Annotated in this window: 84 protein-coding genes and 2 pseudogenes (2 of these 86 cut by a window edge); 49 read left to right on the top strand and 37 right to left on the bottom strand. The window is 54.9% G+C overall.

Features of this window, described 5'->3' with window-relative positions:
• The 4 genes from hcr to aqpZ form a co-directional block, all read right to left on the bottom strand.
• A protein-coding gene (gene hcr, locus PYR66_15610; protein WEF26736.1) for an NADH oxidoreductase crosses the window boundary here: on the bottom strand, window positions 1–549 show its 5' portion. Its footprint begins 420 nt before the window's first position; 549 of the gene's 969 nt are visible here — the first part of the coding sequence; the start codon lies at window positions 547–549; its stop codon lies off the left edge, out of view.
• An 11-nt stretch (window positions 550–560) separates the two neighbouring features.
• Window positions 561–2,213 carry a hydroxylamine reductase gene (gene hcp, locus PYR66_15605; GenBank protein ID WEF26735.1) on the bottom strand — a complete coding sequence of 551 codons (1,653 nt, stop codon included), beginning with the start codon at window positions 2,211–2,213 and terminating at the stop codon, window positions 561–563.
• A gap of 143 nt (window positions 2,214–2,356) precedes the next feature.
• Entirely contained in the window at window positions 2,357–3,256 is a 900-nt protein-coding gene (locus tag PYR66_15600) for a lysine exporter LysO family protein (protein WEF26734.1), read from the bottom strand.
• Between the two features lie 118 nt (window positions 3,257–3,374).
• Window positions 3,375–4,070, bottom strand: coding sequence for an aquaporin Z (gene aqpZ, locus PYR66_15595; GenBank protein ID WEF26733.1), 696 nt, complete (start codon window positions 4,068–4,070; stop codon window positions 3,375–3,377).
• A 396-nt stretch (window positions 4,071–4,466) separates the two neighbouring features.
• Between aqpZ and PYR66_15590 the strand changes: the two genes are divergently transcribed.
• From PYR66_15590 to macB, 3 genes are all read left to right on the top strand, one after another.
• Window positions 4,467–6,125: an ATP-dependent endonuclease gene (locus PYR66_15590; protein WEF26732.1), complete on the top strand. Its 1,659-nt coding sequence runs from the start codon at window positions 4,467–4,469 to the stop codon at window positions 6,123–6,125.
• 185 nt (window positions 6,126–6,310) lie between these two features.
• Window positions 6,311–7,426 (top strand): macrolide transporter subunit MacA, encoded by a 1,116-nt coding sequence (macA, locus tag PYR66_15585; GenBank protein WEF26731.1) that lies wholly within the window; start codon window positions 6,311–6,313, stop codon window positions 7,424–7,426.
• Window positions 7,423–9,369, top strand: coding sequence for a macrolide ABC transporter ATP-binding protein/permease MacB (gene macB / locus PYR66_15580; protein ID WEF26730.1), 1,947 nt, complete (start codon window positions 7,423–7,425; stop codon window positions 9,367–9,369). The genes macA and macB overlap by 4 nt, the downstream gene beginning before the upstream one ends.
• A gap of 127 nt (window positions 9,370–9,496) precedes the next feature.
• On the opposite strand, the gene cspD is transcribed toward macB, so the two are convergent.
• On the bottom strand, window positions 9,497–9,718 hold the full coding sequence (cspD, locus tag PYR66_15575) for a cold shock-like protein CspD (protein WEF26729.1): 222 nt from the start codon (window positions 9,716–9,718) through the stop codon (window positions 9,497–9,499).
• Between the two features lie 325 nt (window positions 9,719–10,043).
• Between cspD and clpS the strand changes: the two genes are divergently transcribed.
• Entirely contained in the window at window positions 10,044–10,361 is a 318-nt protein-coding gene (gene clpS / locus PYR66_15570; protein ID WEF26728.1) for an ATP-dependent Clp protease adapter ClpS, read from the top strand.
• A 30-nt stretch (window positions 10,362–10,391) separates the two neighbouring features.
• On the top strand, window positions 10,392–12,671 hold the full coding sequence (gene clpA / locus PYR66_15565) for an ATP-dependent Clp protease ATP-binding subunit ClpA (GenBank protein WEF26727.1): 2,280 nt from the start codon (window positions 10,392–10,394) through the stop codon (window positions 12,669–12,671).
• Between the two features lie 189 nt (window positions 12,672–12,860).
• Here clpA and infA read toward each other — a convergent pair whose 3' ends face one another.
• From infA to trxB, 5 genes are all read right to left on the bottom strand, one after another.
• The gene (infA, locus tag PYR66_15560) at window positions 12,861–13,079 is read right to left on the bottom strand and encodes a translation initiation factor IF-1 (protein ID WEF26726.1); all 219 of its coding nucleotides are present in this window, start codon (window positions 13,077–13,079) and stop codon (window positions 12,861–12,863) included.
• A 359-nt stretch (window positions 13,080–13,438) separates the two neighbouring features.
• Window positions 13,439–14,143 (bottom strand): leucyl/phenylalanyl-tRNA--protein transferase, encoded by a 705-nt coding sequence (gene aat / locus PYR66_15555; protein ID WEF26725.1) that lies wholly within the window; start codon window positions 14,141–14,143, stop codon window positions 13,439–13,441.
• Between the two features lie 41 nt (window positions 14,144–14,184).
• On the bottom strand, window positions 14,185–15,906 hold the full coding sequence (gene cydC, locus PYR66_15550) for a cysteine/glutathione ABC transporter ATP-binding protein/permease CydC (GenBank protein WEF26724.1): 1,722 nt from the start codon (window positions 15,904–15,906) through the stop codon (window positions 14,185–14,187).
• A complete protein-coding gene (gene cydD, locus PYR66_15545; protein ID WEF26723.1) occupies window positions 15,907–17,673 on the bottom strand; it encodes a cysteine/glutathione ABC transporter permease/ATP-binding protein CydD in 1,767 nt (588 codons plus the stop codon).
• Window positions 17,674–17,787: 114 nt separating this feature from the next.
• Window positions 17,788–18,756: a thioredoxin-disulfide reductase gene (trxB, locus tag PYR66_15540; protein ID WEF26722.1), complete on the bottom strand. Its 969-nt coding sequence runs from the start codon at window positions 18,754–18,756 to the stop codon at window positions 17,788–17,790.
• A gap of 533 nt (window positions 18,757–19,289) precedes the next feature.
• On the opposite strand from trxB, the gene lrp reads away from it, so the two are divergent.
• The 9 genes from lrp to PYR66_15495 all read left to right on the top strand — a co-directional run bounded on the left by lrp (window position 19,290) and on the right by PYR66_15495 (window position 33,009).
• Entirely contained in the window at window positions 19,290–19,784 is a 495-nt protein-coding gene (gene lrp, locus PYR66_15535) for a leucine-responsive transcriptional regulator Lrp (protein WEF26721.1), read from the top strand.
• 135 nt (window positions 19,785–19,919) lie between these two features.
• Window positions 19,920–23,984, top strand: coding sequence for a DNA translocase FtsK (gene ftsK / locus PYR66_15530; protein ID WEF26720.1), 4,065 nt, complete (start codon window positions 19,920–19,922; stop codon window positions 23,982–23,984).
• Window positions 23,985–24,106: 122 nt separating this feature from the next.
• A complete protein-coding gene (gene lolA / locus PYR66_15525) occupies window positions 24,107–24,718 on the top strand; it encodes an outer membrane lipoprotein chaperone LolA (GenBank protein ID WEF26719.1) in 612 nt (203 codons plus the stop codon).
• 8 nt (window positions 24,719–24,726) lie between these two features.
• A complete protein-coding gene (gene rarA, locus PYR66_15520; GenBank protein ID WEF26718.1) occupies window positions 24,727–26,070 on the top strand; it encodes a replication-associated recombination protein RarA in 1,344 nt (447 codons plus the stop codon).
• Window positions 26,071–26,162: 92 nt separating this feature from the next.
• Window positions 26,163–27,455: a serine--tRNA ligase gene (serS, locus tag PYR66_15515; protein ID WEF26717.1), complete on the top strand. Its 1,293-nt coding sequence runs from the start codon at window positions 26,163–26,165 to the stop codon at window positions 27,453–27,455.
• A gap of 200 nt (window positions 27,456–27,655) precedes the next feature.
• Window positions 27,656–30,094, top strand: a complete 2,439-nt coding sequence (gene dmsA, locus PYR66_15510) for a dimethylsulfoxide reductase subunit A (protein ID WEF26716.1) — start codon at window positions 27,656–27,658, stop codon at window positions 30,092–30,094.
• A 10-nt stretch (window positions 30,095–30,104) separates the two neighbouring features.
• Window positions 30,105–30,722: a dimethylsulfoxide reductase subunit B gene (gene dmsB / locus PYR66_15505; protein WEF26715.1), complete on the top strand. Its 618-nt coding sequence runs from the start codon at window positions 30,105–30,107 to the stop codon at window positions 30,720–30,722.
• Between the two features lies 1 nt (window position 30,723).
• The gene (locus PYR66_15500) at window positions 30,724–31,587 is read left to right on the top strand and encodes a dimethyl sulfoxide reductase anchor subunit (GenBank protein ID WEF26714.1); all 864 of its coding nucleotides are present in this window, start codon (window positions 30,724–30,726) and stop codon (window positions 31,585–31,587) included.
• Between the two features lie 273 nt (window positions 31,588–31,860).
• Complete coding sequence (locus PYR66_15495; GenBank protein ID WEF26713.1) at window positions 31,861–33,009, top strand: MFS transporter; 1,149 nt, start codon at window positions 31,861–31,863, stop codon at window positions 33,007–33,009.
• A 40-nt stretch (window positions 33,010–33,049) separates the two neighbouring features.
• On the opposite strand, the gene PYR66_15490 is transcribed toward PYR66_15495, so the two are convergent.
• Genes PYR66_15490 through PYR66_15470 form a run of 5 tightly spaced genes read right to left on the bottom strand, consistent with a single transcriptional unit; the run spans window position 33,050 to window position 36,820 of the window.
• The gene (locus tag PYR66_15490) at window positions 33,050–33,487 is read right to left on the bottom strand and encodes a PTS sugar transporter subunit IIA (protein WEF26712.1); all 438 of its coding nucleotides are present in this window, start codon (window positions 33,485–33,487) and stop codon (window positions 33,050–33,052) included.
• A 53-nt stretch (window positions 33,488–33,540) separates the two neighbouring features.
• Entirely contained in the window at window positions 33,541–34,452 is a 912-nt protein-coding gene (locus PYR66_15485) for a transketolase C-terminal domain-containing protein (protein WEF26711.1), read from the bottom strand.
• Window positions 34,452–35,249, bottom strand: coding sequence for a transketolase (locus tag PYR66_15480; GenBank protein ID WEF26710.1), 798 nt, complete (start codon window positions 35,247–35,249; stop codon window positions 34,452–34,454). The genes PYR66_15485 and PYR66_15480 overlap by 1 nt, the downstream gene beginning before the upstream one ends.
• A gap of 12 nt (window positions 35,250–35,261) precedes the next feature.
• Window positions 35,262–36,527, bottom strand: a complete 1,266-nt coding sequence (locus PYR66_15475) for a PTS transporter subunit IIC (protein ID WEF26709.1) — start codon at window positions 36,525–36,527, stop codon at window positions 35,262–35,264.
• A gap of 17 nt (window positions 36,528–36,544) precedes the next feature.
• Complete coding sequence (locus PYR66_15470; protein WEF26708.1) at window positions 36,545–36,820, bottom strand: PTS sugar transporter subunit IIB; 276 nt, start codon at window positions 36,818–36,820, stop codon at window positions 36,545–36,547.
• A gap of 122 nt (window positions 36,821–36,942) precedes the next feature.
• On the opposite strand from PYR66_15470, the gene PYR66_15465 reads away from it, so the two are divergent.
• A complete protein-coding gene (locus tag PYR66_15465) occupies window positions 36,943–37,800 on the top strand; it encodes a MurR/RpiR family transcriptional regulator (GenBank protein WEF26707.1) in 858 nt (285 codons plus the stop codon).
• A gap of 55 nt (window positions 37,801–37,855) precedes the next feature.
• On the opposite strand, the gene pflA is transcribed toward PYR66_15465, so the two are convergent.
• From pflA to ycaO, 4 genes are all read right to left on the bottom strand, one after another.
• Window positions 37,856–38,596, bottom strand: a complete 741-nt coding sequence (pflA, locus tag PYR66_15460; protein ID WEF26706.1) for a pyruvate formate lyase 1-activating protein — start codon at window positions 38,594–38,596, stop codon at window positions 37,856–37,858.
• A 190-nt stretch (window positions 38,597–38,786) separates the two neighbouring features.
• On the bottom strand, window positions 38,787–41,069 hold the full coding sequence (gene pflB / locus PYR66_15455; protein ID WEF26705.1) for a formate C-acetyltransferase: 2,283 nt from the start codon (window positions 41,067–41,069) through the stop codon (window positions 38,787–38,789).
• Window positions 41,070–41,120: 51 nt separating this feature from the next.
• Window positions 41,121–41,978: a formate transporter FocA gene (gene focA, locus PYR66_15450; protein WEF26704.1), complete on the bottom strand. Its 858-nt coding sequence runs from the start codon at window positions 41,976–41,978 to the stop codon at window positions 41,121–41,123.
• 380 nt (window positions 41,979–42,358) lie between these two features.
• Entirely contained in the window at window positions 42,359–44,119 is a 1,761-nt protein-coding gene (gene ycaO / locus PYR66_15445; protein ID WEF26703.1) for a 30S ribosomal protein S12 methylthiotransferase accessory factor YcaO, read from the bottom strand.
• 355 nt (window positions 44,120–44,474) lie between these two features.
• Here ycaO and serC point away from each other — a divergent pair, with 355 nt between their 5' ends.
• From serC to PYR66_15380, 13 genes are all read left to right on the top strand, one after another.
• Entirely contained in the window at window positions 44,475–45,563 is a 1,089-nt protein-coding gene (serC, locus tag PYR66_15440) for a 3-phosphoserine/phosphohydroxythreonine transaminase (GenBank protein WEF26702.1), read from the top strand.
• Window positions 45,564–45,636: 73 nt separating this feature from the next.
• On the top strand, window positions 45,637–46,920 hold the full coding sequence (gene aroA / locus PYR66_15435) for a 3-phosphoshikimate 1-carboxyvinyltransferase (protein WEF26701.1): 1,284 nt from the start codon (window positions 45,637–45,639) through the stop codon (window positions 46,918–46,920).
• 146 nt (window positions 46,921–47,066) lie between these two features.
• Window positions 47,067–47,834 (top strand): M48 family metallopeptidase, encoded by a 768-nt coding sequence (locus PYR66_15430; GenBank protein WEF26700.1) that lies wholly within the window; start codon window positions 47,067–47,069, stop codon window positions 47,832–47,834.
• Window positions 47,835–48,003: 169 nt separating this feature from the next.
• Complete coding sequence (gene cmk / locus PYR66_15425; protein ID WEF26699.1) at window positions 48,004–48,687, top strand: (d)CMP kinase; 684 nt, start codon at window positions 48,004–48,006, stop codon at window positions 48,685–48,687.
• A gap of 137 nt (window positions 48,688–48,824) precedes the next feature.
• Entirely contained in the window at window positions 48,825–50,498 is a 1,674-nt protein-coding gene (rpsA, locus tag PYR66_15420) for a 30S ribosomal protein S1 (protein WEF26698.1), read from the top strand.
• Between the two features lie 150 nt (window positions 50,499–50,648).
• Complete coding sequence (gene ihfB, locus PYR66_15415) at window positions 50,649–50,936, top strand: integration host factor subunit beta (protein WEF26697.1); 288 nt, start codon at window positions 50,649–50,651, stop codon at window positions 50,934–50,936.
• 207 nt (window positions 50,937–51,143) lie between these two features.
• Entirely contained in the window at window positions 51,144–53,408 is a 2,265-nt protein-coding gene (locus PYR66_15410) for a ComEC family protein (protein WEF26696.1), read from the top strand.
• A gap of 36 nt (window positions 53,409–53,444) precedes the next feature.
• The gene (msbA, locus tag PYR66_15405; protein ID WEF26695.1) at window positions 53,445–55,193 is read left to right on the top strand and encodes a lipid A ABC transporter ATP-binding protein/permease MsbA; all 1,749 of its coding nucleotides are present in this window, start codon (window positions 53,445–53,447) and stop codon (window positions 55,191–55,193) included.
• On the top strand, window positions 55,190–56,170 hold the full coding sequence (gene lpxK / locus PYR66_15400; GenBank protein ID WEF26694.1) for a tetraacyldisaccharide 4'-kinase: 981 nt from the start codon (window positions 55,190–55,192) through the stop codon (window positions 56,168–56,170). The genes msbA and lpxK overlap by 4 nt, the downstream gene beginning before the upstream one ends.
• A gap of 52 nt (window positions 56,171–56,222) precedes the next feature.
• Window positions 56,223–57,452 (top strand): winged helix-turn-helix domain-containing protein, encoded by a 1,230-nt coding sequence (locus PYR66_15395; protein WEF26693.1) that lies wholly within the window; start codon window positions 56,223–56,225, stop codon window positions 57,450–57,452.
• A gap of 87 nt (window positions 57,453–57,539) precedes the next feature.
• Window positions 57,540–57,722: a protein YcaR gene (gene ycaR, locus PYR66_15390; protein ID WEF26692.1), complete on the top strand. Its 183-nt coding sequence runs from the start codon at window positions 57,540–57,542 to the stop codon at window positions 57,720–57,722.
• Window positions 57,719–58,465: a 3-deoxy-manno-octulosonate cytidylyltransferase gene (gene kdsB, locus PYR66_15385; GenBank protein ID WEF26691.1), complete on the top strand. Its 747-nt coding sequence runs from the start codon at window positions 57,719–57,721 to the stop codon at window positions 58,463–58,465. Before ycaR ends, kdsB begins: the two co-directional genes overlap by 4 nt.
• Window positions 58,466–58,594: 129 nt before the next feature.
• Window positions 58,595–59,488, top strand: a complete 894-nt coding sequence (locus PYR66_15380; GenBank protein ID WEF26690.1) for a YcbJ family phosphotransferase — start codon at window positions 58,595–58,597, stop codon at window positions 59,486–59,488.
• Here PYR66_15380 and elyC read toward each other — a convergent pair.
• Complete coding sequence (gene elyC, locus PYR66_15375; GenBank protein WEF26689.1) at window positions 59,465–60,244, bottom strand: envelope biogenesis factor ElyC; 780 nt, start codon at window positions 60,242–60,244, stop codon at window positions 59,465–59,467. The genes PYR66_15380 and elyC overlap by 24 nt on opposite strands.
• 121 nt (window positions 60,245–60,365) lie before the next feature.
• On the opposite strand from elyC, the pseudogene cmoM reads away from it, so the two are divergent.
• The 7 genes and pseudogenes from cmoM (at window position 60,366) to PYR66_15340 (ending at window position 71,116) form a co-directional block, all read left to right on the top strand.
• Window positions 60,366–61,170, top strand: a pseudogene (gene cmoM, locus PYR66_15370) (tRNA uridine 5-oxyacetic acid(34) methyltransferase CmoM).
• Entirely contained in the window at window positions 61,167–62,489 is a 1,323-nt protein-coding gene (mukF, locus tag PYR66_15365; protein WEF26688.1) for a chromosome partition protein MukF, read from the top strand. The pseudogene cmoM and the gene mukF overlap by 4 nt, the downstream one beginning before the upstream one ends.
• The gene (gene mukE / locus PYR66_15360; GenBank protein WEF26687.1) at window positions 62,470–63,174 is read left to right on the top strand and encodes a chromosome partition protein MukE; all 705 of its coding nucleotides are present in this window, start codon (window positions 62,470–62,472) and stop codon (window positions 63,172–63,174) included. The genes mukF and mukE overlap by 20 nt, the downstream gene beginning before the upstream one ends.
• Window positions 63,174–67,622 carry a chromosome partition protein MukB gene (gene mukB, locus PYR66_15355; protein ID WEF26686.1) on the top strand — a complete coding sequence of 1,483 codons (4,449 nt, stop codon included), beginning with the start codon at window positions 63,174–63,176 and terminating at the stop codon, window positions 67,620–67,622. Before mukE ends, mukB begins: the two co-directional genes overlap by 1 nt.
• Window positions 67,623–67,807: 185 nt before the next feature.
• The gene (gene ldtD / locus PYR66_15350; GenBank protein ID WEF26685.1) at window positions 67,808–69,598 is read left to right on the top strand and encodes a L,D-transpeptidase; all 1,791 of its coding nucleotides are present in this window, start codon (window positions 67,808–67,810) and stop codon (window positions 69,596–69,598) included.
• Window positions 69,599–69,903: 305 nt separating this feature from the next.
• Complete coding sequence (locus PYR66_15345; protein WEF30471.1) at window positions 69,904–70,455, top strand: YcbK family protein; 552 nt, start codon at window positions 69,904–69,906, stop codon at window positions 70,453–70,455.
• A gap of 13 nt (window positions 70,456–70,468) precedes the next feature.
• Window positions 70,469–71,116: an MBL fold metallo-hydrolase gene (locus PYR66_15340; protein WEF26684.1), complete on the top strand. Its 648-nt coding sequence runs from the start codon at window positions 70,469–70,471 to the stop codon at window positions 71,114–71,116.
• 67 nt (window positions 71,117–71,183) lie between these two features.
• Here the strand turns inward: PYR66_15340 and PYR66_15335 are convergent, their stop codons facing one another.
• The 4 genes from PYR66_15335 to pncB all read right to left on the bottom strand — a co-directional run bounded on the left by PYR66_15335 (window position 71,184) and on the right by pncB (window position 77,003).
• Window positions 71,184–72,374 carry an aspartate/tyrosine/aromatic aminotransferase gene (locus PYR66_15335; GenBank protein WEF26683.1) on the bottom strand — a complete coding sequence of 397 codons (1,191 nt, stop codon included), beginning with the start codon at window positions 72,372–72,374 and terminating at the stop codon, window positions 71,184–71,186.
• A gap of 186 nt (window positions 72,375–72,560) precedes the next feature.
• Window positions 72,561–73,640, bottom strand: a complete 1,080-nt coding sequence (locus PYR66_15330; GenBank protein WEF26682.1) for a porin — start codon at window positions 73,638–73,640, stop codon at window positions 72,561–72,563.
• Between the two features lie 594 nt (window positions 73,641–74,234).
• Window positions 74,235–75,635 (bottom strand): asparagine--tRNA ligase, encoded by a 1,401-nt coding sequence (gene asnS / locus PYR66_15325; protein ID WEF26681.1) that lies wholly within the window; start codon window positions 75,633–75,635, stop codon window positions 74,235–74,237.
• A gap of 165 nt (window positions 75,636–75,800) precedes the next feature.
• Complete coding sequence (pncB, locus tag PYR66_15320) at window positions 75,801–77,003, bottom strand: nicotinate phosphoribosyltransferase (GenBank protein ID WEF26680.1); 1,203 nt, start codon at window positions 77,001–77,003, stop codon at window positions 75,801–75,803.
• Window positions 77,004–77,331: 328 nt separating this feature from the next.
• On the opposite strand from pncB, the gene pepN reads away from it, so the two are divergent.
• Entirely contained in the window at window positions 77,332–79,947 is a 2,616-nt protein-coding gene (gene pepN / locus PYR66_15315) for an aminopeptidase N (GenBank protein ID WEF26679.1), read from the top strand.
• Window positions 79,948–80,100: 153 nt separating this feature from the next.
• Here the strand turns inward: pepN and ssuB are convergent, their stop codons facing one another.
• The 5 genes and pseudogenes from ssuB to ssuE form a co-directional block, all read right to left on the bottom strand.
• Window positions 80,101–80,874, bottom strand: a complete 774-nt coding sequence (gene ssuB / locus PYR66_15310; GenBank protein ID WEF26678.1) for an aliphatic sulfonates ABC transporter ATP-binding protein — start codon at window positions 80,872–80,874, stop codon at window positions 80,101–80,103.
• Window positions 80,871–81,662, bottom strand: coding sequence for an aliphatic sulfonate ABC transporter permease SsuC (gene ssuC, locus PYR66_15305; GenBank protein ID WEF26677.1), 792 nt, complete (start codon window positions 81,660–81,662; stop codon window positions 80,871–80,873). The genes ssuB and ssuC overlap by 4 nt, the downstream gene beginning before the upstream one ends.
• A gap of 10 nt (window positions 81,663–81,672) precedes the next feature.
• A complete protein-coding gene (ssuD, locus tag PYR66_15300) occupies window positions 81,673–82,818 on the bottom strand; it encodes an FMNH2-dependent alkanesulfonate monooxygenase (GenBank protein WEF26676.1) in 1,146 nt (381 codons plus the stop codon).
• A pseudogene (locus PYR66_15295) lies at window positions 82,778–83,777 on the bottom strand (sulfonate ABC transporter substrate-binding protein). Before PYR66_15295 ends, ssuD begins: the two are co-directional and overlap by 41 nt.
• Window positions 83,770–84,345 (bottom strand): NADPH-dependent FMN reductase, encoded by a 576-nt coding sequence (ssuE, locus tag PYR66_15290; GenBank protein WEF26675.1) that lies wholly within the window; start codon window positions 84,343–84,345, stop codon window positions 83,770–83,772. Before ssuE ends, PYR66_15295 begins: the two are co-directional and overlap by 8 nt.
• 248 nt (window positions 84,346–84,593) lie before the next feature.
• Here ssuE and pyrD point away from each other — a divergent pair, with 248 nt between their 5' ends.
• Together pyrD and zapC are read left to right on the top strand one after the other, a co-directional pair.
• Entirely contained in the window at window positions 84,594–85,604 is a 1,011-nt protein-coding gene (pyrD, locus tag PYR66_15285; GenBank protein ID WEF26674.1) for a quinone-dependent dihydroorotate dehydrogenase, read from the top strand.
• A gap of 169 nt (window positions 85,605–85,773) precedes the next feature.
• Window positions 85,774–86,316 (top strand): cell division protein ZapC, encoded by a 543-nt coding sequence (zapC, locus tag PYR66_15280; protein WEF26673.1) that lies wholly within the window; start codon window positions 85,774–85,776, stop codon window positions 86,314–86,316.
• Here the strand turns inward: zapC and PYR66_15275 are convergent.
• The gene (locus PYR66_15275; protein WEF26672.1) at window positions 86,313–87,422 is read right to left on the bottom strand and encodes a YcbX family protein; all 1,110 of its coding nucleotides are present in this window, start codon (window positions 87,420–87,422) and stop codon (window positions 86,313–86,315) included. The genes zapC and PYR66_15275 overlap by 4 nt on opposite strands.
• Before the next feature lie 98 nt (window positions 87,423–87,520).
• On the opposite strand from PYR66_15275, the gene rlmKL reads away from it, so the two are divergent.
• From rlmKL to rmf, 6 genes are all read left to right on the top strand, one after another.
• Window positions 87,521–89,626, top strand: a complete 2,106-nt coding sequence (rlmKL, locus tag PYR66_15270; GenBank protein ID WEF26671.1) for a bifunctional 23S rRNA (guanine(2069)-N(7))-methyltransferase RlmK/23S rRNA (guanine(2445)-N(2))-methyltransferase RlmL — start codon at window positions 87,521–87,523, stop codon at window positions 89,624–89,626.
• A 12-nt stretch (window positions 89,627–89,638) separates the two neighbouring features.
• The gene (locus tag PYR66_15265; GenBank protein WEF26670.1) at window positions 89,639–91,546 is read left to right on the top strand and encodes an ABC transporter ATP-binding protein; all 1,908 of its coding nucleotides are present in this window, start codon (window positions 89,639–89,641) and stop codon (window positions 91,544–91,546) included.
• Between the two features lie 14 nt (window positions 91,547–91,560).
• Window positions 91,561–92,829 carry a membrane integrity-associated transporter subunit PqiA gene (pqiA, locus tag PYR66_15260; protein ID WEF26669.1) on the top strand — a complete coding sequence of 423 codons (1,269 nt, stop codon included), beginning with the start codon at window positions 91,561–91,563 and terminating at the stop codon, window positions 92,827–92,829.
• A complete protein-coding gene (gene pqiB, locus PYR66_15255) occupies window positions 92,819–94,456 on the top strand; it encodes an intermembrane transport protein PqiB (GenBank protein WEF26668.1) in 1,638 nt (545 codons plus the stop codon). Before pqiA ends, pqiB begins: the two co-directional genes overlap by 11 nt.
• A complete protein-coding gene (gene pqiC / locus PYR66_15250) occupies window positions 94,456–95,019 on the top strand; it encodes a membrane integrity-associated transporter subunit PqiC (GenBank protein ID WEF26667.1) in 564 nt (187 codons plus the stop codon). Before pqiB ends, pqiC begins: the two co-directional genes overlap by 1 nt.
• A 255-nt stretch (window positions 95,020–95,274) precedes the next feature.
• On the top strand, window positions 95,275–95,442 hold the full coding sequence (rmf, locus tag PYR66_15245; protein WEF26666.1) for a ribosome modulation factor: 168 nt from the start codon (window positions 95,275–95,277) through the stop codon (window positions 95,440–95,442).
• 77 nt (window positions 95,443–95,519) lie between these two features.
• Here the strand turns inward: rmf and fabA are convergent, their stop codons facing one another.
• Window positions 95,520–96,038, bottom strand: a complete 519-nt coding sequence (gene fabA / locus PYR66_15240; GenBank protein WEF26665.1) for a 3-hydroxyacyl-[acyl-carrier-protein] dehydratase FabA — start codon at window positions 96,036–96,038, stop codon at window positions 95,520–95,522.
• Window positions 96,039–96,107: 69 nt separating this feature from the next.
• The gene (locus tag PYR66_15235) at window positions 96,108–97,865 is read right to left on the bottom strand and encodes a Lon protease family protein (protein ID WEF26664.1); all 1,758 of its coding nucleotides are present in this window, start codon (window positions 97,863–97,865) and stop codon (window positions 96,108–96,110) included.
• A 185-nt stretch (window positions 97,866–98,050) separates the two neighbouring features.
• Here PYR66_15235 and matP point away from each other — a divergent pair, with 185 nt between their 5' ends.
• On the top strand, window positions 98,051–98,509 hold the full coding sequence (matP, locus tag PYR66_15230; protein ID WEF26663.1) for a macrodomain Ter protein MatP: 459 nt from the start codon (window positions 98,051–98,053) through the stop codon (window positions 98,507–98,509).
• An 89-nt stretch (window positions 98,510–98,598) separates the two neighbouring features.
• Here the strand turns inward: matP and ompA are convergent, their stop codons facing one another.
• Window positions 98,599–99,651, bottom strand: a complete 1,053-nt coding sequence (ompA, locus tag PYR66_15225) for a porin OmpA (protein ID WEF26662.1) — start codon at window positions 99,649–99,651, stop codon at window positions 98,599–98,601.
• Between the two features lie 352 nt (window positions 99,652–100,003).
• Window positions 100,004–100,513, bottom strand: a complete 510-nt coding sequence (sulA, locus tag PYR66_15220) for a cell division inhibitor SulA (GenBank protein WEF26661.1) — start codon at window positions 100,511–100,513, stop codon at window positions 100,004–100,006.
• 441 nt (window positions 100,514–100,954) lie between these two features.
• Here sulA and PYR66_15215 point away from each other — a divergent pair, with 441 nt between their 5' ends.
• Entirely contained in the window at window positions 100,955–101,578 is a 624-nt protein-coding gene (locus PYR66_15215) for a TfoX/Sxy family DNA transformation protein (GenBank protein ID WEF26660.1), read from the top strand.
• Here PYR66_15215 and yccS read toward each other — a convergent pair.
• Together yccS and PYR66_15205 are read right to left on the bottom strand one after the other, a co-directional pair.
• The gene (yccS, locus tag PYR66_15210; protein WEF26659.1) at window positions 101,566–103,701 is read right to left on the bottom strand and encodes a YccS family putative transporter; all 2,136 of its coding nucleotides are present in this window, start codon (window positions 103,699–103,701) and stop codon (window positions 101,566–101,568) included. The two genes, PYR66_15215 and yccS, sit on opposite strands and share 13 nt — an antisense overlap.
• A gap of 17 nt (window positions 103,702–103,718) precedes the next feature.
• Window positions 103,719–104,165 carry a YccF domain-containing protein gene (locus PYR66_15205; GenBank protein ID WEF26658.1) on the bottom strand — a complete coding sequence of 149 codons (447 nt, stop codon included), beginning with the start codon at window positions 104,163–104,165 and terminating at the stop codon, window positions 103,719–103,721.
• 123 nt (window positions 104,166–104,288) lie between these two features.
• Here PYR66_15205 and helD point away from each other — a divergent pair, with 123 nt between their 5' ends.
• Window positions 104,289–106,343: a DNA helicase IV gene (helD, locus tag PYR66_15200; protein ID WEF26657.1), complete on the top strand. Its 2,055-nt coding sequence runs from the start codon at window positions 104,289–104,291 to the stop codon at window positions 106,341–106,343.
• 30 nt (window positions 106,344–106,373) lie between these two features.
• Here helD and mgsA read toward each other — a convergent pair whose 3' ends face one another.
• Window positions 106,374–106,832 (bottom strand): methylglyoxal synthase, encoded by a 459-nt coding sequence (mgsA, locus tag PYR66_15195; GenBank protein ID WEF26656.1) that lies wholly within the window; start codon window positions 106,830–106,832, stop codon window positions 106,374–106,376.
• 157 nt (window positions 106,833–106,989) lie between these two features.
• Here mgsA and PYR66_15190 point away from each other — a divergent pair, with 157 nt between their 5' ends.
• Both PYR66_15190 and PYR66_15185 read left to right on the top strand, forming a co-directional pair.
• Window positions 106,990–107,403 (top strand): CoA-binding protein, encoded by a 414-nt coding sequence (locus PYR66_15190; protein ID WEF26655.1) that lies wholly within the window; start codon window positions 106,990–106,992, stop codon window positions 107,401–107,403.
• A gap of 953 nt (window positions 107,404–108,356) precedes the next feature.
• Window positions 108,357–115,343, top strand: partial view of a BapA prefix-like domain-containing protein gene (locus tag PYR66_15185; protein ID WEF30470.1) — the 5' portion only. It continues 3,102 nt past the right edge of the window; the window shows 6,987 of its 10,089 coding nt (coding positions 1–6,987); the start codon lies at window positions 108,357–108,359; its stop codon lies beyond the right edge, outside the window.

The following is a 115,343-nucleotide window of genomic DNA, read 5'->3' as shown; positions in this document are numbered from 1 at the left end:
GGTCAGGCGACCGGCGACGAAGCCTGGCGTTGCGTCGTTTTCCGCGACCAGGGTGACCGGATACTGGCGCCACTCTTCGGCAAATATCACATCTTTCGGCGAACGAACGTTAAAGATAACCTGCACATCCGCCTGTGGACGGTACTTCGCCAACCAGCGGCGCATCGACATAATCGGCGTCACGCCGCAGCCGGCGGCCAGCATCAGAAAACGATCGGTTGGTTTATCTTCGCAGGTAAACTCGCCCATCGCATCGGACAGCCAGATATAGTCGCCGCGTTTGACGTCGTGGGTTAGCCACTGCGAACCTGCGCCATCATCAATACGACGGACGGTCAGCGTAATGTACTCGCTTACCCCCGGCGTAGATGAAAGGGTGTAGGCGCGCAGCGTATCCGCCGAATTGCGCACGCTTACCAGTGCGTACTGCCCGGCGTGATAGGGATAGTAGTCGTGGCACAGCAACGAAATTGTCCACACGTCCGGCGTTTCCTGGTGAATGTGATGAACCTGCATCCGCCACGGGCACTGATGGGTTGGCATTGTCATTCTGATACTCCTTACGCGCTCAGCAACTGCTGCATATCTTGTTCAACGGTGGTCACGGAACGCAGACCAAACTTCTCGTTGAGGATAGCCAGCAGATCCGGGGTGAAGAAGCCAGGCGCGGTCGGGCCGGTGACGATGTTTTTTACGCCCAGTGACAGCAGGGTCAGCAGAATCACGATCGCTTTTTGTTCGAACCAGGATAGCACCAGCGACAGCGGCAGGTCGTTGACGCCGCAACCCAGTTTTTCCGCCAGCGTTACTGCGAGGATGATGGCTGAGTATGCATCGTTACACTGACCGGCATCGACCAGACGCGGCAGGCCTTCGATATCGCCGAACTCCAGTTTGTTGAAGCGATATTTACCGCAGGCCAGAGTCAGGATCAGGCAGTCATCGGGAACGCTGGTGGCGAAATCAGTGAAGTAGTTACGTTCGCCGCGCGCACCGTCACAGCCGCCGACGAGGAAGATGTGACGCAGTTTTTCACGGCTGACCAGATCAATCAGCGTATCAGCCGCGCCCAGCAGCGTCTGGCGACCGAAACCAACGGTGATCAGATGCGGGATTTCGCTGTACGGGAAGCCAGCCATCTGCTGCGCCTGGGCGATAACCGGCGTGAAGTCTTCGCCTTCCAGATGGTTTACGCCCGGCCAACCGACGATGCTGCGGGTCCAGATACGGTCGTCGTAAGCGCCGACGGTCGGGTCGATGATGCAGTTAGAGGTCATCACGATGGGGCCCGGGAAGCGAGCGAATTCAACCTGCTGATTCTGCCAGCCGCTGCCGTAGTTACCGATCAGATGTTTGAATTTACGCAGCTCCGGGTAGCCGTGTGCTGGCAGCATTTCACCGTGGGTATAGACGTTAACGCCGGTGCCTTCGGTTTGTTCCAGCAGGTTATACAGATCTTTCAGATCGTGACCGGAGATCAGGATGCACTTACCTTCGGTGGCTTTGACGTTGACCTGAGTCGGCGTTGGGTGGCCGTATTTGGTGGTTTCACCGGCGTCGAGGATGCTCATCACTTTGAAGTTCATCTGGCCGATTTCCATCGAGCACTCCAGCAGAGCGTTCATATCGGAAGGCCAGGTACCCAGCCACGCCATGATTTTGTGGTACTGAGCATAAATATCGTTATCGTACTGGCCGAGCACGTGCGCGTGTTCCATATAGGCCGCGGCGCCTTTCAGACCGTACAGGCACAGCAGACGCAGGCCGAGAATGTTCTCGCCGATCGCTGCTTTGTCTTTATTCGGGGTATATTCCGCCGCTTGACGCTGCAGGTCGCCCAGGTCATCGCTGACCAGTTGCAGATTGGCAACCGGGCTATCGACTGAAGCGCTGGCATTGATGTTCAGGCACTGTGCTTTCAGCGCGTCGCGCATCGCGATCGCCTGACGGGCGTAGCCGACGATACGCGGAGAGTCGAAGTTGACGTTAGTCAGGGTAGAGAAGAACGCCCGCGGTGCGAAATTATCGACGTCATGATTGATGATGCCGTATTCACGCGCCTTAACGGCCCATGCAGACAGACCTTGTAGCGAAGCAATCAGCAGATCCTGCAGATCGGAGGTTTCAGCTGTTTTACCGCACATACCCTGCGCGTAAGAGCAGCCGTTCCCTGCCGGGGTACGGATGGTTTGTTCACATTGCACACAAAACATGGTCACACCTTTTAAAGTTATATTTAAGATACATGTTTAAGGTTATGCTTGTGCTTACATGGAGAAAAGGGATTTCTAATACAACTTGAAGGGAGATTGATTTAGCGCAATTTTGGCGGTAGAGGTCTACCGCCACAGGGTGATCAGGCGGAGAAGAACGCCATCAGAACCGGCACCAGCAGGCTCAGAATAAAACCGTGTACGATAGCCGCCGGAACGATTTCTACGCCGCCGGAACGTTGTAGCACCGGTAGGGTAAAATCCATGGAGGTGGCGCCGCACAGCCCAAGAGCGGTAGAGCGGCTACGCAATACCATGCCGGGGATGAGCATGATGGCCAGTAGCTCTCGGGCGAGATCGTTAAAGAACGTCGCGCTGCCAATCACCGGGCCATAAGATTCGGTCATCAGGATCCCGGAAAGGGAGTACCAGCCAAACCCGGAAGCCATCGCCAGGCCGGTTTTAATTGGCAGGCCGAGAATAAGGGCATTAATCACCCCGCCGAATAATGAGCTGGCGGCAACGACTACCGCGACAATCATTCCGCGGCGATTCAGTACGATCTGCCGTAATGTCATTCCATTATTGCGCAACTGAATACCAATAAGGAACAACAGGAAGATTAAAGTATATTCGCTGGCTTCAGTCGCGTGCTGCAAAAAGGAGAGGCCGCTTAAACCCAGCAGGAAACCAATTAGCACAACGCCAAGTAGCTGCAAAGACTCCAGGGCCATGGCCAGACGTGAAGGTAATTTTTCCGGCCGATGTTTGACGCGCCATGGCATTTTTTTGTCCAGCCAAAGTAATGCCGCAATATTGCACAGGATAATCACCACAATGCTCACCACAGAGTAATGCAATATCGATAACAGATTGCTGCTGAGGTTATCGAGGAAGGCGAGGCTAATCCCCATGAAAAAGAGGATCACATAAACAATCCAGCTAAGCAGCCGGGTAATCAGTTTAAGTGCGGAAGGATGACGCAGAGGAATCAGATAGCCGACAATCAACGGCAGCAGAATGATTAATAATCCCGAAAACATGAACGGCAAGGTCCTTGCAAATTAAGAATAGCGCCAATGACACTACCCAATTCGTCGGGCCGAGTAAAGCTGTCGCCAAAAAGAAAAAGCCCGGCGTCGCCGGGCTTCTGTTGCGCTATTAGTCGCGTTTTTCCAGCAGGGTGCGATATAGCACGCCGCCGAGGATACCGCCAATGATCGGCATCACCCAGAACAGCCACAGCTGCTGCAGCGCCCAGCCTCCCTGGAAGATAGCAACTGCGGTGCTACGCGCCGGGTTAACGGAGGTGTTGGTGACCGGAATGCTGATCAGGTGGATCAGGGTCAGCGCCAGACCGATAGCGATCGGCGCAAAGCCAGCCGGGGCGTTTTTATCGGTCGCGCCGTGGATAACCAGCAGGAAGCCGCAGGTCAGCACGATTTCGATAACGATAGCCGACAGCATGGAGTAGCCGCCCGGGGAGTGTTCGCCGAAACCGTTAGAAGCGAAGCCGCTTGCCGCCGCGTCGAAACCTGCTTTACCGCTGGCGACCACGTACAATACCGCAGCAGCGATAATACCGCCGACAACCTGGGCGATAATATAACCAATGACGTCTTTAGCCGGGAAACGGCCGCCCGCCCACAGACCTAAAGTCACTGCCGGGTTAAAGTGACCACCGGAAATATGACCCACGGCGAAGGCCATAGTTAATACGGTTAAGCCGAAGGCTAATGCCACGCCGGCGAAACCAATTCCCAGTTCCGGGAAAGCCGCGGCCAGCACTGCGCTACCGCAGCCGCCGAATACGAGCCAGAATGTGCCAAAGCACTCTGCTGCTAATTTTCTGAACATAACCACCTCAAATAATAATGTAAACGAACACGTCATTACGTGCCGGTCTTTATTTATCGACGCAAAGGATGACGATAAAAATAAAGCGTCGCTATTTCAGGGACGAACGCCACCCTCGTACAAGCTAAATAAATTGATGTAATTTTACTCAGGGCAATGAGATGATTTTCCTTTCACCATGCATGAATTATGCAAGTGTAGAACACAACGGTGAAAAATAAACTACTCAGGTCGATGGATTATTTTATTAATTGTATGAAATCAAGAGCCGTAACCTTGCAAAGCCTGAAGTATCAGCACGTCATTGTTCACTCCGTGCGCAAAGGATGCCATGTTGCCCCTCTCTCGCTATACTGCTGATTACTGAAGGAGAATGTTGCACCAGGCGGAGGGGATATGCAGCTTGAGCGTGTAGAGATCGTCGGATTTCGCGGTATCAATCGTTTATCGTTGATGCTGGAGCAAAATAATGTCCTGATCGGTGAAAACGCCTGGGGCAAATCCAGCTTGCTGGATGCCCTGACGCTGCTTTTATCGCCAGAATTTGATCTGTACCATTTCGTCCGCGATGACTTCTGGTTTCCCCCCGGCGATGTTCAGGGGCGCGAACACCATCTGCATATCATTTTAACCTTTCGCGAGAATGAGCCCGGTCGCCATCGGGTACGGCGCTTCCGTCCGCTCAGCGACTGCTGGGTGCCGTGTGAAGACGACTACCAGCGTATTTTCTATCGTCTTGAGGGTGAGCTGGCCGACGACGGTAGTGTGATGACCTTACGCAGCTTTATTAACAGCGAAGGAGAGGCGCTGGATATTGATGATATCGACGAACTGGCGCGTCATCTGGTGCGCTTAATGCCGGTGTTGCGTTTGCGCGACGCCCGTTTTATGCGTCGAATCCACAATGACACCGTGCCGCATTCGCCGCAAATTGAGATCACCGCCCGGCAGCTGGATTTTCTCTCCCGCGAGCTGGTTAACCATCCGCAAAACCTGACCGACGGGCAAATCCGTGAAGGGCTCTCGGCGATGGTGCAACTGCTTGAGCATTATTTTGCCGAGCAAAGCAGCGCGCAAAGCCGTAATCGCCTGATGCGCCGACGCTCACATGACGAACAGCGTAGCTGGCGTTACCTCGATATTATCAACCGGATGATCGATAAACCGGGCGGCCGCAGCCACCGGGTGATCCTGCTTGGGCTATTTTCCACTTTGCTGCAGGCAAAAGGCACGATCCGGCTCGATCGCGATGCGCGGCCGCTGCTGCTGATTGAAGACCCGGAAACTCGTCTGCATCCGATCATGCTTTCCGTTGCCTGGCATTTACTTAATTTACTGCCGCTGCAGCGAGTCACCACCACCAATTCCGGCGAGCTGCTGTCGCTGACGCCGGTTGAGCAGGTGTGTCGGCTGGTGCGTGAATCGTCACGCGTCTCGGCGTGGCGGCTCGGCCCCGGCGGCATGAATGCGGAAGATAGTCGCCGCATCGCTTTTCATATTCGCTTCAACCGCGCGTCATCGCTGTTTGCCCGTTGTTGGCTACTGGTGGAAGGTGAAACCGAAACCTGGGTGATTAACGAACTGGCGCGCCAGTGCGGGCACCATTTTGACGCCGAGGGGGTGAAGGTGATCGAATTTGCTCAATCCGGACTCAAGCCGCTGATTAGGTTTGCCCGCCGGATGGGGATTGAATGGCATGTGCTGGTAGACGGCGATGAAGCCGGGAAAAAATACGCCGCCACCGTGCGTGGGTTGCTGAATAACGATCAGGAGCTTGAGCGCGTGCATTTAACCACGCTGCCGGCGATGGACATGGAACACTTCATGTATCGCCAGGGGTTTGACGATGTTTACCATCGGGTCGCGCAGATCCCGGATAATATTCCGATGAACATGCGTCGGGTGATTACCAAAGCGATTCACCGCTCATCTAAACCCGACCTGGCGATAGAGGTGGCGATGGAGGCCGGGCGGCGAGGAATCGAGGCCGTCCCCACGCTGCTGAAGAAAATGTTTTCCCGCGTGCTGTGGCTGGCGCGTGGGCGCGCCGATTAGCTACGAACACCTTGCATTTCAATGGGCGACTGTTGGTAGCGTCAGTCGCACCGTTCCCCCTCGTATGGTCTCCTTGCCATTCTTCTTCAACAAACATGAAGCATTGCTAAAATTCTGGGTTCTGTTCGCCGCCTGTTCCGTTAGAATCATCGTCCGAGCTGCGGGGAAAACATCAGGAATTTTGTATGACATTTAATGGAAAACGCAGGAAAGTCTGGTGGCTATTGGCGCTGCTGGTGGCGATCGCGGCGATCTGGGGATGGCGCGCGCTTAATGCGCCGCTGCCGCAGTATCAGACGCTGGTGGTACGCAAAAGCGACCTGCAGCAAAGCGTGCTGGCCACGGGGAAACTGGATGCGCTGCGTAAAGTTGACGTTGGCGCGCAGGTCAGCGGCCAGTTAAAAACGCTGCGCGTCAATATTGGCGATAAGGTGCAGAAAGATCAGCTGTTGGGGGTTATCGACCCGGAACAGGCGGAAAACCAGATTAAAGAAGTGGAAGCGACGTTAATGGAGCTGCGGGCGCAGCTGAAACAGGCGCAGGCCGAACGTAAACTGTCGCAGGTGACATTGGCGCGTCAGCAGCAGCTGGCGCAGCGTCAACTGGTATCGCGCCAGGATCTGGATACCGCCGCCACCGATGTGGCGGTGAAAGAAGCGCAAATTGGCACCATCGAGGCGCAAATCAAACGCAATCAGGCGACCCTCGACACGGCGAAGACCAACCTCGACTATACGCGCATCCTGGCGCCGATGTCCGGCGAAGTCACGCAAATCACTACCCTGCAGGGGCAGACGGTCATTGCCGCTCAGCAGGCGCCGAACATCCTGACGCTGGCGGATCTCAGCACCATGCTGGTAAAAGCGCAGGTCTCGGAAGCGGATGTGATCCACCTTAAGCCAGGACAAAAGGCGTGGTTTACGGTGCTCGGCGATCCGCTGACGCGTTATGAAGGTACGCTGAAGGATATTTTGCCGACGCCGGAAAAGGTCAACGACGCCATATTTTATTATGCGCGTTTTGAGGTGCCTAACCCGCAGGGGATCCTACGCCTGGAGATGACCGCGCAGGTACATATCCAACTGGCGGAAGTGAAGAACGTCATTACCATTCCGCTTAGCGCGCTGGGCGATGCGATTGGCGACAATCGCTACCACGTGCGGTTACTGCGTACCGGTGCGGTGAAAGAACGGGAAATAGTAATTGGCGCGCGCAACGATACCGATGTGGCGGTGGCGAAAGGGCTGGAAGAGGGGGACGAGGTTATTCTAAGCGAAAGCGCGCCCGGAGCCGCAAAATGACGGCGCTGCTCGAACTGCGTGATATTCGCCGCAGTTATCCCTCCGGCGACGGTGACGTTGAAGTGCTGAAGGGGATCACCCTCAGCATCGCCGCCGGGGAGATGGTGGCGATCGTTGGGGCTTCCGGTTCCGGCAAATCGACGCTGATGAATCTCCTGGGCTGCCTTGATAAGCCGACCAGCGGCACTTATCAGGTTGCCGGGACTAATGTGGCGCAGCTGAGCGGCGACGCATTGGCCAGGCTGCGCCGTGAGCACTTTGGCTTTATCTTCCAGCGCTATCACCTGTTGTCGCATCTGACCGCGGCGCAAAACGTCGAGGTTCCGGCTATCTACGCCGGTAAAGAGCGTCGGCTACGCCTGGCGCGAGCACGTGATTTACTCTCCCGGCTGGGGCTGGAGGAACGGGCGGAATACTTCCCTTCTCAGCTTTCCGGCGGCCAGCAGCAGCGTGTGAGTATCGCCCGCGCCCTGATGAACGGCGGCGAGGTGATCCTCGCCGATGAGCCGACCGGGGCGCTGGATAGCCACTCCGGCGAAGAGGTGATGGCGATTCTGCATCAGCTCAAGGCACAGGGGCATACGGTGATTATTGTCACCCATGACCCACAGGTGGCGGCGCAGGCGGAAAGGATTATTGAACTTCGCGACGGCGAAATCGTGCGTAACCCGCCTTCACCTTCGCCGACGAACGGCGGGGTTTTGCGCCCGGAAGCCAGTGCGGAGCCTTCCGTCTGGCGGCAATTCAGCAGCGGTTTTCGCGAGGCGCTGGTCATGGCCTGGCGGGCAATGGCGGCGAACAAGATGCGCACTTTGCTGACCATGCTCGGCATTATTATCGGCATTGCCTCGGTCGTCTCTATCGTGGTGGTTGGCGATGCGGCGAAACAGTTAGTGCTGGCCGATATCCGCGCCATCGGCACCAATACCATCGATGTCTACCCGGGTAAGGATTTCGGCGACGACGATCCGCGTTACCAGCAAGCGTTGAAATATGACGATTTGCTGGCGATTCAAAAACAGCCCTGGGTACGCTCAGCGACGCCAGCGGTCTCAAAAAGCCTGCGCCTACGCGCCAATAATATCGACGTGGCAGCCAGTGCCGAAGGCGTTGGCGCACAGTACTTCAACGTCTACGGCATGACGTTCAGCGAGGGGAGTACCTTCAATGAACTGCAGCTCAATAGTCGGGCGCAGGTGGTGGTATTGGACAGCAATACCCGTCGTCAGCTGTTCCCGCACAAGGCGAAAGTGGTCGGCGAGGTGATCCTGGTTGGGAATATGCCGGCGACCATCATCGGCGTGGCCGATGAAAAGCAGTCGATGTTTGGCAGCAGTAAAATCCTTCGCGTTTGGCTGCCTTATTCCACCATGGCCGGGCGAGTCATGGGGCAATCCTGGCTCAATTCAATCACCGTCCGCGTGCAGGAAGGTTATGACAGCGCCACCGCCGAGCAGCAACTGGTGCGCTTACTGGAACTGCGCCATGGCAAAAAAGATGTTTTTACCTGGAATATGGACAGCATCTTGAAAACAGCGGAAAAGACCACACATACCTTACAGCTGTTCCTGACGCTGGTGGCGGTGATCGCCCTGGTGGTCGGCGGGATTGGGGTGATGAATATCATGCTGGTGTCGGTGACTGAACGGACCCGCGAAATCGGCATCCGCATGGCGGTTGGCGCGCGAGCCAGCGACGTACTGCAGCAGTTTCTTATCGAGGCGGTGTTGGTTTGCCTGGTGGGCGGCGCGCTTGGCGTGAGCTTGTCGCTGATGATTGCGTTTATTTTGCAGTTATTTTTGCCCGGCTGGGAGATTGGCTTTTCACCGTTGGCGCTGCTTACCGCGTTTTTGTGTTCGACGCTAACCGGGGTGCTGTTCGGCTGGCTGCCGGCGCGTAACGCCGCGCGATTAGATCCGGTGGATGCGCTGGCCCGCGAGTAGGGGTATATGCCCTAAATAATTCGAGTTATTGCCAACGCGCAGGCAACTTGAAGTATGGCGGGTATAAAAATGCCAGTCAGAAGGACTGGCATTTTATTAGCAGGATGTACACAATGAAGCAAAAGAGTTATGCAGCCGCTTCTGCTTCCACAGGAACAATCACGCTGGCGTGATTGCCTTTTGGCCCCAGGTGAACATCAAACCGAACGGCTTGCCCGGCTTTTAGCGTTCTGTAACCATCCATCTGGATGGTGGAGTAATGGGCGAAAATGTCTTCGCCGCCGCCCTCAGGGCAAATGAAACCGAACCCTTTGGCATTGTTGAACCACTTAACAGTACCCATTTCCATACTTCGACATCCTTCGTAAATCTTTATAAGTAAGATGGAATGAACCGGTAGGGGAGTCACGAGTTGTTCAATTGCTCGCCAACTCTCGCCAGTACAATTTAGAGAAATACGGAAATGCGTCAAGCAATTGACGAGGTGGAACGGTGAAAAATGCGTCAAAATTTGAAGCAGTTAACGCTATTGCTGGGGAATGTGACAGGCGTCGCGGATGGAAGCAATAGATGATAGTTATCTATGATCTATTGTAGATTGGCAACGTACATAACCTCTGGTCATCGACAGGCCGCCGCCTGTTGGCAACAGCAACCGATGATGAACATTGACGATGAGTAAGAGAGATTGGCTGGACTTCGATCAACTGGTAGAAGATGAAGTTCGTGATGCGCTTAAACCACCATCTATGTATAAAGTGATATTAGTCAATGATGACTACACTCCAATGGAGTTTGTTATTGACGTGTTACAAAAATTCTTTTCTTATGATGTAGAACGTGCAACGCAACTGATGCTGACGGTTCACTATCAAGGTAAAGCGATTTGCGGTGTTTTCACCGCCGAAGTCGCGGAAACCAAAGTCGCTATGGTGAACCAGTACGCGAAGGAGAACGAGCATCCATTGCTGTGTACGCTAGAGAAAGCCTGATTACAGGCATGAAAATTGGGGGAGGTGCCTATGCTCAATCAAGAACTGGAACTCAGTTTAAACATGGCTTTCGCCAGAGCGCGTGAGCACCGTCATGAGTTTATGACCGTCGAGCACTTGTTGCTGGCTCTGCTCAGCAACCCCTCGGCGCGCGAAGCGCTGGAAGCCTGTTCCGTGGACCTGGTCGCTTTACGTCAGGAACTTGAAGCCTTCATCGAACAGACCACTCCCGTCCTTCCGGCTACGGAAGAAGAGCGAGACACCCAGCCGACGCTAAGCTTCCAGCGCGTGCTGCAGCGTGCGGTTTTCCACGTCCAATCCTCCGGTCGCAGCGAAGTTACCGGCGCTAACGTCCTGGTCGCAATTTTCAGCGAGCAGGAGTCGCAGGCCGCCTATCTGTTGCGTAAACATGAAGTCAGCCGCCTTGATGTGGTGAATTTCATCTCTCACGGCACGCGCAAAGACGAGCCCAGCCAGCCTTCCGAGAACAACGCAAGCCAGCCGGGTAACGAGGAGCAAGCAGGCGGGGAGGATCGTATGGAAAACTTCACCACCAATCTTAACCAGCTTGCGCGCGTGGGCGGTATCGATCCGCTGATCGGCCGTGATAAAGAGCTGGAGCGTGCGATTCAGGTACTGTGCCGCCGCCGTAAGAACAACCCGCTGCTGGTGGGGGAGTCCGGCGTTGGTAAAACCGCGATTGCCGAAGGGCTTGCCTGGCGTATCGTGCAGGGCGATGTGCCGGAAGTGATGGCTGACTGCACCATTTACTCGCTGGATATTGGCTCGCTGCTGGCGGGGACCAAATATCGCGGTGATTTCGAAAAACGGTTTAAAGCGCTGCTGAAACAGCTTGAGCAGGATACCAACAGTATTCTGTTTATCGACGAGATCCATACGATCATCGGCGCAGGCGCGGCCTCCGGCGGCCAGGTCGATGCCGCAAACCTGATCAAACCGCTGCTTTCCGGCGGCAAGATCCGGGTCATCGGCTCCACGACCTACCAGGAGTTCAGCAACATCTTCGAGAAAGATCGTGCTCTGGCGCGCCGTTTCCAGAAAATCGACGTCACCGAACCTTCCGTGGAAGAGACGGTACAGATTATCAACGGCCTGAAGCCGAAGTACGAAGCGCACCACGATGTGCGTTATACCGCTAAGGCGGTGCGTGCGGCGGTCGAACTGGCGGTGAAATATATCAACGATCGTCATCTGCCGGATAAGGCAATCGACGTGATTGACGAAGCGGGCGCGCGGGCGCGGTTGATGCCAGCCAGCAAGCGTAAGAAAACGGTCAATGTGGCGGATATTGAATCCGTGGTGGCACGCATCGCGCGTATCCCTGAGAAGAGCGTTTCTCAGAGCGATCGCGATACGCTGAAAAACCTCGGCGACCGTCTGAAAATGCTGGTCTTTGGTCAGGATAAAGCGATTGAAGCACTGACTGAAGCCATCAAGATGGCGCGTGCCGGGCTTGGTCACGACCATAAACCTGTTGGTTCCTTCCTGTTCGCCGGGCCGACCGGGGTAGGCAAAACCGAAGTGACCGTACAGCTGGCGAAGGCGCTGGGGATTGAGCTGCTGCGTTTTGATATGTCCGAGTATATGGAACGTCATACCGTCAGCCGTCTGATTGGCGCCCCTCCGGGATATGTTGGTTTCGATCAAGGCGGGCTGCTGACCGATGCGGTGATTAAACATCCGCACGCGGTACTGTTGCTTGATGAGATCGAAAAAGCGCACCCGGATGTCTTCAACCTGCTGCTGCAGGTGATGGATAACGGTACGTTGACCGATAACAACGGTCGTAAAGCGGACTTCCGTAACGTGGTGCTGGTGATGACCACCAACGCCGGGGTGCGGGAAACTGAACGTAAATCGATTGGCCTTATCCAGCAGGACAACAGTCCGGACGCGATGGATGAGATCAAGAAGATCTTTACGCCGGAGTTCCGCAACCGTCTCGACAACATTATCTGGTTCGATCACCTGTCTACCGCGGTGATCCACCAGGTGGTTGATAAGTTTATCGTCGAGCTGCAGGTTCAGCTGGATCAGAAAGGCGTGTCGCTGGAAGTGAGTCAGGAAGCGCGTGATTGGCTGGCTGAGAAGGGCTATGACCGGGCAATGGGCGCACGTCCGATGGCGCGCGTGATTCAGGATAATCTGAAGAAACCGTTGGCAAATGAGTTGCTGTTTGGCTCGCTGGTGGACGGCGGTCAGGTTACCGTGGAGTTGGATAAAGCCAACAACGTGCTGACTTACGGCTTCCATAGCGCGCAGAAACACAAGCCGGAAGCGGCGCATTAATATCTTCTGAATTGTTCAGTGATAAAGACCGGGTTGGTGACAGCCCGGTCTTTTTTTATCAGGCGAAAAGCAATACTGCCCTTATTTATCGCAATCCACGCAGCATCGTTTTAACGTCAGAGTGATAGAAATGAAAAGACCGGGCATTAGCCCGGTCTTCAGCATCTGACGCCTTAACGGCGGAAACAATTAGCGACTACGGAAGACAATGCGGCCTTTGCTCAGGTCGTACGGGGTCAGCTCAACAGTCACTTTGTCGCCCGTCAGAATGCGGATGTAGTTTTTACGCATTTTACCGGAAATATGCGCAGTTACCACGTGACCGTTTTCCAGTTCTACGCGGAACATAGTGTTAGGCAACGTTTCAAGTACGGTGCCCTGCATTTCAATATTGTCTTCTTTGGCCATCTAGTCCTCTGGGGTATCACTACCGTAGTTTTGAACCGGCAAGATAATGCCGAAGTTCATCAAGTATGTAAAGTTTTACGTATACCCTAAATAACTCGCGTTGCAGACAGGCGGTAAATAATTGAACGCCGCTAGCGCCTGCAGCTTAACGTATGACGGGTATAAATCGCCGAAGTAGTTTTGGCGCATTGCCCGGAATACACACGGTTTAACCGTATGACAGGCGCAAACGTAAAGGGCAGTGACAGAACGATGGGCGTTATCTGACTCTTATTATTCCCAAACGGCGGCGGGGCAACAGGCAGAAGCTACTCTACCGCGCAATTATACCACCGCGCTAAGAAATGTGCTGAAAACATTTACCCGTTACCGGTAAATAGCACCCGAGGCACCCAAAATCGCTCTGGTAAGCGGTAGGTGCGTAATACCGACAGATAATCGAGGTAATCGCGGCGGGGGATTTCAATCGCGCCTAAAGAGGCCGTATGCGCGTTCAGCACCTGGCAGTCAATTAACCGGCCGCCATCCTGAGCAAACGCCTGGCAGAAGATCATCAGCGCGGTTTTGGAAGCATTTTCCGCTCGGCTGAACATCGACTCGCCGCAAAACAGCGCGCCCTGCGCCACGCCGTACATCCCACCGACCAGCGTCTCGCCATCCCATACTTCAACCGAGTGGGCATGCCCCAGCTCATGCAGTTGGTGATAAGCCTGCATGATGCCGGAGGTGATCCAGGTGCCTTCATCACGATGGCTGGCGCAGCCTTCGATAACCTGACCGAAGGCATGATTGAGCGTTACCCGATACGGTGAGCGTTGATGGAAGCGTTTCATACTGCGGCTAAAGTGAAATTGTTCCGGCCACAGCACGGCGCGTGGGTCGGGCGACCACCATAAGATCGGATCGCCTGGGGAAAACCAGGGAAAAATACCGCGCTGATAGGCCATCAGCAGGCGGGCAGGGCTGAGATCGCCTCCCAGCGCCAGCAGGCCGTTCGGTTCACGCAGGGCGCCTTCCGGGGAAGGGAAGGCGATAGAGTGGCGAGAAAGCTGAACCAGACGCATTTTTAACCTCAATACGCACCAGGCAATTGTTCAATAGTAGCTTACAGACGTTGCTTAAACTGGTAATAACGCCCCTGTTTCGCCAGCAGCTCTGCGTGACTACCTTGCTCAATAATCTGTCCGTTGTCCATGACAATTATCTGATTAAAACGCGCCAGTCCGCGCAGGCGGTGGGTGACCATCAATACGGTCTTTTCCTGCATCACTTCAGCAAGTAAATCAAGGATCTGGCTTTCGGTTGTCGCATCCAGTCCTTCCGTGGGCTCATCAAGCAGCATCAGCGGCGCGTCGTGCAGCAGCGCGCGGGCGATAGCCAGGCGGCGCAGCTCGCCGCCGGAGAGTTGACGACCGCCTTCGCCAAGCCAGCTGTTCAGACCGCCATCTTCCAGCAGTTTGTCCAGACCGACGCGTTCCAGCGTATCGGTAAGCTGGGCATCACTGGCCTGCGGCGCGGCGAGCAGCAGGTTATCGCGCAGAGTCGCGCTGAACAGGTGCACCCGCTGCGGCACAACGCTCATTGCCTGACGCAGCGTGGTTTCAGACAGTTCACCGATCGGCTGGCCATTCAGCTGAATTTGGCCGTTGGCCGGGTCCCAGGCGCGGGTCAGTAACTGTAACAGGGTCGACTTACCGCAGCCGGTACGGCCAAGAATCGCAATATGATCCCCAGCCGTCACTTGCAAGGAGATATTTTGCAGCGCCGCTGCCGGCTGCTGAGGGTAGGTGAAGGTGACCTGATCCAGCGTCAGCGCAACCTGGGTGAAGGTTTGCGGCGTTTGCTGGGTGAAGGTGACTTCCGGCTGCTGCTCGGTGATTTGCGTAATGCGACGCGCGGAGGCGATCACTTGCCCGAGGTGCTGGAATGCGCCGGTCACCGGCGCCAGCGCTTCGAATGCCGCTAAAGCACAGAATACAAACAGTGCGATCAGCGCGCCTGGTTGACTGTTGCCGCCGACGCCATCGGAGGCCAGCCACAACATCGCGATCACTGCGACTCCGCCAATCAGCAGCATTAGCGCCTGTGACAGGGCGGTCAGCTCGGCCTGGCGACGCTGAGCCTCCTGCCAACGCTGCTCGGTTTTTTCCATTTGCGCGCGGTAACGGTCACTGGCGTTAAACAACATCAACTCGGCTTGTCCCTGCAGCCAGGAGGTCAGCTGCTGGCGATACTGTCCGCGCAGTTGGGTGATATTTTCCCCGGTGGGTTTACCGGCACGGTAGAACAGCGGCGGCAACAGCAGCAGCGTTGCCAGCATGATGCCGCCGAGCGTGAGCGCCAGGGTGACGTCAAGTATGCTTAACCCGGCGGTCACCACCAGAATGACGACCAGCGCGCCGATTAGCGGCGAGATCACGCGCAGATAGAGGTGATCCAGCGTGTCGACATCGGCGACGACGCGGTTGAGCAACTCGCCCTGACGAAAGCGCGCCAGACCGGCTGGGGAGAGGGGCAGTAGTTTGCTAAAGGTGGAGACGCGCAGGTGCTGTAAAACGCGGAAGGTCGCATCATGGCTGACCAGACGTTCGAAGTAGCGACCCGCGGTGCGAATAATTGCCGCGCCGCGCACGCCCGCGGCCGGCAGCATGTAGTTAAAGCTGTAGATACCGGCGACGCCGACCACCGCCGAGGCGGAGAGGAACCAGCCGGAGAGCGTCAGCAAGCCGATACTCGCTAGCAGGGTGACGATCGCCAACACGACGCCGAGAGTCAGCAGCCATTTGTGGCGTTTGTACAGCGCCAGATAGGGTAACAGTGCGCGCATTTAAATCTCCTCCTGGCGATGGGCAAGCAGCGTCGCAAAAGCGCCGCCAGCGGCAGCGAGTTGCGCATAGTTACCTTGTTCGACAATCTGACCATTCTGCATCACCCAGACAGCATCCCACTCCGCAATTCCCTCCAGTTGGTGGGTGACCATCAGCGTGGTCTGTTGGGTCGAGGCGTCAGACAACGCCTGCATGACGCGTTGCTCGCTATGGGCATCGAGGCTGGCCGCGGGTTCATCAAGCAGGAGCAGGCGACAGGGCAGCAGTAGCGCGCGGGCTACGGCAATGCGCTGGGCCTGGCCGACCGATAGCCGACCAGCCTGATCGCCGACAGGGGTGTTAATACCTTGCGGCAGTTGGGTGATAAATTCGCTTACCCAGGCCTTATCCAGGGCCAGCTGCAGCTGAGCCTCCGTGGCTTCCGGCCACGCCAGCAAGACGTTTTCACGCAGGGTGGCGGCAGGCAGTTGCGGATTCTGGCCCACCCAGCTAATCAGGCAACGCCAGCGTTCAGCATCAAGATCGCGCAGCTCCACGCCGTTAACCAGCAGCGAACCTTCATAGGGAAGAAAACCGGTCAGCGTATTCAGCAGCGAGCTTTTACCGGAACCGCTCTGACCTACCAGCACCACGCGCTCGCCAGCGCGCAGGGTAAAGTTGAGCGGCCCCGCCAGCGTTTTGCCATCAGGCGATTTAACGATGAGCTCGCGGGCTTCAAGGCTAATGAGCTCGTTGTCGCTTAACGTTTTCTCACCACGTTCGGCCTGCGCCAGCGGAGTTTCCATAAAGGTCTTCAGACTATCCGCCGCGCCGATGGCCTGAGCCTTGGCGTGATAAAACGTACCTAAATCACGTAGCGGCTGAAAGAACTCCGGCGCCAGAATCAGGGTCAGGAAACCCGACATCAGGGTAACGCCGACGCCGTAGTGGCCGAAGTTCAGCTCGCCAAGATAGGAGAAACCGAAATAGACCGCGACCAGTGCGATGGAGAGTGAAGTGAAGAACTCAAGCACGCCTGAGGAAAGAAAGGCCAGGCGCAGAACTTCCATCGTCCGCTGGCGGAAATCTTGCGATGCGTCGCGGATGTTGTTGATTTCCGCCTCGCCGCGATTGAACAAGCGCAGTGTTTCCATGCCGCGCAGGCGGTCGAGGAAGTGGCCGCTAAGACGCCCAAGGGCGAGGAAGTTTCGTCGGTTAGCGTCGGCGGCGCCCATGCCCACCAGCGCCATAAACAGCGGAATGAGCGGGGCAGTCCCAAGCAAAATCAGCGCCGCTGCCCAGTTGCTGGGGAAAATAGTGATAACAATCAACAGCGGCACGCAGGCCGCCAGCGTCATCTGTGGTAGATAGCGCGCGTAGTAATCATGCATATCATCGATTTGTTCGAGGATAAGCGTTGCCCAACTCCCGGCGGGCTTCCCCTGAATCCAGGTGGGGCCTGCCTGCTGGAGGCGGTCCAGTACCTGGCGGCGAATTTCATAACGGATATGCTGCCCGGCATGAAAGCCGACGCGTTCGCGCAGCCACACCACCCAGGCGCGCAGGATCAACACCAGCGCCAGCAGAGTAAACGGCAGCAGCAGCGCCGTAGCCGGAATATTCTCCATAATCATGCGGTGCAGGATCCGCGCCAGGAACCACGCCTGAGCGACGATCAGCAGACCGCTCGCGACGCCTAACAGGCGAGAAATCATCAACCAGCGACGGGAGATAATGCTTTTTTCTTTTAACCAGCGGGTTAACTCTTGTTGACGGGTTTTATTCATTGCGCGCTTTGCAGGTGTCGTTATGAGATTTTTGGGCACGGCAATGTTACAACGAGGCAAAAATAAAGGCGACTTTTCGTCGCCTTCTTTACCTTTGTTACTGACTTGTAAAGATTATTTGCTCGCGTCAGCTAAACCATCGAGATAACGTTCTGCGTCCAGCGCCGCCATACAGCCGGTGCCGGCGGAAGTAATCGCCTGACGGTAGATATGGTCCATCACGTCGCCAGCAGCGAAGACGCCAGGGATGCTGGTCTGAGTGGCGTTGCCGTGGATGCCGGATTGCACTTTGATATAACCGTTTTCCAGCGCCAGTTGATCGGCGAAAATCGCGGTGTTCGGGCTGTGGCCGATGGCGACGAACAGGCCGGCGACATCCAGTGATTCGACGTTATCGCTGTTTTGGGTGTCGCGCAGACGCAGGCCGCTGACGCCCATCTGGTCGCCGGTGACCTCTTCCAGAGTGCGATCGGTGTGCAACACGATGTTGCCGCTTTCCACTTTGTCCATCAGACGCTTAATTAGGATCTTTTCTGCGCGGAACGAATCGCGACGGTGGATCAGATGTACTTCGGAAGCGATGTTCGACAGATACAGCGCTTCTTCAACTGCGGTGTTGCCGCCGCCGATGACCGCGACTTTCTGGTTGCGATAGAAGAAACCGTCACAGGTGGCGCAGGCGGAGACGCCGCGGCCTTTAAATGCTTCTTCTGAAGGCAGACCCAGATAACGCGCGGAAGCGCCGGTGGCGATGATCAGCGCATCACAGGTGTATTCGCCGCTGTCGCCGACAAGGCGGAATGGACGGTTTTGCAGATCGACGCTGCTGATATGATCGAAAATAATCTCAGTTTCAAACTTGGCGGCATGCTCGTGCATGCGTTCCATCAGAAGCGGACCGGTCAGATCGTTCGGGTCGCCCGGCCAGTTTTCCACTTCAGTCGTGGTGGTCAGCTGACCGCCTTTTTCCATGCCGGTAATCAGTACCGGCTGCAGGTTTGCGCGCGCAGCATAGACCGCCGCGGTATATCCCGCAGGTCCAGAACCAAGAATAAGCAGTTTACTGTGTTTGGCTGTGCCCATGAGATCCCCATATTTTATTGGCATACATTGGTCTGGATTGTAGGGAATTTGTTGTCGTAAAAAAAGAGCGCAGCGATTTTGTTAACGATATGTGCAATAGAACCCGCCGATGGATTGGCGATTTAACGAGCGAAAAATATAATTAATTCTACTGTAAGCGGCCTGATTATAAGATGAAAACATGAGATTCGACGGGGGTTGATGATGAATATCTGGCATCTTGTACTAAAAATCGATGTTTTGCTTTGACAATCCCCTGTGCTTTTGCGAAAACATTCATGGAAGAAGAAAAGCAGTGTTTCGCGTGCGGCGAATTTTCATGCACGCAAATGCCATTTTTATCCGGGTCAACGAAATCTACGCATGGTGTGGACAGACGCCATACGTGATGTCGGTGACTGCCGTCAGGCAACGGGCTTCTCACGTACCCCTGGGTTTACTCAACGTCGTACGGGTAATAACGGGATGGGCTCTGGCAGTGAAGGCACAGAGTCAGAACAGGAGTAGGGAAGGAATACAGAGAGACAATAATAATGGTAGATAGCAAGAAACGCCCTGGCAAAGATCTCGACCGCATCGATCGTAACATTCTGAACGAATTGCAGAAAGACGGGCGTATTTCCAACGTCGAGCTTTCTAAACGGGTGGGACTTTCTCCGACGCCTTGCCTTGAGCGCGTGCGTCGACTGGAAAGACAGGGTTTTATTCAGGGCTATACGGCGCTGCTCAACCCGCATTATCTGGACGCATCACTTCTGGTATTTGTTGAGATTACTCTGAATCGTGGTGCGCCGGATGTGTTTGAGCAATTTAACGCCGCAGTGCAAAAACTTGAAGAAATTCAAGAGTGTCATCTGGTATCTGGTGATTTCGACTATCTGTTGAAAACCCGCGTACCGGACATGTCAGCGTATCGTAAATTGCTGGGCGAAACCCTGCTGCGCCTGCCGGGCGTAAACGACACCCGTACCTACGTGGTAATGGAAGAAGTCAAGCAGAGTAATCGTCTGGTAATCAAGACGCGCTAACACGGAACAGGTGCAAAATCGACGTAGTTTGATTACACTCCTGTTAATCCATACAGCAACAGTGCCGGGGAGACCCGGCGCTGTTGTCCGTTTTAGCAGCAGGCAGGAAATTGCCTGATACCTGGAGAGCCTTTCTTGAGCCAGGAATACACCGAAGACAAAGAAGTCAAACTTACGAAGCTAAGCAGCGGGCGCCGGGTTCTTGAGGCGTTGCTCATCCTTTGCTCTCTTTTTGCCATCTGGCTGATGGCGGCATTACTGAGCTTTAATCCATCCGATCCCAGTTGGTCGCAGACCGCCTGGCATGAACCTATCCATAATCTGGGCGGCATGCCCGGAGCATGGCTGGCGGACACGTTATTTTTCATCTTTGGCGTAATGGCGTACACCATTCCTGTCATCATCGTTGGCGGTTGTTGGTTCGCATGGCGTCATCAGGAAAATGACGAGTATGTCGATTATTTCGCCGTCTCGCTGCGTCTGATCGGCGCGCTGGCGCTCATCCTCACCTCCTGCGGGCTGGCGGCGATCAATGCCGATGATATCTGGTACTTCGCCTCCGGCGGGGTGATCGGCAGCCTGTTAAGTACAACCCTGCAACCGTTGCTGCACAGCAGTGGCGGCACCATTGCGCTGCTTTGTATCTGGGCGGCCGGTTTAACGCTGTTTACCGGTTGGTCATGGGTTAGCATTGCGGAAAAACTGGGCGGCGGCATTCTCTCTATTCTGACCTTCGCCAGCAATCGTACCCGTCGGGACGACACCTGGGTTGACGAAGGTGAGTACGAAGATGATGAAGACGAGTATGACGAGGCCGAGCATCCGCAGGAATCACGTCGCGCCCGCATCTTACGTAGCGCGCTGGCGCGCCGTAAGCGGCTGGCTGAAAAATTCGCCAACCCGATGGGGCGTAAAACGGATGCCGCGTTGTTCTCCGGCAAACGAATGGATGACGAGGAAGAGGTGCACTACAGTGCTAACGGCGCGCCTGTTACTACCGATGATGTACTGTTCTCCGGCGCTAGCGCTGTGCGCCCGGGCGATGTAGACCCTTACGATCCGCTGCTGAACGGCCATACCGTGGCCGCCCCGGTTAGCGTTGCGGCCACAGCGCCGCAGGCTTGGGCGGAGCCGGGAGTAGGGCAGGCATACCAGCCTGAGTACGCGCCACAGCAGCCGCCGATGTATCAGCCGGAAGCGGGGCATCCGCAGCAACAGGCGTATCAGCCTGAGTACGCGCCGCAGCAGCCGCCGATGTATCAGCCGGAAGCAGGACATCCGCAGCAGCAGGCATACCAGCCTGAGTACGCGCCACAGCAGCCGCCGATGTATCAGCCGGAAGCAGGACATCCGCAGCAGCAGGCATACCAGCCTGAGTACGCGCCACAGCAGCCGCCGATGTATCAGCCGGAAGCAGGACACCCGCAGCAGCAGGCATACCAGCCTGAGTACGCGCCGCAGCAGCCGCCGATGTATCAGCCGGAAGCGGGACATCCGCAGCAGCAGGCATACCAGCCTGAGTACGCGCCGCAGCAGCCGCCGATGTATCAGCCGGAAGCGGGACATCCGCAGCAACAGGCGTATCAGCCTGAGTACGCGCCGCAGCAGCCGACATATCATCAGGATCCGGCGCCTGCCGTTGAGCCTGAAGTGCCTCAGGAAGAAGCTAAGCGTCCGCCGATGTATTACTTCGAGGAAGTAGAAGAGAAGCGTGCGCGTGAGCGTGAACTGCTGGAATCCTGGTATCAGCCAATCCCTGAGCCGGCAAGCCCGGTGGCGACCAAACCATTAACGCCGCCGACAGCGCCATCCATGCCGTCAGTGGATGCTGCCGCCGTAACGGCGGTTGCCGCTGGCGTCCATCAGGCAACGACAGCTGGCGCCGCTGCAGCCGTCGCCTCCTCGGCATCAACGGTGGCTTCTGCCGCCGCCGACGCGGCGCCGCTCTTTAGCCCGGCGTCCAGCGCTCCGCGTGTTCAGGTCAAAGAAGGTATTGGTCCGCAACTTCCGCGTCCAAATCGCGTTCGCGTACCGACGCGCCGGGAGCTGGCCTCTTATGGTATTAAGCTGCCGTCGCAGCGTATCGCTGAAGAACGCGCGCGTCAGGCCGAGCTTGAACATCACTATGATAACGAGCCGCTGAGCGATGAAGAAGCCGATGCGCTGGAGCAGGATGAACTGGCACGCCAGTTTGCCGCCACCCAGCAGCAGCGTTACGGTGAGACCTACGAATCCGAAAGCGATGAGCAGGACGAAGACGCCGCCGCCGAAGCGGAGCTGGCACGCCAGTTTGCCGCGACTCAACAGCAGCGCTACGCCAGCGAACAACCGCCGGGAGCCAATCCTTTTTCACCGGCGGACTATGAATTCTCGCCGATGAAAACGCTGGTTAATGAAGGGCCGAGCGAGCCGCTGTTTACGCCGACGCCGGAAGTACAGCCGCAGCAGCCAACCCAGCAATATCAGCAACCTGTGCCGCCGCAGCCGTCTTATCAAACCGCGCCGCCGCAGCCAGCTCAGCATCAGCAGGCTTATCAGCCAGTGCAACAGCCGCCGCAGCAGCCAATGCAACAACAGCCGCCAATGCAGCAGCCACTCGCCCCGCAGGGTTATCAGCAGCCGCAGCAGGCTGCTCAACCGCCAGCGCCGCAGCCGCAGGATAGTCTGATTCACCCGCTGCTGATGCGCAATGGCGATAGCCGTCCGCTGCAAAGGCCGACGACGCCGCTGCCATCATTGGATCTGCTGACGCCGCCGCCGAGCGAAATTGAGCCGGTTGATACTTTTGCGCTTGAGCAGATGGCGCGACTGGTTGAAGCGCGTCTGGCCGATTTCCGGATTAAAGCGGATGTGGTGAACTACTCGCCAGGTCCGGTCATCACTCGCTTTGAGCTGAACCTGGCGCCGGGCGTGAAGGCCGCGCGTATCTCTAACCTGTCGCGCGATCTTGCTCGCTCACTGTCTACCGTCGCGGTACGTGTGGTGGAAGTTATTCCTGGCAAACCGTACGTTGGTCTGGAATTGCCGAATAAAAAACGCCAGACCGTGTACCTGCGCGAAGTGCTCGACTGTCCGAAATTCCGCGAGAACCCATCACCGCTGACCGTGGTGCTGGGTAAAGATATCGCCGGCGATCCGGTCGTGGCCGATCTGGCGAAAATGCCGCACCTGCTGGTTGCTGGTACCACCGGTTCCGGTAAATCCGTCGGCGTTAATGCCATGATCCTCAGCATGCTCTACAAAGCACAGCCGGAAGATGTGCGTTTCATCATGATCGACCCGAAAATGCTTGAGCTGTCGGTGTATGAAGGTATTCCTCACCTGCTGACGGAAGTGGTCACCGACATGAAAGACGCGGCTAATGCGCTGCGCTGGAGCGTCAACGAGATGGAACGTCGCTACAAGCTGATGTCAGCGCTGGGCGTGCGTAACCTGGCGGGCTACAACGAGAAGATCGCGGAAGCCGCGCGTATGGGACGTCCGATCCCGGATCCGTACTGGAAACCGGGCGACAGCATGGACGCCGTTCATCCGGTGCTGGAAAAACTGCCGTACATTGTGGTGTTGGTGGATGAATTCGCCGATCTGATGATGACCGTTGGTAAGAAGGTTGAAGAGCTGATTGCGCGTCTGGCGCAGAAAGCGCGTGCGGCGGGTATTCACCTGGTGCTGGCGACGCAGCGTCCATCGGTTGACGTGATTACCGGTCTTATCAAGGCCAACATTCCGACACGCATCGCCTTTACCGTATCGAGCAAAATTGACTCGCGTACCATTCTTGATCAGGGCGGCGCCGAGTCGCTGCTGGGTATGGGCGATATGCTCTATTCCGGGCCGAACTCCACGATGCCAGTTCGTGTTCACGGCGCATTTGTTCGTGACCAGGAAGTGCATGCGGTGGTTCAGGACTGGAAAGCGCGCGGTCGGCCGCAATATGTTGACGGCATCACCTCCGATACCGAAAGCGAAGGCGGCGGCGGTGGCTTTGATGGCGGCGAAGAGTTGGATCCGCTGTTCGATCAGGCGGTCAACTTTGTAACCGAGAAACGTAAAGCATCGATTTCCGGGGTACAGCGCCAGTTCCGTATTGGTTACAACCGCGCAGCGCGAATCATCGAACAGATGGAAGCGCAGGGTATTGTCAGCGAACAGGGCCATAATGGTAACCGTGAAGTCCTGGCGCCACCGCCGTTCGAGTAAGTGCAAAGTTCGGTAAATAAGCGCAAAATCAGCCTGTTCTGCTGTTCCGTCGCGGTTGACGGCTCTACATTAGGAACAGAACAGGCTCCCGCGTCGGGAGTGACGCACAATAAGGATCAACAATGAAGAAACTTGCAATCACCTGTGCATTACTGTCTGGCTTCGTCGTAAGTCAGGTTTGGGCAGACGCCGCTGGCGATTTAAAAAGCCGCCTGGATAAAGTCAGCAGCTTCCACGCCAGCTTCACCCAGAAAGTCACCGATGCAAGTGGTAATGCCGTGCAGGACGGGCAGGGCGATCTGTGGGTGAAACGCCCGAACCTGTTCAACTGGCACATGACCCAGCCGGATGAAAGCATCCTGGTTTCCGATGGTAAAACGTTGTGGTTTTACAACCCATTTGTTGAGCAGGCAACCGCGACCTGGCTGAAAAACGCCACCAGCAATACGCCGTTTATGCTGATTGCTCGCAACCAGTCTGCTGACTGGCAACAGTACAACATCAAGCAAAACGGGGATGATTTTGTGCTGACGCCGAAAAGCGGCAGCGGCAACCTGAAGCAGTTCACGATCAATGTGGGTCGTGACGGCACTATCCATCAGTTCAGCGCCGTCGAGCAGGACGACCAGCGCAGCAGCTACCAGCTGAAGTCGCAGCAGAATGGCGCCGTCGACGCATCTAAGTTCACCTTTACGCCGCCGCAAGGGGTTACGGTGGACGATCAACGTAAATAGAGGCGAATGTGAGCAACTTTTCGCTCGATTTTTCCGACAATGCGTTTCAACCTCTGGCCGCTCGTATGCGGCCAGAAAATTTAGCGCAGTACATTGGCCAGCAACACCTGCTGGCGCCGGGTAAACCGCTGCCGCGGGCGATTGAAGCCGGGCATCTGCACTCGATGATCCTCTGGGGACCGCCGGGTACCGGCAAAACAACCCTGGCGGAAGTCATTGCCCGCTATGCCAACGCCGATGTTGAACGCATCTCGGCGGTGACCTCCGGCGTGAAGGAGATCCGCGAGGCTATTGAACGCGCGCGGCAAAACCGCAACGCCGGCCGGCGGACAATCCTGTTTGTCGATGAGGTGCATCGCTTTAATAAAAGCCAGCAGGATGCGTTCTTGCCGCACATTGAAGATGGCACTATCACCTTTATTGGCGCCACGACCGAAAACCCCTCCTTTGAGCTTAACTCCGCGTTACTCTCCCGTGCTCGCGTTTATTTACTGAAATCGCTGACCACAGAAGATATTGAGCAGGTTCTCAACCAGGCAATGGGCGATAACGCGCGTGGCTACGGCGGGCAAGATATTGTCCTGCCGGATGAGACGCGTAAGGCCATTGCCGAACTGGTGAACGGCGATGCGCGCCGGGCGCTGAATACGCTGGAAATGATGGCCGATATGGCCGAAAACGACGATTCGGGCAAGCGGGTACTGAAAGCGGAACTGCTGACTGAAATCGCGGGTGAGCGCAGCGCGCGTTTTGATAATAAAGGCGACCGTTTTTACGATCTCATTTCCGCACTGCATAAGTCGGTACGTGGTAGCGCGCCGGATGCGGCGCTGTACTGGTATGCGCGGATCATTACCGCGGGCGGCGACCCGCTGTACGTTGCTCGTCGTTGTCTGGCTATCGCGTCGGAAGATGTTGGTAATGCCGACCCGCGCGCCATGCAGGTGGCGATTTCCGCGTGGGATTGCTTTACTCGCGTTGGGCCGGCAGAGGGGGAGCGGGCCATCGCTCAGGCGATTGTTTATCTGGCCTGCGCGCCGAAAAGCAACGCGGTCTATACCGCCTTTAAGGCAGCGCTGGCCGATGCTCGCGAGCGCCCTGATTACGACGTGCCGGTTCATTTACGTAATGCGCCGACTAAGCTGATGAAAGAGATGGGCTACGGTCAGGAGTATCGCTACGCGCACGATGAACCCAACGCTTACGCCGCTGGCGAGCAGTACTTCCCGCAGGAAATGGCGCAAACGCGCTATTATCAGCCAACAAACAGAGGCCTTGAGGGCAAAATCGCTGAAAAGCTCGCCTGGCTTGCCGAACAGGATCAAAATAGCCAGATAAAACGCTACCGCTAATTGTGGCGTTGCGGTAAGGTTATTACCTATATTTCCGTGGCCGTAGTTTGCGGCCACTTTTCCTTTTTAAATTCGATAAGCACAGGATAAGCATGCTCGATCCCAATCTGCTGCGTACCGAGCCAGACGCAGTCGCAGAAAAACTGGCACGCCGGGGCTTTAAGCTGGATGTAGATAAACTGTGCGCTCTTGAAGAGCGTCGTAAAGTTCTGCAGGTACAAACCGAAAACCTGCAGGCGGAGCGTAACTCCCGATCGAAATCCATTGGCCAGGCGAAAGCGCGCGGGGAAGATATCGAGCCATTACGCCTGGAAGTGAACAAACTTGGTGAACAGCTGGATGCCGCGAAGTCTGAGCTGGAAGCGCTGCTGGCGGAAATCCGCGATATCGCGCTGGCTATCCCAAACATTCCGCATGATGACGTGCCGGTTGGCCGTGACGAAAACGACAACGTTGAAGTCAGCCGCTGGGGGACGCCGCGCCAGTTCGATTTCGACGTGCGCGACCATGTGACTCTGGGTGAAATGCATGGGGGGCTGGATTTTGCCGCCGCGGTTAAGCTGACGGGCTCCCGTTTCGTGGTGATGAAAGGTCAACTGGCCCGTCTGCATCGCGCGCTGGCGCAGTTCATGCTCGACCTGCACACCGAACAGCATGGCTATAGTGAAAACTATGTTCCGTATCTGGTGAACCAGGATACGCTGTATGGTACCGGACAGCTGCCGAAATTCGCCGGCGATTTGTTCCATACTCGTCCGTTGGAAGAAGAAGCCGACAGCAGCAACTACGCGTTGATCCCGACGGCGGAAGTGCCGCTGACCAACCTGGTTCGCGACGAAATCATCGACGAAGACGATCTGCCGATCAAAATGACCGCTCATACGCCGTGCTTCCGTTCTGAAGCCGGTTCTTATGGTCGTGATACCCGTGGTCTGATCCGTATGCACCAGTTCGATAAAGTTGAAATGGTTCAGATCGTACGCCCGGAAGATTCCATGGCGGCGCTGGAAGAGATGACCGGCCATGCGGAGAAAGTCCTGCAGTTGCTGGGTCTGCCGTATCGTAAGGTGGCGCTGTGTACTGGTGATATGGGCTTCAGCGCCTGTAAAACCTATGATCTGGAAGTGTGGGTTCCGGCGCAGGATACCTATCGCGAGATCTCTTCCTGCTCCAACGTCTGGGATTTCCAGGCGCGTCGTATGCAGGCTCGCTGCCGCAGCAAGTCCGATAAGAAAACCCGTCTCGTTCATACTCTGAACGGTTCTGGTCTGGCGGTTGGTCGTACGCTGGTGGCCCTGATGGAAAACTATCAGCAGGCCGATGGCCGTATTGAGATCCCGGAAGTACTGCGCCCGTATATGCGCGGTCTTGAATACATCGGTTAATCTTTTCTCCCCCTTCTTTAAAAGCGCCTACGGGCGCTTTTTTTACACCCTTATTGATACCGGGCAATAATCCATTCAGTGAATCCGGTGATACTCCCTTTGGATTAAATCAGCATAAAAAACCAATAAAGTTTAAATTCGTTATATATATAACTATATAACGGTTGTCAGTTTATTGTGAGCAACCAAAGCGAGTATCCATGAAAATCAAAGCCCCCGATGCTTTACTGGCTGCCGAAGTAAGCCGACGTGGTTTAATGAAAACCACGGCGATTGGCGGCCTGGCGATGGCCAGCAACGCATTTACTTTACCCTTTACGCGTATTGCGCATGCCGCTGATACGCTGGCGCCGATAAGCGAAAAGGTTGTCTGGAGCGCATGTACCGTCAACTGCGGCAGCCGCTGCCCGCTGCGTATGCATGTGGTTGATGGCACGATTAAATACGTAGAAACGGATAATACCGGTGATGATAACTACGATGGTCTGCATCAGGTTCGCGCCTGCCTGCGAGGCCGTTCAATGCGCCGCCGGGTCTATAACCCTGACCGCCTGAAATACCCGATGAAGCGCGTTGGCAAACGCGGCGAAGGTAAATTCGAGCAAATCAGCTGGGATGAGGCGTTTGACATCATCGCCAGCAATATGCAGCGCCTGATTAAAGATTACGGTAACGAATCTATTTATCTGAACTACGGCACCGGCACCCTCGGCGGCACCATGACCCGCTCCTGGCCACCGGGAAAAACCCTGATCGCCCGCCTGATGAACTGCTGCGGCGGTTATCTTAACCATTACGGCGACTACTCGTCCGCGCAGATTGCCGCGGGCCTGAACTACACCTACGGTGGTTGGGCGGATGGCAACAGCCCATCGGATATTGAAAATAGCCAACTGGTGGTGCTGTTCGGCAATAACCCTGGCGAAACGCGCATGAGCGGTGGCGGGGTGACTTATTACCTTGAGCAGGCGCGGCAGAAATCCAACGCCCGCATGATTATCGTCGATCCGCGCTATACCGATACCGGCGCCGGGCGCGAAGATGAATGGATCCCGATCCGTCCAGGAACCGACGCGGCACTGATTTCAGCGCTGGCGTGGGTCATGATTACTGAAAATCTGGTTGATCAACCGTTCCTCGATAAATACTGCGTAGGATACGACGAGAAAACCTTGCCCGCCGATGCTCCAGCCAATGGCCACTACAAGGCTTACATTCTTGGACAAGGCTCCGACGGTATTGCTAAAACGCCGGAATGGGCATCCACCATTACCGGGATTCCGCGTGAGCGCATCGTGAAACTAGCGCGTGAGATAGCGACGGCGAAACCGGCCTATATCAGCCAGGGCTGGGGTCCGCAGCGTCACGCTAACGGTGAAATCGCTACCCGCGCTATCTCTATGTTGGCCATTCTGACCGGTAACGTTGGGATCAATGGTGGTAACAGCGGCGCGCGTGAAGGCTCCTATGACCTGCCTTTCGAACGTATGCCGACGCTGGAAAACCCGGTAGAGACTAGCATCTCGATGTTTATGTGGACCGATGCGATTGAGCGCGGCCCGGAAATGACTGCGCTACGCGATGGCGTACGCGGCAAAGATAAACTCGACGTGCCGATCAAAATGATCTGGAACTATGCTGGTAACTGCCTGATTAACCAGCACTCCGAGATCAACCGCACGCACGAAATCCTGCAGGATGACAAGAAGTGCGAAATGATCGTGGTGATCGACTGCCATATGACCTCGTCAGCGAAATATGCCGATATTCTGCTACCGGATTGCACCGCCTCCGAGCAGATGGATTTCGCGCTGGATGCCTCCTGCGGCAACATGTCCTACGTCATCTTTACCGATCAGGCTATCAAACCGCGTTTCGAGTGCAAAACCATCTATGAGATGACCAGTGAACTGGCGAAACGCCTTGGCGTGGCGGAGAAGTTTACCGAAGGCCGTACTCAGGAAGGTTGGATGCGCTACCTGCATGAACAGTCGCGCAAAGCGATTCCCGACCTCCCGGATTTTGATACCTTCCGCAAGCAGGGGATTTACAAGCAGCGCGACCCGGAAGGGCATCATGTGGCGTACAAGGCCTTCCGTGACGATCCGCAGGCCAACCCGTTGACTACCCCATCGGGTAAGATCGAAATCTACTCGCAGGAGTTGGCGAAAATCGCCGCTACCTGGGAGTTGCCGGAAGGCGATGTGATCGATCCGTTGCCGATCTACACCCCTGGCTTTGAAAACTACAACGATCCGTTGGCCGCGAAGTATCCGCTGCAATTGACCGGTTTCCACTACAAGGCGCGCGTTCACTCGACCTACGGCAACGTGGATGTTCTTAAGGCTGCCTGCCGTCAGGAAATGTGGATTAACCCGATCGATGCGCAGAAACGCGGTATCGCTAACGGCGACCGCATTCGTATCTTTAACGACCGTGGCGAAGTCCATATCGAAGCGAAAGTGACGCCGCGCATGATGCCGGGCGTCGTCGCGCTGGGCGAGGGGGCCTGGTATAACCCGGATGCATCGCGGGTGGATCAAGCGGGCAGCATTAACGTGCTGACGACCCAACGTCCATCGCCGCTGGCGAAAGGCAACCCATCGCATACCAACCTGGTCCAGGTTGAAAAGCTGTAAGGAGTAACCGATGACAACTCAATATGGATTTTTTATCGATTCCGCCCGTTGCACCGGTTGCAAAACCTGCGAGCTGGCCTGTAAAGACTACAAGAACCTGACGCCGGACGTCAGCTTCCGCCGCATTTATGAATATGCCGGCGGGGACTGGCAGGAGGACAACGGCGTCTGGAACCAGAACGTTTTTGCCTATTACCTCTCCATCGCCTGCAACCATTGCGAAGACCCGGCCTGTACCAAAGTCTGTCCGAGCGGGGCGATGCACAAGCGCGAAGACGGTTTTGTGGTGGTCAACGAAGAGGTCTGCATTGGTTGCCGCTACTGCCATATGGCCTGCCCGTACGGCGCGCCGCAGTACAACGCCGCCAAAGGTCACATGACCAAGTGCGATGGGTGCCACGAGCGCGTGGCGGAAGGCAAGAAACCTGTCTGCGTCGAATCCTGCCCGCTACGCGCGCTGGACTTCGGGCCGATTGCCGAACTGCGTGAAAAACATGGCCAACTGGCCGCCGTCGCGCCGTTGCCGTCGGCGCGCTTCACGAAGCCGAGCATCGTCATTAAACCTAACGCCAACAGCCGCCCGTGCGGCGATACCACCGGCTATCTGGCTAATCCGAAGGAGGTCTAAAATGGGAAATGGATGGCATGAATGGCCGTTGATGATCTTCACGGTCTTTGGGCAATGCGTCGCTGGCGGTTTTATCGTTCTGGCGCTGGCGTTAATGAAAGGTAATCTTTCGCGTGAGCAGCAACAGCGGGTGATTATGAGCATGTTCGGCCTGTGGGTGCTGATGGGAATCGGGTTTATCGCCTCGACCATGCACCTTGGTTCGCCGATGCGTGCGTTTAACTCGCTGAACCGCGTCGGCGCTTCATCGTTAAGTAATGAAATCGCCAGTGGGGCGATCTTCTTCGCCGTCGGCGGGATTGGCTGGCTGCTAGCGGCGGTGAACAAGCTGCCGTCTGGTTTGCGTAACCTGTGGCTGGTGGCGACGATGATCCTTGGCGTCATTTTCGTCTGGATGATGGTGCGCGTTTATAACACCATTGATACCGTACCCACCTGGTACACCATCTGGACGCCGCTTAACTTCTTCCTGACTCTGTTTATCGGCGGGCCGTTGCTGGGTAGCTTGCTGCTGCGCATCGCCGGTGTCGAAGGCTGGGCAATGCGTTTACTACCGGTGGTGATGCTAGTGGCGCTGACGGTCAGTGTGACTGTTGCGCTTATTCAGGGTAGTGAACTGGCGACGATCCATAGTTCGATTCAACAGGCTTCGGCGCTGGTGCCGGATTACGGTTCTTTAATGGCCTGGCGTGTGGTTGCACTGGTGCTGGCGCTAGTCTGTTGGATTGCACCGCAGCTTAAAGGTTATCAACCCGCGCTGCCGTTACTGGGGCTGGCGTTTATCCTGGTGCTGGTCGGAGAAATGATTGGTCGTGGCGTATTCTACGGTCTACATATGACCGTAGGTATGGCTATCGCCAGTTAATAAGATTTTATCACGCCGGAAGGGTATTCCGGCGTGATTAAAAAATGCTGTCGATTCATGAAATTTTTCTACTGATATTCCCGCCATCGTTTTCTAATAAATTAATAAAAACAATGGAATAATATAAAGAATAATTCCGTTACCGCTCCGCTGGATAAAAAACTTCTATCGTTGCCCTGAAAACCGCGTCAGGCCTGATTCCAGGTGGATTGACAATGTTTACAGCAGTGGCATGATGCGCACGAAATCTGAACTTCCTCACGGTTTATACCCATGACCATCTACACTCGGCCAGTGCAAATGTTGCTCTGTGGCCTGCTTCTGTTGACGCTGGCAATCGCGGTTTTAAATACGCTTGTCCCGCTTTGGCTCGCCCATGAAAATATGCCGACCTGGCAGGTCGGGATGGTCGGTTCCTCCTATTTCAGCGGTAACCTGGTGGGGACGTTATTTGCCGGTTGGATCATTAAACGTCTGGGGTTTAACCGTAGCTACTATCTGGCGTCATTAATTTTCGCCGTCGGCTGTGTTGGGCTCGGTATTACCATCGGTTTCTGGACGTGGCTGAGCTGGCGTTTTATCGCTGGTGTCGGTTGCGCGATGATTTGGGTGGTGGTAGAAAGCGCGCTGGTGTGCAGCGGGACTTCGCGCAGCCGGGGTCGCCTGCTGGCGGCCTATATGATGGTGTATTACGTTGGTACCGTACTGGGCCAGCTGATGGTCAGCAAACTACCGACTGATTTAATGAGCGTGCTGCCCTGGGTCACCGGTCTGGCGCTAGCGGCGATCCTGCCGCTGCTGTTTACGCGTATCATGAGTCAGGCTAATGAATCGCATGAAACCGTGCGTATCTGGCCGATGCTTAAGCTGCGTCAGGCGCGCCATGGCGTTAATGGCTGTATTATCTCCGGGATTGTGCTGGGCTCGTTGTACGGCCTGATGCCGCTGTGGTTGAACCACCAGGGCGTTAGCGATTCTGGTATCGGTTTCTGGATGGCAGTGATGGTTAGCGCCGGGATCCTCGGACAGTGGCCGGTCGGTCGCCTCGCTGACCGCTATGGTCGTCTGTTGGTTCTGCGTGTTCAGGTTTTCATCGTGATACTGGGTTGTCTGGCGATGCTCAGCCAGGCGGCGATGGCGCCAGCGCTTTTCGTGCTCGGCGCGTCGGGCTTCACGCTGTATCCGGTAGCGATGGCCTGGGCCTGCGAGAAAGTTGAACATCATCAGTTGGTGGCGATGAACCAGGCGCTGCTGATGAGCTATACCATCGGCAGCCTGCTGGGGCCGACCCTGACGGCGATGCTGATGCAGAACTTCTCTGACAATCTGCTGTTTATCATGATAGCCAGCGTATCGTTTATCTATCTGTTGACTCTGCTGCGCAAAGCTGGTCATCACCCGACGCCGGTGGCGCACGCCTGATTTTCTTAAAGAATAACCGAGGGAATATCTCCCTCGGTTATTAATGAGAAGCAATAAGCGCTTCAAACTGAGCCTGATTTTGAATCGAGGTGAATCTCTGTAGCCTGTCCTCCTCATCCAGCCAGCAGACTAACCGCTGGATTGTCTGAATATGCTGTTCGCTATCAGCCGCCGCCAGTATGACTATCAGCCGCACACCGGGATGGCCGGGAAAATCAACGGGTTCACCGCAGCAAAGCAGCGAAAGCGCGCTGTTTCTGCTCAGGACACCTTCTTCCGGACGGGCGTGCGGTAGTGCAAATGCCGGGCTCAATATGTACCAGGGACCATCCAGATCCGTGGCGTTGATAATTGCCTGGGCATAACTTTCGGTGATTTTTCCTTGCTGTTCGAGAGGACGACAGGCGAGCTGAACGGCGCAGCGCCAGTTCAGATGACTTCGGGTGAACTGGCAGGCAGAAAATAACGCATTTTCCATATAGATCCCTTTATGCGCGAGCCGATCGCCAGAGCGACCGGTTCGTATAATGGTTATTGAAGCGCGTTAAACAATGCTTCGCCCGAGATGCCGTATTTCGCTTTTAGTTGCCTGCTATTACCTGATTCAGTAAAAGTGTCCTGTGTTCCCAACCGCGTGAGGCGGGCAGGATGCGCCGCTTGCGCCATGGTTTCAGCAATCAGTCCTCCGAGGCCGCCGTTTACCGTGTGATTTTCAAGCGTGGCGATAAGCGGGCAGCCTTCGACCAGTCGATAAAATTCCTGCTGGTTAAAGGGTTTGAGAGTGGCAACGTGAATAAGCTTGCCCTTTTTGCCGCTGGCAACCAGCTTTTCGTAGCCGTCTGTGGCCTGCTCCAGTACTGTACCTTCAAATAAAATCGCAAAATCATTGCCGCTGTCGGCGATAGCGGCGATATCGCTGACCCGCGGGATGACGCTTTTATCGCGAACCGGCATCGGCTCGCGCGCGACGCGAATGTAAACGGGCCCCTTTATTTTGGCTGCCTGCTCAAAAGCCTCGGCAATTTCTTCCGCATCTGCCGGGGTCAGGACGGTTAATCCAGGAAGCACGCGGGTCAGAGCTAAATCTTCCAGAGCATGGTGTGAAGCGCCGTCCGGGCCATCATCCATACCCGGATGGCTACCAACGAGTTTAATGTTGGCTTTGGCGTAGCATGCCTGCCGCAGCTGGGTCCAGGCGGTTCCGGTTACGAACATCGCAAAGTTGACATAGAAGGGCATAAAGCCTTCCAGCGCCTGGCCGACCGCAAAACTCATCGCGGAGCCTTCCGCAATGCCCATTTCGAAAAAGGCCTCCGGGTAGATTGCCTGAAACTGATCGGTACGCGTGGAGCTGGCTAAGTCGCTGTCGATGGCAACCACCGGGTAGCCTTTTTCTTTCAGGGCAATCAGGGCATTACCAATTTCATCGCGGGGTGCTTTCATCACTGTAACTCCTCCATTGCCTGCTGATATTGTTCTTTGCTTGGGGTTTTTGAGTGCCAGTCGCCGTTGTTTTCCATGTAGCTGACGCCGGAGCCTTTGGTGGTATGCGCCACGATAGCGACAGGCTTGCCTTTCAGGTGGCGGGATAACATCAAAGTATCGGCCACCTGATGCATATCATTGCCGTTGTGCAGCTCCAGAACGTGCCAACCAAAGCAGCGGATTTTGTCCGCCAGCGGTTCGAGGTTAACTACTGCATTGACCGGATCGTGAGAAGAGAAACCGTTGTAATCGATGATGGCGACCAGGTTATCCATTTTCATATGCCCGGCCTGCTGCAACGTTTCCCAGATCTGACCCTCATGCATTTCACCATCGCCAATGATGGCAAAGACCCGATGCGGATCGTTGTGCCGTTTTTTGGCGGCCGCCATACCAAAAGCAATCGACAGCCCCTGACCCAGCAGACCGGTCGTGGCATCGACGTCCGGCAGTGACTTAATGCTTGGGTGTCCCTGCAGGCGCGAGTTGATCTGCCGGAAGGTATTGAACTCGTTGCGATCGATCTTTCCTTGTTGATAGAGCATGGCGTACTGTGCGGCGACGGCGTGGCCCTTACTCATTACAACTCGCGAGCGAGGGGCCGCTGCCAGGTCGATCTCCTGATAGTAGAGCCAGGTAAGAATGTCGATTATCGATAACGCTCCGCCCGGATGACCAATTCCGGACTCGTAAATCATGGTGACTATCTCGCGTCGGGCGGCAAGCGCGTGGGACTTTAGTTCATCAATGTTCATGTTCATTCCTTCTTATGGCAGCATTTTACCGATGTAGTACACGACCAGACCCAGAGCGACGAAGTCGGTTTCCGGGAAACTGGTGCCTGACAGACCGACGGATTCCATAATTGGATAAATCAGCGCAGGGCCGATACCTATCAGGATCCCGGTGATGAAACTCCCGGCAATTGCACCTTTCCAGCCGCCGGAGGCATTACCAAATACTGCAGCGGTAGCGCCGATAAAGAAGTAGGGAATGGCTACCGGGATAATGACGGTTTGCCCAAGGATCGCCAGAAAGCCCATTACCACCAGTCCGCCTACGAACGATGAGATAAACCCCAGCACCGTGGCGGTGGGGGCATAAGGGAAGACGACCGGGCAGTCGAGCGCGGGTTTGGCATTAGGAATAAACTTCTCCGAGATGCCGAGGAAGGCCGGAACAATTTCTGACAGCAGCAGGCGCACGCCGGTAATGATGATGTACAGAGAAGCGGTAAAGGTCAGCGACTGAAAGAGCGGATAAACCAGCCAGTGCATACCGCCAGCCGCTGCGGTTACCGCTGCCTTTCCAGCGGCAAGCGCGGCGATGTAATAGAAAATACTCACCGAGATAGATACCGAGACGATGTAATCTTTAAAAATCCCCAGCCAGCCGGGTAGATTCAGTTTTTCCGTTGATTGTTTAGGATCGCCAACTTTTGAGCCGATCCAGCCGGATGCGGCGTAGGCCAGAGTGACGTAGTGCCCCATCGCGATCTCATCGTTACCGGTAATTTTTCGCATCCACGGCTGCGCAATGGCCGGGTAGAGGCAGGCGGCCAGGCCCAATAACACGGAGCCGACGATGATCGTTGTCATATCGCTATAGCCCAGCGCCTTCAGCGTTACGGTAAGCAGAGCGGAGAGATAGAGGTTATGTTGCCCGGTAAGAAAGATGTATTTAAAAGGAGTGACGCGGGCAAAGAACAGGTTCCAGCCAAAACCAATCACCATAATCAGCGAAACGCACATCGCGAATTTGGTTTGCGCCAGCCCGGTTAGCGCTTCTGCCAACGGCATCACCCCCTTCAGACCAAAGCCATCGCTGAATAGCGTCTGAAAATTGCCCAGAGAGGTGACCGCCAGACCGGCGCCACCGGCAAAAACCAGAAAGCCGACGATGGTTTTGAAGGTACCAGAGAGCACCTTTTCAATCGGCTTGCGTTGGATTAACAGGCCGATTAATGCAATAAAGCCAACTAAAAGTGGGGTTACACCCAGAATGTCGAATACAATAAATCTGAGGAAATCCATATTGCCTCCGGGAGAGGTTAGTTGCTTTGAACGATGTCAGTGAGCGCAGATTCCATCTCTTCGCTATTCATCAGATCGGTGATGCCGACGGCTCTGAATCCGGCGGCTTCGACTTCATCGGTGAGATCGCGCATAGTGATGACAAAATCAATGTCTCGCCAGGTCCGCAGACCCGAGAGGACATCGTGTTCCAACTCGATATCCCAGCCGTGTTTGTCGATGATTTTTTGTGCTTTGATTTTGAGCATTAAGGAGCTGCCCATACCGGTGCGACAGACTATGAGACCTTTCATTCGATGTTCTCCTGTTTGTAAAAATAATTATTTTTATTTATTTATGTGAGATAATAATTATTATCTTTACCGCAGGACGAAAGATGTGACTGTGTTTGCATTTTGAGCAAATAAGGCAAAACATGAGCCAGATAGACAACAACTTGTTGATAAGCATAAGAAATGGAGCTTCGGGGCTAAGCCCGATACTGGAGAAAGTTGGCCGTTTTATTACGGAAAATCCTGACTTTGTGATGCGTCACACGATTTCAGAACTGGCCGACTCCATTGACACCAGTGAGGGGAGTATCACCCGTTTTTGTCGGGCTTTCGGTTTTAAAGGTTTCTCGGATTTCAGGACTGCGCTGGCGATGGAGCAGGGCGCTGCGCGCTCGGAAGACAATAGTACCCATGGTAATGAAGAGATTGCCCCGGTGCTGGCGAGCATCCGAGATAGCAATGCCATTGTTGATAACCAGGAATTAAAAGCGGCGGCTGACTGGCTTAATACCCTGAATAGTATTGCTATCTATGCTGTAGGCACGGCGGTGCCGGTGGCGTTATTCCTGCAGATGAATTTAATTAATATGGGCAAGGCGGCCAGCTTTGTCGATCGCTCTTATCCGGCGGCGATGCCGTTGCTGGCGGATAACCAAAAAACCGGCATTATCGTCGTGCATACTGAACAGGCATCGGCGGATATGATGCAGTCCCTGTCCCTGGCAAAGCAGCAGGGGGTGAAAATATTGTCGCTGACACGGGGGACGTTCGCGCCGTTAGCCCGCTTATCTGACTGGAATCTTCAGGCGGCGGTGGCTTTACAGGGGGAGGGGGAGTCAGGATTTGCGGAAATCGCCGGCGCCATGATGGTGGCCGACCGGATCCTCAGCGCGCTGGAAGAGCAGGATGAACGCTATGCGGAATATCGTAAAGCGCATCAGAAGCGGATTTTCTCGATTGAAAGCGTGGCAAATAAGCTGTCGGAATACTTTATGTCCTGATGCTCATCATATATTGGCAAAAACCCGGTAGCGCTACCGCTACCGGGTGGGGAAATTAGTACATCACCTTGTGACCGTACTGTTCCAGAATGCCCTTCACGCGTTCCATGGTCTCTTTCTTCGGCGGATGGACGCCATCCAGCTTGTACTCTTCGCCCATCGCCACCCACTTGTGTTTACCCAGTTCATGGTAGGGCAGGAGTTCGATTTTCTCGACGTTGCCCATATCGCGGGTAAACTCGCCAAGGCGATGCGCGGAATCATCATCGTCAGACCAGCCGGGAACCACCACGTAGCGGATCCATACATTAATCTCTTTCTTCGACAGATACTGGGCGAATTCCAGCGTCCGATGGTTTGAGACGCCCACCAGATTCTGGTGGATCTCATCGTTCATCTGTTTGAGGTCAAGCATCACCAGATCGGTGACTTCCAGCAGTTCGTCAATAACCGGATCATAGCGACGCACGAAGCCGTTGGTATCCAGACAGGTGTGGATACCTTCTTTTTTACAGGCGCGGAACCAGTCGCGAACAAACTCTGCTTGCAGAATCGCCTCACCGCCGGAAGCGGTAACGCCGCCGCCAGAGGCATTCATAAAGTGGCGATAGGTCACCACTTCTTTCATCAATTCTTCCACGGTAACTTCTTTACCACCGTGAGTATCCCAGGTATCGCGGTTATGGCAGTACAGGCAGCGCATCAGGCAGCCCTGGAAAAAGGTAATAAAGCGGATGCCTGGGCCATCAACGGTGCCACAGGATTCAAAGGAGTGAATACGACCAATAGTTGACATTGCGGTGATATCTCCGGGTTCGGCCCTCCAGGGCCTGTGATGCACAGCTCAAACCGGCTGTGTTAAGTCTGTTTTGACAGGTACCCAAAGTATAGATAACTGGCAAAGCAGGCTGGGCAGGGAATCACGTGTTAAAAAGGCCCCACTGATGTGGGGCCTTTATTGTACGCTTTTTCAGTCAGACTGGGAATTACATGGTCTGAGTAAAGGTACGGGTAATAACGTCCTGCTGCTGTTCTTTCGTCAGGGAGTTAAAACGTACGGCGTAGCCGGATACGCGGATGGTCAGCTGCGGATATTTTTCCGGGTTTTCCATCGCATCGAGCAGCATTTCGCGGTTCATGACGTTCACGTTCAGATGCTGACCACCTTCAATGGACGCTTCGTGGTGGAAGTAACCATCCATCAGACCCGCCAGGTTAGTCTTACGAACTTCGTCGTCTTTACCCAGTGCGTTCGGAACGATAGAGAAGGTGTAAGAGATACCATCTTTAGCGTAAGCAAACGGCAGTTTAGCAACGGAGGTCAGAGAGGCGACAGCACCTTTCTGATCGCGGCCGTGCATCGGGTTAGCACCTGGTCCGAACGGCGCGCCAGCGCGACGACCATCTGGGGTGTTACCGGTTTTCTTACCATACACAACGTTAGAGGTGATGGTCAGAACAGACTGAGTCGGGATAGCGTTGCGGTAGGTGTGCAGTTTCTGAATTTTCTTCATGAAACGTTCAACCAGGTCAACGGCCATGTCATCGACGCGAGCATCGTTGTTACCAAACTGCGGGTATTCGCCTTCGATTTCGAAGTCGACAGCCAGGCCGTCTTCGTCACGAATCGGTTTAACTTTCGCATATTTGATGGCAGACAGGGAGTCAGCAGCAACGGACAGGCCTGCGATACCACACGCCATGGTGCGGATAACGTCACGGTCGTGCAGCGCCATCAGAGAGGCTTCGTAGCTGTACTTGTCGTGCATGTAGTGAATGATGTTCAGCGCGGTGACGTACTGTTTAGCCAGCCAGTCCATGAAGTGATCCATGCGGTCCATCACTTCGTCGAAGTTCAGGACGTCGCCTTTGATCGGTTCAGATTTCGGACCAACCTGCATTTTCAGTTTTTCATCAACGCCGCCGTTGATTGCATACAGCATGGTTTTCGCGAGGTTAGCGCGAGCGCCGAAGAACTGCATTTGTTTACCAACGATCATCGGGCTGACGCAGCATGCGATAGCGTAGTCGTCGTTGTTGAAGTCCGGACGCATCAGGTCATCGTTCTCGTACTGCAGAGAAGAGGTATCGATGGACACTTTAGCGGCGAATTTCTTGAAGCTCAGCGGCAGTTTTTCAGACCACAGGATAGTGATGTTCGGCTCCGGAGACGGCCCCATGGTGTACAGGGTGTTCAGGAAGCGGAAGCTGTTTTTGGTGACCAGAGTACGGCCATCAACGCCCATACCGCCGATAGATTCTGTTGCCCAAATCGGGTCGCCGGAGAACAGCTCATCATATTCCGGGGTACGCAGGAAGCGAACCATACGCAGTTTCATGACCAGGTGGTCAACCATTTCCTGCGCTTCTTGCTCGGTGATTTTGCCAGCCTGCAGGTCACGTTCGATGTAAATATCCAGGAAGCTGGAAGTACGACCGAAGGACATTGCCGCGCCGTTCTGAGATTTAACGGCAGCCAGGTAACCGAAGTAGGTCCACTGGATAGCTTCCTGAGCGGTAGTTGCCGGACCGGAGATATCGCAGCCGTATTTTGCTGCCATTTCTTTGATCTGACCCAGAGCGCGATGCTGTTCAGAAATTTCTTCACGCAGACGGATAGTCGCTTCCAGATCTTCGCCGCTTTCCAGTTTCGCCTGCAGAGACTGGAACTGAGCGTATTTATCTTTCATCAGGAAGTCGATACCGTACAGCGCAACGCGACGGTAGTCACCGATGATACGGCCACGGCCGTAGGCATCTGGTAGACCGGTCAGCACGCCGGATTTACGGCAGTTCAGGATGTCTTTGGTGTAAACATCAAACACACCCTGGTTGTGAGTTTTACGGTAATCAGTGAAGATTTTTTTCAGCATCGGGTCCAGTTCGCGATTGTACGCTTTGCAGGAACCTTCAACCATTTTGATACCGCCGAACGGGATAATCGCACGTTTCAGCGGAGCTTCAGTTTGCAGACCAACGATTTTCTCGAGCGCTTTCTCGATGTAGCCCGCGTCGTGAGAAGTGATGGTGGATGCGAGGGAGGTGTCGAAATCAACAGGCGCGTGAGTGCGGTTTTCCTGTTTAACACCTTCCATTACGCTGTCCCACAGCTTGGTGGTCGCGTCGGTTGCGCCAGCCAGGAAGGACTCGTCACCTTCATACGGGGTGTAGTTTTTCTGGATAAAGTCACGGACGTTGACTTCGTTCTGCCAGTCACCTTTCGCGAAACCTTCCCAGGCTGTGGCTAACTTTTCATTAAGCTCGGACATGTAACACCTACCTTCTTAAGTGGATTTTTTATTTACTGCCTGAGACAACCATTAATGATGGTCGTCGCCACGCAGGTAAATGACCCAGTACGTCAACCCAACCAACAGACCACCGCCGATGATGTTTCCGATAGTGACCGGAATCAGGTTATCAGTGATGAAATTCATAATGGTTAAGTGAGAGAAACTCTCCGGAGTTGAACCGATAGCGGTCCAGAATTCCGGGCTCGCAAAGTTGCGAATTACGATACCCATTGGGATCATAAACATGTTAGCGATACTGTGTTCAAAGCCGCTGGCGACAAACATCGCTACCGGCAACACCATAATCATCGCTTTATCCATCAGGCTGCGGCCGGAGTAGCTCATCCAGACGGCCAGACAAACCATCAGGTTAGCCAGGATACCCAGGCTTACGGCTTCAATGAATGTATGGTGCATTTTGTGATCGGCTGTTTGCAGAACATTCAGGCCCCATCCGCCGTTAGCAGTCATATATTCGCCAGATAACCACATCAACAGTACAAACAGCAGCGCGCCTATCAGGTTTCCAACATAGACGTTAAGCCAGTTTTTTGCCAGTTGACCCCAGGTAATGCGCCCGCTGGCTTTCGCCACGACGATCAGTACGGTAGAGGTGAACAGGTCGGCGCCGCAAATGATGCAAAGAATCAGACCTAGTGAGAAGCATACCCCGCCAATCAGCTTGGCAATACCGAATGGCATTGCGGCAGTACCGGTGGTCGCCGTGATATAGAATACAAAAGCGATGGAGATAAAGACGCCAGCGGTAATCGCCAGATAAAAGGTCTTCATCGGGTGCTTCGTCGCTTTATAGACACCTGCTTCTTCGGCGACTTTCGCCATCGCGGCAGGGAGTAAAAGATCAAAAGGGTTGTCAGCTTTCACACTAACTCTCTCTTTATATAAGTTGGCGGTGTGATACTAACAAAGCATTATAGAAGGGAAATTGATGTAGATCATATCCGGCCGGAGTCATAGGCCCATTTTGCGTATGGAATTAGATTAAAATAACTGTATCTGTTTGTTTTTTAATGAGAAAATAATTTTTAATATTTGCAAATTATGTTGAAAATTTCCTTCGGTGAGCATTGATTACAGTTAATTAAAATGGAGTATTTTTATTAAAATTAACAATCTAAAAATTACCAAAGATTGGATTTTACTTATGATTAACTTTACACCTACAGATTCTCGTCATTTCGGCACAAATTAAGAAAACGGAGCCGCAGAGGGCTCCGTAAACAACGCAATTTACCCCTAATGGGTTAGCTGGCCCAGAAAGCAGCTTTCGCACGCTGGAGCTTTTCGTAGGCTTTCAGTAATGACTGATGGGCCGGGAAGGCGCGCAGGTCGCTATCTACCGCCTGGAGGCCGTAGAACGGCGCTTCGCCGCTCAGGGCGGCACTGGCGGCTTCCACCGCTTCCACGCCGTACATGCGGATAAAGGCATTCAGATATTGCAGAGGCTGGCGCTCTTCTTCCTGGCTCAACAGCAGCAGCGTTTGCAGGCAGCGATAGTAGTTGGCGCGCTCTGGACTGAAGATGGACGCATTGAATTCCATGGTCCACTCGGTCCAGATCAGCGCCTGTTCCAGATCGCCACCGGCCAATGCCAGCATCGCTTTTAGTTCGCCGATGCGCAGGGTATACCAGCCATTATCTTTGCCGGTCGCCAGACCTAACAGCTCGCGTACGCGGGTAAAGTCATCAAGACCTTCGTCGTCCATCTGCTCAATGAGCGCCAGATAATCTTCTTTTTCCCACTCACTACCCGGCAGAGACAGAATGGTGTCGCGCAGATGCGCGCCCATGCTGTTGTTGGCCAGCCACAGGTCTTCCGCTGGATAGATATCCGACATGCCCGGAACGATGATACGACAGGCGTAGACGCTCAGATGTTCGTAGTCGGCGATGTAGACTTCTTTGTCTTCGGCTTTGAAGATGGCCATCAAGGTGGCGAACTCTTCTTCGGTGGTGCCGGAGAAATTCCAGTCAACGAACGGGTAGTCGGCATCCTGCTTGAACATATCCCAGGAGATCAGGCCGCTGGAATCGATGAAATGAGTTTCCAGGTTGGCGTGTTCGGCGACTTCTTCATCATCGAAGGTCGGCGGCGTAAAGACATCGAGATCTTTCAGGCTGCGGCCCTGCAGTAGCTCGGTAACCGTGCGCTCCAGCGCCACGCCGAAGTCCGGGTGGGCGCCAAAAGAGGCGAAGCAGGTGCCGTTAGCCGGGTTAAACAGAACCACGCAGATAACCGGGTATTTACCGCCCAGCGAACCGTCGTAAGCGAAGATAGGGAAACCTTCGGCTTCGAGTTTGGCGATCGACTCAACGACGCCCGGATAGCGCGCCATCACCTCGGCCGGGATCTCCGGCAGACTGATGCTTTCTGCGATGATACGGTTTTTGATATGACGCTCGAAAACTTCAGACAAGCCCTGCACGCGCGCTTCATTCGGGGTATTACCGGCAGACATACCGTTAGAGACATACAGGTTGCCGACAATATTCATCGGGATATAGACGGTTTCGCCGTCGGACTGACGGGTAAACGGCAGACCGCATACGCCGCGTTCGTCATTGCCGGACTGCAGATCCACCAACATGCTGGCGGTCAACTGATCGTCTGGATCGTAAAAAGCGCGCAGACGGGCATCCAGCAAACCTTCCGGTACTTCATCGTCTTCAGTGAGTGGGAACCACTTTTCGTTCGGGTAGTGAACGAACGGACCGTTCGCGATCGTGTCACCTAACCAGAAGTCGGCGAAGAAGTAGTTGGTGGACAGACGTTCGAAGTACTCACCCAGCGCGGAGGCCAGGGCTGCCTTTTTGGTGGCGCCTTTACCGTTGGTAAAGCACAGCGCGCACTCTTTATCGCGAATATGAACGGACCATACGTGCGGCACCGGGTTCAGCCACGAGGCCTCTTCGATATCAAATCCGAGGTCGAGCAGTTTCTGCTGGAAGCGAGCGATGGAGTCTTCCAGGGCGGCATCTTTGCCGGGGATAAATGTCTGGGTCATAGCAATTCGTTTATGGTTGGCAGGATGGTCAATGATACGGGTTTTGCCCGTATGTGGCTATGTCGTTAGCCGCGACGACCGAGAAAAAGAATAGGGGACCAAATGGGATGGGGAGAAACGCCAAATGCAGAATGGACAACGGAAAGGCGATTGAAAGCGATCCCCCGACAGCGATTATGTCGGTTTTATGACGTCAAGCTGGTAGATTCTTTTGTGTGACGGTGGCCTCATTTCGGGGCCACTTAGTTTTACTCGTTGCGGTGTGTGTCACTGAATGATAAAACCGATAGCCACAGGAATAACTTATGCCCGCGATGGGTCGCGTGCAGACAATATAGCAACGTGGTGAGGGGAAATGGCTCAGGTCTATAACTTTAGTTCGGGCCCGGCAATGCTGCCGGCAGAAGTTCTCAAACTGGCGCAACAGGAACTGTGTGACTGGCACGGTCTGGGGACGTCGGTAATGGAAATCAGTCACCGTGGTAAAGAGTTTATCCAGGTGGCTGAAACGGCAGAACAGGATTTCCGCGATCTGCTCAACATCCCTTCCAACTATAAAGTATTGTTCTGCCATGGTGGCGGTCGCGGCCAGTTTGCCGGAATTCCGTTAAACCTGCTTGGCGACAAGACGACAGCAGATTATGTGGATGCCGGTTACTGGGCAGCCAGCGCGGTTAAAGAAGCCAAAAAATACTGCACGCCGAACGTTATCGACGCCAAAATTACCCTCGACGGCCTGCGGGCGGTCAAACCAATGAGCGAATGGCAGCTGACGCCGGGCGCGGCATATCTGCACTTCTGCCCGAATGAAACCATCGATGGTATCGCCATCAATGAAACGCCGAATTTTGGCGATGACGTTGTCGTGACGGCGGATTTCTCCTCCACCATTCTCTCGCATGACATTGACGTCAGCCGTTACGGCGTTATCTACGCTGGCGCGCAGAAAAATATCGGTCCAGCGGGTTTAACGCTGGTTATCGTACGTGAAGATCTGCTGGGTAAAGCGCACGTTGCCTGCCCATCGATCCTCGATTACACCGTGCTGAACGATAACGACTCGATGTTCAACACGCCGCCGACCTTTGCCTGGTATCTGGCGGGACTGGTGTTCAAGTGGCTGAAAGAGCAGGGCGGCGTGGCCGCAATGGACAAAATCAACCAGCAGAAGGCTGACCTGCTGTATGGCGTGATTGATAACAGCGATTTCTACCGTAACGACGTTGCGGCTTTGAACCGTTCACGCATGAACGTTCCATTCCAGCTGGCGGATAGCGCGTTGGATAAACTGTTCCTTGAGGAGTCCTTCGCCGCGGGTCTGCACGCGCTGAAAGGCCACCGGGTGGTTGGCGGTATGCGCGCCTCTATCTACAATGCGATGCCGCTGGCTGGCGTGAAGGCGCTGACTGACTTCATGCAGGACTTCGAACGCCGTCGCGGCTAATCGACGGATTATTTTTTCATCCCCGCAGCCTGTCTGCGGGGTTTTTATTCTGTTTTTTTGAGAGTTAAGTTTCATGGAATCCCTGACGTTACAACCCATTGCGCGCGTTGATGGCACCGTAAACCTGCCCGGGTCGAAAAGTGTTTCTAACCGCGCTTTGCTGCTGGCGGCATTAGCCCACGGCACCACCGTGCTGACCAATTTGCTGGACAGCGATGATATTCGCCACATGCTGAATGCGCTTAACGCCCTGGGGGTTCATTACACCCTGTCCGCCGATCGTACCCGCTGTGAAGTGACTGGCAACGGCGGTCCGTTACAGTCTGGCGGCGCGCTGGAGCTGTTCCTCGGTAACGCCGGTACGGCGATGCGCCCGTTGGCCGCGGCGCTGTGTCTGGGACGCAACGACATCGTGCTGACCGGCGAGCCGCGGATGAAAGAGCGGCCGATTGGTCACCTGGTTGATGCGTTACGCCAGGGCGGCGCGCAGATTGAATATCTGGAGCAGGAAAACTATCCGCCTCTGCGTCTGCGCGGCGGTTTCAGCGGCGGCCAGGTTGAGGTCGACGGCAGCGTTTCCAGTCAGTTCCTGACCGCTTTATTGATGACTGCGCCGCTGGCGCCGCAGGACACGACGATCGCCATTAAAGGTGAACTGGTGTCTAAACCTTATATCGATATCACGCTGCATCTGATGAAAACCTTCGGCGTTGATGTTGAAAACCAGAACTACCAACGCTTTGTGGTCCGCGGCAACCAACAGTATCAGTCGCCGGGGGATTATCTGGTGGAAGGCGATGCTTCCTCAGCCTCTTATTTCCTCGCGGCGGGCGCAATCAAGGGCGGCACGGTGAAAGTGACCGGTATTGGCCGTCATAGCGTGCAGGGCGACATTCGTTTTGCCGACGTGCTGGAAAAAATGGGCGCCACTGTTACCTGGGGCGACGATTTCATCTCCTGTACCCGTGGTGAGCTGAATGCTATCGATATGGATATGAACCATATTCCGGATGCCGCGATGACCATCGCCACGGCGGCGCTGTTCGCGAAAGGCACCACGGTGCTGCGCAACATTTACAACTGGCGGGTGAAAGAGACCGACCGTTTGTTTGCGATGGCGACCGAGCTGCGTAAGGTTGGCGCGGAAGTGGAAGAGGGTGAAGACTATATCCGCATTACACCGCCTGCGACGCTGAAATTCGCTGAAATCGGCACCTATAACGATCACCGCATGGCGATGTGTTTCTCGCTGGTGGCGCTTTCGGATACGCCGGTCACCATTCTTGATCCGAAGTGTACGGCGAAAACTTTCCCTGATTACTTTGAACAGTTGGCGCGAATTAGTACGCTGGCCTGAATTTTGCGAATTTAAATAAAAACGCCGACCGGAAAGTCGGCGTTTTTTTATGCATGCTTGTCGGCGAAGAAACTAAGTGTTAGCCTTGCTTGCTTGTAAATATAGGATTTATAAGCATTTAATATGCTAATCAATGGATGATTGATATGAAAAATACAAAAGTAATGCTGGCTTTAGCGATTTCCGCCACATTGTTGGTAGGTTGTAAAAATATGCAAGGTATGGATACCAACGCCCTGGTCAGTTCAGGGATGACGGCCTACAAAGCGGCAACGCTATCTGACTCCGAAGTCAAAGCGCTTTCCGACGATGCCTGTAAGCAAATGGATAGTGAAAATAAGCAGGCTGGCGCTTCAAGTAAATACACTAAACGTCTCAATAAAATAGCCAAAGCGTTAGGAAATAATATCAACGGTACGTCAGTAAACTATAAGGTTTACATGACTTCAGATGTGAACGCATGGGCAATGGCTAACGGCTGCGTGCGCGTTTATAGCGGCCTGATGGACATGATGACGGATAATGAAGTCGAAGCGGTTCTGGGTCATGAATTGGGCCACGTCGCGCTGGGTCACTCGCGTAAAGCAATGCAGACTGCTTATGCGACCGTTGCCGCGCGTGATGCGATTTCAGCAACCGGAGGCGCGGCTGCAAGTTTGTCTAAATCCCAGTTGGGCGATATCAGTGAAGGGATGATCAACTCAGCGTTCTCTCGCTCTCAGGAGTCTGATGCTGATGATTTCTCCTACGATCTGCTGAAGAAGCGTAATATCAATACTCAGGGCCTGGTGGGAAGCTTCGACAAACTGGCTAGCCTTGACGCCGGTCATAGTAAATCTCTGTTTGATTCACACCCGCCTTCAGCCGAACGCGCACAGCATATTCGCGACCGTATCGCTGCAGATAAAAAGTAAAGCTAGGTCATCTTCCGGGCTGATGTTCTGTCAGCCCGCTATAATTGCGCAATTCTTCTACATTTAATTTCTTCTATTCCGTAATTTGCACGCAATGCTCACTTTCTGGCGTATTGATGCGTATAATGCGCGGCGTTTATATTCATGCGCCTTGCTAAAGGAGAAAAAGATGACGGCGAATGTTCCGGTAATCACCATTGATGGACCTGGCGGTGCAGGTAAGGGCACGTTGTGCAAGGCAATGGCGGAAGCGCTTGGCTGGCATCTGCTGGATTCCGGCGCCATCTATCGCGTTCTGGCGCTGGCGGCCTTACATCATCACGTTGACGTCGAGTCAGAAGAAGCGCTGGTTCCACTGGCAGCCCATCTCGATGTGCGTTTTATTTCTACTGACGGCAACCTGGAAGTGGTACTGGAAGGCGAGGATGTGAGTGCGGAAATTCGCACTCAGGAAGTGGCCAATACCGCGTCGAAAGTGGCGGCTTTCCCGCGCGTTCGCGAAGCGCTGCTGCGTCGTCAACGCGGCTTTCGCGAGCTGCCCGGCCTGATTGCCGACGGCCGTGATATGGGGACCGTTGTGTTCCCGGATGCGCCGGTCAAAATCTTCCTTGATGCCTCGGCGGAAGAACGTGCGCAGCGCCGCCTGCTACAGTTGCAGGAGAAGGGTTTTAGTGTTAACTTTGAACGTCTTTTGTCCGAGATAAAAGAGCGTGACGATCGCGACCGTAATCGCGCCGTGGCGCCGCTTATCCCGGCGGCTGATGCTTTAGTTCTCGATTCCACTGAACTAAACATTGAGCAAGTAATTGAAAAAGCGCTACAATATGCGCGCGAAAAATTGGCTGTCGCTTAACGGTTAACCGACGAAGCGTCATGAGCCTCCGAATTATAGCAGTACCCCCGCAGCAACGGAGTGTTAGCGGGTATGTTAAACAACCCCATCCGGCACGGAGCCAGGTGGACGTTAAATATGAAACCTGAAGATTAAACATGACTGAATCTTTTGCTCAACTATTTGAAGAATCCTTAAAAGAAATCGAAACCCGTCCGGGTTCCATCGTTCGTGGTGTTGTTGTTGCTATCGACAAAGATGTCGTACTGGTTGACGCCGGTCTGAAATCTGAGTCCGCCATCCCGGCTGAGCAGTTCAAAAACGCCCAGGGCGAACTGGAAATCCAGGTTGGTGACGAAGTTGACGTTGCTCTGGATGCAGTAGAAGACGGCTTCGGTGAAACCCTGCTGTCCCGTGAGAAAGCTAAACGTCACGAAGCTTGGATCACGCTGGAAAAAGCTTACGAAGACGCTGAAACTGTAGTCGGTGTTATCAACGGCAAAGTTAAAGGTGGCTTCACTGTTGAGCTGAATGGTATTCGTGCGTTCCTGCCAGGTTCCCTGGTAGACGTTCGTCCGGTGCGCGACACGCTGCACCTGGAAGGCAAAGAGCTTGAATTCAAAGTCATCAAGCTGGACCAGAAACGTAACAACGTCGTTGTTTCTCGTCGTGCCGTTATCGAATCCGAAAACAGCGCAGAGCGCGATCAGCTGCTGGAAAACCTGCAGGAAGGCATGGAAGTCAAAGGTATCGTTAAGAACCTCACTGACTACGGTGCATTCGTTGATCTGGGCGGCGTTGACGGCCTGCTGCACATCACCGATATGGCCTGGAAACGCGTTAAGCATCCGAGCGAAATCGTAAACGTTGGCGACGAAATCACTGTTAAAGTGCTGAAATTCGATCGCGAACGTACCCGTGTATCTCTGGGCCTGAAACAGCTGGGCGAAGATCCGTGGGTAGCTATCGCTAAGCGTTATCCGGAAGGTACCAAACTGACCGGTCGCGTGACCAACCTGACCGACTACGGCTGCTTCGTTGAAATCGAAGAAGGCGTTGAAGGCCTGGTTCACGTTTCCGAAATGGATTGGACCAACAAAAACATCCACCCGTCCAAAGTTGTTAACGTTGGCGATGTAGTGGAAGTGATGGTTCTGGATATCGACGAAGAACGTCGTCGTATCTCCCTGGGTCTGAAGCAGTGCAAATCTAACCCATGGCAGCAGTTCGCGGAAACCCACAACAAGGGTGACCGTGTTGAAGGTAAAATCAAGTCTATCACTGACTTCGGTATCTTCATCGGCCTGGACGGCGGCATCGACGGCCTGGTTCACCTGTCTGACATCTCCTGGAACGTTGCAGGCGAAGAAGCAGTTCGTGAATACAAAAAAGGCGACGAAATCGCTGCAGTTGTACTGCAGGTTGACGCAGAACGTGAGCGTATCTCCCTGGGCGTTAAACAGCTGGCGGAAGATCCGTTCAACAACTACGTTGCTCTGAACAAGAAAGGCGCTATCGTAACCGGTAAAGTAACTGCAGTTGACGCTAAAGGCGCAACCGTAGAACTGGCTGACGGCGTTGAAGGTTACCTGCGTGCTTCTGAAGCATCCCGTGACCGCGTTGAAGATGCAACTCTGGTTCTGAGCGTTGGCGACGAAGTTGAAGCTAAATTCACCGGCGTTGATCGTAAAAACCGCGCAATCAGCCTGTCTGTTCGTGCGAAAGACGAAGCTGACGAGAAAGATGCAATCGCAACTGTTAACAAACAGGAAGATGCAAACTTCTCTAACAACGCAATGGCTGAAGCTTTCAAAGCAGCTAAAGGCGAGTAATCTTAGTTATTCAGGTCACAACGGCCTGAATAATGACGAGTTTACTTGACAGATTGCAGGATTCGTCCTGTAATCAAGCACAAAGGGCGGCTACGGCCGCCCTTGTTTAAGCTGTAAGCTAACTTTGCCTTGAAGGAAACCGGAGGAAAAATGACCAAGTCAGAATTGATCGAAAGACTTGCCAGCCAGCAATCTCATATTCCGGCGAAAGCGGTGGAAGATGCTGTTAAAGAAATGCTGGAACATATGGCCTCAACGCTTGCTCAAGGTGAGCGCATTGAAATCCGCGGTTTCGGCAGCTTCTCTCTGCACTATCGAGCACCTCGCACCGGGCGTAACCCGAAAACTGGTGATAAAGTGGAACTGGAAGGTAAATACGTTCCTCACTTTAAGCCAGGGAAAGAATTACGCGACCGCGCCAATATTTACGAAGAGTAAGTTTTCCCGAATTACGGCGATAACTTGTTCAATAAAAAAGCACCTGCGGGTGCTTTTTTTATGTCTTTTTTCCATGCTTGCTCGCAAAACATGTGTTGCCTGACAGCAAGTCTAAAAGTTTCCCTGATCGGGCGACGCAACGTCTCTCTTTTATGCGGGATGCCAACGGTGAATTGTCTGACACTTCCCCAATAACAGGGAGGTGTTATGCGATTACCACATCTGGCCGGCTGCGCCATTGTCGGCATTCTGCCGCTGCTTTGGCTACCGGCGCTACCGAGTCTGACGACCGTCTGGTGCCTTATCGGCGGTGCGCTCATTATTGCGCTGTGCCGCAAACCCTATACGCAGTACGCCGCGTTGACGCTGCTCTTTTTCGCGTGGGGAATATTAGACGCCCAGCAGGCGTTGTGGCCGACGGAACATCTCCCCGGACGTAACCGCCAGGTCGTTATTGAGCTGATTGCCGGTGATGGCCTGACAACCTGGCAGGGCAAGATTATTCGCCTCGATGGGCAACGTTTATCTCCCTCAGTGGGGATCTCTCTGTATGGCAGTGAACTGCCAGAACCCGCTTGCGCAGGGCAGCGCTGGTTAATGACGATCCGCGCCCACCCGGTGCACGGACAGTTAAATGAGGGCGGTTTTGATAGCCAGCGCCATTCCCTGTCTCAGCACCGTCCGCTCAGCGGGCGGTTTATTAGCGCGAAGCCGCTCGATTCACGTTGTAGCTATCGGGCGCGTTATCTGACCTCGCTGAACCACACTCTTGAAGCGTATCCGTGGAAAACGGTGATGCTGGGATTGGGGATGGGGGAGCGCTTCGCCGTCGCGGATGAGATAAAAACGTTGATGCAGGAGACGGGGACTTCACACTTGATGGCGATCTCTGGTTTGCATATTGCGCTGGGCGCTTCGCTGGGGTGGCTGCTGATTCGTGGCCTGCAGTTTTTTCTTCCCTGTCGCTGGATTGGCTGGCGAATGCCGCTGCTGGTTGGGCTTGCCTGCGCGCTATTTTATGCCTGGCTTACCGGCATGCAACCTCCGGCGCTACGTACCTGCGCGGCGTTAACCGCAGGATGCCTGTTACGGCTCGGCGTCAGACGTTGGTCATCGTGGCAAATCTTTTGCTGCTGTATTGCGGCAATACTCTTTGCCGACCCGTTGGCGGTGATTTCAGAAAGCCTGTGGCTCTCGGTTTTTGCGGTAGCAGCGCTTATTTTCTGGTACCAGCTTGTGCCGTTTAGCTGGTACAGAGGTCGTTGGCCGTGGCGGCCGCTGCTGGCGCTGTGTCATCTGCAGTTTGGTCTGATGCTGCTGTTGGCGCCTATGCAGATAGCGCTTTTTCATGGTATCAGCCTGACCTCGTTGATCGCCAACCTACTTGCTGTCCCGCTAGTGACCTTCCTGGTGGTACCGTTAATTTTGGCGGCAATGGTGCTGCATCTTAGCGGTCCGACGTTACTTGAAATGGGGTTGTGGCAACTGGCAGACCGGCTGTTGGCGGTATTATTCTGGTTTTTACGTCATCTGCCTCCGGGATGGTTGTCGCTTGATGAGCGTTGGCTGGCCATCAGTATCTTGCCATGGCTGGCGTTGCTGGCCTGGCGTTTTCATGCCTGGCGGCGGATGCCGTTACTTTCTATTAGCTGCGCGGCAGTGTTGAGCTGGCCATTCTGGCGAGCAGTATCACCCGGCGAGTGGCGAGTGACGATGCTGGATGTCGGCCAAGGTCTGGCAGTCGTGATTGAACGCCAGGGAGCCGCGATACTTTACGATACCGGGCCTGCCTGGCCGGGAGGCGATAGCGGTCAGCGGCTGATCGTGCCGTGGTTACGCTGGCGTGGCCTCCATCCAGAAGGGGTTATCCTGAGTCACGAGCATCTCGATCACCGCGGCGGCCTGAATGCGATCGTTCAGACGTGGCCGGACCTCAACATTCGCAGCCCGCTTAAATTACGCGGCCATCTGCCGTGCCGCCGCGGCGAAAACTGGCGCTGGCGAGGATTGCGCTTTCAGGTGCTGTGGCCGCTGGCAGAAACGGCGCGAAAGGGAAACAATGGTTCCTGCGTGGTAAGAGTCGATGATGGCAAGTGGAGCGTGTTACTCACCGGTGATATCGAACTCCCGGCTGAGCGGGAGATGATTAGCCATTACTGGCAGTATCTTACGTCTACACTTATTCAAGTTCCACACCACGGAAGTAATACGTCTTCCGGCCTGACATTACTACAACGGACTGGAGGAGCAGTGGCATTGGCGTCGGCTTCGCGCTATAACGCCTGGCGGATGCCATCCAGCAAAGTCGTGCAACGTTATCGTAAACAGGGCTATCAGTGGTTCGACACGCCGCATTCAGGGCAAATTACGGTTATTTTTTCTCCAGATAGTTGGCAAATCCATAGCTTACGAGATCAACTTTTACCTCGTTGGTATCATCAGTGGTTTGGCGGGGACGCGCAGAACGGGTAGAATATGCGGCTATTTCAACACAAGCTGGTTTATTGAATGCAGAACGATAAAGATCTCTCCACGTGGCAGACCTTCCGCCGACTTTGGCCGATGATAGCGCCGTTTAAGGCCGGGCTAATCGTAGCGGCGGTGGCGTTGGTGCTTAACGCGGCTAGTGATACCTTCATGTTATCGCTTCTTAAACCGTTATTGGATGATGGTTTTGGTAAAACGGATCGATCCGTACTGATATGGATGCCGCTGGTGGTGATTGGCCTGATGGTACTGCGCGGGATCACCAGTTATATTTCAAGCTACTGTATCTCCTGGGTTTCCGGCAAAGTGGTGATGACAATGCGTCGTCGTCTGTTTGGCCATATGATGGGAATGCCCGTCGCCTTCTTCGACAAACAGTCCACCGGGACGCTGCTGTCGCGTATCACTTATGACTCTGAACAGGTGGCCTCCTCTTCTTCCAGCGCGTTGATTACCGTCGTGCGCGAAGGGGCGTCGATTATCGGTCTGTTCACCATGATGTTCTACTACAGCTGGCAGCTATCGCTGATCCTGATTGTGCTGGCGCCGATTGTTTCAGTCGCCATCCGGGTAGTCTCGAAGCGCTTCCGTAATATCAGTAAGAACATGCAGAACACGATGGGTCAGGTCACCACCAGCGCGGAACAGATGCTCAAAGGGCATAAAGAAGTGCTGATGTTCGGCGGTCAGGAAGTCGAAACGAAGCGTTTTGATAAGGTCAGCAATAAGATGCGTCTGCAGGGGATGAAAATGGTCTCCGCGTCCTCTATTTCCGACCCAATCATTCAGCTGATTGCCTCTCTGGCGCTGGCCTTTGTTCTGTATGCGGCAAGCTTCCCGAGCGTCATGGAAACGCTGACCGCCGGTACCATTACCGTGGTCTTCTCCTCAATGATCGCTCTGATGCGCCCGCTGAAATCGCTGACCAACGTGAATGCTCAGTTCCAGCGCGGGATGGCGGCATGTCAGACGCTGTTCTCCATTCTGGATTCCGAACAGGAGAAAGATGAAGGGACTCGCGTGATTGAGCGCGCGAAAGGCAATCTGGAATTCAACAACGTCACCTTTACCTATCCTGGCCGTGAAGTGGCTGCGCTGCGTAGCATCAATCTGAGCATCCCGGAAGGCAAAACCGTCGCTCTGGTGGGGCGTTCAGGTTCCGGTAAATCGACGATCGCCAGCCTGATCACCCGCTTCTACGACGTAGACGACGGGCAGATTCTGCTGGATGGTTACGATCTGCGCGACTACAAACTGAGTTCGTTGCGCGATCAGGTGGCGCTGGTTTCGCAGAACGTGCACCTGTTTAACGATACCGTCGCCAATAACATTGCCTATGCGCGTACCGAAGAGTATACCCGCGAGCAAATTGAAGAAGCCGCGCGTATGGCTTATGCGATGGACTTTATCAACAAGATGGATAATGGCCTGGATACGATAATCGGCGAGAACGGCGTCATGCTCTCCGGCGGCCAGCGTCAGCGCATTGCTATTGCCCGCGCGCTGCTGCGCAACAGCCCGATTCTTATCCTTGATGAAGCCACCTCGGCGCTGGATACTGAGTCCGAGCGTGCGATTCAGGCGGCGCTGGATGAGCTGCAGAAAAACCGTACTTCGCTGGTTATCGCCCACCGTCTGTCGACTATCGAACAGGCCGATGAAATCGTGGTGGTGGAAGATGGTCGCATTGTTGAACGCGGTAGCCATCTGGATCTGCTGGAACATAAAGGCGTCTATGCGCAGCTGCATAAAATGCAGTTTGGTCAATGATAGCTCGTCTCTGGTCCGGCGAATCACCGTTATGGCGACTGCTACTGCCGCTCTCCTGGCTATATGGCCTGGTGAGCGCTTTGATTCGCCTCAGCTATAAGCTGGGGTGGAAGAAAGCCTGGCGCGCGCCAGTGCCCGTGGTGGTGGTCGGTAATCTGACCGCTGGCGGCAATGGTAAAACGCCGGTGGTGGTATGGCTGGTGGAGCAATTGCAGCAACGCGGCATTCGCGTCGGCGTGGTGTCGCGCGGTTACGGTGGTAAAGCCGAAAGCTATCCGCTGGTGCTCAATGACGCGACGAGTACGGCGCAGGCGGGTGATGAACCCGTTTTGATTCGTCAGCGCACCGGCGCGCCGGTAGCGGTTTCGCCACTGCGCAGCGATGCGGTAAAAGCGTTACTGGCCGCTCACGATCTGCAAATTATCGTTACCGATGACGGCCTACAGCACTATAAGCTGGCGCGGGATAAAGAAATCGTAGTTATCGACGGCGTACGTCGTTTCGGTAACGGCTGGTGGTTGCCGGCCGGGCCGATGCGTGAGCGCGCGTCGCGTTTACAAAGCGTCGATGCGGTTATCGTTAACGGCGGCGTGGCGCGTCCGGGCGAAATCCCGATGCAGTTGCGCCCCGGTATGGCGGTTAATTTGCTTACCGGTGAACGTCGCGACGCCTCTGCCCTCGACAACGTTGTGGCGATGGCCGGTATTGGTCATCCGCCGCGCTTTTTCGCCACGCTTGAAAGCTGTGGCGTACAGCCGATCAAAACCGTGGCGTTGGCGGATCATCAGGCACTTAGCCAACCCGATGTCGCCGCCCTGGTGAGCGCGCAGCAGACGCTGTTGATGACGGAAAAAGATGCGGTGAAATGCCGCGAATTCGCCGCCGCCAACTGGTGGTATCTGCCGGTCGACGCCATAATGACGGATGAACGCGCGCAGCGATTGCTCGCGGATTTAGTTACGCTGGCGCAACGTTAACCCACGAGCAGGCTGTGCTCGCCGCTGTGCTGGAACCCTACGGAGAACCTGCATGTCGGTATTACAACTGTCGCTTAAAGAGGCTCGCCATCTTCATCTCGCGGCGCAGGGGTTATTAAAAAAGCCCCGGCGTCGCGCTCGCCAGAATGACATCCTTTCTACCATCCAGCAGATGTCGCTGCTGCAAATCGATACGATTAACGTCGTCGCGCGTAGCCCTTATCTGGTGCTGTTTAGTCGCCTCGGTAGCTATCCTCAGCACTGGCTGGATGATTCGCTGCGTAGCGGCGAGCTGATGGAATATTGGGCGCATGAAGCCTGTTTTCTACCGCGCAGCGATTTTGCTCTGGTGCGCCACCGGATGCTGAATCCCGATAAGATGGGCTGGAAATACCACAAAGAGTGGATGCGCGAACATGCCGCGAGCATTGAAGAATTGCTGGCGCATATTGCGCAGAATGGTCCGGTTCGTTCGGCGGATTTTTCCCATCCGCGCAAAGGCGCCAGCGGCTGGTGGGAGTGGAAACCGCATAAGCGCCATCTGGAAGGGCTATTTACCGCCGGAAAGTTGATGGTCGTGGAACGGCGTAACTTTCACCGGGTGTATGATTTAACCCATCGAGCGATGCCGTATTGGGACGACAAGCGAGACGCGCTCTCCCAGCCGCAGGCGGAGTCCATCATGCTGCGTAACAGCGCGCGCAGCCTGGGGATTTTCCGCCCGCAGTGGCTGGCGGATTACTATCGTCTGCGTCAGCCTTCGCTACCGGCGCTGCTGGCGGCGTGGCAGGAAGAAGGGCTGGTGGCGCCGGTCAATGTTGAAGAGTTGGGTGAAATGTGGCTGCATCGTGATGCGTTAGCGCAGCTGGAGTCGGCGCCCGGCGGTAAACTTAGCGCCAGCCACAGCGTCGTACTGTCGCCGTTTGATCCGGTGGTGTGGGACCGTAAACGCGCCGAGCAGTTATTCAACTTTAGTTATCGTCTGGAATGCTATACCCCGGCGCCGAAACGACAATACGGTTACTTTGTGCTGCCTCTGCTGCATCAGGGAAAACTGGTCGGCAGGATGGACAGCAAGGTACATCGTAAGGGCGGCATGCTGGAGGTCTTCTCGCTGTGGCTGGAGGAAGGCGTCAAAGTGACCGCCGGGCTGGAAAGCGGGCTCCAGCGGGCGATTACTGATTTTGCGCGCTGGCAGGGGGCTGAAACGGTCGTGCTGCGCCAGCTTCCGCCAACATTGTTTGCCGCCCAGCGGCAAGGGTGGGACGTCGATGCCGCGTGAAGCGCCAGCGGCGGCGCAAACGGATCCCGGTGTTTGTCATCCTGTGATATGCTGCTGACAAATCTATTCGGTCCATCAGGAGGAATCATGGATCACCGTTTACTTGAAATCATCGCCTGCCCGGTTTGCAACGGTAAGCTGTACTATAGCCAGGATAAGCAAGAGCTTATCTGCAAAGCCGACAACCTGGCTTTCCCGCTGCGTGATGGGATCCCGGTATTACTCGAAAACGAAGCGCGTTCGCTGGCGGTAGAAGAGAGTCAGCCATGAGTTTCGTCGTCATCATTCCCGCGCGTTTTGCCTCCACGCGTCTGCCGGGTAAACCTCTGCAGGATATCAACGGCAAGCCGATGATCGTCCACGTGCTGGAACGCGCCCGCGAATCCGGCGCGGAGCGCATTATTGTCGCCACCGATCATGAAGATGTCGCGCGTGCGGTAGAAGCCGCCGGCGGTGAGGTCTGCATGACCCGCGCCGATCATCAGTCCGGCACCGAACGACTGGCGGAAGTGGTTGAAAAATGCGCCTTCAGCGATGACACGATCATCGTCAATATTCAGGGTGATGAACCGATGATCCCGCCGGCGATCGTTCGTCAGGTCGCTGAAAACCTGGCTGCCAGCACCAGCGGTATGGCGACTCTGGCGGTGCCGATCCACGATGCGGAAGAGGCGTTCAATCCGAATGCGGTTAAAGTGGTGATGGATGCCAGCGGCTACGCGCTTTATTTCTCGCGCGCGACCATTCCGTGGGATCGCGACCGCTTTGCCAAATCACGCGAGCAAATCGGCGACTCGCTGCTGCGTCATATCGGTATTTACGGCTATCGTGCCGGTTTTATTCGCCGCTATGTTAGCTGGGCGCCGAGCCCGCTCGAACAAATAGAAATGCTCGAGCAGCTGCGTGTGCTGTGGTACGGCGAAAAAATTCACGTTGCGGTGGCGGAAGTGGTTCCGGGCACCGGCGTCGATACGCCGGAAGATCTGGAGCGCGTGCGCGCCGAGCTGCGTTAATCCTGCCGTCCCCTCCAGCAGGAGGGGACTATTTTCTTCTGCTATTTCGCGCATTTTTGATCTTATCCGCTGACAATCTTCTGCCTGACGCTCATTATGAAAACAGTAGTTTTCATGAGGGTATCTACAATGGAACAGTTGCGAACCGAACTGAGTCACCTGCTTGGCGAAAAGCTAAGTCGCGTGGAGTGCGTTAGCGAGAAACCCTCGTCAGCGCTATGGTCGCTGTATGATGCGCAGGGAAACCCGATGCCGCTGCTGGCGAAAAGCTTCACCACGCCCGGTGTGGCGCGCCAGCTGGCATGGAAAATATCGTTGCTTGCCCGCAGCGGCACCGTGCGGATGCCGGTGGTGTACGGTGTGATGACGCATGAAGAACATCCGGGGCCTGACGTATTGCTGATTGAACGGCTGCACGGCGTCTCGGCGGAAGCGCCGGCACGCACGCCGGAGCGCTGGGAACAGCTGCAGGAGCAGATTGTCGAAGGGTTGCTGGCGTGGCACCGGCAGGATAGCGGCGGCTGCGTGGGGATGGTCGACAGCACTCAGGAAAACCTCTGGCCGCACTGGTATCGTCAGCGGGTCGAAATGTTGTGGAGTACGCTGAATCTGTATCACGACACCGGTCTGACGATGCAGGATAAGCGCATCTTATTTCGCAGCCGTGAAAGCCTTCCTGAATTGTTTAGCGATTTCAATGATAACTGCGTGCTGGTCCACGGCTGCTTCACTTTGCGCAGTATGCTTAAGGATGCGCGCAGCGATCAGCTGCTGGCGATGGTTGGCCCGGGGATGTTGCTGTGGGCGCCGCGCGAGTATGAACTTTTCCGTCTCGCCGACGGCGGGCTGGGGGAGCAGTTGCTATGGCACTATCTACGTCGGGCGCCGGTGGCGGAATCTTTCCTCTGGCGGCGCTGGCTGTATCAATTGTGGGATGAGGTGGATAGCCTGGTGAATACCGGGCGCTTTGACCGCGCCCGTTTTTCACTGGCGGCGAAATCAATCCTGCCCTGGATCGCCTGAGGCGCCTTTCAACCACTGCCAGATTCGCCCCAGCGTCTCGTAAATCGCGCGGTCGCTGTGCATCAGCCAAAAAGGGGAGGGAATGGCACGTTCCCAGGGATTTAGCGCAGATTCCACCGCCAGCTGGTTGGCGGGCGCCGGTAGCGGATTCAGCCCGGCGTGACGGAAGAAAATCATCGCCCGCGGCAGATGCGAAGCGGAAGTGACCAGCAGGAACGGCGCGGCGCCGATGGCTTTTTTCACCTCTGTCGCTTCCTGCTCGGTATCTTTTGGCCGGTCGAGGACGATAATCGCGCTGCGTGGGACTCCGAGGCTTTCTGCGACACGCGCGCCAGCTTCAGCGGTGCTGACCGGGTTAGTTTTCGCCGCTGCGCCGGTAAAGATCATCTTCGATCCCGGATTTTCCCGCCACAAACGGATACCTTCCGCCAGCCGCGGGAGGCTGTTGTTGATCAGATTTGAGCTGGGCGCCCATTGCGGGTTCCAGGTATAGCCGCCGCCGAGCACCACGACATACTCAACGGGCGTGCCGCCGCGCCAGGTCGGGTAGTTTTTTTCGATTGGTTTCAGCAATTCGTCAGCCACCGGCTGCAGGCTTAGTAGCGTCAACAGCAGCCAGCTTAGCGTGACCAGTGTTTTGCCGGTCTTCTGAAAACGGCTGCGCCACAGTAGAGCAAGGCCGACCGCCATCAGCAATAACAGCAAGGGAAGCGGCAGCATCATGCCGCCCAAAACCTTTTTCAGTGTAAAAAGCATCCCGGATGGTTCCTTTTTTAACCATATAAGCAAAGTTATGCGCGGATCTTATAACAGATCGCTTCATTATCGCCGTGGGTATGACAAAATAGCGGTTTTGTGTTGGCTTGTGGAGTCGTCCGTGCAGGATCGCAATTTTGATGACATCGCTGAAAAGTTTTCGCGCAATATTTACGGCACCACCAAGGGCCAACTGCGCCAGGCGATCCTCTGGCAGGATCTGGAGCCGCTGCTTGCGCAGATGGGGCCAGGGCCGCTGCGAGTGCTCGACGCTGGCGGCGGAGAAGGGCAAACGGCGATCCGCATCGCGGAATTAGGCCATCATGTGACTCTATGCGATCTTTCCGCCGAAATGGTGGCCCGCGCTCAGCAGGCGGCCCGCGATAAAGGTGTGATCGACAACATGCATTTTGTACAATGCGCGGCTCAGGATATTGCTCAGCATTTGGAAAGCCCCGTCGATCTGATACTGTTTCATGCAGTACTGGAGTGGGTCGCGGAACCGCAGGAAATGTTGCGCACGCTGTGGTCGGTATTACGTCCGGGCGGCGCGCTGTCGTTAATGTTCTACAATGCTAACGGTCTGCTGATGCACAATATGGTCGCCGGGAACTTCGACTATGTACAAATTGGCATGCCGAAAAAGAAAAAACGCACGCTGTCGCCGGATTATCCGCGCGATCCGCAGCAAGTGTATGGCTGGCTGGAGGCGCTCGGCTGGCAGATAACCGGTAAAACCGGCGTGCGGGTGTTTCATGATTATCTGCGTGAGAAACGTAAACAGCATGATAGCTTTGCGGCGCTGCTGGAGCTGGAAACGCGCTACTGTCGCCAGGAGCCGTATATCAGCCTGGGCCGCTATATTCATGTCACCGCGCTTAAGACCGATCCAGGCGCACAGCCGCAGATGCAAGGATAAACTATGAGTGAATTTTCCCAGACAGTCCCCGAACTGGTTGCCTGGGCCAGGAAAAATGATTTTTCCATCTCGCTGCCGGTCGACAGACTCTCTTTTCTGCTGGCTGTCGCCACGCTGAACGGCGAGCGGCTGGAAGGGGAAATGACCGAGGGAGAACTGGTGGATGCGTTCCGCCACGTCAGTGATGCGTTTGAGCAGACCAGCGAAACCATCAGCCAGCGCGCCAATAACGCCATCAACGATATGGTGCGCCAGCGTCTGCTGAACCGCTTTACCAGCGAAATTACGGAAGGCAATGCGATATATCGCCTGACGCCATTAGGCATCGGCATTACCGACTACTACATTCGCCAGCGTGAGTTTTCCACCCTGCGTCTGTCGATGCAGCTGTCGATTGTGGCGAGCGAACTAAAGCGCGCAGCGGATTCGGCGGATGAGGGCGGCGATGAGTTCCACTGGCATCGCAACGTTTTTGCGCCGCTGAAATATTCCGTGGCGGAAATCTTCGATAGTATCGATCTGACTCAGCGCATTATGGATGAGCAGCAGCAGCAGGTGAAAGACGACATTGCCCAGTTGTTGAACAAAGACTGGCGCGCGGCGATTTCCAGCTGCGAACTGCTGCTGTCCGAAACGTCCGGTACCCTGCGTGAACTGCAGGATACGCTGGATGCGGCGGGCGATAAGCTGCAGGCTAACCTGCTGCGTATCCAGGATGCCACCATTGCGCGTGACGATCTGCATTTTGTCGACCGTCTGGTGTTCGACCTGCAGAGCAAGCTTGACCGTATCGTCAGTTGGGGTCAGCAGGCTATCGACTTGTGGATCGGGTACGATCGCCATGTACATAAGTTTATCCGTACCGCCATCGATATGGATAAAAACCGCGTCTTCGCCCAGCGTTTGCGCCAGTCGGTGCAAACCTACTTCGAGGCGCCGTGGGCGTTGACCTACGCCAGCGCCGATCGTTTGCTGGATATGCGCGATGAAGAGATGGCGCTGCGCGATGAAGAAGTCACCGGCGAGCTACCGGCGGACCTTGAGTTCGAAGAGTTCAACGAAATTCGCGAGCAACTGGCCGCGCTGATTGAAGCGCAGCTGGTGGTTTACAAAGAGAAAGGAATGCCGCTGGATCTCGGCCTGGTGGCGCGAGAATTCCTGGCGCAGTATCCGCGCGCGCGTCACTTCGACGTCGCGCGAATCGTCGTTGACCAGGCGGTACAGCTGGGCGTCGCCCAGGCAGATTTCACCGGACTGCCGGCAAAATGGCAGCCGATTAATGATTACGGAGCCAAGGTACAGGCGCATGTCATTGACAAATATTGAACAAGTGATGCCAGCTAAACTGGCGCAGGCGTTGGCCAATCCGTTGTTTCCGGCGCTGGATAGCGCCCTGCGCGCAGGCCGCCACATTGGCCTGGATGAGCTGGATAATCACGCATTTTTGATGGATTTTCAGGATTACCTGGAAGAGTTTTATGCTCGCTACAACGTTGAGCTGATCCGTGCGCCGGAAGGGTTTTTCTACCTGCGCCCGCGTTCCACGACGCTCATTCCGCGTTCGGTCTTGTCAGAGCTGGATATGATGGTCGGCAAAATTCTTTGCTATCTCTATCTCAGCCCTGAGCGTCTGGCCAATGAAGGGATCTTCACCCAGCAGGAACTCTACGACGAGCTGTTGACGCTGGCGGATGAAGCCAAATTGCTGAAGTTGGTGAACAACCGTTCCACCGGCTCCGATTTAGACCGCCAGAAGCTGCAGGAAAAAATGCGCGCTTCCCTGAACCGCCTGCGCCGCCTTGGTATGGTGTGGTTTATGGGACATGACAGCAGTAAATTCCGCATTACCGAGTCGGTCTTCCGCTTCGGCGCTGACGTTCGCGTCGGTGACGATCCGCGTGAAGCGCAGCTGCGCATGATCCGCGACGGTGAAGCGATGGCGCTGGAGAATCACCTGCAGCTCAATGACGAGAATGAAGAGAATCAGCCGGATAGCGGGGAGGAAGAATAATGATTGAACGCGGTAAGTTTCGCTCGCTGACGCTGGTTAACTGGAACGGTTTTTTTGCCCGAACCTTCGATCTCGATGAACTGGTGACCACGCTTTCCGGAGGCAACGGCGCCGGTAAATCCACCACCATGGCGGCTTTCGTCACGGCGTTGATCCCGGATTTAACCCTGCTGCACTTCCGTAACACCACCGAAGCGGGCGCGACCAGCGGTTCGCGTGATAAAGGTCTGCACGGTAAGCTGCGCGCCGGGGTGTGTTACTCGGTGCTCGATGTGATCAACTCGCGCCATCAGCGCGTGGTGGTTGGCGTGCGTCTGCAACAGGTCGCCGGGCGCGATCGTAAAGTGGATATCAAACCTTTTGCCATTCAGGGGTTGCCGACATCGATCCAGCCGACTCAGCTATTGACCGAAACCCTCAACGATCGTCAGGCGCGCGTTGTTAGCCTTAACGAGCTGAAAGACAAGCTTGAAGCGATGGAAGGGGTTCAGTTCAAGCAGTTCAACTCGATTACTGAATACCACTCGCTGATGTTCGATCTGGGCGTGGTGGCGCGTCGTCTGCGTTCCGCATCCGATCGTAGTAAATACTATCGCCTGATTGAGGCCTCGCTGTACGGCGGGATCTCCAGCACCATTACCCGCTCGCTGCGTGACTACCTGCTGCCGGAAAACAGCGGCGTACGTAAAGCGTTCCAGGATATGGAAGCCGCGTTGCGTGAAAACCGCATGACCCTGGAAGCGATTCGCGTGACCCAGTCCGACCGCGATCTGTTTAAACACCTGATCAGCGAAGCCACCAACTACGTGGCGGCGGACTACATGCGCCATGCCAACGAGCGGCGTATTCATCTTGATAAGGCGCTGGAGTATCGCCGCGATCTCTTCACGTCGCGGGCGCAACTGGCGGCGGAGCAGTATAAGCACGTCGATATGGCGCGCGAACTGCAGGAGCATAACGGCGCGGAAGGCGATCTGGAGGCCGATTACCAGGCCGCCAGCGATCACCTGAACCTGGTGCAGACCGCGCTGCGCCAGCAGGAAAAAATCGAGCGCTACGAAGCGGATCTCGATGAGCTGCAGATCCGTCTGGAAGAGCAGAATGAAGTGGTGGCGGAAGCCGCCGACCAGCAGGAAGAAAATGAAGCCCGCGCCGAGGCCGCCGAGCTGGAAGTGGACGAGCTGAAAAGCCAGCTCGCCGACTACCAACAGGCTCTCGACGTGCAGCAAACTCGCGCGATTCAGTACAACCAGGCGCTGCAGGCGCTGGAACGCGCGCGCGCGCTGTGTCATCTGCCGGATTTAACGGCTGACAGCGCCGACGAATGGCTGGAAACCTTCCAGGCGAAAGAGCAAGAAGCGACGGAAAAAATGCTGTCGCTGGAACAGAAAATGAGCGTGGCGCAAACCGCGCACAGCCAGTTCGAACAGGCGTATCAGCTGGTGGCGGCGATCAACGGCCCGCTGGCGCGTAATGAAGCCTGGGACATCGCGCGCGAACTACTGCGTGATGGCGTCAACCAGCGTCACCAGGCCGAGCAGGCTCATGGGTTGCGCAGCCGCCTGAACGAGCTGGAACAACGTCTGCGCGAGCAGCAGGACGCCGAGCGTCAGTTGTCAGAGTTCTGCAAACGTCAGGGCAAACGCTACGATATTGACGACCTGGAAACGCTGCATCAGGAACTGGAAGCGCGCATCGCGTCGCTGGCCGATAGCGTGACTAACGCTCAGGAACAGCGCATGACCTTGCGTCAGGAACTGGAACAGCTGCAATCGCGTACCCAGACGCTGATGCGTCGGGCGCCGATTTGGCTGGCGGCGCAAAATAGCCTCAACCAGCTGTGCGAGCAGAGCGGCGAACAGTTTGAATCAAGTCAGGATGTCACCGAGTATCTCCAGCAATTACTGGAGCGCGAGCGTGAAGCCATCGTTGAGCGCGACGAAGTCGGCGCCCGCAAGCGCGCGATCGACGAAGAAATCGAGCGTCTCAGCCAGCCAGGTGGTTCTGAAGACCAGCGTCTGAACGCGCTGGCGGAACGCTTTGGCGGCGTGCTGTTATCGGAAATCTATGACGACGTTAGCCTTGAAGATGCGCCGTATTTCTCCGCGCTGTATGGTCCGTCACGCCATGCAATCGTGGTGCCGGATTTGTCGCAGGTCGCGGAACAGCTCGAAGGACTGGAGGATTGCCCGGAAGATCTGTATCTGATCGAGGGCGATCCGCAGTCCTTTGATGACAGCGTCTTCAGCGTCGATGAGCTGGAAAAGGCAGTAGTGGTGAAGATTGCCGATCGCCAGTGGCGCTATTCGCGCTTCCCGACGCTGCCGCTGTTTGGCCGCGCTGCGCGTGAAAACCGTATCGAGACCCTGCACGCTGAGCGCGAAAATCTGTCCGAACGTTTCGCGACGCTGTCGTTTGATGTGCAGAAAACACAGCGCTTGCATCAGGCCTTCAGCCGCTTCATCGGCAGCCATCTGGCGGTCGCCTTCGATGACGATCCGGAAGAAGAAATCCGCAAGCTCAACAGCCGCCGCGGCGAGCTGGAGCGCGCGCTGAATGCCCATGAAAGCGATAATCAACAGAACCGCGTCCAGTATGAGCAGGCGAAAGAGGGCGTTTCAGCGCTTAACCGCCTGCTGCCGCGCCTGAATCTGCTGGCCGATGAGACGCTCGCCGACCGCGTTGATGAAATCCAGGAACGTCTGGACGAAGCGCAGGAAGCGGCGCGCTTTATCCAGCAGTACGGCAACCAGCTGGCGAAACTGGAACCCATCGTCTCGGTACTGCAGAGCGATCCGGAGCAATTTGAACAGCTGAAAGAGGATTACGCGTACTCGCAGCAAACCCAGCGCGATGCGCGTCAACAGGCCTTTGCGCTGGCGGAAGTCGTACAGCGCCGCGCCCACTTCAGCTACTCTGATTCGGCGGAGATGCTCAGCGGCAACAACGATCTCAACGAGAAGCTGCGTCAGCGTCTGGAGCAGGCGGAGTCCGAGCGTAGCCGCTCACGTGAAGCCATGCGTAGTCATGTCGCGCAGTTGAACCAGTACAATCAGGTGCTGGCGTCGCTGAAAAGCTCGTATGACACTAAAAAAGAGCTGCTCAACGATCTGTATAAAGAGCTGCAGGATATCGGCGTGCGTGCCGACGCCGGCGCGGAAGAGCGCGCGCGTCAGCGCCGTGACGGGCTGCACATGCAGTTGAGCAACAACCGCTCTCGTCGCAATCAGCTGGAGAAAGCGTTGACCTTCTGCGAAGCGGAAATGGACAACCTGAACCGCAAACTGCGTAAGCTGGAGCGTGATTACTGCGAAATGCGCGAGCAGGTGGTCACCGCCAAGGCAGGCTGGTGCGCGGTGATGCGTCTGGTGAAAGACAACGGCGTTGAGCGTCGCCTGCACCGCCGCGAGCTGGCCTATCTCTCCGCCGACGAGTTGCGTTCGATGTCGGATAAGGCATTGGGCGCGCTGCGTCTGGCGGTTTCTGATAACGAACACCTGCGCGATGTGCTGCGCATTTCGGAAGATCCGAAGCGTCCGGAACGTAAAATCCAGTTCTTCGTCGCCGTCTATCAGCATCTGCGCGAGCGTATCCGCCAGGATATTATTCGTACGGATGACCCGGTGGAAGCGATCGAGCAGATGGAAATCGAGCTCAGCCGCCTGACGGAAGAGTTGACCAACCGCGAACAGAAGTTGGCGATAAGCTCGCGAAGCGTGGCCAACATCATTCGTAAGACCATCCAACGTGAGCAGAACCGTATCCGTATGCTCAACCAGGGTCTGCAGAGCGTCTCGTTCGGACAGGTCAACAGCGTGCGTCTGAACGTCAATGTGCGCGAGACCCACTCGACGCTGCTCGATGTGCTGTCTGAGCAGCACGAGCAGCATCAGGATCTGTTCAACAGCAACCGCCTGACCTTCTCCGAAGCGTTGGCGAAACTGTACCAACGCCTGAATCCGCAAATCGATATGGGCCAGCGTACGCCGCAAACCATCGGCGAAGAGCTGCTCGACTACCGCAACTATCTGGAGATGGAAGTGGAAGTTAACCGTGGTTCCGACGGGTGGTTACGTGCCGAGTCCGGCGCGCTGTCGACCGGTGAAGCGATTGGTACCGGGATGTCGATTCTGGTGATGGTGGTTCAGAGCTGGGAAGATGAATCCCGTCGCCTGCGCGGCAAGGATATCTCGCCATGCCGTCTGCTGTTCCTCGATGAGGCGGCGCGCCTTGACGCCCGTTCTATCGCCACGCTGTTTGAACTGTGCGAGCGTCTGGAGATGCAGCTCATCATCGCGGCGCCGGAAAACATCAGCCCGGAAAAAGGCACGACCTATAAGCTGGTGCGTAAAGTGTTTAATAATCACGAACACGTACACGTTGTTGGTCTGCGTGGTTTTGCCGCGCCGGTGCCTGAAGCACTGCCTGGAACGGCAGACGCCTCATAAGCAGGGGACCATTAATAGGAAAAAGGGCGACAAATTGTCGCCCTTTTTGTTATTCGCTACGCTAGTCTAACGTAGTATTATCTTTAAACTTCTTTACATTTGGGAAGGCAAAAGCGTTTTCGCCTTTATATACTGAGAGTGAGCCCCATTTGGCGGGCGGCAATGTGTCAACAGGGGGGCAAGGGATGTTGCTAAAGAAACGGTATGGTCGTCAATGGTCGGCGCTCAGCTTGAGCCTGGCTTTTGCATTTGCTCCGCTGTTCAATGTCCAGGCCGCAGAGCCTGACGTTATACCTACAGATAGTTCCGCGACGGTGGGAGAACTCTCATCGGCATTCACGCAGGGTGAGGGTCAGTCTTCGTCGGTGGCGCAAATGGCGGGTGAACAACCGCTGGCGGCGGATGCGGCGGCGAAAAGCCGCGCTGAAATCGCAGCGCTGCTGCCGTCGGGTTATCATCCCGTCTATATCAATCCACTGGTGGCGCTGTATGCCGCTCGCGACATGAAGCCGATGTGGGAGAACCGCGACGCGGTACAAGCCTTTCAACAGCAGTTGGCCGAGGTCGCCATCGCCGGTTTCCAACCGCAGTTCACCACCTGGGTGGGTTTGCTGACTGACCCTACCGTGAGCGGGATGGCGCGTGATGTTGTGCTTTCCGATGCGATGATGGGGTACCTGCATTTTATTAGCGGTATTCCGACACAGGGCAACCGCTGGTTGTACGGCTCAACGCCTTACAAAATGGCGATGCCGCCGCTGTCGGTGATCAACCAGTGGCAACTGGCGCTGGATAACGGCTCTTTACCGCAGTTTATCGCCAGTCTGGCCCCGCAACATACGCAATATGACGCGATGCATCAGGCGCTGCTGGCGCTGGTGGCGGATACCCGTCCGTGGCCGCAGTTGACCGGCAATGCTTCGCTGCGGCCGGGAGAATGGAGCAACGACATCGGCGCGTTACGCGAAATCTTACAGCGCACCGGAATGTTGGATGACTCGGCGAAAATCGCTTTACCTGGCGACGTCGTGAGCCCATCAGCGAAGAAGAAAGCGAAGCCTGCCGCTCGTGGCGTGTACGATCGCCAACTGGTGGAGGGCGTTAAACGCTTCCAGGCCTGGCAAGGATTGGGGGCTGATGGCGTTATCGGGCAATCTACCCGCGACTGGCTGAATGTCTCCTCGGCGCAGCGCGCCGGAGTACTGGCGCTGAATATTCAGCGTCTGCGCTTGCTGCCGAACAAACTGTCCACCGGTATCATGGTTAATATTCCGGCCTTCTCGCTGGTCTACTATCAGGATGGCAGTCAGGTGCTGGCGTCGAGGGTGATCGTTGGCCGCCCGGATCGTAAAACGCCGATGATGAGCAGCGCGTTGAATAACGTGGTGGTGAACCCGCCGTGGAACGTGCCGCCGACACTGGCGCGCAAAGATATTCTGCCGAAGGTGCGCAGCAATCCTGGCTATTTAGAGCAGCATGGTTATACCCTGATGCGCGGCTGGAACAGCAAAGAGGCCATTGACCCGTATCGCGTCGACTGGTCGACCATCACCGAGAAAAACCTGCCGTTCCGCTTTCAACAAGCGCCGGGCGCGCGCAACTCGCTGGGTCGGTATAAATTCAATATGCCAAGCTCAGATGCTATCTATCTGCACGATACGCCGAACCATAATCTGTTCCAGAAAGATGTTCGCGCATTGAGTTCAGGCTGTGTACGCGTCAATAAGGCGTCTGAGCTGGCGAATATGCTGCTGCAGGATGCCGGATGGAACGATACGCGTATTTCCGATGCGCTGAAGCAGGGGGATACCCGCTACGTCAATATTCGGCAAAATATACCGGTTAATTTATATTATTTGACCGCTTTTGTTGGCGCTGATGGACGTACACAATATCGAACAGATATTTACAATTACGATCTCACCGCGCGATCCAGCGCACAAGTTCTGCCAAAAGCTGAACAATTAATCAGGTAAATGAAGTAGTTCTGGGAAATATGTTGTCCTAGCACTGAACGAAATCGGGCTCTGGTCGTCTACAGAGCCCGTATTTCCTGGGGTGAGGCTGCCTTGACGTTGGCAATAATGCCCGGTAAGGTGCCTCTCGTGCGCCAGAAGTGCATATACATATAATCCTGAAAAATGTGTTGTGGCAGTCAACACGAAAATGCTCTTCTGCTGTGATTTTATTAGCAGCAATGGAGCGTTAATGCGTGTTGCCAGCCAAATACGTTTTGGCGGAAAAGTATATTACGATTCATTTACCTGTAGACCTGATTATCATGGACAAATTTGACGCTAATCGCCGCAGATTGCTGGCGTTGGGTGGCGCTGCCCTCGGTGCTGCCGCCATTCTCCCTGCGCCGGCATTTGCCACCCTCTCAACCCCCCGACCGCGTATTTTGACGCTGAACAACCTGCACACCGGTGAATCACTCAAGGCGGAGTTTTTCGATGGTAGAGGCTATATTCAGGATGAATTAGCAAGACTTAATCATTTTTTCCGCGATTTCCGCGCGAATAAAATTAAGTCTATCGACCCAGGTCTGTTCGATCATCTTTATCGCCTGCAGGGGTTACTTGGCACCAACAAGCCTGTCCAACTCATCTCCGGCTATCGCTCTCTGGATACCAATGATGAGCTTCGCGCACGAAGCCGTGGTGTAGCGAAACACAGCTATCACACCAAAGGGCAGGCCATGGATTTCCATATTGAAGGCATTGCCTTAAGCAATATTCGCAAAGCGGCGTTATCTATGCGCGCAGGTGGTGTAGGATACTACCCACGTAGCAACTTTGTGCATATTGATACCGGTCCGGTACGGCACTGGTAACGAAAGGAGCATCATGAACTATCGTATTATTCCGGTCACGGCGTTCGCCCAGAACTGTTCTTTGATTTGGTGTGAACAAACCCGGCTTGCCGCTCTTGTTGATCCCGGCGGCGACGCCGAGCGCATCAAAGAGGAAGTGGCGGTGGCAGGCGTGAGCCTGATGCAGATCCTGCTGACTCACGGTCATCTGGATCACGTGGGCGCGGCAGCTGAGCTGGCGCAACACTACGGCGTGCCGATTATCGGACCGGAAAAAGAAGATGAGTTCTGGCTGGAAGGATTGCCGGCGCAAAGCCGCATGTTCGGGCTGGATGAATGCCAGCCTTTGCAGCCGGACCGCTGGCTGAATGAAGGTGACGTCGTGACTGTCGGCAACCTCTCTCTGCAGGTGCTGCATTGCCCTGGCCATACGCCAGGGCACGTCGTTTTCTTCGACGAGACCTCTCGTCTGTTGATTTCCGGCGATGTGATTTTCAAGGGCGGAGTAGGGCGCAGCGATTTCCCGCGTGGCGACCACGGCCAATTGATTGATGCGATTAAACGTAAGCTGTTGCCGTTGGGCGATGACGTCACGTTTATCCCGGGTCATGGTCCGCTGTCGACGCTGGGGTATGAGCGTCTGCATAATCCGTTCCTGCAGGACGAAATGCCGGTCTGGTAATGCCAGACCTCAAGGAAATAAAAAAGGCCGCGTTTGCGGCCTTTTGTTTACGCGTTGGGGCCGTGAGTTAGAGGACCGCGACGATAGCTTCGCACAGCGGCGCCATGTTGTCCGGAGTCATCCCCGCCACGTTGATACGCCCTGAAGCGACCGCGTAAATGGCGAATTCCTCACGCAGGCGCAGCACCTGTTCTTTGGTCAGGCCACTGAACGAGAACATGCCGTTTTGTTTAGTGATGAAGGTGAAGTCGCGGTTAGCGCCTTTTTCCTGCAGCGTATTCACAAACAGTAAACGCATGCGCTGGATACGCTGGCGCATATCGGTCAGTTCTTGTTCCCAGATCGCGCGCAGCGCATCGTTGCTGAGAATCGTCGCCACCACGGAAGCGCCATGCGCTGGCGGGTTAGAATAGTTGGCGCGAATCGACGCTTTCATCTGGCTGAAGGCGCGATCGACAGTTTCCTGATCGGCGGCAACCAGCGTACAAGCGCCAACGCGCTCGTTGTACAGGCCGAAGTTCTTCGAGTAAGAGCTGGCGACCAGCAGTTCTTGATGCAGTGCGGCAAAAGCGCGCAGGCCTTCAGCATCTTCTTCCAGACCGCGGGCAAAGCCCTGGTAGGCGAAGTCAAACAGCGGCAGCCAGCCTTTTTCGACCGACAGCTGCGCCAGCTGTTGCCACTGTTCCAGCGTCGGATCGATACCGGTTGGGTTGTGGCAGCAGCCGTGGAACAGAACCACGTCGCCCGCCTGCGCCTCATCCAGGCTGGCCAGCAGACCGTCGAAATCAAGCTGATGGTTGGCGGCGTCGTAGTAGGCATATTCACGTACTTCCAGGCCGGCGGCGCCGAAGACGCTTTTATGGTTCGGCCAGCTTGGATTACTGACCCATACGCGTTTAACGTCGGTATTTTTGGCGAGGAAATCGGCCGCCACGCGCAGGGCGCCAGTGCCGCCTGGGGTCTGGGCGGTGCGGGCACGTTTATCGCTAATGATTGAGTTTCCTCTGCCGAACAGCAGCTCCTGGGTGCAGCGACCAAATTCCGGAATACCATCAATACCCAGGTAATTTTTGGTGGTTTCATTTTCCAGCAGATATTGCTCGGCTTTTTTTACGCTGGTCAGAACAGGCGTTTTGCCGGTTTCATCTTTATAAACACCAATTCCGAGGTTGATTTTGCCAGGGCGGTCATCGGCACGAAACAGATCGGCCAGGCCCAGAATAGGGTCGGCAGGGGCGGCTGTAATGTTCTCAAACATGACGAGGTTCCATTGTGATTACTGAGGGAAATCCGCTATCAGGGTAACGGTAGATTTACAAATTGCCAACCGTTTGCGACAAAAAGCGAGAAGGTTTTTGCAAGTTACGATCTTCGTCTTATTAACGTAGAAAAGCAGGACCGAAGTCCTGCTTTTTAGGCATATCACGAAGGGGTGTACTGCAGATTAGAACTGGTAAACGATACCAACCGCGGCCTGGTCGTCGGTCGCCACGTTGGCCTGACGAGTGTAGCTGTTGTCGTCCAGCAGGTTGAATTTGTACGCCGCGTACACGTTCATGTTCTTGTTGAAGTAGTACCAGGTACCCAGTTCTACATATTTAACCAGGTCAGCATCGCCGCCGCCGAAGCCGCCACGACCCTGCAGGTCTTTACCTTTGGTCTGTACGTAGCCGACGGACGGACGCAGGCCGAAGTCGAACTGGTACTGAGCAACAGCTTCGAAGTTCTGGGTTTTACCCGCGAAGCGATCGCCTTCTTCCGGAGTCATGTTGTAGGTCTGCGAGTACATCACAGCAGCATAGATGTTGTTCGCATCGTATTTCGCGGAGGTCGCCCATGCTTCCGCTTTGTTGCCGCTGCCGTCTCGTTTCTGGTCGGCGCTACGGTTGGAGTTAGCATAACCTGCGGACAGCGCGATACCGTTGTCAAACGCGTAGGTTGCTGAGGTGCTGAAGCCGTCGCCGTTCTGTTTGCTAATGGAACGGTCGTGATCGTTTTTACCCTGGTACTGCAGCGCGAAGCTCAGGCCGTCAACCAGACCGAAGAAGTCTGAGTTACGGTAAGTGGCTACGCCGTTGGCACGGCCGGTCATGTAGTTATCGGTGTAGTTCCAGCCGTCGCCGCCCCACTCAACCAGCATATCGGTTGCGGATTCAACGTCGTAGATGGCGCCGTAGTTACGACCGTAGTCGAATGAACCGTATTCGCCCGCTTTCAGACCAGCGAAGGCCAGACGGGTTTTAGTCGGCTGAGAACCCTCAACGTTGGATGCATCCATGTTGTATTCCCACTGACCGTAACCGATCAGTTGGTCGTTGATCTGAGTTTCGCCTTTCAGGCCGATACGAGCGTAGGTGGTGTCATCGCTGCTGGTGTCACCGTTGGTGGTCCAGACATGCTCACCAACCATTTTTCCGTAGAAATCCAGTTTGTTGCCGTTTTTGTTATAGATTTCCGCAGCGTTGGCCGCACCGGCTACCAGCAGGGCAGGGATCACCACTGCCAGAATATTGCGCTTCATCATTATTTATTACCCTCATTTAATATTTTTTATATGACACTTGCCACCGCCCGCCAATAAATTCCGTCAATGAAAATTTACAGAACTATTGAGGATAGTTTGGTGTCTGGAGGCATCTTTCCATCGGCGGTGCCGTTTCGCTAGCCGGAAAATGCTACCAATATCGTAAAATGGTAACCAAAAGAAAAAACATGTAACTAAATATGTATTTCTTTGAACTTTGTGAACTCAATCAAAATTCCGTTCCACTTTGCGAAGAAGGTCACTCTCTTATATATATCTATATGAATTAGTTATGAATATTTTTGCTAAAACCAGATTTGATTATTTTTTGACTGGTATCGGGCTGTTTTTCGCTCAGATGGTTTTTTTGCATATCGTGCGCCAAATGGATAAAAAATAAGCAAATCAATCAGTGTATTTGCCGATGTCTTAACATAAGGTGCGATACCAACCTACGAAGGGTGAGGAAATAGTGAGTAACATAATTACAAATTGTGAGGGTTGATGTTTAAATTTGCTGAAATTTGTTCACGGAAATTGACATAAAAAAAGGCCGGCTTGCGCCGACCTTGCGAGTTTCTGTAGAAAATTCGATTAGAACGTGGCGTTACGCGGTGTACGCGGGAATGGGATCACGTCACGAACGTTCTGTACGCCGGTCACATAGGCGATCAGACGCTCGAAGCCCAGGCCAAAGCCTGAGTGCGGTACGGTGCCGTAGCGACGCAGATCGCGATACCACCAGTAGTCTTCTTTATTCAGACCCATTTCCGCCATACGCGCGTCCAGTACGTCGAGACGCTCTTCACGCTGGGAACCGCCGATGATTTCACCGATTCCCGGCGCCAGAACATCCATTGCCGCGACGGTTTTGCCGTCTTCGTTAAGGCGCATGTAGAACGCCTTAATATCTTTCGGATAGTTTTTTACCACCACCGGCGCTTTGAAGTGCTCTTCGGCCAGATAACGCTCGTGCTCGGAGGAGAGATCCACGCCCCAGAACACTGGGTTTTCAAACGTCTTACCGCAGTTTTCCAGAATAGTAACGGCGTCGGTGTAATCAACCTGCGCAAAATCAGCGGAGACGAAACGCTGCAGACGGTCGATGGCGTCTTTATCAACGCGTTCGGCGAAGAATTTCATGTCATCCGCGCGCTCTTCCAGCACCGCCTTGAAGACGTACTTCAGCATCGCTTCCGCCAGACCGGCGACATCGTTCAGGTTCGCGAAGGCGACTTCCGGCTCCAGCATCCAGAACTCCGCCAGGTGGCGGCTGGTGTTAGAGTTTTCAGCGCGGAAGGTTGGGCCAAAGGTATAGATTTTGGATAAGGCGCAGGCATAAGTCTCGCCGTTCAACTGGCCGGAAACGGTCAGGAACGACTCTTTACCAAAGAAGTCTTTATCGAAATCGACTTTACCCTGGTCGTTACGTGGCAGGTTTTCCAGATCCAGCGTCGATACGCGGAACATCTCGCCAGCACCTTCGGTATCGGAGGCGGTAATCAACGGGGTAGATACCCAGAAGAAACCCTGCTCGTCGAAGAAACGGTGCAGCGCTTGCGCCAGAGTATGGCGTACGCGAGCCACCGCGCCGATCAGGTTGGTGCGCGGACGCAGGTGCGCCACTTCACGCAAATACTCGATACTGTGGCGTTTCGCCGCCATCGGATAGGTATCCGGATCTTCGACCCAGCCGGTGACTTCCACGCTGGAGGCCTGGATTTCAAAGCTTTGACCCTGACCCTGAGAGGCGACGATTTTACCGGTGACGATAACCGAACAGCCGGTCGTCAGGCGCAGCACTTCCTCATTGTAATTGGGCAGAGAATTATTAATAACGGCCTGTACAGGATCAAAGCAGGAACCGTCATAGACGGCGAGGAAAGAAAAGCCAGCTTTAGAATCTCGGCGGGTACGCACCCATCCGCGCACGGTGACTTCGCTGTCAACGGCAACGCGGCCCTGGAGTACGTCGGCTACAGGCACAACGCTCATAATAGTCTCTCTTTGTAGTCCAATAAAAAATTCTGTTTCCCCCTTCAGCGGGGGGATATCTATGTTACCTGTCATCTTCTATCAGACAAGCAGAATTCGCATCGGAAGGGGATAATTCGGCAATAATAATAAAGAAAAAGGAGCCTGAAGGGCTCCTTGATGAGATTAACTCGCCTTTTTAATCGGCGGCAGGTCGAACGCCTCGCGAAGGGCGCGGACGAATGCCTTATCATGGCAGATGGTTTTACCCGGGCTATCGGACAGTTTCGCCACCGGCTTGCCGTTACATTCCACTAGTTTTATGACGATATTCAGCGGTTTTACCTGAGGGATGTCGCAGGTTAAACGGGTACCGATACCGAAGCTGAGATTCACCCGCGAGGAAAAGTGGCGATACAGATCGACCGCTTTGGCAAGGTCGAGGTTATCGGAGAACACCAGCACTTTACTCATTGGGTCGATACCCAGTTTCTGGTAATGCGCGATCGCTTTTTCGCCCCATTCCAGCGGATCCCCGGAATCATGGCGTAGGCCCTGGTAGCGGGTGGCGAATTCCGGACCAAAGTCACGCAGGAAGGCATCCATGGTGATGCAGTCAGTCAGCGCAATACCCAACTGATCCGGATATTCGCTCAACCAGGCGGCAAGCGCTGCGCGTTGACTACTGGCCAGGCTCGGGCTGATCTGCTGGTGGGCCTGGAACCATTCGTGCGCCTGGGTACCCATCGGCGTTAAATTCAGGCGGCGGGCGAGATCGTAGTTGCTGGTGCCGACAAACCATGCTTCCTGCTGCAGGCGTTGCACGATAGCCCGCTGCACGTCGCGGGAGAAGCGGCGACGGGTGCCGAAATCCATCAGGTGAAACGCTGACATATCGATGTCGGCGGTCATGTTGGCGAAGTCGACCAGCTTGTGTTCAAGCGTCTTAAGCGCCAGATCAACGCCGATTTCCGGCGAGCGGTAGTGATGCACCAGTTCGCTTATGACCGCCAGTAGCGGCACTTCCCACATGATCACTTCACGCCACGGCCCGGCGAGGCGAATATTCAGCTTGCCGTTATCGTTGCTGACGGTGACCTGGCTTGGGTCATAGCGGAAGTCGCGCAGCCAGTCGAGATAGTCCTGCGAGAAGAACGGCAGGGTGGATAACCAGTGATACTCATCGTCCTGCAACTTCAGGTCGCGCATGGTCTCGACCTGCTCGCGAATCGCGTCGGCATAGATGCCGAGCAGGTCATCTCCACGGCAGCGGAATTCCGCCGCGACGTCCACATCGTAGTAGCGGTGGAAGACAGCCTGCTGCATGTGCAGCTTATAGGCATCCGTATCAAGCAGCGAGTGCAGTACAGGAGAAGTGAATTGTGTCATGGTGCGCAGTAGCATCCTCTCACTGGGGCGTTCCATTCAAACCAAAGCAGAAAAAAGGAGGCGGAGTATACCTTTATTACCCGATGCTGTCCTGCTGCGATGGTCCGACGGCAACGCTGACGGTCATTTGCGAGGCCTAGTTTAATATATTGAACATGGATCACACCACAAGCTTTACGCCTGGTCGAGCGCATTTCGTGCCTCATATGTTATCACTATGTAGCGATTTTCGTGTTGAACGTTGAAAAGATGAAGATTCTGCATAGCGCGATCTTCACAACAGGAATAGACTGGAGCCGATACTTTACAGACACGCTAAAGGTTTTTTATGACACAACAGCCCCAAGCCAAATACCGCCACGACTACCGTGCGCCGGACTATCTGATTAGCGATATTGATTTGACCTTTGACCTGGATGCCGCGAAAACCGTTGTCACGGCCGAGAGTAAGGTTTCCCGTCACGCGGCTGCGTCTGATGTGCCATTGCGTCTGGATGGCGAAGACCTGACTCTAATTTCGCTACAGGTGAACGGCCAGCCGTGGACCGACTATAAAGAAGAAAACAATCAGCTGGTGATTAACGGCTTGCCGGAAAGCTTCACCCTGACTATCGTCAATGAAATTAGCCCGGCGGCGAACACTGCGCTGGAAGGCCTGTATCAGTCAGGCGAAGCGCTGTGTACCCAGTGCGAAGCGGAAGGCTTCCGCCATATTACCTGGTACCTGGACCGCCCGGATGTACTGGCGCGCTTCACCACCAAAATCATCGCCGATAAAACAAAATATCCGTTCCTGCTCTCCAACGGCAACCGCGTGGCGCAGGGCGAGCTGGACAACGGCCGCCACTGGATCCAGTGGCAGGACCCGTTCCCGAAACCGTGCTACCTGTTCGCGCTGGTGGCTGGCGACTTCGACGTATTGCGTGATACCTTCACCACCCGTTCCGGGCGTGAAGTCGCGCTTGAGCTGTACGTTGACCGCGGCAATCTGGACCGCGCGCCGTGGGCGATGACCTCGCTGAAAAATTCCATGAAGTGGGATGAAACCCGTTTCGGCCTCGAATATGACCTCGACATCTACATGATTGTCGCCGTCGATTTCTTCAATATGGGCGCGATGGAGAACAAAGGACTTAACGTCTTTAACTCCAAATATGTGCTGGCCCGTACCGATACCGCGACCGATAAAGACTACCTCGATATCGAGCGCGTGATTGGCCATGAGTATTTCCACAACTGGACCGGCAACCGCGTCACCTGTCGCGATTGGTTCCAGCTCAGCCTGAAAGAAGGGCTGACCGTATTCCGCGATCAAGAGTTCAGCTCCGATCTCGGCTCGCGCGCGGTTAATCGCATTAATAATGTGCGCACCATGCGCGGGATGCAGTTTGCCGAAGACGCCAGTCCGATGGCGCACCCGATCCGTCCGGATATGGTTATCGAAATGAACAACTTCTACACCCTGACCGTCTATGAAAAGGGCGCAGAAGTGATCCGTATGCTGCACACATTACTGGGTGAAGCAAACTTCCAGAAAGGGATGCAGCTGTACTTTGAACGCCACGACGGTAGCGCCGCCACCTGCGACGACTTTGTGCAGGCGATGGAAGACGCTTCCAACGTCGATTTGTCGCATTTCCGCCGCTGGTACAGCCAGTCCGGTACCCCGGTGGTCAGCGTGCATGACGACTACAATCCGGAAACCGAGCAGTACACGCTGACCATCAGCCAGCGTACGCCGCCGACTGCGGAACAAGCCGACAAGCAGCCGCTGCACATTCCGTTCAGTATTGAACTGTACGATAACGAGGGGAAAGTGATCCCGCTGCAAAAAGGCGACCATCCGGTACACCACGTGCTGAATGTCACCCAGGCAGAGCAGACCTTCGTCTTTGATAATGTCTACTTCCAGCCGGTTCCGGCGCTGCTGTGCGAATTCTCCGCACCCGTGAAGCTCGAATATAAATGGAGCGACCAGCAGCTCACCTTCCTGATGCGTCATGCGCGTAATGACTTCTCGCGTTGGGATGCCGCGCAGAGCCTGTTGGCGACCTACATCAAGCTCAACGTCAACCGTCATCAGCAGGGACAGCCGCTGTCGCTACCGATCCACGTGGCCGACGCGTTCCGCGCCATCCTGCTCGACGAGAACATCGACCCGGCGCTGGCGGCAGAGATTTTAACGCTGCCGTCCGCCAACGAAATCGCCGAGCTGTTTGCGACCATCGACCCGATCGCGATTGCCGCGGTGCGTGAAGCGCTGACCCGCACGCTGGCGAGGGAACTGGCCGATGAGTTGCTGGTGGTTTACAACGCGAACAAGCTCGATAGCTATCGCGTGGAGCATGCCGATATCGGTAAACGCGCTCTGCGCAATACCTGCCTGCGCTATCTGGCATTCGGCGACGTTGAATTGGCGGACAAACTGGTGAGCGCGCAGTACCATCACGCCGATAATATGACCGATGCGTTAGCGGCGCTGGCGGCCTCGGTGGCGGCAGAGTTGCCGTGCCGTGATGTGCTGATGCAGGAGTACGATGATAAGTGGCATCAGGACGGTCTGGTGATGGATAAATGGTTTATCCTGCAGTCCACCAGCCCGGCGGCTAACGTGGTTGAAACGGTACGCGGTTTGCTGAACCATCGTTCGTTCAGTATGAGCAACCCGAACCGCGTACGTTCGCTGATCGGCGCTTTCGCCGGCAGCAACCCGGCGGCGTTCCATGCCGAAGACGGTAGCGGCTACCAGTTCCTGGTGGAAATGCTGACTGAACTCAACAGCCGCAACCCGCAGGTGGCGTCGCGTCTGATTGAACCGCTGATTCGTCTGAAACGCTACGATCAGAAGCGTCAGGGGATGATGCGCGCGGCGCTGGAACAGCTGAAAGGTCTGGAGAATCTCTCCGGCGATCTGTTCGAGAAAATCAGCAAGGCGCTGGCGTAACGACGATGTAACCCCCGGATAGCGGCGCTTTGCGCCTTATCCGGGATATCCTGTTGTGTCGTTATTTTGTCGGGCGATCTACGGTCCGTGCAAACGGCAGAATCTGTAGCCCGGCCGAACGCAGCGCGGGCCGGGAAATTGCTGCCCCTTTGGTCAGCCGTGGCTAAATAAACGCGGCGAGCGTTCGCTGTGGCCACGTTTCATGACCCGATCGAGCACTTCAGCTTCCAGTTCCGCCAGCCTGGCTGAGCCGAACCGCCGTGGGCGCGGAATATCTACGCTCAAATCGAGGCCAATTTTCTTCTCTTCAATTAACAGCACCCGGTCGGCCATCGCCACTGCTTCGCTCACGTCATGCGTCACCAGTAATACGGTAAAGCCATGTTCCTGCCATAATGAAACGATCAATTCCTGCATCTCCAGGCGGGTGAGGGCATCAAGCGCACCCAGTGGTTCATCCAGCAGTAACAAACGTGGGCGGTGGATCAGCGCGCGGGCCAGCGCGACGCGCTGTTTTTGCCCGCCGGAGAGCGCCGCGGGCCACTCATCGGCCCTCTCTGCCAGCCCGACGCTGGCCAACGCCTGGCGGGCGGCATCGCGCCATTGCCCCTTCAGCCCAAGACCGACATTATCAATCACCGTCTTCCATGGCAGCAAACGCGCATCCTGGAACATCATACGTGTGTCGTCCTGAATCTCCGCCAGCGGCGTCGCGCCAGCCAGCAGTTCACCGCCGTTAGGTTTTTCCAGCCCGGCCAGCAGGCGCAGCAGGGTACTTTTACCGCCGCCGCTGCGCCCGACCACTGCCACAAATTGTCCGGTGGGGATATGTAAATTCAGCGCATTAAGAATGACATTGTCGCCATAGCGCTTGTTTACCGCGTTAAGCAGCAGCGGGATACCTGGGTTGAGACGGGCAGTATTCATGCGTTGGCCTCCTGAAGACGATAAGCCGGGTTCCAGCGTAACCAGACGCGCTCCAGCAGCTGCGCGCTGAAATCGGCGAGTTTACCGAGAATGGCGTAAAGAATAATGGCGACCACGACCACGTCGGTTTGCAGAAATTCACGGGCGTTCATCGCCAGATAACCGATCCCGGCGTTTGCGGAAATGGTTTCGGCAACGATAAGCGTCAGCCACATCAGGCCGAGAGCGAAGCGAATGCCGACCATGATCGAGGGGAGGGCGCCGGGCAGGATCACGTGGCGGAAAAGGGCGAGTCCGGATAAACCGTAGCTGCGCGCCATTTCCACTAACCCGCGATCGATATTGCGGATGCCGTGCCAGGTATTGATGTAGATAGGGAACATTGTTCCCAGCGCCACGAGGAATATTTTGGCGCTCTCATCAATGCCGAACCACAAAATCACCAGCGGGATCAGGGCCAGATGCGGCACATTGCGCAGCATCTGGATGGAAGTATCAAGCAGGCGTTCGCCCCAGCGCGACAATCCGCTAATCAACCCCAGCGTCAGGCCGATGGAGCCGCCAATGGCGAAGCCAAGTAGCGCGCGCCAGGAACTAATCGCCAGGTGCTGCCACAGCTCGCCGCTGGCGGAGAGCGTCCAGAAGGCTTTCAGTACCCCCTCCGGAGAGGGGAGAATGCGGGTCGAGAGCCAGCCCGCGGATGACGCCAGCTGCCAGACCAGAACGGTACCCACCGGTAAAAACCACGGGGCAAGACGCAGCAGAAGCTGATGCGAAGGCGTCGTCATGATACGCTCCTTAACTTTGCGCCGCTTTGCGCGGGATAAATTCGTTGGCTACCGCTTCACCCTGCAAACGCAGATTTTGCGGTTGCGGGATGGACGGCACATTGACATCGAGCAGCGGGAACAGCAGTTCGCCCACTCGCCAGGCTTCCTCAAGATGCGGATAACCGGAGAGGATAAAACTATCGATGCCGAGCGCGGCGTATTCATTGATCCGTTCGGCAACGGTGGCAGCATCGCCGACTAGCGCGGTACCCGCGCCGCCGCGAGCCAGGCCGACGCCGGCCCACAGATTCGGGCTTATCTCCAGCTTGTCGCGACGCCCGTTATGTAATGCCGCCATGCGGTGCTGCCCGACCGAATCGGTTTGTGCGAAGGCCGCCTGGGCGCGGGCGATGGTGTCGTCATCAAGATGGGAGATCAAACTCTCCGCCGCCTGCCAGGCCTCTTCATTGGTCTCGCGGACGATCACATGCAGACGAATGCCGAAACGCACGCTGCGGCCATGACGGGCGGCTTTTTCGCGTACCTGAGCAATCTTCTCCGCCACCTGTTCTGGCGGCTCGCCCCAGGTCAGGTAGAGATCGACCTGCTCGGCAGCCAGATCCTGAGCCACATCTGACGATCCACCGAAGTAGAGCGGCGGCCGCGGCTGCTGCTGCGGCGGAAACAACAGTTTTGCCCCGCGCACGTGCTGGTGTTTGCCGTGATAGGTGACGGTTTCGCCTTCCATCAGCTTGCGCCAGATATGGGTAAATTCGGCAGAGGCTTCGTAGCGTTCGCTGTGATCGAGGAACACGCCGTCGCCAGCGAGTTCCGCCGGGTCGCTGCCGGTCACCAGGTTAAACAGCGCCCGGCCATTCGACAGTCGGTCGAGGGTGGCCGCCTGGCGTGCGGCAACGGTGGGGGATACCACGCTTGGGCGCAGCGCGACGAGAAACTTCAGCCGCTGGGTAACCGGGATCATGGACGCGGCCACCAGCCAGGCATCTTCGCAGGAACGCCCGGTTGGAATGAGCACACCGGTAAAACCGAGCCGGTCGGCCGCCTGGGCGATTTGTTGCAGGTAGCTATGGTCAACCGGACGCGCGCCTTCTTCGGTACCCAGATAGCGGCCGTCACCGTGGGTGGGTAAAAACCAGAACATATTCAGACTCATGATTTTGCTCCTTGTGCGGGGATGGGTTGCCAGATGCGGTTTTGAATGGTGATTCTTGTGGGTACCAGCTTGTTCTCATAGAACAGGTCGGCGGTTTGTTGCTGGCGGGCGGCTGTTTCAGCGCTCACCGGGGTAATCGCGGTCGGTGGGCGATGGTCGAGATAACTGGCGATCACCGCTTCCGGCAAGCCCATGGTTTTGGCCAGCAGGGAGATACTCTCTTGACGTTGGCTAAGGGTAAGGGCATCGGCCTGGCTAAAGGTCTCCAGTATGCCCTCGATGAAGGCGCCGTTCTTTTCTGCATACGGGCGGGCGGCGAGATAGAATGAACCGGTCTGCTTCAGGTCGGTACCATCCTTCAGCACCCTAACGCCGCCTTGCAGCAGCGCGGCAGAGTAGTAAGGATCCCAGATAGCCCAGGCATCGACGTTACCCTGCTGGAATGTGGCGCGAGCATCGGCCGGGGCCAGATAAACCGGCTGGATATCGCTGAACTTAAGACCCGCCTGCTGTAAGGCACGCAGCAATAGGTTGTGCGAGCTGGATCCTTTCTGAAACGCCACTTTGCGGCCTTTTAGTTCGGCAACGTTTTTGATGGGGCTGTTATCGGCAACCAGAATCACTTCCGCTTTCGGCTTCGCCGGTTCGGCGCCGATATAGACGAGGTCCGCGCCGGCGGCCTGAGCGAAAATCGGCGGAATGTCGCCGGTGCTGCCGATATCGATACTGCCGACGTTTAGCGCTTCGAGCATTTGCGGCCCGGCGGGGAACTCGACCCATGAGATTTTGGTGTTCGGGTAGCGTTTCTCCAGCAGTTGATGACTTTTGGCCAGCACCATGCTGACGCTGCCTTTTTGATAGCCGATACGTAAGGCATCCGGCGCCTGAACGGCTGCGTGAGCAACAGAGGAAAGCGCAAGCAGGCCGCCGAGCGCCAAAGCGCGTAGAGGATTAAGCATGCTCAACCCCCCGTAGCGTCTTTAGGCCGGGGATTCGGCTGTTGCGGCGATTCAGCGCCTGCCAGAAGGTTTCCAGCGCTTGATCGAGGCGGTTTTGCAGATTCGGCGTGAACTGCGGTTTGTGCTGGTAGTCGGTGACCTGGCTATCATCAGCGAAAACGCCGTGGAGGATCTCCTGCGCCTTTAAGGCATTAAGTACCGGCTTCAGCGCGTAATCAACCGCCAGCATATGGGCGATGGTTCCGCCGGTGGCCAGCGGCAGGACGATTTTGCCCTCCAGCGCGCGTTCCGGCAGCAGGTCGAGCAGTGTTTTCAGCGCGCCGGAAAAAGAGGCTTTATAGACCGGGGTAGCGATAATTACGCCATCGGCGCCGGTAAGCTGTTCATTTAAGGTATGTAAAGCCGGATTATCGAAGCGGGCGTAGAGCAGGTCTTCAGGCTCAAAATTCTGTAAATGCCAGTGGTAAACCTCGATATCAGCGGCGGCGAGTTTCTCCCTGGCGTACTCCAGCAGCGCGCTGGAGCGAGAAGGGTAGCGGGGGCTGCCCGCGAGTGTAATGACACGCATACTCTCTCCTTATAACCAAATGTTTGCATTTATCTATAATTGATAACATTTTCAGGCAGTGTGACAGAGCGCGTTTATTTCCCTAAATGATTTATCTGGCGTTAATTTGCCGAAAAGCGCATAACAGGCGGGATGAAAGTAATCGTTTGCGTTGGATGTGCGATTTTTTGTCGCAGGTCAATTCCCTTTCGGGCGCGAATCGAACATAATACGCCCCCGGTTTGCACACCGGGAATCCAGGAGAGTTCATGTACTACCCCTTCGTTCGTAAAGCTCTTTTTCAGCTCGATCCTGAGCGCGCTCATGAAGTAACCTTCCAACAATTACGCCGTGTTACTGGCACGCCACTGGAAATGCTGGTCCGTCAAAAAGTACCGTCGAAGCCGGTGACCTGCATGGGGCTCACTTTCAAGAATCCGCTGGGGCTGGCGGCCGGGCTTGATAAAAACGGCGAGTGCATTGACGCGTTTGGTGCGATGGGCTTCGGCTCAATTGAAATCGGCACCGTGACCCCGCGTCCGCAGCCGGGTAACGATAAGCCGAGGATCTTCCGCCTGGTCGATGCCGAAGGGTTGATCAACCGTATGGGCTTTAATAACCATGGCGTTGATAACCTGGTCGAGAATGTGAAAAAAGCGCATTTTGACGGCGTGCTGGGGATTAATATCGGTAAAAACAAAGATACTCCTGTCGAGCACGGCAAAGATGATTATCTGATTTGTATGGAAAAAATCTATCCATACGCCGGATATATTGCCATTAATATCTCCTCACCGAATACGCCAGGGTTACGTACTTTGCAATATGGCGAAGCGCTGGATGATTTACTCTCCAGTATTAAAAATAAGCAACTTGAGCTTCAGCAAAAGCATCAAAAATATGTTCCTGTGGCGGTGAAGATCGCGCCGGATCTTTCCGTTGAGGAATTGATCCAGGTTGCCGATAGTTTGCTTCGTCATAATATTGATGGCGTCATTGCAACCAACACCACGCTCGATCGTTCTCTGGTCCAGGGGATGAAACATTGTGATGAAACCGGTGGTTTAAGCGGTCGTCCATTACAATTAAAAAGCACCGAGATTATTCGTATGCTGGCGGCGGAATTAAATGGTCGTTTGCCAATTATCGGAGTTGGCGGTATTGACTCGGTGATTGCCGCTCGTGAAAAGCTGGCAGCTGGCGCAACGCTAGTGCAGATTTATTCCGGGTTTATTTTTAAAGGCCCACCGCTGATTAAAGAAATTGTTACACACATCTAATCTTTTCCGCTTTTGATCTCCCTCCAGGGCTTTATTTCCAGCCCTGGTTGTTTTATATTCCTTCATTGTTGCTTATTTAGACATTTTAGTCTTTTCTTAATTTTAGAAATTATTCTGTGGCAGGATGCGATTGCTTTGCAGAAGGAAGTGGAAGAGAACGGGGGTAGAAATGCGGATTAAACCTGACGATAACTGGCGTTGGTATTACGACGAAGAGCATGACCGCATGATGCTCGATCTGGCCAATGGCATGTTATTTCGCTCACGCTTCGCCCGGCGCATGTTAACACCTGACGCTTTCGCGCCGTCGGGATTCTGCGTTGATGACGCTGCGCTTTATTTTTCTTTTGAAGAAAAATGCCGCGATATTGAATTAAACAAAGAGCAGCGTGCCGAATTAGTGTTGAATGCCTTAATTGCGATTCGTTTTCTTAAACCACAAATGCCGAAAAGCTGGCATTTCACGGCTCACCAGCAGAACTGGCAGCCGACCAGCGGCGACGCCGCCAGCGTCTGGATCAGCGATACCGGCGAGCAGGTGAATTTACTGGTGGTGGAGCCGGGTGAAAACGCCGCCCTTTGCCTGCTGGCGCAGCCGGGGTTGACCCTCGCCGGGCGAGTGATGCAGTTGGGCGATGTAATTAAAATTATGAACGACAGGCTGCAACCGGCGCCAGGCGCGGCCAGCTACAGCCTGGGTCAGGCGGTTTAAGGCGCCAGGCGCAGCGCGGTTTTTGGTACGCAGCTGCAGCATAAAATGGTGCCATCCGCGGCGACCGCATTTTTCTTCAATGGGCTCACTTCTCCGTCTTCAAGACGGATACGGCAGCTGCCGCAGATGCCGGCGCGGCAGGAATAAGGGATGCGAATTCCCTGCTGTTCCAGTTGTTCCAGCAACACTTGTTGGTTATTGCCGGTAAATCGTTGTCCCTGCCATTCTATCTCAACCGTCGCCTTCTGCTGTGCATCGGGGGCAATGGGATCGTCGCTCGCGCCGGAGCCATACGCTTTCGCCGGGCCGCGCGCCAGCACCTCGACGTCATCGCCGACACGAATGACGCCGCTGTTACGGGCAATCAGGTTTTGACCGAAATCGACGGCGCCGTTGTCCAGCGCGGTACGAAAACGCTTTAAAGTTTCCAGCGGTTCGCCGGTGGGATGCTTTTGCCCGCGTTCCGGACTGACGGTGGTGAAAATACAGCGGCTGCAAGGCTTCGCCACGTCAAATACCACCTCGCCAATACGAATAACTTTCCAGCTATCTTCATCCCACGCCGCCGCGCCAGCCACCACCAGATTGGGGCGAAACTGTTCTATGCTTACGCTGGCGGGACAACGTTGCTGCAGATCGCGAAGCGACGCGTCATTGACTAACAAATAAGGAAAGCCGTCGGCGAAGGAGAGGGGCACCGCGTCATGGTTCTTCACTCGCCGGGTCAGTTGCGGCCCGAGCCAGCGTAGCTGAACGTCGCGCTGGAAAAACCCGCTAAGCCACTGGTTAATCGCAGCCGGCGCAATTAGAGCGGTGAAGTGGTTGCCCCATACTTCGGTCGGCTCGCTTTGAGGTGCGAAATCGTCAAAGCGCACCAGCGCGCTGCTGCCGTCAGGCGCAGTCAGGTGCAGGCCGTCGTGCAGCGGCGAAGGGAAGAATTTCACCATCTGTGGAAACTGGCGGGCGGTAATAAAAGTGCCGTCGGTTTCCGTCAGCATAAAGATGCGGTCGAGAGCCATACCGCTCATATCGGCAAAGGCGTGGGTGACGCCAATTCCGCGCATGGATTTGACGGGATGAATAAAAAGTCGCGATAGCGTTACCATACGCTGCCCCTGGGTTCAAAAATAAGCCTTTAACTTTATGACATAGGGCACATATTGGCTATAATGCGCACCAATTTTCTTTAAGTAAAAGTGACGATATGAAATCTCTGTTTGCCAGCACGGCTCGTGGTCTTGAAGAGCTGTTAAAAACTGAACTGGAAGGACTTGGCGCAACGGAGTGCCAGGTCGTCCAGGGCGGGGTTCATTTTCAGGGAGATACGCGTCTGCTGTATCAAAGCCTGATGTGGAGCCGGCTGGCCTCGCGCATCATGCTGCCGTTGGGCGAATGTAGCGTGTACAGCGATCTGGATCTCTACCTTGGGGTTCAGTCGATTCCGTGGACGGAGATCTTTACCACTGACGCGACCTTTGCGGTGCATTTTAGCGGCCTCAACGAAGAGATCCGCAACAGTCAGTATGGTGCATTAAAAGTCAAAGACGCCATCGTCGATAGTTTTACACGTAAAAACCTGCCGCGTCCGAATGTCGATCGTGAAAACCCCGATCTGCGTATCAACGTCTGGTTGAACAAAGAGACCGCGCATATTTCGCTGGATTTGAGCGGTGAAGGCCTGCACCTGCGCGGCTATCGCGACGGTACCGGTATGGCGCCGATCAAAGAAAACCTCGCGGCGGCGATCGTCATGCGCTCCGGCTGGGTGGCGGGTACGCCGCTGCTCGATCCGATGTGCGGTTCCGGTACGCTGTTGATTGAAGCGGCGATGCTGGCCACCGATCGCGCGCCGGGTCTGCACCGCGGCCATTGGGGCTTCGGCGGCTGGGCTCAGCACGATGATGCCATCTGGAAAGAAGTGAAAGCCGATGCGCAAACGCGCGCGCGTCAGGGGCTGGCGGCCTATGAGTCCCGCTTCTACGGCTCCGATGTTGACGAACGCGTTATCGAACGCGCGCGCCGCAACGCCCGTCGCGCCGGAATTGGCGAACTCATCAATTTTGAAGTGAAAGACGTCGCGCAGCTTAATAATCCGCTGCCAAAAGGCCCGTACGGCACGGTTATCAGCAACCCGCCGTATGGCGAGCGTCTGGAAAGCGAACCGGCGTTGATTGCCCTGCATAGCCTGCTGGGGCGGATTATGAAAAATCAATTCGGCGGCTGGAACCTGTCAGTCTTCAGCGCCTCGCCGGAACTGCTGAGCTGCCTGCAGCTGCGCGCCGATAAACAGTTTAAAGCGAAAAACGGCCCGCTGGACTGCGTGCAGAAAAACTACCATCTGGCAGAAAGCGAAGGCGGTAAACCGGCGATGCTGGCGGAAGATTTCGCTAACCGTCTGCGCAAAAATCTGAAGAAATTCGAAAAATGGGCTCGCCAGGAAGGCATTGAATGTTATCGCCTGTACGATGCCGATCTGCCGGAATATAACGTCGCTATCGACCGCTACGGCGACTGGGTAGTGGTGCAGGAGTATGCGCCGCCGAAAACCGTCGATGCGCACAAAGCGCGTCAGCGTCTGTTCGACATCATCGCCGCCACCATCGCGGTGCTGGGTATAGCGCCGAATAAGCTGGTGCTGAAAACCCGTGAACGTCAAAAGGGTAAAAATCAATACCAGAAGATGGCGGAGAAGGGCGACTTTATCGAGGTGCAGGAGTACAACGCCCGTCTGTGGGTGAACCTCACCGACTATCTGGATACCGGGTTGTTCCTTGACCACCGCATCGCCCGCCGCATGCTCGGTCAGATGAGCAAGGGCAAGGACTTCCTCAACCTGTTCTCCTATACCGGCAGCGCCAGCGTCCACGCGGGCCTTGGCGGCGCACGTTCCACGACTACCGTGGATATGTCGCGTACCTATCTGGAATGGGCGGAACGCAACCTGCGTCTGAATGGCTTAACTGGCCGTGCGCATCGCCTGATGCAGGCGGACGTGCTGGGCTGGCTGCGCGAAAGCACCGAGCAGTTCGATCTGATCTTTATCGATCCGCCGACCTTCTCCAACTCCAAACGCATGGAAGATGCGTTTGACGTGCAGCGCGATCACCTGCGTCTGATGACCGATTTAAAACGTCTGCTGCGTAAAGGCGGCACGATTATGTTCTCGAATAACAAACGCGGTTTCCGTATGGATCATGACGGGCTGGCGGCGCTTGGCCTGAAGGCGCAAGAGATTTCGCAAAAAACGCTGTCGCAGGACTTTGCCCGCAACCGTCAGATTCACAACTGCTGGCTGATTACCGCAGCCTGAAAGGAATAAAGAATGTCACTGATTAGTATGCACGGCGCCTGGCTTTCGTTCAGCGATGCGCCGCTGCTGGATAATGCCGAGCTGCATATCGAAGATAACGAACGCGTCTGTCTGGTTGGGCGCAACGGCGCCGGTAAGTCGACCCTAATGAAGATCCTCAACCGTGAGCAGGGTCTGGACGATGGGCGCATTATTTATGAACAGGATCTGATCGTCGCGCGTTTGCAACAGGATCCGCCGCGCAACGTCGCCGGTACGGTATACGATTTTATCGCGGAAGGGATTGCTGAACAGGCGGCTTACCTGAAGTCCTACCACGACGTCTCGCATCAGGTGATGACCGATCCGAGCGATAAAAATTTAAATGAACTGGCGCGTCTGCAGGAACAGCTCGATAACCTGGGGCTGTGGCAGCTGGATAGCCGTATCAACGAAGTGATTGAGCAGCTTGGTCTCAATGCGGATGCGCAGCTGGCGTCGCTGTCCGGCGGCTGGCTGCGTAAAGCGGCGCTGGGCCGCGCGCTGGTCAGCGGGCCGCGGGTGCTGCTGTTGGATGAACCAACTAACCACCTTGATATTGAAACTATCGACTGGCTGGAAGGGTTCCTGAAAACCTTTAAAGGCACCATCATTTTCATTTCGCACGACCGTTCGTTTATCCGTAACATGGCGACGCGCATTGTTGACCTCGATCGTGGCAAGCTGGTGACTTATCCGGGCAATTACGATCAGTATCTGCTGGATAAAGAAGAAGCGCTGCGTGTTGAAGAGCTGCAGAATGCGGAATTCGATCGCAAGCTGGCGCAGGAAGAGGTGTGGATCCGCCAGGGGATCAAAGCGCGTCGTACCCGTAACGAAGGCCGCGTCCGTGCCCTGAAAGCAATGCGTCGCGAGCGCGGCGAGCGACGCGAAGTGATGGGCAGCGCGAAGATGCAGGTCGAAGAGGCCTCGCGCTCCGGCAAAATCGTCTTTGAGATGGAAGATGTCAACTATCAGGTTGACGGCAAGGTGTTGGTCAAAGATTTCTCCGCGCAAATTCAGCGTGGCGACAAGATTGCGCTAATTGGTCCGAACGGCTGCGGTAAAACGACATTGCTGAAGCTGATGCTCGGCCAACTGCAGGCCGACAGCGGACGTATCCACGTCGGTACGAAACTGGAAGTTGCTTATTTCGATCAGCACCGGGCAGAGCTCGATCCGGACAGAACGGTGATGGATAACCTCGCGGAAGGTAAGCAAGAGGTGATGGTCAATGGTAAGCCGCGCCACGTGCTGGGCTACCTGCAGGATTTCCTGTTCCATCCAAAACGGGCGATGACGCCGGTACGTGCGCTCTCCGGCGGGGAACGCAACCGCCTGCTGTTGGCGCGTCTGTTCCTCAAGCCAAGTAACCTCTTGATCCTCGATGAACCGACTAACGACCTCGATGTCGAAACGTTGGAGTTGTTGGAAGAGCTGATCGATGGCTACCAGGGCACCGTTATGTTGGTGAGCCACGACCGCCAGTTTGTTGACAACACCGTCACTGAGTGCTGGATCTTCGAAGGCGGCGGGCGCATCGGTCAATATATTGGCGGTTACCACGACGCGCGCGGGCAGCAATCGCAGTCGCTGGCGCAAAAACAGACGATGGTAAAAAAATCAGCGGAAGTTGCTCAACCAAAAGCAGAAAGTGTCAAACGCGCTGCCAGCAAACTAAGCTATAACCTGCAGCGCGAACTGGAACAGCTGCCGCAGAAGCTGGAGGACCTGGAAACCCAACTGCAGACGCTGCAGGAAAAAGTCGCCGATCCTTCTTTCTTCGGCCAGCCGCATGACCAGACCCAGCAGGTGCTGGCGCAGTTAGCGGAAGCGGAACAGGCTCTGGAAACGGCCTTTGAACGCTGGGAATATCTCGAAGGATTAAAAAACGGCGCTTAAGCTGAGGAGTGTCCATGTGCGATCAACATCATGCTGCGCGGCACATATTGTGCCCACAATGTGATCTGCTGGTGGCTTTGCCGCCGCTGGAGCATCGCCAGAAAGCCGCATGCCCGCGTTGCGGCACAACGCTCACCACGTCGTGGGACGCGCCTCGGCAGCGTCCTACGGCTTATGCGCTGGTGGCGCTGTTTATGCTGCTGCTGGCCAACTTATTTCCTTTTGTTTATATGAAAGTCGGTGGCATCAGCAGCGAAATTGGACTGCTGGAAATTCCTGATGTGCTGTTTACCGAGGACTACGCCAGCCTCGGCACTTTCTTTATGCTCTTTGTGCAACTGGTCCCGGCGTTCTGCCTGTTGACCATTCTCCTGCTGGTGAATCGTGTACATATGCCATCGCGATTAAAGGCATTCCTGGCGCGGATCCTGTTTCACCTTAAAAGCTGGGGGATGGCGGAAATTTTCCTCGCTGGCGTGTTGGTCAGCTTTGTGAAGCTGATGGCCTACGGCGATATTGGTGTCGGTCTGAGCTTTGTGCCCTGGTGTCTGTTCTGCCTGCTGCAGTTGCGCGCTTTCCAGTGTGTCGATCGACGCTGGTTATGGGACGATATCGCGCCGCAGCCCGCGATCAAACAGCCGTTGCAACCGGGTAGGCCAGGGCTTCGCCAGGGGCTGCGATCCTGCTCATGCTGTACCGCGGTGCTGCCGGCGGATGAAACAGAGTGCCCGCGCTGCCACACCAAAGGTACCGCGCGGCGTAAACATAGCCTGCAATGGACGCTGGCGTTGCTGATGACGTCATTCGTGCTGTACCTGCCTGCTAATATCTTGCCGATTATGATTACCGATCTGCTGGGCGATAAGATGCCATCGACCATCATGGCAGGCGTGGTTTTACTGTGGAGCGAAGGCTCGTATCCGGTCGCGCTGGTGATATTTATCGCCAGTATTATGGTGCCGACGTTAAAAATGATCGCTATCGGCTGGCTGTGCTGGAGCGCGAACGGTCACGGCGCGCGTGACTCAGAACGCATGCACCTGATTTATGAAGTGGTGGAATTTGTTGGCCGTTGGTCAATGATCGACGTTTTTGTCATCGCGGTCCTCTCGGCGCTGGTGCGTATGGGAGGCTTGATGAATATCTATCCGGCGATAGGCGCGGTGATGTTTGCGCTGGTCGTTGTTATGACTATGTTCTCGGCCATGATGTTTGACCCGCGTCTGTTGTGGGACCGTGAACCCGATCCAAGCCATGAGGAAATGCAACAGCATGGAAAATAAGAGCGGAGAAGCGAAAGTACAGAAGGTGAAGAACTGGTCACCGGTCTGGATCTTTCCGATTGTGACTGTGCTCATCGGCGCATGGATACTGTTTTATCACTACAGCCATCAGGGGCCGGAGGTGACGCTGATCACCACCAACGCCGAAGGCATTGAAGGGGGTAAAACGCGTATCAAGAGCCGCAGCGTCGATGTCGGGGTTGTGGAGAGCGCGATCCTGACCGACGATTTGAAACACGTAGAAATTAAAGCGCGCTTGAATTCCGGCATGCAGAAATTGCTGCATAAAGATTCGGTATTCTGGGTGGTGAAACCGCAGGTTGGACGTGAAGGGATCAGCGGTCTCGGCACGCTGCTTTCCGGCGCCTATATCGAACTACAGCCGGGTAAAGCGGGATCGGTTGCGTCGGAATACCCGCTGTTGGATTCGCCGCCGTTAGCCTCGCCGGATGCAAAGGGCATCCGTATTCTGCTGGAAAGCAGCAAAGCGGGGCAACTCTCTCCGGGTGATCCGGTGTTGTTCCGCGGCTATCGCGTCGGTTCGGTTGAAACCAGCACCTTTGATACGCAGAAGCGCCGTATCAGCTATCAGTTGTTTATCAACGCGCCTAACGACCGTCTGGTGACCACCAATGTGCGTTTCTGGAAAGATAGCGGTATCGCCGTTGATCTCACTTCTGCGGGGATGCGCGTAGAAATGGGATCGCTGTCGACGCTGTTTGGCGGCGGCGTAAGCTTTGATATCCCTGAAGGCCTGGATCTTGGCGAACCGGTGGCGAACAAAACCGAATACCACCTGTTTGACGACCAAAAGAGTATCCAGGACTCGGTATTTACCGAACATATTGATTACGTGTTATTTTTCAAAGATTCAGTTCGCGGGCTGCAGCCGGGTGCGCCAGTGGAATTCCGCGGCATTCGTCTGGGTACCGTCGGCAAAGTGCCGTTCTTTATCCCGGGGCTGAAGCAGCGTTTAAATGATGACTACCGTATTCCGGTAGAGATACGTATTGAACCGGAGCGTATTGTTAATCAATTGGGCGGCGATCCGAACATTCGCGGGCACATTGATGATCTGATCAACCGCGGCCTGCGCGCGTCGCTGAAAACCGGTAACCTGGTGACCGGCGCGTTGTATATCGATCTCGACTTCTATCCGAAAGCGCCTCCACGCGGCAAGATTCAGGAATTCGGCGGTTATCCGATCATTCCAACCATTAGCGGTGGTCTGGCACAGATCCAGCAGCGCCTGATGGATGCGCTCGATAAGATTAACAATCTGCCGATTAACCCGTTGCTGGAGCAGGCGACCAGTACGCTGGCGCAAAGCGAGAAAACCATGCAGCACGTGCAGACGACGCTCGATAGCTTGAATAAGATCACCTCAAGCCAGTCGATGCAGCAACTGCCTGCCGATATGCAAACGACGCTACGCGAGCTGAACCGCAGTATGCAGGGCTTCCAGCCTGGCTCGGCGGCCTACAATAAGATGGTTGCGGATATGCAGCGATTGGATCAGGTTCTTCGTGAACTGCAGCCGGTACTGAAAACGCTCAACGATAAGAGCAATGCGCTGGTATTTGAGGCGAAGGATAAAAAAGATCCGCAGCCGAAGGGAGCGAAATAATGAAAAAGTGGTTAGTGGCGGCAGCGGTATGCGCGCTGACGGCGTGCAGCAGCGGCGGCGAGAGTAAGACCTACTATCAGCTGCCGGTAGTGCAGAGCGGCGCGCAAAGCGCCGCCCACCAGGGTAAGAACTTACTGTGGATCGAACAGGTGAGTATCCCGGACTATCTGGCCGGCAATGGCGTGGTTTATCAGACCACCGACGTACAGTACGTGATTGCGAGTAACAACCTGTGGGCGAGCCCGTTGGATCAGCAGCTACGCACCGCTCTGGTGGCTAATCTGAGTAATCAATTGCCCGGTTGGGTGGTGTCGTCGCAGCCGTTAGGTAGCGAGCAGGATACGCTTAACGTCTCCGTCAACGGTTTCCATGGCCGCTACGATGGCCGGGTTATTGTCAGCGGCGAGTGGCTGCTTAAGCATCAGGGACAGCTGATTAAGCGCCCGTTTGATATTGAGCTCAAGCAGCAGCAGGACGGCTACGATGCAATGGTCAAAACGCTGGCGCAGGCCTGGAGTCAGGAAGCTGCCGCTATCGCGAGCGAGTTGAGCCGTCTGCCATAAGTAAAATGAATAAAAATAAAAGCCGCAGCGACGTCAAAAATCGCAGCGGCTTTTTTATTTGCCATGTCAGATTGTTAGTTGTGCTGGTTCACGATTTTTGTACAAATGAACTTTCATATAGCTCACAAATATGACAATGGCGTGAATTTTGCGCATTGACGCTGCCTCTGTTTCGCGGTAAAGGTTATACGTGGCTGCATATTTAGTGACCACTGTTTTCTTTTCCACCAGATCAAATAATGAGGGAAACGAGGCATGAAGAGACAAAAACGAGATCGCCTGGAACGGGCACATCAGCGTGGATATCAGGCCGGCATTACCGGTCGATCAAAAGAAATGTGTCCCTACCAGACCCTGAATCAGAGGTCCCATTGGCTAGGAGGTTGGCGAGAAGCCATGGAGGACAGGGTGCAAACTGCCTGACTGTCTCTTTAAAAAAAGAAGCCTTCGCTCTGCGAAGGCTTCGCCTTTTATACCTTAGGGTACATACGTAAGGTAAATCAGAACGCGGAAGTATCCTGGAACAGACCCACTTTCAGGTCGGTTGCTGAGTAGATCAGACGACCATCGACCAGCACTTCGCCGTCCGCCAGGCCCATGATCAGGCGACGGTTGACGATGCGTTTGAAGTGGATACGGTAGGTGACTTTTTTCGCCGTCGGCAGAACCTGGCCGGTAAATTTAACTTCACCCACGCCCAGCGCGCGGCCTTTGCCTTCGCCGCCCAGCCAGCCCAGATAGAAGCCAACCAACTGCCACATTGCGTCCAGACCCAGACAGCCAGGCATTACCGGATCGCCGATAAAGTGGCAGCCGAAGAACCACAGGTCCGGGTTGATGTCGAGCTCTGCTTCAACATAACCTTTGTCGTAGTTGCCGCCGGCCTCGGTCATCTTGACGACGCGGTCCATCATCAGCATGCTCGGAGCCGGCAGTTGCGGGCCTTTCGCGCCAAACAGTTCACCACGACCAGAGGCAAGAAGATCTTCTTTCGTATAGGATTCGCGTTTATCTACCATGTTTTCAGTAAGCCTTATTTTGAGTTCGGGACGCAGGATAGCTAACACGTGTAAGCTGAACAAGTCCGATCAGTTCGAACCTGACCCGCCTAACCAGCGTAGCGGCCATGGAAAGCGATGGCGAGTCTCTTGTTGCGTCGCTTGTGCAATCCGTTCCAGAATGGTTTGCCGTAAGGTTTGTCCTTCACCATCCCACAGCAGCTGGGTAAGAATCGGCAAGGCTTCAGTCACGTCTTCAACGGCCCAGATAAAGAATTGCTCGTCAGCGACCGCCTGGCGTAGTTCCTGCGTAAGGCACAGATGGCGTACGTTGGCGGCCGGGATAATGACGCCCTGTTTGCCTGTTAATCCACGCTGCTGGCAGATGGTGAAGAAGCCTTCAATCTTCTCGTTCAGCCCGCCGACCGGTTGTACGCGACCAAATTGATCGACCGAGCCGGTAATGGCGATGCTTTGGTTGATTGGCACGTTGGCTAACGCGCTGATAAGGGCGCACAGTTCGGCCATCGAAGCGCTATCGCCATCCACTTCGCTATAGGATTGTTCAAAAGTCAGCGATGCAGTGAACGGTAGCTGCTGGTCGAGTTCGAGCTCAGACATAATAAACGCCTGCATGATCATCATGCCTTTGGCGTGGATATTGCCCCCCAGTTCGGCTTTGCGTTCTATATCGACAAATTCACCGTCGCCGACATGCACCACGCAGCTGATACGCGAAGGTTCGCCAAATGCGCGCGGATGGCCCGGGAATTCAATCACTGACAGGGCGTTGATTTGGCCGACGCATTCGCCTTCTGTATCAATCAGGATTTGCTCCAGCAGAATTTCGTCGCGCATTCGCTCAGCCAGATAACCTTCTCGCCACTCGCGGCGTTCCAGCATGGTTCGCATCTCTTCGCCGCTAACCTGTTCACCTTCGCAGAACGCTGCCGCTTCGCGCAGCTGGCGAGCAATCCACAGCGGACACAGCGGTAGCGTTTCCTGATCGCCGGTATCACGCGCGCCTTCGTCAATCAGCAGCGGCCAGGCGTCAGCAGCCGGCCCCGGTAGTGAGAGCTGGCGCGCATTCTGCCATACCCATTGGCACCAAAGCTTCAGGGTGTCAGCATCGGCGATTTGCAGGTTATCCTCATACTCACTGTAAATTGCCTGCGCGGCGAGCTCGGGCTCCATATCCTGGAAATCAGCCAGTGAATCGCGCTCGCCGACCAGAATAATTCTCAGGTTTAGCGGCATTGACGGAATGCTGACGGGCAGGGGGCGGGATTCATCGATAGACAACCAGTCAAAGCGTTGACGGGTCACCATATTCTTAAGGCGCATCCAGAGCAGCGGCTGGGCCAGCAATGCGCGCAAGGAGAGCAGCAGAACACCGCCGTTCGCACGGTGAACCAGCCCCGGCTGCAGGGAAACTTCGCCGTTAAACTGGCGTACGCAGCCGAATAACTGTTCCGCTTCAACCCAGTCTGCGGACTCAACCGGCCCTGTGCTGGCAAAGTTGTCTTCTGCGCTTTGCGCTGGCGACATGGTGACGTTGCCGCCGTTGATCTGATAACGTACGCCGTACAGCGGGGATGTCGGTTGATGCAGGCTACGGGCGGCTGCGGCAACCCATTGCAGATATTCTGGCTCTTCCGGCGCCTTCACCAGCATAAATGACGAAATGGCTGGAGTGATCAGCAGCTGCTCCAGCGCATAAAATAAACGGGGTTGTAGATCGCCGGCGAGGGACTCCTCTGCTTCGGCGAGATTGACCTGGGTAAACAGCGCCTGATAACTTTCCGTATCAGGAGCGAGGTCGTTTCGGGTAAGTTTCGTAATGGTCAAAGTCGCTGTTTTTTAGTCAGATGTAAAACGAGCGATTATACCCGATGCCGCGTCTGAGCACACGGAGGATTGCGTTTATCGCCGTGATAATGGGACTGTCCACATCACGAAAGATGATTTATTCTCAGCACATCCAGAAAAAACTGATATCCTGAAATGAGTTACACGGTCACATTGAGATCGCAATGAAATATCAACAACTGGAAAACCTTGAAAGCGGCTGGAAATGGAAATATCTGGTAAAGAAGCACCGGGAAGGTGAACTGATTACCCGCTACATTGAAGCCAGCGCTGCGCAAGCCGCGGTCGATGTCTTGCTGACGCTCGAGAATGAACCTGTTCTGGTGAACACCTGGATTGATCAGCATATGAATCCGGAGCTCGTGAACCGGATGAAACAGACTATCCGTGCGCGCCGCAAGCGTCATTTTAATGCTGAGCATCAACACACGCGGAAAAAATCTATCGATCTGGAGTTCGTCGTTTGGCAACGTCTGGCAGGGCTTGCGCAACGGCGAGGAAAGACGTTATCGGAAACCATCGTACAGCTGATTGAAGATGCCGAGCATAAAGAAAAATATGCCAGCAAGATGTCGAGCCTGAAGCACGATCTGCAGGTGTTGTTAGGTAAAGAACAGGGTTAACCAGATACGACGAGCCCGATTCTTACATCAGACGCCAAATTCAGACCAAAAAAAACCCCGCATCAGCGGGGTTTTTTATCGTAGGAAACTTAAGCCTGCGGCTGAGTTACTACGTCTTTGTAACCTTTAACTTCGATCGCTACGCGACGATCCGGAGCCAGGCAGTCGATCAGTGCAGCGCGAGCTTTCACGTTGTCACAGGTGTTGCCGGTAACCGGATCTGCTTTGCCCATACCGCGAGCAGAGATCTTGTTAGAAGGGATACCTTTAGCTACGAGGTAGTCAACAACGGACTGAGCACGTTTCTCAGACAGTTTCTGGTTGTACTGCTCGGAACCGATGCGGTCGGTGTAACCCAGAACAACGGCAGAACCGTCTTTCGGGTCCATGTTGCTCAGCTGGGTGTACAGCTGATCCAGAGCCTGCTGACCTTCTGGCTTCAGAGTTGCTTTGTTGAAGTTGAACAGAACGTCAGACTTCAGGGTGAAGGTCTTGGTGGTGACTTCCGGAGCCGGAGCTGGAGCCGGAGCTACAACCGGTGCATTGTCTTCCTGACCGAAACGGTAGGAAACACCAACGCTCAGCATGCCGTTGTCCGGACGAACGCCTACAGTGCCTGCGTCGCCGATGTTGTTAACCCACTGGTATTCCAGACGGGTAGCGATGTCACGAGTAACAGCCCACTCAACGCCGCCTGCGAATACAGGGGAAACGCCGGTGTCATGGTTGTCGCCAGCGATGCTGTTGCTGGAGTCAGCGCGCCATACCATGCCGCCCAGACGGGTGTAGATGTCCAGATCATCAGTGATCGGGTAACCCAGTTTAGCGGTCAGCTGAACGCCCTGAGCTTTGAATGCGCCGTTAACTTTGTCGCCTTTGTACGGCATACGGCCCAGCCAATCGTAACCCATTTCGAAACCGAGGTACGGGTTAACCTGATAACCACCGAACGCACCAGCACCCAGTTGGCTTTCGTGGGTCGGACCATTGTTGTTCAGGTTGCTGTTGTACCAGCCGGTGTCATGGAACTGAGACCAACCCAGTTTACCACCTGCATACCAGGTGTTATCTTTCGGAGCGGCCTGCGCTACGGTAGCGAAGCCAGCCAGTGCCACTGCAATCGCGATAGCTGTCTTTTTCATTTTTTGCGCCTCATTATCATCCAAAATTCGCCATGAAGGTACATAAGACCTCACGGTTAAATCCTTCACCGGGGGCGTGACTTGTTGTTAACTATGCTGATACATGCAGCGTAAGCCGATCACCCCTGGCGATGTAAAGTCTACAACTTAGTTAGAAACTTACAAGTGTGAACTCGGTCAGGCATATGAAAAAAAAGGGTTGTATACACAATATTTAACAAATATGGTTAATTTGTGAACGTCATCAAATGTCGCGAAACCGCACCACACAGGGATCTTTGTAAAAATACCCCTATTCCTTAAGGTGTTTTTGGATAAGCAAAAAAAATTCCAGGATTAATCCTAAATCAACTCAATGATACAAATTAGAGTGAATTTTTAGCCCGTTTAATTGTCTTCCGGGCTGGTTTGTATTTCTCACTGGACGCATGATAAAGCCCATTGCGTGACCTTCTTCAGCGGCAATCGCCAGGCGTTCATGCTCTTCTTCTGTTAGTTCATCCGCCAACCAACCGATAACCACGCTATAATTTCCGGTACGTAGGGCGCGAATCATTGATTCCAGGGTGTGGTAAGGGGACATCTGGCTAATCTGCATGACTTTAGATAGTGGCAGGCCTGAAGACTGAACCCATTCCTTACTCAGTTTTTGCTGTGGCGTGAGCCAAAGTTGCCAGCGTGACTGCTGACCCAACTGCTGTAATAAAGGTAGCAGCAAAAGCTGCGTCATCATGGGTTGATCTTCGCGATAGACTATTTCACTAATCAGCCCAGTGGCTGGATGTTCGACGACGCTGTGCGAAGGGCGACGTACTGAAGCAGAAGTCAGTGGTGAACGATTTGCGTGAGCTGAAGTAAACATAGTTTATCTCGCCTGTGAGTTACTGTATGCATATACAGTATATCCGCCAGGGGGAGACGTCAACCTCATTTTCCGCTTCCTGAACACATTTTATTCATCCAGGCCGTTGGGCATCGCGGCGTATTGGTATGAGCCCATCGCTACTGTTGCATATATCAATCAAGATGACCTCCTTCCTTTTCGCTTTTGATACCGATTCCAGGCCTTGATGCCGCAGGCATCAATATGCTGGACATCAATTAACGGTGTTTATGTATTCAGCGAGTCTCTGTAACGCGATTTGCAGAATAACTATTTCCTGAAAGCGCCTCGCAAAACCGCGACCTGATTGAGTTGAAGGCAAAATTCATCTTGCTGCGCAAAAAGAACTCACTTATTTTCTTTGATAACGGATCCGTTAATAAAATTATTTCTATTTACATGATTAACAAAGGAATGATCATGAAGAAAATTTCCAAACTACGGTTCCTCCAGCTTCAGGAGTGCCTTTCTCCACTAGGCAAAATGAGCAGCCGGCCATTGTTCGGCGGCTATAGCCTGGCGATAGAGAATACCGTTTTTGCCATGGTGGCAGAGGGCGAAATATACCTTCGGGTTTGCGAACAAAGTGCGGCGTACCGGGTTGAGCATCGTAGCCCGATGCTCACCATGCGTAAGAATGGCCGGCCGGTGGCGCTTAAATATTATCGTATAGGCGAAGAGTTATGGCAGGACAGTAAAATGCTTTACCACCTGTCAGCGCTGTCGCTGCATACGGCTCTCAGTGAAAAGCGGCATCAGCGCGATTCCGGCAGGCTGAAAGATTTACCTAATATCAGCTTCCATATGGAATTGATGCTGATCAATGTCGGGATAACTGATGTGAAAACGCTGCGTGAAGTCGGTGCTGAACAGAGTTGGTTAAAGTTACGGGAGCAGAATAAAGGGCTGTCGATCAGTGTGCTTGAATCTCTGGCTGGAGCCATTGCTGGAATTCACTCGGCCGCGCTCCCGGCGCTGAGGCGCCAGAAGCTGCGGGAGTGGGCGAATGAACAAGGATACGGGGGAGATGATTACTCCGGCTGACCCGCCACTTGGCGCTGCAGACGGCAGATTTCCGGCAGTAACGCGAGCAGAAGGCCGACTTGCTGCAGGACCAGCGGCTCTTTGCTATCGGCCCGCGGTTCCAGATGCTGGATACGCGCCTGTAGATTGTTGAGAGCCTGCTGGACACGCTGCTCGTCCGCTGGCGTGTGGTGCAGCGCATCATCGACATAGCAGACTGCATCATCCAGTAACGCCAGTATTTCCGGGGTTGTCAGTTTTTCCCTGTGCGCCCCTAGCGCTGAAATATAGCTGGTGAAAGTATGATTGAGACACAGCAGGCGGAATGCTGTCTCGCGCATCTCGGCGTCGGCTTTGGGCTCTGTCGACAGATTTGATACCACTGACGCCAGTTCGCTATCCCGGTTGTGCGCATTACGCCGGGCAACGCGATACTCAAGACGGTTATCGCGGCCCTGGTGATATTGCTCAAGAATGGCATCCAGATAACGGCAGTTGGCATTGATGGCTTGATCCAACACGCGGGGGAGATTGCGGAAGTTCCAATCCGGCCAGATAAAGGTCACCGCCGCCCAGGCGATAGCACAGCCAATGAGGGTATCGAGGATACGCGGTAGCGCGACTTCGAATCCCTCGCCCAGCAGGTTAAAGCACAGCAATACCAGTAGGGTGATGAACATCGTGGCATGCGCGTACTGTACGTTGCGAAACGCAAAGAATAGTACTCCGGTCAGGACGATCAGCAGCAGTTGGCCTTCAACGGAGGGAACCAGCAACAATACCGGCAGGCCAATCGCAACGCCTATCAGCGTACCGATGATCCTCAGCGCTAGCCGATGTCGGGTGGCATTATAGTTCGGCTGGCAAACAAACAGGCTGGTAAGCAAAATCCAGTAACCGTGGTTGAGTCCGGTAAACTGAATGAAGGCATATCCCGCGCACAGCACCAGCGACATTCGCACCGCGTGGCGGAACAGCGCGGATTCTGGCGTCATGTTGCTACGCAAGCGTAGCCAGATATCGCTAAAACCGCTGGGACGATCGTCGGATAGCAGGTTTTCGGTGTGGTTGCTGGCGAGCACGCTGGTTTGTACCGATTCGATGGTTGCCAACTGCGCATCAATAGCCCGGAGGTTATTGAGCAAAAAGCCCAGCGCTTTGACTTGCTCTTGCGGCGCGCCGCTGGCGCGTACGCGATCCAGCGCGGCGTCCAGGTGCATAAAAGCGCGCTCAAAGTGCGCGTCATGCTGATAAGGGATGCGCAGGAGGATGGCGCGTGACAGTTTCTGGCACGCCTGCGCCTGCATCGAAAGCATCCGCTGAAAGCGGAACATGACATCGCTATAGCGGAAATGGTCACGAAGCGTCTGATACTGAATATGCGACGAACTGGCGCGTTCGTGAATGTCCTGGGCGACAAAATAGTACTGCAAGGTACGGCGGGTGCCGCGTTGTCCCCGGTCTCCGCGCAAGCGCGTCAGTAGAGAAGTCTTTGTCTGGTTGAGCGTGGTGACCAGTTTACCATTGGCGAGCGCCAGATCGTACAGCGGCGCCTGGCTTTCATCTTCAAGATCCGGGTCGAACAGCCGCGATTTTAGCTCCAGATAGTGCGCCAGCTGTTCATAGCTGCGCGCGAGATTATCCTGCAGCGGGCGGATCGGAAAAATAAGGTGCCCGGCAAGAGTCAGGACGTTGTACCAGATGGCGCCTGCCAGCAAAAAGAGCGGCTGCAGATACCAGCTGTTATACAGTGTGACCCCCAGCATGGTGTAAATGGCGATCAGTAAGGCGCCGAATGCGATAGTGGCATAGCGTTGTCCAAGCCCGCCGAGCAGAATAAAACCGATAGTGGACAGGGTTAAGCCAATGGCGAACAGCCATGGCCACGGAAAGAGCAGCTCCACCGAGGCGGAAGCAATAAAAAAACAGACCAGCGTAATAGCCAGATTACGCAGTCGCCCGGAAAGCCGATCGTCGAGGTCGGTTAAGGCCGCGGCGACGACGCCGAGAGTCAGTGGGATAGTAAGTTTGACTTCGCCGATCCACCATGGCACAGCCGTTGTGCCGCAAAGCGCGATAAATATCCTGGCGTTATATAACCAGGCGCTGTTCCATGTGTAGCGGCGAAGCAGGGGGCTTAACATAACTGTGTTCCGTACGATTACTGAAAGCGGCGACGGGCATTGGCTTCGCGCGCGGCGCGAGCGGTTTCAACGGAGACCACGCGGCGTCCTACTGGCCAAAGCGCAATGGCGGCGATTTTAAAGTTGGCGATCCCTACCGGGATACCAATGATGGTCAGACACTGAGCGATACCGCTGAAGATGTGCATCAGGCACAACCACCAGCCAAAGAACATGAACCACAAAATGTTCAGAATGGTGCCGCCCGCGTTTAACAGGCTGTTTTTCCCTTGCGGCTCCAGCTCATCAACATGGATGGCTTCATTGCCGTAGGGGAAAAGCGATAACCTGGTGATTTCCCAACATGAACGGGTCAACGGTAACGTGAAGATCAGAACGATGCTGACCAACGTCGCCAATAACCAACCGAGCGTGGTAGCAAAACCGCCAAGAACAAAGTTCAAAATATTCAGAATGGTACGCATAAACCCTCTGTTTAACCCTGTGGATAATAAGACTCGACAATTGTAACGTTTTTTTGCGCTGGAGCACCTGCTCACGGGCGGTTAAACTTAAAAACATCCAAACTGATTGAAATTCGGCGATACATGGAACTTAAAGCGACAACATTGGGCAAACGCATGGCACAGCATCCATATGATAGGGTGCAATTGCTTAACGCCGGGGTTAAAGTCTCCGGCGATCGTCATGAGTATCTTATACCTTTCAATCAGTTATTGTCAGTCCATTGTAAGCGCGGCCTGGTATGGGGCGAGCTGGAATTTGTGCTGCCGGAAAGCAAAGTTGTACGTTTGCACGGCACCGAATGGGCTGAGACGCAGCACTTCTTTCACCATCTCAATCACCTCTGGCAGCAATGGAGCGCAGAGATGAGTGAGATTGCTGCTGAGCTGCTGCGTCAACAACTGAGCGAAATTGCGCGTTCCAGCGCCGAAGGCAAATGGCTGACGCGCCAGCAGGTTGCGGATGTGCAGGCTAAAATTCGCCGCGCATTAACCGGTTTGCCGATCCCCGCCAGTCGTCTTGATGAATTTGATAACTGCCGCGAACTATGGCGCCAATGCCAAAGCTGGCTCAGTGATATCGAAGAGGCCCGCTTAGCCCATAACCAGGCGTTCACCGAAAGCATGCTCGAACAGTATCGCGGCTTTTTCGATAAGGTCGAATCTTCTCCGCTTAATCCGGCTCAGGCGCGCGCTGTGGTCAACGGCGAACGCTCGCTGCTGGTTCTTGCTGGCGCGGGTAGCGGTAAAACGTCGGTACTGGTTGCCCGGGCCGGTTGGTTATTAAACCGCGGCGAGGCGGCAGCCGATCAGATCCTGCTGCTGGCGTTTGGTCGTCAGGCCGCGCAGGAGATGGACGAACGTATTCAGGAACGATTGGGAACGGATGAAATTACCGCGAGAACTTTCCATTCGTTGGCGCTGCATATCATCCAGCAGGGCAGTAAGAAGGTACCGACTATCAGCCAATTGGAAAACGACACTGCCGCCCGGCAGAAATTACTGTTGAAAGCCTGGCAACAGCAGTGCCAGGAGAAAAAAGCGCAGGCTAAAGGCTGGCGCCAGTGGCTGATGGATGAGATGGGATGGCAGATCGACAACGGCGATTTTTGGCAGGACCGGGTACTGCTACGTCGGCTGGCCAGCCGTCTTGACCGCTGGGTAAGCCTGATGCGTATGCATGGCGGCGCGCAGGCGGAGATGATCGCTGGTGCGCCGGAAGAGGTACGCGATCTCTTCGGTAAGCGAGTGAAGCTGATGGCGCCGCTGCTGAAAGCCTGGAAAACGGCGCTGAAAGCAGAAAACGCCGTCGATTTCTCCGGGCTTATCCACCAGGCGGTTAATATTCTGGATAAGGGTCGTTTCGTTAGCCCATGGAAACATATTCTGGTTGATGAATTTCAGGATATCTCGCCGCAGCGTGCTGAACTGCTGGCGGCTCTGCGTCGACAAAATACGCAGACGACGCTATTTGCTGTTGGTGACGACTGGCAGGCGATCTATCGTTTTAGCGGCGCGCAGCTTTCTTTAACCACAGCGTTTAATCATTATTTTGGCGAGGGGGATTGCTGCGCGCTGGATACGACCTATCGATTTAACGGCCGTATCGGTGAGATTGCCAATGGTTTCATTCAGCAAAACCCTCATCAGCTCGCAAAACCGCTGAACAGCCTGAGCGCAGGCGATAAGAAAGCAGTGACGCTGTTGGCGGATGACAAGCTTGACGATCTGCTCGACAAGCTGAGCGGCTATGCTAAACCGGAACAACGGATCTTGCTGTTGGCGCGTTACCATCACCTTAAACCTGCTGCGCTGGAAAAAGCTGCGACGCGCTGGCCGCATCTGCAGATCGATTTTATGACCATCCATGCCAGTAAGGGTCAACAAGCTGACTATGTGATCGTGCTGGGGCTGCAAGAAGGGGATGACGCGTTCCCGGCGCCGCCGCGGGAGTCAATCATGGAGCAGGCCTTGCTGCCGCAGCCGGAAGATTTCCCTGATGCTGAAGAGCGGAGGTTGCTGTATGTCGCTATCACTCGCGCCCGCCTGCGCGTCTGGCTGCTGTTCAATAAAGAGCGGCCTTCGCCGTTTGTTGAGATACTGCGTGAACTGGATGTGCCGGTGGTGAGAAAACCATAATCAGCGGCGGCCATTAGGCCGCCGAGACCATTACTTCAGGCGTTCGGCAAGATAGCGTGGGTAGTCAGGGATCAGAATATCGATAGCCTGGTTGAAATCCGGGGACTGAATAATAAAGTCCGCCGTTGCGGCATTCGTGGCAACCGGGATATTCCACACTGTCGCCAGGCGCAGGAGCGCTTTTACGTCAGGATCGTGAGGTACCGCATTCAGCGGATCCCAGAAGAAGATCAGTACATCAATTTTCCCTTCCGAAATCAACGCGCCAACCTGCTGATCGCCACCCATTGGGCCACTTAACATGGCTTTCACTTCCAACCCGGTAGTGCGGGAGACCATGTTACCGGTGGTTCCGGTCGCATACAGTTGGTGCTGGGCCAGCAGCGATTGATGACGCTCCACCCATTTCATCAGTAGATCTTTGCAGTGATCGTGGGCCACCAGCGCGATGTGTTTGCGCGCGGGTAATGTACGTGTTGTCAGTTCCATAATCGGGTTCCACTTAAATTAACTTGCAAACAGATTACTGGAAGTGACTGACGCTGCAAGCGTCACGGCGAAAATTTTTGCCGTATCTGTGAGTTAGGCTAGATGGCTGGTTGACGCGGATTAGCTTACACTAGGGCTAAATAGCGGGAGGATTAAGATGAAAGAAAACGATATCGCAGGCATTCTGACCTCGACACGGACGATTGCGCTGGTAGGCGCCAGCGACAAACCTGACCGCCCAAGCTATCGGGTGATGAAATATTTGCTTGATCAAGGCTACCACGTCATTCCGGTGTCGCCGAAGGTGGCAGGTAAAACACTGCTGGGTCAGCAAGGCTATGCCACCCTCGCCGAGGTGCCGGAGAAAATTGACATGGTCGATGTTTTTCGCAACTCTGAAGCCGCGTGGGGGGTTGCTCAGGAAGCGGTCGCCATTGGCGCGAAAACGCTATGGATGCAGCTTGGCGTCATTAATGAGCAGGCTGCGGTCATGGCGCGTGAAGCCGGGCTCAATGTGGTGATGGATCGCTGTCCGGCGATTGAGATTCCGCGACTCGGCCTGGCGAAGTAATGTAAAAACCCCGCAGCAGCGCTGAGGGATCCCCAGTAATGAGCTGGTAAAAAAGACGGGCATAGAGTTTTGTGATCTACTGGTTGTGATAACAATGCAGGGAGATCACCTCTATGCCCGTTCGTTTATTAGGTTAGAACTTTTCCGCGAAGCCTTAAAGCCCTTTCACCGCTACCGTCAGGCGGCGCTACTTGATGCCGCCATAGCCCTAATCCGTGGTGCCTCTCTTACCCTCCCACTCTCCGCTAATTTTAACAGCGAACAACGCCGGACGCTGTTCTTAACCGTCTTGCCAGAATCTACCGAAGTATGGTGCTGGTTTATTAGCGTTGATTTGTGGGGGCGTTCTCAGCGCAGCCGCGGGTTTTTTATAGCCCGTAACTGACGACCAGCAACGATTCATTTATTCAGACAAACGAAACGTTTCGTCAATTGTTATACGGTTTAATTGGTGCTTAATAACCATAATAAAAATCATGTTTTTGTTTTGCATGAATGGATAGGAGACCTTGGAATAATAAAAAAACGACTATGGCTGGGCATTTTTTATTATTAAGGCTCATTTAAAATGTGGTCATTAATATATTGAAAAAATTTAATCTCTAAAAAAAGTATATATTTTAAATGATCATATTACGTGATTTGTGTCACGGTTTTTTTTGGAGTTCGATAAAGGTGACACAAAAAGATATGGCTAAACCGGAAAGCATAATTTTTTCATCTTAGCTGCTAAATATAGGGGGAAAAGTTGGCATGAAAAATAACATCATGTCGAAATGTTATTTTTTTAATATTTTGTTTTTATAATCAACGCGATATTTGTATTTCGGCGTGTTTCATTCTTGTTTTGTTACATCCTTGCGGGGCTGTAGCTTCTGGTGTATCTAATAAGGAGCATAATTAAGAATTATCTCATACCTCTGGCTGCGTCTTCATCTCAAGGGTACTTCCTGATGAAAAATATAAATGTGACAGCAAAAGATACCGGTGTGAAATACACCATTGATGGTAACCAAGTTAACTTAAACACGCAGTCAGTAGTGGTATTGCATATTAGACGGGAGGATATTAATTCCTTCGCCAGGCAAGGTAATGATCTTGTTCTGAAAATAAATGACGGTAGTACTGTCACGCTTAAAAATTTTTTTGTTAATGATGCTAACGGACACCATAGCGATTTAGTTCTGCAGGATGATGACAATGGTGCGTTATGGTGGCTTGAGGGGGCAGGAACCAGCGATGCGCATTATTCGCTAATTGGCGATATTTCCGGACTTTTAGCCGCTGGAAGCTCCGGTGGCAGTATTGCTCCATGGGTCATGGCGGGAGCGGCATTGCTTGGCGTAGGGGCCATGATCGCGGGATCATCCGATAAAGATCATTCGTCACATTCTCATAACGATGATACCGACTCTGATGCGGACAGTGATTCGGATTCCGACAGCGACTCTGATCTTGGCGGCCACGAACATGAAGGTGACTCCGACAGCGATTCGGACTCGGACAGTGACTCGGATTCGGATAGTGACTCCGATGCTGATAGCGACTCCGATTCGGACAGCGACTCCGACAGCGATTCGGACTCCGACAGTGATTCGGACTCTGACAGCGACTCCGATTCCGACAGTGACTCCGATTCTGACAGCGACTCCGACTCCGACAGCGATTCTGATTCCGACAGCGACTCCGATTCTGACAGCGACTCGGATTCCGACAGCGACTCGGATTCTGACAGCGACTCGGATTCTGACAGCGACTCCGATTCTGACAGTGACTCGGATAGTGACAGCGACTCGGACTCTGACAGCGACTCGGATTCGGACAGCGACTCTGACTCTGACAGCGACTCGGACTCCGACAGCGACTCGGATAGTGACAGCGACTCGGACTCTGACAGCGACTCGGACTCTGACAGCGATTCGGATTCGGACAGCGATTCGGACTCGGACAGTGACTCGGATAGTGACAGCGACTCGGACTCCGACAGCGATTCGGATAGTGACAGCGACTCTGACTCCGATGCTGACAGTGACTCCGACTCCGACAGTGACTCGGATAGTGACAGCGACTCGGATTCGGACAGCGACTCGGACTCGGACAGTGACTCGGATTCCGACAGCGACTCGGACTCCGACAGTGACTCCGATTCCGACAGTGACTCCGATGCTGACAGTGACTCGGATTCTGACAGCGATTCGGACTCCGACAGCGACTCGGACTCTGACAGTGATTCGGACTCTGACAGCGACTCGGACTCCGACAGTGACTCCGATTCAGACAGTGACTCGGACTCTGACAGCGATTCCGACTCGGACAGCGATTCGGACTCTGACAGTGACTCGGATTCTGACAGTGACTCGGATTCGGACAGCGATTCTGACTCTGACAGCGACTCGGACTCTGACAGCGACTCTGATTCGGATAGTGACAGCGACTCGGATTCGGACAGTGACTCCGATTCGGACAGTGACTCCGATTCCGACAGTGACTCCGATGCTGACAGTGACTCGGATTCTGACAGCGATTCGGACTCCGACAGCGACTCGGACTCTGACAGTGATTCGGACTCTGACAGCGACTCGGACTCCGACAGTGACTCCGATTCAGACAGTGACTCGGACTCTGACAGCGATTCCGACTCGGACAGCGATTCGGACTCTGACAGTGACTCGGATTCTGACAGTGACTCGGATTCGGACAGCGACTCGGATTCTGACAGCGACTCGGACTCTGACAGCGACTCTGATTCGGATAGTGACAGCGACTCGGATTCGGACAGTGACTCCGATTCTGACAGTGACTCCGATTCTGACAGTGACTCCGATTCTGACAGTGACTCCGATTCTGACAGTGACTCCGACTCTGACAGTGATTCGGATGCTGACAGCGACTCGGACTCCGACAGTGACTCCGATTCCGACAGTGACTCCGATGCTGACAGTGACTCGGATTCTGACAGCGATTCGGACTCCGACAGCGACTCGGACTCTGACAGTGATTCGGACTCTGACAGCGACTCGGACTCCGACAGTGACTCCGATTCAGACAGTGACTCGGACTCCGACAGTGACTCCGATTCCGACAGTGACTCCGATGCTGACAGTGACTCGGATTCTGACAGCGATTCGGACTCCGACAGCGACTCGGACTCTGACAGCGACTCGGACTCTGACAGCGACTCTGATTCGGATAGTGACAGTGACTCGGATTCGGACAGCGACTCGGATTCTGACAGTGACTCGGATTCGGACAGTGATTCTGATTCCGACAGCGACTCGGACTCGGACAGCGACTCGGACTCTGACAGTGACTCGGATTCGGACAGCGACTCTGACTCTGACAGCGATTCGGACTCTGACAGCGACTCCGACTCCGACAGCGACTCGGACTCTGATAGCGACAGTGATTCCGATGCTGACAGCGACTCGGATTCTGACAGCGACTCCGACTCCGACAGTGACTCGGATTCCGACAGCGACTCTGACTCTGATAGCGACAGTGATTCCGATGCTGACAGCGACTCGGATTCTGACAGCGATTCCGATTCTGACAGCGACTCGGACTCCGACAGTGATTCGGATTCGGACAGCGATTCGGATTCGGACAGCGATTCGGACTCTGACAGTGACTCCGATTCCGACAGTGACTCGGACTCTGACAGCGACTCGGACTCTGACAGTGATTCCGACTCCGACAGCGACTCGGACTCTGACAGCGACTCGGATTCTGACAGCGATTCTGACTCTGACAGTGATTCGGATAGTGACAGCGACTCTGACTCTGATAGCGACAGTGATTCCGATGCTGACAGCGACTCGGATTCTGACAGCGATTCCGATTCTGACAGCGACTCGGACTCCGACAGTGATTCGGACTCTGACAGCGATTCTGACTCTGACAGTGATTCGGATAGTGACAGCGACTCTGACTCTGACAGCGATTCGGACTCTGACAGCGACTCCGACTCCGACAGTGACTCGGATTCCGACAGCGACTCTGACTCTGATAGCGACAGTGATTCCGATGCTGACAGCGACTCGGACTCTGACAGCGACTCGGATTCTGACAGCGATTCTGACTCTGACAGTGATTCGGATAGTGACAGCGACTCTGACTCTGATAGCGACAGTGATTCCGATGCTGACAGCGACTCGGATTCTGACAGCGATTCCGATTCTGACAGCGACTCGGACTCCGACAGTGATTCGGATTCGGACAGCGATTCGGACTCTGACAGTGACTCCGATTCCGACAGTGACTCGGACTCTGACAGCGACTCGGACTCTGACAGTGATTCCGACTCCGACAGCGACTCTGACTCTGACAGCGATTCGGACTCTGACAGCGACTCCGACTCCGACAGTGACTCGGATTCCGACAGCGATTCCGATTCTGACAGCGACTCGGACTCCGACAGTGACTCGGATTCGGACAGCGATTCGGACTCTGACAGTGACTCCGATTCCGACAGTGACTCGGACTCTGACAGCGACTCGGACTCTGACAGCGACTCTGATTCGGATAGTGACAGTGACTCCGATTCTGACAGTGACTCCGATTCTGACAGCGACTCGGACTCCGACAGCGATTCTGATTCCGACAGTGACTCCGATTCTGACAGTGACTCCGATTCTGACAGTGACTCCGATTCTGACAGTGATTCGGATTCGGACAGCGATTCTGACTCTGACAGCGACTCGGACTCTGACAGCGACTCTGATTCGGATAGTGACAGCGACTCGGATTCGGACAGTGACTCCGATTCGGACAGTGACTCCGATTCTGACAGTGACTCCGATTCTGACAGTGACTCCGATTCTGACAGTGACTCCGATTCTGACAGTGATTCGGATGCTGACAGCGACTCGGACTCCGACAGCGACTCGGACTCTGACAGTGACTCCGATGCTGACAGTGACTCGGATTCTGACAGCGATTCGGACTCCGACAGCGACTCGGACTCTGACAGCGACTCGGACTCTGACAGCGACTCTGATTCGGATAGTGACAGTGACTCGGATTCGGACAGCGACTCGGATTCTGACAGTGACTCGGATTCGGACAGTGATTCTGATTCCGACAGCGACTCGGACTCGGACAGCGACTCGGATTCTGACAGCGACTCGGATTCTGACAGCGACTCGGACTCTGACAGTGACTCGGATTCGGACAGCGACTCTGACTCTGACAGCGATTCGGACTCTGACAGCGACTCCGACTCCGACAGCGACTCGGACTCTGATAGCGACAGTGATTCCGATGCTGACAGCGACTCGGATGCTGACAGCGATTCTGACTCTGACAGCGACTCCGACTCCGACAGTGACTCGGATTCCGACAGCGACTCTGACTCTGATAGCGACAGTGATTCCGATGCTGACAGCGACTCGGATTCTGACAGCGATTCCGATTCTGACAGCGACTCGGACTCCGACAGTGATTCGGATTCGGACAGCGATTCGGATTCGGACAGCGATTCGGATTCGGACAGCGATTCGGATTCGGACAGCGATTCGGACTCTGACAGTGACTCCGATTCCGACAGTGACTCGGACTCTGACAGCGACTCGGACTCTGACAGTGATTCCGACTCCGACAGCGACTCGGACTCTGACAGCGACTCGGATTCTGACAGCGATTCTGACTCTGACAGTGATTCGGATAGTGACAGCGACTCTGACTCTGATAGCGACAGTGATTCCGATGCTGACAGCGACTCGGATTCTGACAGCGATTCCGATTCTGACAGCGACTCGGACTCCGACAGTGATTCGGACTCTGACAGCGACTCGGATTCTGACAGCGATTCTGACTCTGACAGTGATTCGGATAGTGACAGCGACTCTGACTCTGACAGCGATTCGGACTCTGACAGCGACTCCGACTCCGACAGTGACTCGGATTCCGACAGCGACTCGGACTCTGATAGCGACAGTGATTCCGATGCTGACAGCGACTCGGATGCTGACAGCGACTCGGACTCCGACAGTGATTCGGATTCGGACAGCGATTCGGACTCTGACAGTGACTCCGATTCCGACAGTGACTCGGACTCTGACAGCGACTCGGACTCTGACAGTGATTCCGACTCCGACTCCGACAGTGACTCGGATTCCGACAGCGATTCCGATTCTGACAGCGACTCGGACTCCGACAGTGACTCGGATTCGGACAGCGATTCGGACTCTGACAGTGACTCCGATTCCGACAGTGACTCGGACTCTGACAGCGACTCGGACTCGGACAGCGACTCGGATTCGGACAGTGACTCCGATTCTGACAGTGACTCCGATTCTGACAGCGACTCGGACTCCGACAGCGATTCTGATTCCGACAGTGATTCGGATAGTGACAGCGACTCGGACTCTGACAGTGACTCCGATTCTGACAGTGACTCGGATGCTGACAGTGACTCGGATTCGGACAGCGACTCGGACTCCGACAGCGACTCGGACTCCGACAGTGACTCGGACTCTGACAGCGATTCCGATTCTGACAGCGATTCCGACTCTGACAGTGACTCCGATTCTGACAGTGATTCGGACTCTGACAGTGACTCGGATTCGGACAGCGATTCGGATTCTGACAGCGATTCGGATTCTGACAGCGATTCGGATGCTGACAGCGACTCGGACTCAGACAGCGATTCGGACTCAGACAGCGATTCGGACTCAGACAGCGACTCGGATTCGGACAGCGACTCCGATTCCGACAGCGATTCGGATTCTGACAGTGACTCGGACTCAGACAGCGACTCGGATTCGGACAGCGACTCTGACTCTGACAGCGACTCGGACTCTGACAGCGATTCGGATTCTGACAGTGACTCCGATTCGGACAGCGACTCCGATTCTGACAGCGACTCGGATGCTGACAGCGACTCGGACTCTGACAGCGACTCGGATTCCGACAGTGATTCGGACTCTGACAGTGACTCCGATTCCGACTCTGACAGCGACTCGGACTCCGACAGTGACTCCGACTCCGACAGCGATTCTGACTCTGACAGTGACTCGGATTCTGACAGCGATTCGGACTCTGACAGCGACTCGGATTCGGACAGCGACTCCGATTCCGACAGCGACTCGGATTCGGACAGCGACTCGGATTCCGACAGCGATTCGGATTCGGACAGCGACTCCGACTCTGACAGTGATTCGGATTCGGACAGCGACTCGGACTCCGACAGCGAACCACAGGCAAATGATGATACCCATACGGCGGCTATCGATACTGTAGAGGACAATCTGAATAACACCACCGGTACGGCGAGCCAGCTGCTTGGCGTCACCTTGCTTGATACGGTTGACGTATCCTTGCTGACGGCGAATTCGACTAAATTCTCGGTTGGTAAAGGGTCGACTGAGGATGTGACGGTCGATATCACGGGTTCAACGTTGCTGAGTGTCCAGGCAGTGCTGGCGTTGTTGGGGCAACTGATCGGTGGGGCCTCATCTATTACGGCCGACCTGTCGATAGTGGATATCGACACTGGCAAGGTGGTGCAAATTATACCGGATGCCGTGAACTTGACGCCGTCTCTGGCCTTGCTCAATCTGGTCTACTCGGGTAGCGCCACCTTTAGCGACCTCCCGGCAGGGAACTACGCGATAGTGATTTCCTCGCCGCAGGCTTCTGGCGGCCTGGCTGCGGTAATTGATCAACTGGCATCTGCAAATCTGCTGACTGTAGCGCATGCCACAATTACAGATTCCACGGAATATACCTCGACCGCGGTTGCCGGTAACGTGTTGAATGCCGATGCGGGAGGAGATGTCGCCGATACCGGTGATGGCATTACGGTAAGCAAAATTGCATCCAGCGTACAGACAACACCATCCGATGTGACGGAAGCCGGCACCGTGATTAATGGTCTCTACGGGCAGCTGACGATCCACGCAGATGGTAGCTATACCTACAAGGCGACCGGTGATGTGAAC

Source organism: Klebsiella aerogenes, from assembly GCA_029027985.1.
Taxonomy (GTDB): Bacteria; Pseudomonadota; Gammaproteobacteria; order Enterobacterales; family Enterobacteriaceae; genus Klebsiella; species Klebsiella aerogenes_A.
The sequence above is the reverse complement of the archived record's forward strand: the minus strand, read 5'-3'. Positions and strand labels throughout refer to the sequence as shown.

Coding starts and splice junctions, on each gene's coding strand:
- PYR66_15590 (WEF26732.1), top strand. CDS start 4,467: ATGCAGCTTGAGCGTGTAGAGATCGTCGGATTTCGCGGTATCAATCGT.
- pepN (WEF26679.1), top strand. CDS start 77,332: ATGACACAACAGCCCCAAGCCAAATACCGCCACGACTACCGTGCGCCG.
- PYR66_15330 (WEF26682.1), bottom strand. CDS start 73,640: ATGATGAAGCGCAATATTCTGGCAGTGGTGATCCCTGCCCTGCTGGTA.
- PYR66_15265 (WEF26670.1), top strand. CDS start 89,639: ATGTCACTGATTAGTATGCACGGCGCCTGGCTTTCGTTCAGCGATGCG.
- PYR66_15465 (WEF26707.1), top strand. CDS start 36,943: ATGAGCCAGATAGACAACAACTTGTTGATAAGCATAAGAAATGGAGCT.
- elyC (WEF26689.1), bottom strand. CDS start 60,244: ATGCTTTTTACACTGAAAAAGGTTTTGGGCGGCATGATGCTGCCGCTT.
- ssuE (WEF26675.1), bottom strand. CDS start 84,345: ATGCGTGTCATTACACTCGCGGGCAGCCCCCGCTACCCTTCTCGCTCC.
- rpsA (WEF26698.1), top strand. CDS start 48,825: ATGACTGAATCTTTTGCTCAACTATTTGAAGAATCCTTAAAAGAAATC.
- asnS (WEF26681.1), bottom strand. CDS start 75,635: ATGAGCGTTGTGCCTGTAGCCGACGTACTCCAGGGCCGCGTTGCCGTT.
- pflB (WEF26705.1), bottom strand. CDS start 41,069: ATGTCCGAGCTTAATGAAAAGTTAGCCACAGCCTGGGAAGGTTTCGCG.
- PYR66_15485 (WEF26711.1), bottom strand. CDS start 34,452: ATGAAAGCACCCCGCGATGAAATTGGTAATGCCCTGATTGCCCTGAAA.
- PYR66_15490 (WEF26712.1), bottom strand. CDS start 33,487: ATGGAAAATGCGTTATTTTCTGCCTGCCAGTTCACCCGAAGTCATCTG.
- pqiB (WEF26668.1), top strand. CDS start 92,819: ATGGAAAATAAGAGCGGAGAAGCGAAAGTACAGAAGGTGAAGAACTGG.
- cmk (WEF26699.1), top strand. CDS start 48,004: ATGACGGCGAATGTTCCGGTAATCACCATTGATGGACCTGGCGGTGCA.
- aqpZ (WEF26733.1), bottom strand. CDS start 4,070: ATGTTCAGAAAATTAGCAGCAGAGTGCTTTGGCACATTCTGGCTCGTA.
- lpxK (WEF26694.1), top strand. CDS start 55,190: ATGATAGCTCGTCTCTGGTCCGGCGAATCACCGTTATGGCGACTGCTA.
- helD (WEF26657.1), top strand. CDS start 104,289: ATGGAACTTAAAGCGACAACATTGGGCAAACGCATGGCACAGCATCCA.
- PYR66_15600 (WEF26734.1), bottom strand. CDS start 3,256: ATGTTTTCGGGATTATTAATCATTCTGCTGCCGTTGATTGTCGGCTAT.
- macB (WEF26730.1), top strand. CDS start 7,423: ATGACGGCGCTGCTCGAACTGCGTGATATTCGCCGCAGTTATCCCTCC.
- cydD (WEF26723.1), bottom strand. CDS start 17,673: ATGAATAAAACCCGTCAACAAGAGTTAACCCGCTGGTTAAAAGAAAAA.
- msbA (WEF26695.1), top strand. CDS start 53,445: ATGCAGAACGATAAAGATCTCTCCACGTGGCAGACCTTCCGCCGACTT.
- mgsA (WEF26656.1), bottom strand. CDS start 106,832: ATGGAACTGACAACACGTACATTACCCGCGCGCAAACACATCGCGCTG.
- cspD (WEF26729.1), bottom strand. CDS start 9,718: ATGGAAATGGGTACTGTTAAGTGGTTCAACAATGCCAAAGGGTTCGGT.
- rlmKL (WEF26671.1), top strand. CDS start 87,521: ATGAAATCTCTGTTTGCCAGCACGGCTCGTGGTCTTGAAGAGCTGTTA.
- aroA (WEF26701.1), top strand. CDS start 45,637: ATGGAATCCCTGACGTTACAACCCATTGCGCGCGTTGATGGCACCGTA.
- ldtD (WEF26685.1), top strand. CDS start 67,808: ATGTTGCTAAAGAAACGGTATGGTCGTCAATGGTCGGCGCTCAGCTTG.
- PYR66_15215 (WEF26660.1), top strand. CDS start 100,955: ATGAAGAAAATTTCCAAACTACGGTTCCTCCAGCTTCAGGAGTGCCTT.
- PYR66_15410 (WEF26696.1), top strand. CDS start 51,144: ATGCGATTACCACATCTGGCCGGCTGCGCCATTGTCGGCATTCTGCCG.
- ompA (WEF26662.1), bottom strand. CDS start 99,651: ATGAAAAAGACAGCTATCGCGATTGCAGTGGCACTGGCTGGCTTCGCT.
- PYR66_15335 (WEF26683.1), bottom strand. CDS start 72,374: ATGTTTGAGAACATTACAGCCGCCCCTGCCGACCCTATTCTGGGCCTG.
- infA (WEF26726.1), bottom strand. CDS start 13,079: ATGGCCAAAGAAGACAATATTGAAATGCAGGGCACCGTACTTGAAACG.
- sulA (WEF26661.1), bottom strand. CDS start 100,513: ATGTTTACTTCAGCTCACGCAAATCGTTCACCACTGACTTCTGCTTCA.
- lolA (WEF26719.1), top strand. CDS start 24,107: ATGAAGAAACTTGCAATCACCTGTGCATTACTGTCTGGCTTCGTCGTA.
- PYR66_15275 (WEF26672.1), bottom strand. CDS start 87,422: ATGGTAACGCTATCGCGACTTTTTATTCATCCCGTCAAATCCATGCGC.
- lrp (WEF26721.1), top strand. CDS start 19,290: ATGGTAGATAGCAAGAAACGCCCTGGCAAAGATCTCGACCGCATCGAT.
- clpA (WEF26727.1), top strand. CDS start 10,392: ATGCTCAATCAAGAACTGGAACTCAGTTTAAACATGGCTTTCGCCAGA.
- ssuB (WEF26678.1), bottom strand. CDS start 80,874: ATGAATACTGCCCGTCTCAACCCAGGTATCCCGCTGCTGCTTAACGCG.
- cydC (WEF26724.1), bottom strand. CDS start 15,906: ATGCGCGCACTGTTACCCTATCTGGCGCTGTACAAACGCCACAAATGG.
- ycaO (WEF26703.1), bottom strand. CDS start 44,119: ATGACCCAGACATTTATCCCCGGCAAAGATGCCGCCCTGGAAGACTCC.
- ssuC (WEF26677.1), bottom strand. CDS start 81,662: ATGACGACGCCTTCGCATCAGCTTCTGCTGCGTCTTGCCCCGTGGTTT.
- clpS (WEF26728.1), top strand. CDS start 10,044: ATGAGTAAGAGAGATTGGCTGGACTTCGATCAACTGGTAGAAGATGAA.
- PYR66_15380 (WEF26690.1), top strand. CDS start 58,595: ATGGAACAGTTGCGAACCGAACTGAGTCACCTGCTTGGCGAAAAGCTA.
- PYR66_15500 (WEF26714.1), top strand. CDS start 30,724: ATGGGAAATGGATGGCATGAATGGCCGTTGATGATCTTCACGGTCTTT.
- aat (WEF26725.1), bottom strand. CDS start 14,143: ATGCGTCTGGTTCAGCTTTCTCGCCACTCTATCGCCTTCCCTTCCCCG.
- PYR66_15340 (WEF26684.1), top strand. CDS start 70,469: ATGAACTATCGTATTATTCCGGTCACGGCGTTCGCCCAGAACTGTTCT.
- mukB (WEF26686.1), top strand. CDS start 63,174: ATGATTGAACGCGGTAAGTTTCGCTCGCTGACGCTGGTTAACTGGAAC.
- PYR66_15345 (WEF30471.1), top strand. CDS start 69,904: ATGGACAAATTTGACGCTAATCGCCGCAGATTGCTGGCGTTGGGTGGC.
- yccS (WEF26659.1), bottom strand. CDS start 103,701: ATGTTAAGCCCCCTGCTTCGCCGCTACACATGGAACAGCGCCTGGTTA.
- pqiA (WEF26669.1), top strand. CDS start 91,561: ATGTGCGATCAACATCATGCTGCGCGGCACATATTGTGCCCACAATGT.
- rmf (WEF26666.1), top strand. CDS start 95,275: ATGAAGAGACAAAAACGAGATCGCCTGGAACGGGCACATCAGCGTGGA.
- PYR66_15205 (WEF26658.1), bottom strand. CDS start 104,165: ATGCGTACCATTCTGAATATTTTGAACTTTGTTCTTGGCGGTTTTGCT.
- serS (WEF26717.1), top strand. CDS start 26,163: ATGCTCGATCCCAATCTGCTGCGTACCGAGCCAGACGCAGTCGCAGAA.
- PYR66_15395 (WEF26693.1), top strand. CDS start 56,223: ATGTCGGTATTACAACTGTCGCTTAAAGAGGCTCGCCATCTTCATCTC.
- ihfB (WEF26697.1), top strand. CDS start 50,649: ATGACCAAGTCAGAATTGATCGAAAGACTTGCCAGCCAGCAATCTCAT.
- pqiC (WEF26667.1), top strand. CDS start 94,456: ATGAAAAAGTGGTTAGTGGCGGCAGCGGTATGCGCGCTGACGGCGTGC.
- mukF (WEF26688.1), top strand. CDS start 61,167: ATGAGTGAATTTTCCCAGACAGTCCCCGAACTGGTTGCCTGGGCCAGG.
- pflA (WEF26706.1), bottom strand. CDS start 38,596: ATGTCAACTATTGGTCGTATTCACTCCTTTGAATCCTGTGGCACCGTT.
- dmsB (WEF26715.1), top strand. CDS start 30,105: ATGACAACTCAATATGGATTTTTTATCGATTCCGCCCGTTGCACCGGT.
- serC (WEF26702.1), top strand. CDS start 44,475: ATGGCTCAGGTCTATAACTTTAGTTCGGGCCCGGCAATGCTGCCGGCA.
- dmsA (WEF26716.1), top strand. CDS start 27,656: ATGAAAATCAAAGCCCCCGATGCTTTACTGGCTGCCGAAGTAAGCCGA.
- PYR66_15190 (WEF26655.1), top strand. CDS start 106,990: ATGAAAGAAAACGATATCGCAGGCATTCTGACCTCGACACGGACGATT.
- pyrD (WEF26674.1), top strand. CDS start 84,594: ATGTACTACCCCTTCGTTCGTAAAGCTCTTTTTCAGCTCGATCCTGAG.
- trxB (WEF26722.1), bottom strand. CDS start 18,756: ATGGGCACAGCCAAACACAGTAAACTGCTTATTCTTGGTTCTGGACCT.
- fabA (WEF26665.1), bottom strand. CDS start 96,038: ATGGTAGATAAACGCGAATCCTATACGAAAGAAGATCTTCTTGCCTCT.
- PYR66_15430 (WEF26700.1), top strand. CDS start 47,067: ATGAAAAATACAAAAGTAATGCTGGCTTTAGCGATTTCCGCCACATTG.
- mukE (WEF26687.1), top strand. CDS start 62,470: ATGTCATTGACAAATATTGAACAAGTGATGCCAGCTAAACTGGCGCAG.
- PYR66_15475 (WEF26709.1), bottom strand. CDS start 36,527: ATGGATTTCCTCAGATTTATTGTATTCGACATTCTGGGTGTAACCCCA.
- zapC (WEF26673.1), top strand. CDS start 85,774: ATGCGGATTAAACCTGACGATAACTGGCGTTGGTATTACGACGAAGAG.
- kdsB (WEF26691.1), top strand. CDS start 57,719: ATGAGTTTCGTCGTCATCATTCCCGCGCGTTTTGCCTCCACGCGTCTG.
- PYR66_15495 (WEF26713.1), top strand. CDS start 31,861: ATGACCATCTACACTCGGCCAGTGCAAATGTTGCTCTGTGGCCTGCTT.
- ssuD (WEF26676.1), bottom strand. CDS start 82,818: ATGAGTCTGAATATGTTCTGGTTTTTACCCACCCACGGTGACGGCCGC.
- macA (WEF26731.1), top strand. CDS start 6,311: ATGACATTTAATGGAAAACGCAGGAAAGTCTGGTGGCTATTGGCGCTG.
- pncB (WEF26680.1), bottom strand. CDS start 77,003: ATGACACAATTCACTTCTCCTGTACTGCACTCGCTGCTTGATACGGAT.
- PYR66_15480 (WEF26710.1), bottom strand. CDS start 35,249: ATGAACATTGATGAACTAAAGTCCCACGCGCTTGCCGCCCGACGCGAG.
- PYR66_15470 (WEF26708.1), bottom strand. CDS start 36,820: ATGAAAGGTCTCATAGTCTGTCGCACCGGTATGGGCAGCTCCTTAATG.
- ycaR (WEF26692.1), top strand. CDS start 57,540: ATGGATCACCGTTTACTTGAAATCATCGCCTGCCCGGTTTGCAACGGT.
- hcp (WEF26735.1), bottom strand. CDS start 2,213: ATGTTTTGTGTGCAATGTGAACAAACCATCCGTACCCCGGCAGGGAAC.
- matP (WEF26663.1), top strand. CDS start 98,051: ATGAAATATCAACAACTGGAAAACCTTGAAAGCGGCTGGAAATGGAAA.